Here is a 115,343-nt window from a genome sequence, read left to right as displayed (position 1 = left end):
GTTGGAATGAGCTGTATCCTCTCTTCAATCCACTGCCTGGAGCAAGACAAATCATTGTTGTAGATGTTCATATGGTGCAACATTCATGTGGTTTTGCAGTTCCCTTCATGACTTACACGAGCGAACGGGAAAAGCTGAAGGACGTAGCGATTCAGATGGGCGAAGAAGCACTTAAAAAGTATGCATACGAAAAAAATTTAGAAAGTATTGACGGTTTGCCGACAGCGTTTGCCTTGAACAAAAACAATATGACTTAGGCATTTTACACATCAACCGATATGAAGCAACAAGTCAGCAAAAAACCGGATCTCTTCTGTTACCACATCAGAAGGTTCCGGTTTTTAGACTTACCCTACTCTACTTTTTCAAGTTCTGGTCCAAAAATGACAAGATGGCATTCGCTAATAACTGTGGTGCTTCGAACAAGCTCATATGTCCAGACTGCGGTAGGGTAACCTGAGTTACTCCGGCCCGATCTGTTGTAAACGTCCGGGCTGGAGGAACCGCCTGATCCTGCTCCCCTGCTACTAAAAGAGCTGGCAATGCAGAAGCCGACAGCACATCCCGACGGTCCGGGCGCTCGCGCATAGCCAGTGATGCTCCTACGGCTCCTTGTGGAGGTGTTTTGTAACCAATTTCTTTGACTTTGAGTAGTTGGTTTGGCATCGACTCCACATGTTCAGGAGCAAACAACCCCGGTACGAGTCCATCTACAAAGGTTGTAATTCCTTCCGTTTGAATGGTGGATACAGCCTTGTTCCGCTTTTCTTTACCTTCGTCCGTATCTGCATAAGCCGTCGAATGAATCAATCCAAAGGCCGTAAGACGCTCTGCATGTCTCTGGGCCGCGGAAAGGGCCAAGTAGCCTCCTAGGGAGTGACCAAACCATGCAGTCTGAGGAATGTCCAATTGTTCCTGAAGTTTAAGCACATCGTCTGCCATTTGATCAATCGTATAGGCTCCGAGTGGAGCATCGCTGCGTCCGTGTCCACGCAAGTCTGGAACAATACAACGATAGCTTGGGGATAGCAAGGGAACAACCTCATCCCAATAGGAGGAGCTTCCGCAAAATCCGTGCAACAGAATGATCGGATCTCCTTTTCCTTGTTCGGCATAGCAGATCGTCGTTCCTTCGCATAATACCTTTTCCATGTGGAACCCTTCCTTCTCTGTATATAATCTATTGGTTCTGAATATATTAGTGAGTAGAACATGCTGATGTATATTATTAAGCAGACCATCAATATCTGAAACGGTAGCCCGCTGGAAAATCTTGCGAAGCTGTTTTTAATCCAAATTCACAAGCCGCTGCATCTGCAATATATGCAGCCATCGTCATGACCAGGTGAAGCGATGTCATCTGGAGTGTCCAGTACGGTTTGGGACTGCGCTCATTCACAATCGCTGCCACGCTATAATGCCCGACGGACGGCAGAGACAGCCCGACCGATCGCGCAGGGGTTAGCGGTTCACGGGCAACAAGGAACATTCCCGTTGAGCCATGCTGTCCAAGACAAGCATCGATGGCGATCACATGATGATCTTGGGGAATACGCTCCAAGTATGAAACCAGATGATCCGCATCACAAGGCTCCGTCATGGTGCCAATCACATGCGGAAAGCCTTGCTCCTTGAGCATGGTGCCTACCAGTGGCCCGAGTGAGTCACCCGACGAGCGATCTGTACCGATACATACAAAAGTCAACTTATCTATAGCGTGCTGATGTTGAATTTCTCGGAAAAACGGTGCGAGTCCGTCGCGATCTGTTTTCTCTACATTAGATTCTACGGGCGAGCGACCAGATGTGGAAGCTCGATTATACAAAGACAACTTTGTCCATCCTCCTTCATTCAGTTGTATATCGGTAATCTGGCTATCAGTACATTCTACAACAAAAACATGATACAATACAGGCAACTTCCCCTGTTATGAAAGGATGGAACATTAACGATGGATTTGTCTGTACCGTCTCATGCCAACATTGAGTATATGATTGAGGGCATTAAAACCAAGCTTCGTATGGCGAGTGGTGCTGCTATGCAGGCTTCCGCTTTCTCGCTAGAGCAATACGAGGACATCCATGATGTCTACGATATGGTAATCAGCAAGCCTAACCTCAGCATTTCAGAGGTTGAAGCCATTGTCTCCGAACTGGGTAGATTGCGTAAGTCCTCGTAAATCAGCTTGTAGGACAGACAGCTTGGCTATTTTAAGTTTGTCACCACAAATAAAGCTCGTATCTCCGGTCGTCTTAACAGACGCGCAAGGGATACGAGCTTTATTTTTTTGATGCATATACGTATTTTCATCCACTTCTTTCTTTACGCATGGATGCTTCAAGGCAAATCTACTAATACCAGTTCAGATACTTCCTCATTCCCTGTAGCTAGTATCTTTAATGTACAGTTATTCTGAATTCGCGCGGCATCGCCAGGTTTTAACTGAAATTCCCCATCCTGACACGTAACTTCGACATGACCGCTAATGATATAAATGTGAGTGCGGCGCTCTTCTTGCTGAGGATATTCAAGCTGCTGTCCCTTTTCCAATCTGCTCAGATACAGATTTATATCCTGTGCAATCGACAGCGCTCCCTCCACCTCTGAACCAGACACTACGGGCTGAAGTCGATTTAGGCGTTCACTGTGCTTGAATCTTTGTACCTGATAAGAAGGCTGAAGACCAGGACTCTCGGGTAGAAACCACATTTGCAAAAAACGAACCGGTTTTTCATCCCCAGGATTTCGCTCCTCATGTTCAATCCCAGTGCCTGCACTCATAACCTGAATCGAGCCGCTTTTCAGATCCTGTTCGTGGCCCAAGCTGTCGCTATGATGCAAAAGGCCTTCAATTACATAGGTGACGATTTCCAAATCATGATGCGGATGTCTTTTGAACCCTTGCTGCGGTTTAAGCTCATTATCATTATGGGCTAGCATACATCCAAAATGGGCATTGCTCGGATCTTCATAATCTGCAAACGAAAAGCTAAATTCACTATGAATCCATCCCTTATTTGAGGTATGTCTCTCTGCTGATGTCACTATTTTAATCATCCTTAACACCTCCATGGATTCCAGTTCCGTAAAGCAGCCCTTACTTCGTGATTCCTAATCCACTTCCGGCCCTGGCATTGACAAACGCTGTAATACGATCCCTTTACCCCGCACTTATATGCGTCAATCAGCCTATTGTCTCTGTCAGGTTTTGCTCTCCCGTTCATTATTCGTTAAGTTATATAGTACACAAAATGAATCTATCACAGCCATAAGGAGGCGATTTACTACATATGCTATCCCAAGAACCTCAACGATTCCGATTCTTACCAAGCTATTTGCGTCGCAGTCTATCCGCATCTATGATCATGATCGCTGTCTTACTTCTCATTGCCTATTCAGTAAGATGGATTGGCACAGCTCCTTTTCTATATTGGGATGAGCGCATTCAAGATATTGTTTTTCCGAACACGGCTGCTGCTCATTACCGACTGCTTCCCGTCGCTATATTCATTACATCGTTAGGCTCATTCCGCATATCATTACTGATAGCAATCGGTACCGCAATCTTGTGCTGGGTCTATCTCCGCTCAAAAGCGTATTCCTTTGCCATCCTAAGCAGCTTTACGGCGATGTGGGTGCTAAATACGATCATAAAAGAATTTTTACAACGGGAACGCCCGTCTCTTCAACATTTGGTTGAAGCAGGAGGTTACAGTTTTCCCAGCGGTCATGCGATGATTTCCATGGGATTTTACGGAATGATATTTGCCATTTGGGCTATAGAACGAAAGGTTCATAAGCGTACATTCTTCCTTCCGTGTGTTCTTGGTGCATTGCTCATTCTCTTGATTGGCCTCAGCCGTGTATATTTAGGAGTTCATTTTCCTACCGACATTGTAGGTGGCTATATTGCAGGTATGATCTGGCTGATATTTACCGTTCCCGTGGTCTATTGGCGAGCGCGTCTGTGGGGTTCCTAACCTTCCTCTCTCCCCCGCCCATAAAGCGCTCTAAGATGGTTTTTTGTTTCACTCAGGGTTACAACGTTTATATACGAAGTAAGCAAGGCGAAGAAATAACGAAAGCTCAGCATTCATCAAAAACATTATCGTTGTGTGAACTCAGGATAAAGGAGGCGATCCTTGTGTGGGGAATTGTCCTAAGTATTGTAATGGCTATTATTATCGGATTGATTGGCGATGCACTGGCTGGTCATGAAATGCCTGGCGGCATTGCGGGCTCTATGATTGCTGGCTTTGTAGGAGCTTGGCTCGGTGCCATGATTCTAGGAGACTGGGGTCCAGTCATCGGAGATTTTGCAGTCATTCCAGCCATACTTGGAACCGCATTGTTCGTGTTCTTGCTCGGACTTGTGTCCAAGCTATTAAGAAGGGCTACCTAACATTTATATATATTTTTTATTCTATAAAAGGAGTGATATATCATGAGTAACATTGACAATCAAAATATGGCAAGCACTTCAGGTTTTGCAAAGGGTTTATTCATTGGAGGTTTGATTGGTGCTGCGGCAGCCCTGCTATTCGCTCCAAAGCCAGGCCGCGATTTGCGTAGCGATCTGTCCGAAAAGATGACTGTTGTCTCCGATAAAACCAAGGATGTTGCATCCGTAGTCAGCAGTAAAGCGACGGATTTGGCCAAAACCGTTTCTACCAAAACAGCAGATGTAGCCAAAACGGTAGCCGAGAGCAAAGACAACATCGTATCCAGCGTAACTAAAGCCTCTGCGGATGTTGCTAATGAAGCGGCTAAAGCAGATAAAGAAGTTATGGATGCAACTGCTCAGGCAGCCAAGGACACTCAGAAGCAATTAAATGCAAATTCCTAATACGAATACATTCCGATTACAACCAAAATGAGCTCCAAACACTGAACAGCCAGCATGCAAGAAGCTGGCTGTTTTTAAATGATAGAAAGGCTGGGATGACAATGAACAAACCAAGCTCCTATGGAGATGATCTTGCTCGGAACAACAAGAGAACCTTTCACCCCCTACAGACACAAGATCAACCAGACAAGGTTTCATCCAAGCAGACCTCACCTACTCATGTTAAAAAGCATGATCATGAAAGAGATTTTGATGTGGATGAACATCCTTTTGAGCTACGCCATGAGGTCAAGCGGCTTAACAAACGTCTAGATCAAATCGCAGATACATTAGAAAAAGCAGAATTCAAAGATATTATAGAGAACTACTCCAGTACGAAAAGAAGAATTATTAGTAATCTGACGGCTGGGATTTCAAGGGGTCTTGGCCTTACACTGGGTACAGTGGTCGTACTCGCCTTACTCGCTTGGTTGCTTAGCTTCCTGGTGCAGTTAAATCTTCCAGTCATCGGAGATTTTATCGCCGAGTTGTTAGGATATATCAAAATGAGCCAAGGTACTAAGTGATTGTCTTCTATCTCATATAAAAACGATCCATCGAACCGGTAATGAGCTCCTAAAATGCCCCCGGTTGTGATGGATCGTTTTTTGAATGCACATTGTAACTGCCGTAAGTAGCCGCTACAATTTGTTACGCTTGTTTGTTTTTAATAAATCTCCTGTCCATCCCTTCATCATCAGCCAGCCGTACATCCCCGCCATACTTAACAGAGTAGCCATAATCACGAAGGTAAAACCCCAGCCTGTTTTGATCCAAGGCAGATTTTCAAAGTTCATGCCCCAGATAGCGCCCACTACAGTGGCCGGCGTAAATACAGCGGTCACGATCGTGAGTGTCTTCGTAATCTCATTGCCCCTAAATGCGGAAATGGCGTCATCAATGGAGATTAGTGTGTCGATTTCCTTCTCATAATGGCGGAATAGTCCCTCCATCCGAGTCACACGGTACAGTAACTGCTTAAAAAAGCGATTTTCCTCCAGCTTATCCAGATAGGCTTCGCGGGAAGCCGTGACCAGCTCTGAAAAAGGGATGAACATATTGCTCCAATACAACAGCTCGAAACGCGCATTCAATATAGAATCCATCAGCGTACGTGCGTTCCTTTTCTCCATGTCCTCTTCCAGTCTTCTCAGGTTGATCTCAAACTTATCCATTCCCGTATGAAAATAATGAAGCACAGCTCTCGCCAATACGAACATGCCATCAGCCGCATCCTCACACTGTTGCAGCATGGTTTGGCGTTCTGGGGTATGCATAATTTCGCGGGTATTTTGGTCCAAATTTAAGGTCACTAGCTTCTGGTTTAGAACTAGAAAATAAAACTTGTTGCAATTGCGCTGACTGTCGATCTCTTCTTGAACGGAGTAGATCAACGATCCGCACATCAACGGCTGATTGCCATCTGGAAAGCGTACAGAAATAAAGCTGGATGGAATGTCCTCTACCTTATCCAGCCACTCTGCGGCCTCTGGGAGCTTCTCCTTCAAGTGCTGTATGACCGAATCCTGCCAGTCCGCAGCACAGATGTCCCACCATTCCCATCCTCCACGAAAGGTAGAAATCTGTTCAAATGCTGTCATGGATTCCATCCTTTCTTTGTTTTTTCCGCTTTATAAAAAGGACACGCTTCCCTAATTGGAATAACGTGTCCTTACGATGGGACGTCAAATATTATAAGCCATGAATTCAGCGATCTTGTCATGAAATAGAGGAATTAGACATAATCTGCTTCAACTTTTCTGTTGCCCGCTTCTGAATACGGGAAACGCTCATCTGCGATACGCCCAACGTCTGCGCAATCGCACGTTGAGATTGACCATCCTGAAATGCCAGAAGAAGCACTTTCTGTTCCTGCTCTTTCAGTTGGCTTAAGGCCTGCTGAAGATCCATCCGTTTTTCCACCGTGTCAAAATCGTTAGCATCTGAGCTAATAAGCTCACCTAACGTAGCTGCACTCTCTTCCTGGGATAATGGCGAGTCCAGTGAAACATAGTGGTAGCATTCGCGACCTGCAAGCACCTCGATCGTTTCCTCAACGGTAAGGTCCAAATACTCCGCAATCTCGTTCACATTGGGTGAGCGTTCTAATTTGACGGTCAGCTCATCAATCGCATGTTGAACAAGCGCTCCCTTTTCCTTGATACGGCGAGGGACCTGTATGTACCAGGATTTATCGCGTAAATAATTCTTCATATGTCCCAGCATACTTTTCATAGCGTACGGCTCAAATGGGATACCCAAGCTGATATCGTATTGCTGGAGCAGACGTATCAAAGCCATCTGACCGGTCTGATATAAATCCTCGTATAAGTCCGGGCGGTTACGGGATATCTTCCCGGCAGCCATCTTGACCATAGGCTCATACTTGCGGATCAGCACGGTAGCAATTTCGTTATCTTTGGTTTGCTGGTACTCCCAGATTAGACCAACGGCTTCATCCATCGACTCCGGGGGAGTTACCTTTTCATTCATACTCTTTCCTCACTTCTGGTCAGACGCTTTACCAACACCACTTCCGTACCTTTTCCTGTCTCATTCAAGATTTGAACATCGTCCATAAGCGCCTGCATGAGATAAAAGCCTAATCCGCCGATTTGCGCATCATTTAACTCCTTGTCATGCAAGGATGCGATACGAGACGGGTCCTCCACACGTTCAAAGCTCTCCCCTTCATCTTTGACACGAATGGACAACGAAGCTTCGTCAAATTCGAATGTTACTTCCACGACTCCTCCCTCATGACCATATGCATAAAGGACAGAGTTATTACAGGCTTCCGATACAGCCACTTTCATGTCTTCGATATCCTCATAAGAGAATCCCATTTTAGCGGCAATACCATATAAATTTAATCTTACAATATCAACAAAGTCAGCTGTGGCCGGCAAATTAAGAACTACTTTTTGAATTTGAGCATTCATTTCTTTTTCTTTCCTTTCCTATTGGGAATTCTCCTGGGGGGCAAAGAATTTGGCAATACCGGTCATATCAAACAGTTTTTGAATCTGAGGCGGTACCTCTTGAACCGTAAACCGGGACTCCATCCCATGCCTTGCTTTTAAAATGGATAGCAAAATACCAATGCCTGTGCTGTCAATGTATTTAAGGTCTCTCAAGTTAACAATCAAATCCTGGCTGGATTCCCCCACTAAAGGCTCCATGACCAGACGGAAATCAGGTGCTACCGAAAGGTCTAATTCTCCACTCAGATACACGGTATTTACACCATCAGCTGTTTCTGTGATCGCATTGAACTTCTCATTTTTATTTGTATTCATAGGCCTACTCTCCCAAAAAAAGATTTCCCTACATACTAACCCAATATACGAGCGTTTGAATCACGTTATAACTTTTTATACACCTGTCAAATAACACCAGCTAAGCTTCATTGATTCGATCTTTACCTGGCTGCATTTGAAAATGGTCTGGAGAATGCCGGAGCAACGCCTGTTTTACACTGCTGATTTTAACGGGCTTACTAATGTAATCGTTCATTCCAGCTTCAATACATCGGGGCTGAATTCCCTCCATGACGTTAGCCGTCATAGCGATGATCGCAGGTTGAGATCTCCCCGCCAACTGTTCACGTACTCTACCCGTACACTCCAGGCCGTCCATTACAGGCATCTGCAAGTCCATAAAGATATAATCGTAATCCTGATTCGCAGTGACCATATCAAGCGCCTGTTGCCCATCTGCTGCCACGTCTGAAGCCAAACCAAGCTTATCCAGTATATTGACCATCAGCTTCTGGTTGATGGGATGGTCATCCACAACCAGTACAGGTCTACGGGTTTGGGGCTCCTGTTGTGGAATTTCCCAATCGTGGCTGGACTCCCCCTCCAGTTCATTTTCCTTGGCAAAGCCAAGCTTCATTGTAAAATGAAACGTCACACCCTGTTCTCCACTCGTATCCACACGGATATCTCCGCCCATCATATTCACTAAGGTTTTGCAAATAGCGAGTCCTAGACCTGTTCCACCATATTTGCGTGTCATTGAAGAATCCAGTTGGGAAAAAGGGTGAAATAGCCTTCCAACCTTGGCAGGATCAATACCAATCCCTGTATCTTTTACAGAAAACTCAACCGTAAGCCCATTGTCGCTACGCTCTTTAACCGATGCGAAGACATATACCCCGCCTTGGTCTGTAAATTTGACGGCATTGGACACCAAGTTAATCAGTACTTGACGCAATCTGCCCATATCTCCATATAACACGGGAGGCAACTGTTCATCGAGAAAATAAACCAGCTCCAAATTCTTGCGGTTCACCTCTACCGTAAACAGGCTGAAAACTTCCTTGATACAGGAAACCAAATCAAATGGATATTCCTCAACCTCCATCTTGCCTGACTCCAGCTTGGTAAAGTCCAGAATATCATTAATGACCGCGACCAGCGCGTCTGCACTGCGGCGGATGATATCGGCATATTCCTGTTGATCGTTTTGCAGCTCTGTCTCCATCAGCAGATCAATCATACCAATGACACCGTTCATAGGTGTGCGAATCTCATGGCTCATCATTGCCAAAAATTCGGTTTTGGCATTGGCAGCAATCTCTGCCGCCTCCTTGGCGGCAATCAGTTCGCTGTTCATCTTTTCCAGCTCCTGCGTCTTCTGATGAAGCAGCATGGACTGTGTTTTCAAGCGCTTGTTTGTCAGATACATTTGTACGAAGCCTTCAATTTTGGACTTGAGAATTTGAGGGATGAACGGCTTCACCATATAATCAATACCGCCCGCTGAGTATCCCGCAAACAAATGCTCCGCTTCCTTGCTGTTAGCTGAAATGAAGATAATCGGAATATCCTTCGTCTTCTCTCTGGCCTTGATTAGCTTTGCGGTCTCAATTCCATCCATACCCGGCATTTGCACATCGAGGACAACAAGTGCAAATTCGTCTTTTAATAGACATCGCAACGCTTCTTCCCCTGATGTGGCCTTTACCAGATTATATTGTTCACTCTCCAGCACTGCCTCAAGAGCGAGCAGGTTCTCAGGTCTGTCATCTACCAGCAATATATGAATCGGTTCATGAAGCCCCATGGAATCCTCCTAAGCATCTCTATTTAATCTTCCGGTATATTTTCTCTACCCGGTCCAGCGGCTCGTAGGAATCACTATAATCGGTGAAATGTATGGATTCCTTGGCCCCAAGCACCAACACACCAAAATGACTCAAGCTATCATAAAACAACCCATGTACATGGTTGCGAAGTTCATCGTTGAAGTAGATCATAACATTCCGGCAAAAAATCACATTGAACTCGTTAAAAGACCGGTCTGTCGCTAAATTGTGCTCAGCAAAAATAATATTTTTTCGTAAAAAGGGATGAAACATCACCGAATCATACTTGGCTGTATAATATTCAGAGAACGATTGTGTGCCCCCAGATTCCAAATAATTTTTGGTATACAGCTTCATTCGGTCGATCCCATATACGCCTTCTTTCGCTTGCTGTAAAGACAGGTTATTCATATCCGTCGCATAAATACGGGCCTTATCATATAAGCCTTCCTCATGCAGCAAGATTGCCATTGAATATACTTCCTCACCTGTGGAGCAACCTGCATGCCATATTCGGATATACGGATACGTTCGTAAAATAGGAATAATTTTTTGCCTGAAAATTAGAAACAGCTCCGGATCGCGAAACATCTCGGTCACCGGAATAGAAAGACTCTGTACCAGTCTATCGAAGGCACTGCGATCATGCAGCACCTTCTCCTGAAGTCCTGATATCGTACTTACATTCTCGGACTGCGCATGATAATAAATACGCCGCTTGATCGAAGGCAGAGCGTAATTACGAAAATCGTAGCCGTACAGCCGATGTATACCTTCCAGCAACAGCTCAATCTCAATCATTTCCCGCTCATTGTCATTCGATTTCACTTCATTAGCAGCATTATCCGCCATATCCTTCGATGTCATAATCTCTCTCCAATTCCTAAATAGGTTTTGCCTGCACCGCTCTCAATCATGTGTCGTTTTATATTACCCATTTTTTTGGGTTACGAATACAACCACACTCGCATTAATGATAAAAGCTGTTCGGTTTGAATCGGTTTTTTTACATAATCGGAAGCGCCTGCCTCAATACACTTGGAACGATCATCTTTCATCGCCTTGGCTGTCAGGGCAATAATAGGCAGCTTCTCGAATTGTGGCATTAACCGGATACGTCGCATCGCTTCATATCCATCCATTTCCGGCATCATCATATCCATCAGCACCAGATCAAAATCAGGTGTCTGTTCGAGCATTTCCAGTGCTTCCCTTCCATTTTCAGCAAAGGTAACCTCCATGCGATAGCTTTCCAGCACACTGGACAGAGCAAATACATTACGAATATCATCGTCTACCAACAATATTTTTTTGCCTTCAAACAGCTCTTCCTTGTTATAAAGCTTCTGCAAAATTTTACGTTTGTCCTCAGGAAGATTTGCCTCCACCCGATGCAAGAACAATGTAGTCTCATCCAAAAGTCGTTCCGGTGATTTGACATCCTTAATAATAATGGACTCTGCATATTTTCGAAGTTGTGTTTCTTCCTTACTATCCAGATCTTTGCCTGTATAAATAATGATCGGCAGATCGGTGAGCTGCTCATTTTCCCGAATGCGGTCCAGCAATTCAAAGCCTGTCATGTCACTCAACATCAGATCCAGTACCATGCAGTCATACCGCTGGGTGGCCAGCTCGTTTAGTGCTTCTTTACCTGTCGATACCGCCGTAATGGCCACATCATCATGGTCGATGAGCTCAATAATGGACTTGCGCTGATTATCGTCATCCTCAACCACAAGGAGGCGTTTTACCATTTGGTCCGTATACGACTTTATATGTGAAAATGCCTTATCCAGACTCTCCTTCGAGGAAGGCTTTTTGAGATAAGCAATTGCGCCCATCATCAAGCCCTGCTTCACATCATCTATGACTGAGATAACATGTACTGGAATATGGCGTGTCGACGAATTGCCTTTCAGCTCGCCCAAAATGGACCAGCCATCCATCACAGGTAACTGAATATCTAATATAATAGCGTCGGGCAAATAGGAATGAGCCATGTTCAGCCCATCGTCTCCTTTGAGAGCAATCAACGCCTTAAAGCCCCGACTACGGGCCATGTCGTACAAAATATTAGCAAAATTAATATCATCCTCAATAATCAGCAGCACTTTATCCTGCGGGGTAATCTCGTTTCGGTCGTCACCCGGATGTATGTCCTCCGCTCCGCTCTTCGCAGGTATCTGATACACAGGTAAGCGTTCAGCTGGCATAATCATTGGAAGATCTGCTTCCGCTGAAGCAGCGGCGCCTTCAAAAGCCGGAGGCACATCTGCACTGTTAAGCGCCTCTCTCGAATGAGAATCCATATTCTTTTCGGTAGGCGTTTGTTCCGGCAAATACAGTGTAAAGCAACTGCCCTGTCCCTGCTCGGATTCGACTGTAATGGCACCGCCCAACAATTTGGAAAGCTCACGGCTGATCGACAGCCCCAGCCCTGTTCCCCCGTATTTTCGGCTAGTCGTACCGTCTACCTGCTGGAAGGCTTCGAAGATCAGATCTGTCTTATCTGAAGCAATCCCGATGCCGGTATCACGCACAGATAGAGCCAGATAGGATTTTCGTGGATTTAGCATACCCGGAAGCTGCTCTCCATTTGCCCGAGATACCTTGAAACTTATAGAACCTTCCGTGGTGAACTTGAACGCATTGGACAGTAAGTTACGTAAAATTTGTTTGAGACGATAACCGTCACTTATAATAGCATCTGGCAAATTCTCTTCGATTTCGGTATGCAGTTGAAGCTCTCGTTTGGCTGCGACTGGAGCAAAATTCTGTTCTACAAACAGCTCCAGTTCCTTCAAATGGACCGTTTCATGGTTAATATCCATTTTTCCAGCATCCACTTTGGATAAATCCAGAATTTCATCAATCATTTTCAACAAATCCGCGCCCGACATATAAATGGTTTGTGCATATTCAACTTGTTTGGGCTTGAGATTGCCTTCCTTGTTCTCAGACAGCAGCTGAGAAAGAATAAGCAAGCTATTTAGCGGAGTACGCAATTCATGCGACATATTGGCCAAAAACTCGGATTTGTATTTGCTTGTGATCCCAAGCTGCATCGCCTGTTGCTCCAACTGGGCTCGTGCACGTTCGATCTCATCGTTCTTTTCTTCCACTTCTCGAACCTGTTCTTCCAGTGCTCTCGTTTTAGCAATCAGTTCAGTATTAAAATGCTCCAATTCTTCCTGTTGACGCTGTAATAATTCCTCGGAACGCTTAAGCTCCTCTGTTTGCTGCTCCAAATTCTCGTTAGAACGCTTGAGCTCTTCTTGCTGAGTTTGCAACTCTTCGGACTGGCATTGCAATTCCTCGGTAAGTGCTTGTGATTCGCGCAACAGTTGCTCAACCCGCATCCGTCCCTTGATATTGTTCAAAATGATTCCCAAACTCTCCACTAACTGAGCAAACAGCTTCGTTTCCAGATCACTGAAGCGGTCCAGTGACGCTATTTCCACGGCACCAATGCATTCATCATCGAACATAATAGGGAAAATCATAATTCCAACTGGCTTACTTTCTCCTAAGGCGGAGCCAATGGACAAGTATCCTTCAGGTGCCTCTGTGATCAAGATTGGCTTACGATCCAGAACACACTGTCCAAGCAAACCTTCGCCCACCTGGATAGCGTCTCTGATCGAGCCTTCGCCAGTCACCTTTGCATAGGAGCCGTATAACTTGAATCGATTGTCTTCTACCTCTTTTCCTTGCAGGTAGATGGCTCCATAGCTGCCCCCCAAAATGGGTGTAAACTCACTAATGAACATCTGAGCAACCTGCTCCAGTGAATTCACACCGCGAAACAGCTCAGTCAATCGAGCAGTATTGGCATTAAGCCAAGTTTGGTCCTTCTGCGTTTGAAGGACGGAATGCTCGAATTTCCTTTTTTCATCCAGGTCTCCAGCCAATTGTTGAAACACACGAGCAACCTCTCCGATTTCATCTTTGGAGGCCACACTCATCCGGCTGATAGCCCTGTACTTTCCCTTGCCAAAACCGTTCATCATGAGGTTAACGGTATTTAGACCTTTGGCAATGCTAGGAAGCACCCACAAAATAACCAGTAAGCCCATCATCAGACCGGCCGCCATCAGGATTGTGGTAATCTGCACAGATTCCTCATAAGCCTGATTGGCCTGCTTCATATCGTTATCAATTTCCCGGTCTTGGAAAACAGCTAGGGTATTAATGCTGTCCATTGCCTCCTCTTGAGCAGGCAGACCCGTGCTATTACGGAAAGCATTAGCTTCCTCAATACGATCTTGCTCCAATAAGGAAACGAGTCTCTCTTCATAGTTTAGATAATCTTTCCAGGCGACAGCCACCCGGTCAATCTGCTGTTGCTCTTCACTCGTACCGGAATCCGTTTGCAGACTAGCCAGCACTTTTGTTCCAGTAGCAGAAATATCATCCATCTCGCGCTTGGCCTCGCTGACAGAGGAGCCTGGATTCAAGATCAGATTGGCCATGACTTTAGCCATATCGTTCACCTGTCCGCGTATAGCCGTTGTTTTCCGGACCTTCACATATCGTTCTTGGTAAACCTGGTTCAGCTGTTCATTCAAGCTCCCCATCCGGTCATAGCTGATTAGCGTCAGCACAAGGAGGATCGCCATAAGCGATCCAAAGCCAATCAGCAGTTTATTTCTGATTTTCATGCAAGCTCTCTCCCTCTTTCAATGAAATCCAGATCAGGCACTTATCATCATCGCGATCCTGCGGCCCCTCGTTACGAAAAAACGCATCCAGCATCGCTTCTTCATTCCATTCCTCATACTTGCGCAGACAGGCAGTCAGATACTCCAATTGTTCCTCATATTCACCTTCTACCGTCTCCAGCAAGCCATCTGTATACAAAGCGATATGCCCAGTTCCTTCGTAATAAATCGTGTGCATCTCTGCATCAATTTTATCAAACAATCCGACCGGACTACACGCACGGTCTAATTTGGTTATGCTACCGTCCTGATTGAACAGCAAGCCGGGAGGATGCCCTGCATTTACATAGTCAATTCGCCGTGAACGAGTATCAATCACCATATAGATCGCCGTAAAATAATACTGTACCAGCTGCTTGCCCAGGTCCAGTTGATTAAAACGACGATTCAGCTCTTGTATGACCTTCTCCGGCTCCACATACGTGGTCACCGTATCCTTGAGTACAGACGCAATGAACATGCAAAACAAAGAAGAAGAAATGCCATGGCCCATCATATCGAGCAAAATGATGGCATATCTCCCTTCTCCTAGCGGATACCATGAATATAAATCTCCCGCCAGTTCAAAGGAAGGCTGGTACAGTGCATTTGCTTGCAACATAGGGTCCTGAATGGCAGGACTCAGCACCGCCTGCTGCACCATCGCAGCCAGTTTCAATTCATCCTGAATTCGCTGATCCCGGTCCTTATGCCAGTCCTTTTCCTGCTTGAGACGCAAGGCAGATCGAATACGAGCCATTAGCTCTACCTTGTTAATCGGCTTCGTGACATAATCGACGGCTCCCACATCCAAGGCTTCGGCCAATTTTTTAGAATCGCCTACAGCGGTAACCATAATTATCGGAATATCTTTTAAATGTTCATATTCCTGCACAATACTGCAAGCCTCAATGCCGTCCATTTCAGGCATCATCATATCCAGCAGCACCAAATCAATATCCGAAGGACGGGGGCGAAGACTAATGGTACGGTCGCCGATTCCCAAATGTTCCAGCATTTCTGCGGCCGAGCTGGCAGAGATCACATCGCGATAATTTTCTTTTTTTAGTATTTCACGAATAATAATGACATTCGTTGGATTATCATCAACAATTAGAATTCTCATTGCTCTCTCCTTATCTGTAACCCATGTATTATACTATACCTGCTTATGGGGCAACACCCTTGTTAATTAGAAATAGCGTTTCCGTAAGCAGGCATTCCAAAAACATAGATAAGGAATGAGGCTAAAACCCCATTCCTTATCTATGTTTTTGGAGGACCCGCGAAACACTTGGGCTGCGGCCAACATCCTCTTTTTCAAATCTAGTTTGCTTAATCCTATGATGAGCTGGAAAATCACGCTTTTTTCGCAATAACCAGCACTTTACCCTGATCCAATTCTTTTTCATAAAAATCTGCTTCCGTATCTGTAAAACCTAAGGAAGTGATTTTAGCACGAAGCTCATCGCCACGCGAACGGAACAAATTCGCTAAGGAGTCGAAAACGCCTTCTTCTTTAATCCCGATTTCCTTGGCAGCTACCGTATCGGCGATACGATCCGTCCGATCCTGATCATGAGCGAGCACGAACACATCCTCATAACGATAGCCCGTGTTACGCAACTCATTCACAGCTTCAACGGCTTGTACACCGTTCTCTACCACCTTGGCATAAGATTTATGATTGGTCTGATTCATGTTTCTCACGCTCCTTTAAGGATTGACTTCTCTGACTATTACACTTCATTCATCCATTTGAAACTTCCATATGATGTCACGCCTCGAAAAAATCGATTACCACTCCGTTTCATCAAAAAACTCAACATACTTTGGCTTGTCAGACGTCTTATCCGTAAATACTTTGATCGCCCGCTGCCCGCGCACATACACCTCTCCGTCTTCTGCCGTAAATTGCGAGCCGCCTAGCTCTTGATCCAGCGTTTTCCGTTGCAGTGGCAGCCACTTATCATTCACTTTGATTCGACCGGCAGCAGGATCTACATGCACATAGGAGACGACGTCCTCACGCATACCTACGGTGACATCCGGGTATTGATATTCTGTAGAAAGCAGCAGCTTATCCTTCTTAATTCGAAGTGGCTTGCCCAGTTTTTTCAATACATCCGCACGAGTATCATCCAGAGATATGCCATTTAAGGTATGAAAATCAGTTGGCACAGCATGTGGATCAGTTATCGTCTGAACAGCCCTTACCATATGCCCCGCTGTCTGCGGGGAGACGGTTTGCTGAACCGTATCCTGTCCGGAAAAGGGAGTGAGCAAACCAGCGGCTAGTAATAATGTCTTCATCATAATTCTCACCCTTTCAATGAATTTCCTATAGTTTACGGTTCAGCACTATACTACTGACGCATTTTCTGCCACACCCCAGCAGCGATGTCTACATAACCCAGCCAGTTCTTAGCCGGCTTGCCCGCAGGTTCCCCATAAGTGGCATTGTAGCTCTGAACCGTCCGCTCTGTTGCAGTCAAAGGTCTGTTCGATCCCGTTGACTTGATCGCCTTCTCCGTTCCGGAAGTGCTGCTCGCAGTGCTACGTGACTTCTGAAGGCGTGTCATTAACGCTGTTGAAGCCTGCTTGGCGGCCAGCGTCACTTCGCTGAGTACCTCCCCCAGGTTTTTAACCGACTCCATCACAGGTTCCACTTGCTTCAATTTATGATCAACGTCTGCGGTGATGTCATTTGCATGTCGAACCGTTTGTTTTACTTCATAACTTAGTTCATCGACTGTCTTTTGTACTTCCTGCAAGGTTTGAGTTACCTTATCTAGAGAACCTTGAGCTGCTTTCAATGTCTTAATAAGGTAAATAACGAGAACGGCAAATGCGATAGCAATAATAAAAATGCTGACCTGTGTTAACATAGCGTAACCTCTCTTTCGTCTTTCACGATGATGTTTATGATTACTGCATAGTTACCCTCTACATTCGGACACGAAACAACGTCCAGACTGGTAGCTCCTTGTGCTCCAAAGGTTATGATTCACGGGCCCTCGCACCGTTTAAAACAACGTATAATGATGGCACAGCCACACTTAATCTGTAGAAGTCACCGTCATCTGCTACCACGCTCTATCGGGGCGCGAGTATGCCACATTATATACAATCAAAGGAGGATACAGAACATGCTGAAATGGTCGGCTTTATTCTTAGTTTTTGCTGTGATCGCCGGGATTTTAGGTTTTTTTGGTATCGTCGTCTCCGTAGCAGCTATAATAGCCAAAATGTTATTTGTGCTATTTTTGGTGTTATTCGTTATTTCACTTTTTACCGGAAGAAAACGAGCTTCATAGACGTTGGATGATAGTTACACCCAAACGTGATATGTATCATATGCTTATCAAAAAAGGATGTTCCCACCCTGGTCAACAGAGATGTGGAACATCCTTTTTTGATGCAGCTTTTAACAGTGAACGGCGTTTTTATTGGATCACGCTGCCCCCAAACAGGAAACGATCCTGCCAAGGCTTGCTGAAATCCGTAACTTTTACACCACCGGCCGCTACAGAAAACGTATGGAGAAGCTTGTTGTCTCCCAAGTATACAGCTACATGCGTAATCGTTTGGGAGGAATTATCCAAGGACGTGTACGCCCCGGAAGATGCATTATAATTTGTAAAAAAGAGCAGATCGCCACGCTTCAGTGTAGTCATATCTGTATTCGGCTGACTGTTCTGCTTGATCCACTCACCCTGTGAACGAGAATCTGCCGGGAGCTGGATCCCTACAGCCTGACGGAAAATTTGGCGAGTAAATGCCGAGCAATCAAAAGTAGCCGTACTGTTGCGATCAGAACCATATTCATAAGGTGTTCCAAGGTAAGTCATACCTGTGTCAATAACCTGTTCGATTGAGGCCGCTGCATCACCAGAAAGCAAGCTAACCGTCGAAGCAGGAGACGCTACCGCAGGTAGAGCAGTAGTATCTGAAGCGGGTGCAGCCGAAGATGCCACAGGCTGCTGCACAACAACCCCCTCACCAATACGAATATATTGTGGAGATGAGCTGACATAGCCTACTGTACCATCAGCAGTGGTGATCTTAAACCAATACGCGTTACTGGAATCGGTAATCGTAACGACATCCCCTGTATTCATATAGCCCAGAACCTCGGAAGAAGTGGATGCCTCCGCCCGCAAACGAACGGATGTTTGAATCGTAGCTTTCGTTTGACCGGCAGAACTATTCACTGAAGCCGGAGCCTCTTTAGTTGAAACATTTTTAACTGAAGCTGAAACAGTTTTAGCTGACTCTGAGGCTTCCGTTTTACGGCTGACAGGCGACGTGGCAGCAGCAGCGACGCTGGTAGCGCCAACTTTTATGTACTTGTCAGAGCTGCTTGTGTAGCCGGTTACTCCATCAGAAGTCTTGACCTTATACCAATAGTTGTTTGTTTTCTCCAATACCGTTACGGCCTCTCCCTGCTTCATAAAGCTGACTACATCGCCCGTAGTGGAAGGGCCAGATCTAAGCTTTACAGCCGCCTGAATAACCGCCTTCTGTCCTGTGGATGCTGTCGATGCCGCTGCGTCAACCTGACCCGGCGCCACATGAATTGCTGCCAACAGCGCGGCTGACGTCATGAGCATTCCCATCACGCGTCTTCTCAATGTTGCACCTCCTGGCTGTTTTTACGAATTTGAAGAGCATAATTCCGACGAATATAGCCGGACATGCCTTCATTATAGTAAAAGCAGCAGGAAGAGAGATATAATCCAAACGTCACAAAAGATAGCGTGTGCACCTTTTTTGATATAGGTCTAAAGTCACTTTTAACACTAATTATTTAATAATTAATCTATAATTTAGGTTCTACATGGACATGAACGTGCATCGTATTATGAACCTCTTGTAGACGTTCCTCAATCCGATCGCTGATCCGATGTCCTTCAATCAGACTGAGTTGCGGATTCACCTCAATGACCACATCCACCAGCGCATGGTTACCGTGTACCCGTGCTTTAACGTCTCGAATTCCCTCTACTCCAGGTATAAGAGCAATCGTACTCCGTAAGTCGTTCAGTTCTTGCTCATCAAATCCATCAGTCAAGCTATGTGTGGAATCCCTAAAAATCTCCCACGCCGTTTTGCAAATAATGAATCCTACCACGATCGCCGCCACAGTATCCAACCACGGCAGCCCGAACTGTGCGCCAATAATGCCCACTGCTGCTCCAACACTGACGAGTGCATCTGATAGATTATCCTTGGCCGCTGCCAGCAACGCCTTGTTGTTGATTTGCCGAGCGAGCCTGTTATTGTACAGGTACACCCCGAACATAATCACTGCGCAAATCACAGCCACACCCGCTGAGGTAATATCCGGTATTTGCTTTCCTCCCTTGAAAATGCTTCCGATTCCATCAATCAGCACCTGCAAACCAACGACAGCCATAATAAAGGACGCCAGCAGCGCCGCAATCGTTTCGGCCCGAAAATGTCCATAGGCATGGTCGGAATCTGGTGGTTTTTGCGAAATTCTCAGACCAATTAATACAGCAACCGACACCACAATATCGGTGACATTGTTGAATCCATCGGCCAGCAACGCGCTAGAGGCAAATATATATCCGCTAATCAGCTTAAAAGCGGACAGCAAAAGATAAGCAGCAATGCTTACCCACGCCCCTCGCTCACCTTTTCGTATTTCATCATAGACATTTACCACAACGGAGGACACTCCTTCAAATAGATAGTTCGCAGCGTAAAGATCTGCCCAGAAATAAAAATAGCAGCATAGCTGCCCTTACACTCCCTCTCAAACAAGCAGCACAGCTGCCCTTACACTACCCCTCAAACAAGCAGCACAGCTGCCTTAAAAATAACAATTTGCCTGTGGTTAACTGTTATTTTTAGGATAACAGACGAACTTTGTGTGGGTCTAGAGAAACAGTCTTTCCACTCTACATCGCTGTAGGAACAATGAAAAAGTATTGCCAGGCCCCATCCCTGTAGGTTACACAAAACAATTTTTCCTTCATGCAAAAAACAGACATTTCTCCTCTTGCCTCACTCCAGCGATGTGTTATCATTGTTGCCCTTGTCCCTTCTTTTAAAAACGTATAAAATGAGGACACAGCCGCGTTTTTCTTCAATCCAGCATGATTGACATGAATCTGGCGGCAACAGGAGGAATTTATTCATGAGCGATGCTAAGGAACCACGTAAAATTAATCTCGCAGATGCCATTCGCGAAAAGCTGGCACAAAAAAAACAGCAGTCCGGCGCTTCACAGCAGGGCGGCTTTCAAGGCGGTTCCACCAAAACACTGAAAAGCCAAAATACGAAGAAGCCGAACAACCAACGCCGTCGTACAGGCGGATCATAAGCCACTCCATAGACTTTATAGGGTACCGAGATCAGGCGAGATCTAACTTATCTCACTCTCGGAACCAAGTAAGCTAAGGGTCATGGCACAAACGAAAAAAAGAGGAGTCTCCCGGCCAAGGCAATGGCCTGATGGAGCTCCTCTTTCGTTTATCTATTTGCTGAAATTAGCGGTTCGGATGTTAGCCGATTTCTACCGGATACATGCGTTCACGCAATTGAGCAATTTCTTCATTTTCCAAGTATTCATCATAGCTCATCGTACGGTCGATTACGCCGTTTGGTGTAATTTCCACGATGCGATTCGCGATGGTTTGAATGAACTGATGGTCATGAGAAGTGAACAAAATAGTCCCGTCAAAATCGATCAGACCATTGTTCAGCGCTGTGATAGATTCCAAGTCCAAGTGGTTGGTCGGTTCTTCCAGAAGCAGTACGTTAGCACCGTTCAGCATCATTTTTGCCAGCATACAGCGAACCTTTTCTCCCCCGGACAGCACACTTGCTTTCTTAAGCGCTTCTTCGCCTGAGAAAAGCATACGTCCCAAGAAGCCGCGTAGGAACGTTTCATCCTGATCCTTGGAATATTGACGCAACCAGTCCACCAGATTCAGATCCACACCTTCAAAATAAGTGGAGTTATCTTTCGGGAAATACGCTTGGCTCGTTGTAATCCCCCAGGAAAATTCACCATTATCCGCTTCCAGTTCGTTCATCAAGATCTGGAAGAGCGTTGTTTTAGGGAGACCGTTCGGACCTACAAACGCAATTTTATCGCCTTTGTTCACGACCAGACTGAACTCGTTCAGTACTTGCTCGCCTTCCACGGTTTTACTGAGACTATCTACAGTCAGCAATTGTTTGCCCGCTTCACGCTCAGGCTTGAAGTTAATGAACGGATATTTACGGTTCGATGGACGGATGTCGTCCAGCGTAATTTTATCCAGTTGCTTTTTACGCGAAGTTGCCTGTTTGGACTTGGAAGCATTCGCAGAAAAGCGCTGAATAAAGGCTTGCAGTTCTTTGATTTTTTCTTCCTTCTTCTTGTTCGCATCGCGAGCCAGTGTAAGCGCAAGCTGGCTGGACTCGTACCAGAAGTCATAGTTTCCGACATACATCTGGATTTTACCAAAATCAATATCCGCAATATGCGTACATACCTTGTTCAGGAAGTGACGATCATGGGATACAACAATGACAGTGCCTTCATAGTCCATCAGGAAGTTCTCCAGCCACTGAATGGATTCGAGATCCAAATGGTTGGTAGGCTCATCAAGCAGCAAATTGTTCGGACGACCAAACAACGCTTGTGCCAACAGAACGCGCACTTTGTCATTGCCGCTCATTTCAGCCATTTTTTTGTCATGAAGATCACGCGGAATCCCCAGACCGATCAACAATGCAGCCGCATCCGGCTCGGCATCCCAACCGTTCAGCTCTGCAAATTCGCCTTCCAATTCACCAGCACGTAAACCGTCTGCTTCGGAAAACTCCGCTTTGGCGTACAGTGCATCCTTTTCCTTCATGATTTCATACAGACGCGTATGACCCATAATAACGGTTTCCAGAACCGGAAATTCATCGTATTCATAATGGTTCTGCTTGAGGACAGCCATCCGTTCGCCCGGTGTCATGTGAACCTCACCTGAATTGGCTTCAATTTCACCGGAAAGAATTTTCAAAAAGGTGGATTTACCCGCGCCATTCGCCCCAATCAGGCCGTAGCAGTTCCCAGGAGTAAATTTGATATTTACGTCTTCAAAAAGTGGGCGTTTACCATAACGAAGCGTTACGCCGCTTGTACTGATCATATAAGCATACCATCCTTATCATTAGTAAAGTGCTAAACACAAAATTACCGACGGCAATAGTATAACACACAAAAGATCGGATTCGAACCGTAGTCTAAGCAGAACTGTCCCTGAATCTCATCCAATATCTTATAAATAAATTAAAAAAATGCTTCTGTCCTCACGATTGTCACCTGACAAACACCTGGATCAGAACCATTTTTATGTTCTAAATTCAATGAGATAACTCAAGGACAGATACCTTACACTCTCTCTGTGCGTGTAAATGTTCGGAATCTCCGACGCCTATCGGAATAAGATACATGCCCGCCTCCTCGTCCTGTCTTATGACTACCTTCACACCATAGACTGCCTGAATCAGTTCGGATGTAACGACCTCTATAGGCGAACCATTCGCTATTATGCGTCCTTCTTTCATAGCGATCATCACATCACTATACCGAATAGCCTGATTAATATCATGCAGCACCATTACGATGGTCAGTCCATGCTCCTGATTAAGCTGCCGGATCAGCTCTAAAATCTCAAGCTGGTAATACATATCCAGATAGGTGGTCGGCTCATCCAAAAATAAAATCGGCGTTCGCTGTGCCAAGGCCATTGCAATCCACACGCGCTGCCGTTCTCCTCCTGAGAGCTGATCCAGTGTATGTGTCCTGCGTTCTTCCAGATTGGTGCAGGCTATAGCCCATTCGACTGCCTCCTCGTCCTCGTCCCGGCTGGTTGTGAACATGCTCTTATGAGGCAGTCTTCCGAAGCTGACGAGTTTTTCTACTGTCAGGTCAGAGGGCGCTTCGTTCTGCTGATGAACTACCGCCAATTGACGGGCCAGTTCCTTGGGCTTGTAGTGGGCTATCTCCTTGCCATCCAGAACCACCTGGCCCTTGCGAGGAACGGCATTGTTGGACATCACACTGAGCAGTGTCGATTTGCCGCATCCATTGGGCCCAATAATCGTAGTAATTCGTCCCCGTTCAATAACAGCATTGATCGCATGTAGACGATCTGTTTTCCGATCATAGGAGAAGGTTATATTTTTAATGTCCATAGGTGCGATCCGCCTTTCTGATCAGGAATATCAGGAATGGTCCGCCAATGACTGCCATAATAATAGAGGCCGGAATTTCATTGGGAGCAAGCACCGTTCGCCCCAGCGTATCCGCAAGCAACAGCAGCAAACCGCCGCATAAGGCAGAAAACGGAATCAGCCACTTATGATCCGAGCCAACCAGATAGCGGGCACAATGCGGAACGAGCAGGCCGATAAAAGCAATTACTCCTGCTATAGCTGTAGCCGTTGCTGCAAGCAGCACTGCTATCACAGAAATTAAAAGTCGTGCACGTGTCACGTTAAGGCCCAAATTTTTAGCCGTTTTATCTTGAAGGGACAAGAAATTACACCAAGAGAAGACGAGCATGGCCAAAATTAAACCAATTCCGCCATAAGTCACAATCACCTCGACATCTACCCATTTTTTCATAGACAAGGTTGAGGTGGTGACCTGATTAATGCTGGTGACCGCATAACTGCCCCGATAGTTAAACGACTGACCTAGGCCGGAAAAGATGGCGTTTACTGCCACCCCAATCAGAATAAGTCGAATAGGATGCAAGCCAGATTTCCATGAAAATCCGTAGACCATTAGGCAGGCCAACGCACCGCCGATAAATGAAAAGAACGGCATCCAGAAATAAAGCGCCGGAAAGAGGGTCACCGCGATCAGCGAGACCAAGGCCGCTCCCGAAGAAATGCCGATCACCCCAGAATCTGCCAGTGGGTTTTTCATGACGGCTTGCAGCAAAACACCCGCCACTGCAAGGGCTGCACCCGCCATCACAGCTACGATAATTCTCGGTAGTCTAAGATCCTTGACCACATTTACCTGATCATCTGTGCCTGTCCACAATCCGGTCACCAACTGACTCAAATTCACCTTGAGGCTGCCTGTCATCGCTGAGTACAGCATGACACCGACGAGTAAGACAATTACAACAATAAGGCTCCATAATTTTTTGGACATGTCATCAGCTTCCTTTAATTCGAAGGATACAGCATTTTCATCAGCTCATCCAGCGCAGAGCTTGCCGCTAAATTCCCAGTGGTGCCAAACAACGGTTCAGGCAAATCATAAACATGCCCCTTTTTCACAGCGTTGAAATGCTTCCAGATATCGTTAGTTTTGAACTCTTCATCGAACATTTTTACAACCTCATCCGGCATCCCGTGTGCAGCACGCAAAATGATATCAGGATTGGATTGCTGCAAGGCTTCGGTATTGTGGGCTATGAACTCCACCTTCTCACCTTGAACCACATTTGTCCCGCCTGCAATTTTAACCAGATCCCCAATATAGGAATGTTCGGTAGCCACCAGATAGCTTCCCGGAACACCCAGTAGAATTAGTACTTTAGGAGACTTCTTGCCTTTAATTTTTTGCTGAATCTCAGTAACTTTGGCATCCAAGGCCCCATTAATCTCTTTTGCCTTTTCAGCTTTATCAAATCGGTCTCCCAGCTTTTGAATTTCCTTTTGCATATTCGCAAGGCTTTCAAAATTCAAAAACTCAGCATTAATGTTTAGGTCCTTAAACTTAGGCTCCAAATCATATTTGAGTGTGGTCACCGAAAGCACATCTGTAGGTTTCAAGGACATTACTTTTTCCATATCAGGACTCATCGGATTTCCCACATCAGGAACATCCTTGTAACGATCAGGCAATACTTTGGTACTTGTCGGCTTGCCAGCCAAATCCAAGCCCAGCGCATCCGTAATTTCAGAAATGGCTACTGTAGTCGCCACAATACGTGGAGTTGCTGTTTTATCATCAGACGACTTTCCGGTTGCATCTGATGCTGCCGTTGAAGTCGAACCATCGCTATGGTCCTGTCCAGCCTGTGCTCCCCCGGAGCATCCGGCCAGCAATAAGATCATGATGCCTATTAACATATAGAAACCAAACGTTTTCCTTTGAGCCAAAGCTGCATACTGTTTCATGAAAATCCAATCACCTCAATTCAAAATATAGAGCAACAGCGTGAGTCCCACTTTTTCGGGTATGTAAATGCTGACAAGTCTTGATGCCGGGGCACCAAGACTTGCTCGCATACAAACTTTGCTGTTATTCAGGCTTTATTGATGCCATAACCTGAGATTATTTCACCTTTAGGCTTGCTTCATCAAATTGGAACTGAACCGTATACCAGTGATCATACGGTACTCCGCCAAGGACCAAACCAGGCACAATAACGTGTGTGTAAGCACTGATTTTCTGAGACAAGTCCCCTACCTCAAATTGAACGATACGTGTATCACCGGATGTCGAGATCACTTCCACATCTTTTAGGGTACCGTTTTGCTCCACTTGTAGAGTCGGCATCCAAGAGCTGTTTTTCAAAGTGACTTGGATATAGCGCTTGTCTCCCTTTTCAATCAATGTGGCTGGTTTATCGAGATAACCATCCATAACAGACGCTTCATTCGTTTTGTCTTTAAATACGTTGTAATTGATCGTGTATTGCTTCTCGGAAGCAGGTTGAACTGGTTGCTCAACTGCTGGTTTTGCTTCAGCTACCGGTGTGGTCGTTTCTGTTGCTCTGTCCGTAGAAGCTGCTGCCGATTCAGTAGCGGTTGCAGTTGTAGCTGCATTAACTCCTTCACCTTTGAGCGTTGCACGGTCAAATTGAATCTGTCCGCCGAATTTCTCATTAAAAATGTATTTCTCAGGCAGATATACCTGTGTGTACACACTCAGCTTTTTATCCAGATCGGGTACTTCGAAGGCAATTGTGTGTGTATCACCTTTTGTGTCGGTACCCACAATCGTCGGATTCGCATAGCGGCCCTCAAAGTCCGTTTGGAATAATTTCAAAGCCTGATTGTCTGTTACGGTTACATGGGCCTGGACCTTACCATTTTTCACAATCAACTTCGCCAGACTCTGTACAAATGGAGCCACCAAAGAATCCTTGTCCGTTCCGTTTGCAAGCACACGGAAGTTCGCCGTGTACTCTCCATCGGCTAAGTTATTTTTCCCCTGTTCTACTTCGTCTGCTTTTGTTTCGTTGTGATAAGATACATTACTGGTATCGAATTTAAATTCAAAATCATATACCTTTTCTACTCGATCCTCCGCCTTGAAAACCATCGGAGCGCTACTTGCCACTTTTGGAGCTTCGTAGACAACCAGTTGACCTTTTACGTTGTTCTTAAAGTCACTTACACTGAAACGAACGTCCTTCGTATTACTTGCTGCATCTTCCCGGGTCACTTCTGCATCCTGATAACCTCCACTTGCGTTATCCCAAATGCGCAGCGCCTTAACTTCATTGCTGTTTTGCAGCTTCAGACCTACAAACCGTTTGTCGCCTTCCACGACCAATTGCGCTGGTTCATTAGTGATGAAGCGTTGAGCCGGAGATTCAGATCCTGTGATGCCATCTGGCAGCACAATGGTGAATTTCAATGCATAGTTCCCATTGGCAAGCTTGTCAAAATCCAGTTTAACGATAGGATCAGCCGCCCCTGAAGAGGTAGGCTCAACAAAGCTGCGAATGGTGGCAGGCTCGAATTGGAACTGCACATCATATACGTGGTCATAAGGGATGCCACCCAAATCCAATCCAGGTACGATGACATGCGTGTTCACTGTAACTTTATCTGACAGATTAGGTACTTCAAATTGTACTGTTCTTGTGTCTGCAGAGGTGGACTGTTCAACCACCTGAGCTTCAGAACCATTTACTTTAAACGTTTTAATCCAGCTGCTCTTGTCCATTTTAATCTGAATGATATTTTTACCAGACTGTTTTAACAGTGTGGCTGGCTTTTGCATATATCCATCCATCACAGATATTTCATTGCTTCCATTTTTGAGTACGGAGAAATCAATGCTGTATCTGCCATTTTCAACTGGAGTCGTTGTTCCGTTATCCGGACCTTTAGCTGTAACGCTACTGCGATCGAATTGAAGACGAAGCTTATGATCCATCTCATAAACCCCACCTGGATAGGTCGTGCTCACATGCACCTGTGCATTCAGAATAGCGTCCAAATCGGCCACCTTGAATTTCACAACACGTGTATTCGCATTCTTATCCTCACTAACGATATCTGCATCTGTCAACGTCCCGTTTTGTTCTGTTTTGAACTCTGTCACGGTGGTGCTGTCTTTAATCGTAAAGGAGGCTTCATACTTGCCCTTCGATACCGTCAGCGTGGCCGGAGACAATAAATATTGCGCCATGGCCGATTTTTGATCTTTGGTTGCATGCAACGCATCGAAATTGATCGAATACGTTCCATCAGCTAAATTCTTTCCAGGCGTGCCTGGTGTACCTGGCGTCCCAGGATCAACCGGGGTTGGAGCATTCGTAATGCTGTTTTTGTCAAATTGAAGTCGAAGCTTATGATCCATCTCATAAACCCCACCTGGGTAGGTCGTGCTTACATGGACCTGTGCATTCAAAATCGCGTCCAAATCGGCTACTTTGAATTTAACAACACGTGTATTGGCTGTCTTGTCCTCGCTTACAATATTTGCATCCGTTAATGTCCCGTTTTGTTCTGTCTTGAACTCTGTTACGGTAGTGCTGTCTTTAATGGTAAAGGAAACCTCTTTTTGTCCTTTTGCTACCGTTAAAGTCGCTGGAGATAACAGATATTGCGCCATTGCGGATGGCTGATCTTTGGTTGCATGCAGGGTATTAAAGTTAATAGCATACGTTCCATCTGCCAAGCTAGGTGATGTAGGTGCAGAAGCCAATTGAAGATCTACATTATAGGTATGCACGTAGCCCAGTTCAGGCCAGTTGATACTTACCCATGCGCTTAACTTAGCAGGTATTTCTTTAACCTCGAATTCAATAACTCGTGTATTCGCAGTTTTGTCTTCACTTACTGTAGCAACATTAGTTAATACTCCGTTTTGTTCTACCTTAAAACCATCAATCTGCTCACTCTTTTTCAAGGTAAAACGAACATACTTCTTGCCATTACGTTCAATCAAGGTGCCTGGTTTCTCTGTATACCCATCCATCATAGAAACTTCATTCGTTCCATCCTTCAAAAGAGTGAAGTCCAGATTGAATGTCGTTTCCGGAGAGGTTCCATTTTCTGTGATACTATTTTTATCGAACTGAAGACGAAGTTTATGATCCATCTCATAAACCCCACCTGGATAGGTCGTGCTTACATGGACCTGTGCATTCAAAATCGCGTCCAAATCGGCTACTTTGAATTTCACAACACGCGTATTGGCTGTCTTGTCCTCGCTTACAATGTCTGCATCCGTTAATGTCCCGTTTTGTTCTGTCTTGAACTCTGTTACGGTAGTGCTGTCTTTAATGGTGAAGGAAACTTCCTTTTGTCCTTTTGCTACCGTTAAAGTCGCTGGAGACAACAGATATTGCGCCATGGTTGATGGCTGATCTTTGGTTGCATGCAAGGTATTAAAGTTGATAGCATACGTTCCATCTGCCAAGGTCGGTGGTGTACTAGGGTCAGGTGTAATACTTGTGTCAAACTTGATTTGAACATGATACCAATGATCGTAAGGTACTCCTCCCAGTTCCAAACCAGGCACAATCACGTGAGTGTAAGCATTTAAGCTATTGGACAAGTTATTTACTTCAAACTCAACTGTACGCTGATTAGCGTCACTTACCTCCGAAATAGTTGCCGCTTCTACAAATTTACCGTTTTGCTCTGTTTGAAATGAAGGAATCCAGCTACTGTAATTAAACGTTAGTTGGATATACCATTTATCTCCTTTTTGAACGAGCTTTGCAGGTTTTAAAGCGTAACCATCCATCACAGAAACTTCTTCCGATTTGTCCTTCAGTATTGTGAAATTAAGGACACCCGGCTTTAAGGGAACTTCCGGCTCAGGTGAAGGGGTAGGAGGAGTTACAGATCCCTCTTTTACAGCTATAGTTGATGGGTCGAATTCAATCCAATTTTGTCTAAGTCTGTTATTATAAATGTAGTTCACATCAATTTTCTGATCCAAATTATACACATCAAATGTTACTGTTCGTGGTTCATACGTCTTGTCCCCTTTGACTAAATCTGAAATATGGGCAGGGACGTTTTCTCCGTTTTGTTTAAATTCGATATCGGTAAAGGGTGTATTAGGATTGTCGAGAATTAAAGAAACATGATAAGTATCCTGTTCAACTGTAAACGTAGCCGGTTTAAGGAACATATCATTATACGGGGAAATACCTACTCCCGATGCTTTACTTTCGTTTTTCACCACGTAGTTAATAGAATATACATTAGAATCTTGCATAATGCTGGAACTCGGTGTCTCAACAGCTGCTACTGTGTAAGTACTTGCTACATCTTCTGTTGGAATCACTTCTACTGGGCTCGGCTCTACCGAATATACATCTTGAGTCACTGAGGACTCGGAAACACTGGATTCAATTGATGGGTTTGTCTCATCAGACGCAGATGCAGTCGGAGCAAATGGGAAAACAACTGAAAGTAGCATAATAATAGCCACAAACGTCATCAAGTATTTTTTAAATTGCCTTTTCAAGTGTATTAATCCCCCTACTTAAAATATACTCATTTGGAACTCTAGGGAATCCCAAATGAGTATAAGATCAATGTATAATTACTCCATTATTAAATGGAATCTTCGTCAAACAAAAATTGAACAGTGTAGTCGTGGTCATATGGAATGCCGCCAGTGTATTCTTTTGGTACACTTACATGCAACTTAACGTTCAATTTTTGAGCAAAATTACTTACAGGAAACTCTACTATTCTTGTATCACCCGATGTACTTACCACAGTCGCGTTCACATACTGGCCGTTTTGTTGAGTTTTGAATTCAGTGACCCAAGCACTTTTAGTAATAGCTACTCTAACTTTGTATTGACCATTAGTAGCGATTAACGTAGCTGGTTTGGCGACATAACCGTTCGAGTCCATATAGGAGGTTTCATTGGTACCATCCTTGTACACTGTATAGTCAATGTTGTACGTTCCATTAGGCAAAGCCGCGTTCGCTTGATTAGCTGAGAATGGGGCTAGTACCACAAAAACAAGCGCAGCCATCAATACAGTGAGCATTACTTTTTTTAGAGACAATTTCTCCATACGATTCATAATCATGTTCATGTTTTAATCTCCTTTTACGTTTTATTTTGGATTAGATTTCGTCGAATTGCAGTTGTACATCGTACTTGCCTGTGTAGCCAATCACTGGGATGGTAATTTCAGCGTAAGCATTTACTTTGGCATTCAGGTCAGCCACTTCGAATTCCACGACACGAGTGTTGTTTGCCGTATTTGTGCTTACTACAGTCGCATCTTGCAATACGCCATTTTGCTCTACTTTGAACGCCGTAATCAGATTGCTGCTTTTCACAGTCAGACGAACAACATTTTTGCCATTAGCTACCGTAACCTGAGCAGGCTTCGTCAGATAGCTGTCCAATCGAGAAGTTTCATTGGTTTGATCCTTCAGAACGGTATAATCTACGTTATACGTGCCGTCGGCTGCTGATGCTTTAGCAGAAAGTGGAGCCATCAGTGCAAAAACAAGTGCTGTCATGATCAGTGCTACGAATGCCTTCTTGAAAGAAAATTGCTCAAAGCGATTCATTACCATATTCATATCTACACACACTCCTCAATTTTTTATGCTTGAATTTATGTTGATTTTATGAACGATAAAGATGGCTTCAATTTACTTTTTGGAAGATTTGGCTGATTTCGCTGACTGGACGGCTGCAACTTTTTTGATGCTTTTGGAATCAAAAGCGAAGCGGATCGTATAGTCATGATCGTAATTGTAAGCAGGGACAGTAACATGGATTTTAGAGATCAACGGGCTGTTGACACTCACAATGGGAAATTGCACGGTGCGAGTATCGGCTTTGGCATCCTTTTGGATGACCTTGGTATCGATGATTTTACCTTTGTAATCCACTTTAAACCCGGTTGTCCATTCGCTATGATTCAGCTTAATTTGCATGGTCATTTGACCCTTCTTTACATACAACTTAGCTGGTTTTTCAAAATAATCATTAGCCATGGATACCGAATCATTTTCTGCCTTGAGAATATTGTATTTGAGCGTGTATGTACCATCCGCCAATTTCGGAGAAGCCGCAGCGGCTCCTACAGATGACGAAGTTGGCCAAAAGCTCAGCACACTCACCAGCAGAAACACAGCAATAATTGCAGAATACCCCTTCTTCATTTTGACAGCAGTCCCTCCCCACGAGAATATAACTAATTGATTATCATTCTCAATTGATAATTTAAAAAAATAGCTCTTTTCGAGCTTGTCTCCCCACCTCTCTATTCCATAATTTCGCAAAATCAAGTAAACCCATCACCAATATATCTTACACTTTTCGAAAATGTCAATATGTATTTGTGTGTACGTAATCCCTTGATATATGCTATTTTTTAATAAAAATTTGTAGTTCCTTCTTCTATAATTCGAATGACTCTCTTTTGTTTTTAGTTCAAAATTTATTTAAAAAATTGCTTTTTTCAATTGACAATACTCAGTGATATTCATTATCATTCTCTTATACATAAATGAAAATGATTATCATTATTGTTTAACTTGAAAATTGCAGGAGGAATAACATGAAATCTTATGTGTTGTGGTCGTCCGCAGCGCTTTTATTGGCAGTTACCGGATGTAGTAATGGTACCTCCGCAGATCAGAAACCAGCCAGCGCTTCCGTATCTACCGCTTCAAGCACAACAAGCGGCGCGACGATTCAAGTTACTGACTTTTCAAAACGGACGTTGGCGTTTCAAAAGATCCCTCAACATATCGTTGCGCTCAGCAATGGCGATCTGGATATTATTTACGCATTAGGCGGGACAGCCGTGGGCAGACCCAACTCCAATGGACCTTCCGTCGTACCTGCTGCTGAAAACGTTCAGCAAATAGGCTCCACCCATGAAGTGGATCTAGAGAAAATCACGATGCTCAAACCGGATGTCGTGCTAGGCAATTATCCTATGAATGAAAAAGACATTCCAGCTATTGAAGGAGTCGGTTCACAACTACTGCTGACTGGGGCCAATTCAGTTCAGGATATCCAGTCACAAATTACGCTGTTCGGACAATTACTGCAAAAGCAGGCCGGGGCCGTAAAGCTGAACCAACAAATTGACCAACAGGTAGTCAAACTGCAAAAAGAAACAGCCTCTACCTCCAAACCGAAGGTGTTGCTGGTTTACGGAGCCCCGGCCACGTACATGGCGGCGCTGCCGAATTCTCTAGGCGGAAATATTTTGGAAGTTGCAGGTGGCTCCAATATCGCCGCTGATTTTCCGGGCCTGCAAAATTTCCCGCAATATGCGCAGTTGAACACAGAACGCATCGTACAAGCTGACCCTGATTACATTTTCATCATGACCCATGGTAATACGGAAGAGGTTAAAGCCGCATTTATAAAGGAAATGCAGGAAAATGCAGCTTGGAACGGAATCAGGGCAGTCCAAAACAATCAGGTCGAAGTTTTACCTTCAGATTTGTTCGGGACGAATCCGGGAACACGGGTCACTAAAGCGCTGGATTTGATGCACCAAAAGCTGTATCCGGCGAAATAGGCGATGACGATGAACAAACTACAGCGCACCAGAAGACGCACCATCGCCTGGATTACCCTTCCGATCTTACTGCTAGCTGTCTCTGTGTACGGTCTGGCCTACGGTTCGGTGTCGATTCCACTTCAAGAAATCAATCAGGTTTTGCTACATAATGATGAATCCACATATCGCACGATCCTAATGGATCTCCGACTACCCAGAGTGTTGGTGGGTTTACTGGTAGGTGCTTGTCTCGCAGCTTCAGGAGCACTTCTTCAAGGCGTCATGAAAAATCCATTGGCTGACCCAGGCATTATTGGGGTATCGGCTGGAGGTGGACTTGCAGCCGTCTTTACGATGGTGATGCTTCCACAGCTTAGTTACCTTCTTCCGGTAACCGCCTTTTTGGGAGCCTTTCTGAGTGCGATCGTCATTTACCTGCTGGCTTGGGACCGAGGGGCCTCCCCTGTCAAAATTGTACTGGCTGGTGTTGCAATCAACGCGTTGCTGGGCGCGCTCACTAACGGCGTAATGGTCATGTACAGCGACCGCGTACAGGCTGTACTTCCTTGGCTATCCGGCGGGTTAAATGGACGAAGCTGGCATCATCTGGAGTTCATGGCTCCTTACGCTATCATTGGCTTAATCGCCTCTTTGTTTGCCATTAAGCCTGCGAATTTGTTGCTATTGGGTGATGATTCAGCACAGTTACTGGGCCAGCGGGTAGAGCTTCAACGGATGCTCATTATCCTGCTCTCTGCCCTGCTCGCCGGCACGGCGGTCAGTGTAGCCGGGCTGATCGGGTTCGTAGGACTGGTCGTTCCCCATGTTATAAGGCTGCTCATCGGGGAAGATTATCGTTTCCTCCTCCCCCTTTCCATCGTGGGCGGTGGGACACTGGTTGTCCTAGCCGATACAGTGGCACGCTCTTGGTTTGACCCAATTGAGCTGCCTGTCGGTATTTTGCTGGCCGTCATTGGGGCACCGTTCTTCTTAATCCTACTCAAGAAACGGGGGAATTTCGGATGACAGCCATTCAGGGTGAGCATCTTTCCTTACAACGCGGGTATTTCCAGCTGGACGATGTGAACATTACCTTGCCCGCCGGACAACTCACTGCCATTGTCGGTCCCAACGGCTCAGGCAAGTCTACGCTTTTGCGGATTTTGACCCGGCTGCTCAAGCAGGATCAAGGCAAGGTTTCCTTACTGGGCAAGCCCGTAGAGGAATATAAACGGCGTGATTTTGCCCAGACGATTACCATGCTGCCGCAAATGAAGGACATGCTGCCGTTATTAACAGTCCGTGAGCTGGTCGCTTACGGAAGATCCCCTCATACCAAGGGTTTGAGGACAAGTCCTACCAGACAAGACCAGCATATTATCGACCATGTCATGGGAATCACAGGCATCAAGCCCTATGCAGATCGGATGTTCCATACTCTATCGGGAGGTGAACAACAAAAAGCGCGAATTGCAATGGCCTTGGCCCAACAAACGGGTATTCTTTTACTCGATGAACCAACCACTTTTCTGGATATCGCCCATCAATTTGAAGTTATGGATATGCTGCGGCGTATCAATCACGAGTCCGGCTTGACGATTGTTATGGTACTGCATGATTTGCAGCAAGCTGCGGCCTATTGTCATCATATGATTGCGCTTAAAAAGGGACGAATCGCCGTCGCTGGCGAACCCCGTCAGATTTTGACGTCTGCTTTTCTTCGCGACATTTATGAAATGAACGCTACCATCAAATTTGAGGATGGCTATCCGGTTATTATACCGACCATACCACATCATTCAGGAGGAATTTAATATGGTTATCGTTACAAATACATCTAAAATTACACCGGGCAATGCCCACCTGCTCATCGAAAGATTTAACAAAGAAGGACAGGTTGAAAAAATGGAAGGCTTCCTCGGTCTGGAAGTGCTGCTGACGGAAAACACGAAGGATTATGAGGAAGTAACGATTAGCACACGCTGGCAGGAAAAAGAGAACTTCCAAGGCTGGACGAAAAGTGAAGCGTTCCGCGAATCCCACAACCACCGTCAAATTCCAGACTATATTATTGAAAACAAAATCACGTTCTATGAGGTTAAAATCGTTCGTCATCCCATCTCGAATCATGATTCCTCTTTGGCGAGTGATATTGAAGCCGTTTAATTCTGGACGGTAGCCTAAAACTAAAAAAAGCGGCTCGGCAGGCAAATTCATTGTCCACCGAGTCGCTTATTTTATATACGTTACTGAACCCTTCAGATTCTGGTTGAGCAACGGCGCCCAATTTTCAGCGTCTCTCCGTGCCCCAGTACATGGATGCGTTCCTTTGCAATCCCCAAGCGCTCTCGCTCCACTTCAAGACGATCCAGCGCCTCTCTCGGCGTATCGTCCGCCAGCTTAAAGGCTCCATAGTGCATCGGGATCATCTGATCTGCGCCGCAATCCACAAAGCCCTGCAACGCCTCCTCCGGTGTCACATGCTGTGAGGTCATGAACCATTCCGGTTCATACGCACCAATCGGCATAAAGGTCAGATCAATAGCAAAGCGCTCGCCAATCTCCTTAAACCCACGGAAATATCCGGTGTCTCCCACAAAATACAACGTAGGTGCCTCCGCTGAGTCTGATTTTGCGTGAGCATCTGAGCCTGCAACAGACGTGGCAGAACCGATCACCTGCTGCTCACTTTGCAGAACGTATCCACCCCAATGTGAAGTATTGGTATCAAACGGCGTACGCCGTGTCCAGTGCTGTGCCGGAACAAATGTAATCCGCACTCCACCTACCGTAAAATGCTCCCACCATTGCAGCTCATGGCAGTTGCGAAAGCCTTTGCGGATCATTTTCGACTTTAACCCCGAGGGGACGAGTATCAATGTATCTGCACGATATAACTTCCGCAACGATGCCAAATGTAAATGATCATAATGCGAATGCGACAGCAGAATGATATCCAGCGGTGGCACATCCTGAATGCGAATGCCGGGCGGAGCCAATCTTTTATCAAAAGCCATACGCTCTGCCCACACCGGATCGGTGACCATATTCAGCCCAAGGTACTGAATGAAAAAGGTGGAATGGCCCACCCAGGTCGCCGTCGCCATTTCCCGATTACTATGCAGAAACTCCAGCTCCGGGAGATGGTTGGGCACAACGAACGTGTAATCCTTTATTTTGCTGCGTCGCTCCTGCCGCCATTGTCTGAATTGCTTGATGGTTTTATCGGTATTTACATGATCCATATTGTTAAAACGCACTTTAGGCATGATGCAGCCCCCTCTCTGACAGACCCGTTCTCCAAAAAACACAACGGTTCAATTTAACTATATATTGTCACTCAAATGTGATCATGAAATGATGCAACATCCTGAACTATGTAAAGTATAATTCAATCACATCTGTAAAGGAAATTCTGCGATAATACAGCAAAAACAGACCTCCCGGATCTATCAGAAGGCCTGCTCCACATGTTATTGTCAGTCCTGTGGATTTTTAAAGCGTGCCGAATAAATAAACAAAAACACAATCGCCACCACGATAATGATCGGCGACTCATACATGATCGTAAAATGCTCGAAAGCAACCACTCTAACTCACCCCTTCTTTCCCGCTTGTCCTCGTACATACTTTGCATCGAACAGAAACAATCTCAATATCAGGATCAGCGAAGGAATCAGCACCAGCAGACCCGCAACAAACGCCGTAATCAATGCATACGCCATCGTAGAGTTCGTAAAGCTGTTATATACATTAATGTAGGGATACAGAACATACGGAAGATGTGAGCGGCCATAGCCATACCAGGCAAATGCAAATTGCAGCATCACCAGGATGAAGGAGATACCCAAATGCCGCCGCTGCCAGACCAGATACACTGCTCCCACAAAGCATATGAAGGATGCAACAAACATCCAGGCCATACTAAGCATATTGGCAAAATGGTCCGGATTTTGTTTGTTAATCTGGAAAAATGCGAACAAACTCGCCAAAATCGTAGGAGCACTCCAGAGTAACGCGTACCCTCGTACGATTTCAAAAGCGACCTTGTCCCCTGCCCTTTTGGCATAAAAGGACAAAAACATCGCCGATATATACAATACACTCACCAGCGCCAGAATAATAACTGCCCACGTGTAAGGGTTGCTTAATAGCTGGCCCCATTGCAGATGAACACCTGTGCTGTTCTCTACAATAATGCCACCTTCTGAAATAGCGAGGACCGTCGACAGTGCTGCGGGAATCAGCAGCCCAGTCGCACCGTACAATGCCATGTAGACGATATTATTTTTACCCGAATGCCCATACGTATTGTAAGCATAATATACTCCCCGGATCGCGAGCAGCACAATCGCAATACTGCCGGGAACGAGTAACGCCGTACCATAGTAATAAGCCGCATCCGGGAAGAACCCGTTTAATCCCACCACAAAAAAGATGAGAAATACGTTCGTTACCTCCCATACCGGAGACAGATATCGTTGAATGATATTGTGGATTTTATTCTGGTGGCCTGTCAGCACGCTGTAAAAGCTGAAAAAGCCTGCACCAAAATCAATGGACGCCACAAGCAAATATCCAAACAGGAAGGTCCACAATATAGCGATACCTACAATTTCATAGCTCACTTGCCTTCAGCCCCTTCCAGGCCCAGCTGTCTTATCTCTTCCACGGCATCCTTATTACGGAATAGCTTGCTGAGTACCTTGATGGCCGAGAAGCACAGCACCAGATACAAAATAACAAACAACACCAGCATCCACCCAACACTTGTAGAAGTGGTTGCTGCTTCGGACACCTTCATATATCCGCGTAAAATCCACGGCTGTCTGCCGACCTCTGCAAACATCCAGCCCAGCTCAATAGCTACCATCGCCATCGGTCCGACCAGAATGAGCGCTAGCAGCAGCCATTTGGGGTAGGGTTTGCGACCTGGCAAACGCTTACGGACCAGATACAGCAGTGGGATGACGAGAATCAGCACTCCTGTAGTGATCTTGAGGTCAAACATATAATGAATAGACAGCGGCGGACGCTCCTCCACCGGATAGTCATTTAACCCCTTAACCTCTGTACTAGGCAAATTACCAGCCAGGATACTAAGTGCATAAGGCACTTTCAGGGCATATTTGATTTCACCGTTTTCGTCCATAAAGCCGCCATATACAAAGGGGGCGTGTGTCATCGTATCAAAATGCCATTCGGCGGCAGCCAACTTCTCCGGCTGATATTTGGCCAGAAATTTACCGGATGCGTCTCCTATCAGCACTGTACTGATGGCAAATACAATGGTACAGGTGGCCGTCAGCTTCAGCGCCTTTTTAAAATAAGGGTGATTACGCCCCCGCAGCATGCTGTAAGCAGCCAGCCCCATCAGCACCCCTGCGCTCAATGTATACGAGGAAGCCAGTACATGGGACACTTTGGTCGGCGTGGCCGGGTTTAGCATAGCCTCGATGGGATGAATATTGGTCATGACTCCATTTTTGAGTGTAAAGCCTTGAGGTTGGTTCATGAACGAGTTCACAGTCGTAATAAAAACCGCTGAGGCAGATGAGGCAATCGCTACCGGGATGAGCAGCATCAAGTGAAAATATTTACTTTTAAACCGATCCCAGGTATACAAATAGATGCCTAGGAATATTGCTTCGATAAAGAAAGCAAACGTCTCTAAAAACAGGGGCAGCGCAATCGCTTGTCCGGCCACCCGCATAAAGGTAGGCCACAGCAAACTGAGCTGTAGACCAATGGAGGTGCCTGTCACGACGCCCACGGCGACAGTAATGACAAACCCCCGAGCCCACCGCCGTGCCAGCAGTGTATAATGCGGATCACCAGTTCGCAACCCGCGCCATTCTGCAAGTGCAATCATTAAGGGTACGCCAACGCCGATGGATGCAAATACGATATGAACAAACAGGGTAATTCCGGTCAGCATCCGGCTTAGCAATACAGGGTCCAGTGAAGACAAATGGGTTTCACTCCTTCATTTCACATTTTTAATAGGGAAAACTTCGAATTCACTCTTGATTACCAACTAGGGAGTCAAGCGAGCTATGCTTTTAATTACGGCATATAGCATAATGGCCGCAATTACTATACATACAATAATGAGCGTTCTTTCCTGCTTGCGGAACATAGGAACGCCTCCTTCACTTATCTTTTGGCGCATTTTGGTAACCTATTTACAGTTTGGTTCATTCAGCTGATTTTTAACCCTGCTTCTGTATTGAATGTAGCAGTATTTCTTTCTAGATATTGTTTTATTCACGACAATACGTTATATTGATATATAGTTAGATAACCTAATTATATGAAAAGAGTGAACTTATGCCGCCAAAACAAAGGAACTTCATCCAGCAATCTCTTCCTCGTCTGGGACCAGAACCTTATCTAGAGTTAATGGATCAAACTGCCCTTGCAGAAACGGACCGGCGACTTGCTCGTATTGGTCTCTTCTTGCTATGGACAGGTGATAATGTGCTCGACGCGGTAGATTTGGATCTAGCTGCTTACGGCCTGACAGAGAGCAAGCTAGATTTACTGTTGCTGTTGACACTGCACCAATCCCAGGTCCAGATGAGTCCCTCTATGATTGCCGACCGTCTGGGAATTCGTCGTGCATCTGTTACATCTCTCCTCGATTGGACAGAGCAACGAGGCTGGATTATCAGAGAACATAGTTCTACAGACCGGCGCAAAATTCATGTACGCATTACAGAAGCGGGTTCTCACCTTGTACAGCAAGTGCTCCCTGTATTTTGGTCTTCCTGTGCTTCCCTAGCGAGTATTTTGGAGCCCGAGGAGCAGATCGTTTTTTCACGGATTATAGAAAAAATCCATCATCATATGGAAGACAAACTGGGGGTGGGTAGGTAATTTTTTTTGAACATATAATTAGTTTATCTAATATATTTAATTGTTTGTATTTCAAATTACTTATTTGATGATGAAGGAGTGTTCTATTGATGAGTAAACTACGAACAAAAGATACCGTTATCCAGAAGGAAAATGTTGCTCTCCCTTATGCATGGATGACTGTAATCCTATGCTGGTCAGCGGTTGTCGTCATGTCCAGCCTGTATGTGACGATCCCTTTGGTCCCTCTCTTTGCTAAAGTATTTGGAAAAACGCTAGCTGAAGCAGCTCTGCCGGGAAGTATCTTTTCCTTAGGCTTTGCAGCGGGATGTCTTATTTATGGAGGATTGTCTGATCGCTTTGGACGCAAGCAGATTATCGTCGCTGGATTGCTCGCATTGACGATCCTTTCGTTATCCCTCAGCTTAACCAGTCAGTATTCTGTATTAGTTGCACTACGCTTGCTTCAGGGCTTGGCGGCAGCCACCTTTTCCCCCGTTGCTCTCGCATACGCCGTAGACATGTTTCCAACCGAAAAACGGGTAACGGCCATCGGCTTTATCAGCACCGGTTTTCTAGTGGCAGGTATTGCCGGACAGGTATTTAGTATTATCATCAGCGAACAAATCGGATGGAATATGGTATTTCGGATGCTAGGTGTTTTGTACGCAATCACCTTCCTGATCGTTCTTTTTTTCCTGCCTAAAGCTCCCTCCCCGCAACGAGGGGTTCGTATTTGGACAGCCTTCGGTCAGTTGGGGACCGTTCTGCGTTCGTATCCTTTATGGTTAAGCTACACGATTGCTTTTGTTCTTCTGATGTCATTTGTGAGCATGTATACGGTTTTGGGAAGCTACCTTGGCAGTCCCGAATTTGGCCTGAATAGTAGACAGATGCTATATGTCAGGTCGGCTGGCATCATCGGCATGCTTCTCTCACCCTTCGCCGGAAAATTGGCCCTGAAATTCGATGTACACCTTGTATTACGTACAGCTCTTCTTCTTTCCATCCTTAGCTTGGCGCTGATGGGAATGACACATTCTCTAATAGCTATCGTGGTATTAAGTGTATGTTTTGTCAGCGGCATTGCCCTGAGTGTCCCTTCACTCATTACAATAGTTGGTCAGCTCGGCGGGGCAGCAAGGGCCATAGCGGTCTCACTATATACCTTCATCCTGTTTGCCGGTACGAGTATAGCCCCTATGCTTTCCATTCGTTTGATGGGGAATGGCGGCAATCAGATGACTACATTTATGCTGCTGGCGGCTGTTCTGTCTGTGGGACTTATCGCCTCCCTGCTCATTCGCCGCCGTCAAAACGATCCACTGAAGCGGGATGCATAATACAACATCCGACTAAAACCGAACTTAAAAGTTACCTATAGTGCCACTGCGCAATCGGATGTTACTTCCCACCGCACCGTCCCCGGATTTCTAGAATAAAACCTATGAAATACTCCTATTTAACAGGTATACTCATCTAAATCATGTGATATATGTCATTGTGTTTTCTCTATAAACGAAAACTCTCTCTTTGGAGACCTACGCAGAATGAGGTACAATACAGATAAGCTATATATGATATATGGAGAACTTTTGAACAGGAGGCTGTACCGAGCTATGAAGATAACATCTATCGAGCCAACTCCCAGTCCGAACACCATGATGCTGCATCTGGATGAGCGGCTGGAAGCGGGTATCCGCAGAACATATACACGGGACAATGAGCGTTCGGCTCCCCCATTTATCCGGCGTATGCTGGCCATTGAAGGGGTCAAAAGCGTGTTTCACACGACTGATTTTGTAGCCCTTGACCGTAAAGGAAATGCCGATTGGTCTACTATTCTGGGTCAGGTCCGGGATCAGCTAGGCGAGGAAGGTGCTGACGCTAATTGGGATTTACCAGAGGAAACCTCTGGGGAAGCGTTTGGCGAAGCACAGGTTTTTGTACAATTTTTTCGCGGCCTTCCCATGCAAATTCGAGTTAAAGCGGGTCAGCAGGAGGAACGAATTTCCTTGTCCGACCGTTTCGTGCAAGCCGTTACCCGTGTAGCAAGTGCAACGCTGATCAAGGAACGTAAGCTGAGTGATTACGGCGTCCGCTACGGTGAACTGCCGGATATTGCCCGCGAGGTTGAGCAGGAATTGGAGGCAGCCTTTCCGCAGGATCGGCTGGAACAAATTATCCAGCAGGCGATTGCCCACGGCGCGGACAACAGCGAATTCGTGGAGGAACGCCGCGAGTGGAGCGATGCCGAGCTAAAGCAAGCCCTGCAACACGAGGACTGGCGCACACGCTACGCTGCGCTGGATCGGCTGGAGCCGACGCCCGAGCATTTGCCGCTGATCCGGCAAGCGCTGCATGACGACAAAATGCAGCTGCGGCGGCTGGGAGTCGTCTATCTGGGCGATATTCGTACACCGGAGGCGATGGAACTGCTGTTCGAGGCGCTGCGCGATCCTTCAGCGGCAGTACGCCGCACTGCTGGCGACACGTTGTCGGACATTGGCGATCCCGTCGCTACCAGTGCTATGATCGGAGCCCTATCGGACAGCAGCAAGCTGGTTCGCTGGCGTGCAGCCCGTTTTCTATACGAGGTTGGGACCGAGGATGCGCGTGATGCGCTGGAGAAGGCCGTCGAAGACCCCGAATTCGAGGTCAGTCTACAAGCTAAAATGGCGCTGGAGCGCATCGAATCAGGCGAGCAAGCCGCAGGTACGGTTTGGCAGCAGATGGCCAAGCGGAACTCCTGATTTAAGAATCGATAAGTGGATTTTCAAAAAATTGTCGATTGTCAGAAGGTGTACAGGTACGATATACTGTAGTTCGCTATACAATATAATATCATGTCATACACCTCATCAACCTGTTTTATGATGAGGTAGAGGTCGCGGATGTAATCAGTACACTGGAGGAGACGCCAAGAGCCGTCTGAGATTCCAGTAGAAAGGTACACCCGCCGAAGTATGCGGAGCTGACTCTTTGTAAATACTCCGTATGCTGGGGCTGCTAACCGAAAGGAGCAGAACTGTCACGCGATGTCCTAACACAGACACGTGTGTTGAGCTATCTTGTTATAGAAGAAGGTATGGTGCGGAATGCATAGACAAGACCGCAGGCGTATTCCCTGCGGTCTTTTGATTTATATACTCCCCCTCCTTCTGGCTCTTGCCCTGACATGAAATACAATTTCATGAAGGAGTGTTTGAACGTGCAACACAAAGCAACACCTGACGCAACCTTGCGTAAAAGTCTCAAAGCCCGCCATATGACGATGATCGCCCTCGGCGGCTCGATCGGAACAGGGCTATTCCTCGCCAGTGGAGGCGCGGTCGCCGAAGCTGGACCCGGCGGTGCCCTGCTGGCTTATGCAGCAGTTGGCCTTATGGTCTACTTCTTAATGACCAGCCTCGGTGAGTTGGCTACGTTTATGCCTGAATCCGGCTCTTTTAATACCTATGCAGGTCGCTTCGTCGATCCGGCTTTTGGTTTCGCCATGGGCTGGAACTTCTGGTACAACTGGGCAGTAACGATTGCTGCCGAATTGGCAGCAGCGACCGTGCTCATCAAATACTGGTTCCCAGAAAGTCACTCTGCTTGGTGGAGTCTGTTATTCTTGGCCATAATCTTCTTGCTGAACGCGTTGACGGTCAAAGGCTACGGTGAGTCCGAATACTGGTTCGCGATGATTAAAATTGTGACTGTAATCATCTTTTTGGCCGTAGGGGTGCTGATGATTTTCGGCATCATGGGTGGTCCTGCGGTGGGATTTGCCAACTTCACGGTAGGAGATGCCCCGTTCCATGGTGGATTCTTCGCTGTATTGGGCGTATTTATGGCTGCGGGCTTTTCCTTTCAGGGAACCGAGCTAATTGGGGTAGCCGCTGGCGAAAGCGAAAATCCGCGTGACAATGTGCCACGTGCCATCCGTCAAATCTTCTGGCGTATCTTGTTCTTTTATATTCTCGCGATTCTCGTTATTGGTTTGATCATTCCGTATACGAATCCGAATCTGTTGCGAGGAGATATCAGTGATATCGGAGTCAGTCCGTTCACGCTCGTATTTGAAAAAGCGGGGCTTGCCATTGCTGCCTCAGTCATGAACGCCGTTATTTTGACTTCCGTATTGTCGGCAGGCAACTCGGGTATGTATGCAGCGACTCGGGTACTGTACGCTTTGGCGCGGGAAGGTAAAGCCCCCCGTTTCCTTGGGCGTATCAATCGACGCGGCATTCCTATGAATGCACTTCTGATTACGACTGCTGTTGGTATGCTGGCTTTTCTCGCCTCCCTGTATGGAGACGGTGTAGTCTATAACTGGCTGCTCAATGCCTCTGGAATGTGCGGATTCATTACGTGGGTTGGGATTGCAGTCAGCCACTATCGTTTCCGCCGTGCCTTTACTGCACAGGGTCACAGTCTGAGTGAACTTCCCTACAAAGCCCGCTGGTTCCCGTTTGGACCGTTGTTCGCCTTTGCTCTATGTATCATTGTCATTATTGGGCAAGGGACGGATGCTTTCACCGGACAGGAGATTGACTGGAAAACGATGATCGCTACGTATATGAGTGTGCCGCTGTTCCTTCTGCTGTGGCTTGGCTACAAATGGATTAAACGTACTAAAATCGTTCCATTAAAAGAATGTGATTTGAGTTCAAATCCGCCTTCGGATAAATAATAGAATACCGTGTGTGATAAAAAGCCCGTCTCCACATATCAGGGAAACACGCTGATACACCTGGTCCCAAGACCGTTATCCGCATGTTCCCCTGTATATGCCCGGAGACGGGCTTTTTCTGTTTATTTGGAAGAAGCAGCTACTTCAGCTGATAAAGACATAGATAAGGCACGACGACTAAAAATACCGTATATGACAGCAATCAGCGTCAAGACTGCTGAAAACAAGTACAAATTAACGATACCCAGATGATCTGCAATCCAGCCCATTAAAAGCAGCGAAATACAAAACGTCAGGCTTGTCAGCGTAGCCTGGGCGGACAGCACCTTAGGCAAATCATGTATCGACACACTCATTTGCATCATCGTGCGGCGGGAGACGACCGACATTTCCGCAGGTAGCCCCATCAACAGCACGATAAGCAGCGTTAGTGGCGGTAATGTGTTCAGTGCATACCAAGCTGTCAGCAGTCCATAGCCTGCCATTCCTGCCAGCATGGCGGGCAGCAGTCTGCGCTGCAACAGCTTGACGCAGGCAAGAACTACGATGCCGCCACCAATCGCCCCTGCAAAATACGCGGCATTGATGTATCCCCACCATGCCTCGCTCTTGTGCAAGACCTGCTGAGCGAAGGCAAGCGTGAACGCGCCTACCCAAACCGATCCCCCCAGCAGGTCAATCATATCCATAAAAATAAGAGCCTTCAGTCTGCGACTGGCTCCGATGAGACTCCAACCTTCTCGCAGTATTTCCTTTTTACGTTTAGGAGGCACCGACGGACTCTCTGATTCCGGACCATACAGCTTATCTTCCAACTGTGCGGGAGGCAAGTCATGGTGCCCTTGTCCCGGCTCGGTTACAGCCTCATAAGCTGAGACATCTCCATTTTGCACCCTTGTTCCAGGCTGAAGCAAATAATGGGCTTTGCCTTCTAGGGGATCTCGAATCAAGCTGGTGAAGATCAGCGCTATCATATACAGACCGCCAGCCACCAGCAATGTTTTTTCCGAGCCCAGCATAGCTACGAGCACCCCACTAAGCCCCCACCCCGCTAATTGCACCGTCTGATCGCTGACCGATACCAGACTGTTTGCCCGCATGAGCCCTTCCCCGGAAGCAAGGCGGGGAATCAGCGCGTTGCGCGCAGGTGTAGTCCAGCCGTCCAGAAAGGACATGGCTGTCACCAACGCAAACACAATCACCCATACGGGCTCCGTGCCCGCTGACCACAAGTGGCCCAGCAGTACAGCGAAGAAGGCCAGTTGTCCGAACTGGGAAACGAATAAAATAAATGGAAGCTGGAACCGGGCCAAAATGAGCGGTGCCAAAAAGCCGCTGATCATCTGTGCACCCATTCGCAGCAACGGAACGAGCACCGAAGAGAAGATCGAATCCGTTTCATGAAAAACCAGAGACACAAGTGCCATAATATAAAGAATGTCGGCCGCATTGGACATCGTCTGCGTGCCAAGCAAATAGGTAAAGGAACGCTTGTGCATATAAATTAGAATACTCCTTTGTTAATGTAGCTTTTTACAGCAAAATCATCAGGTCCATTTTAGGGTTACACGAAGATTGCCGGTACTTCCAAGATCCGTAATCTGATAGGAAATGGACTTCAAGCCAAGTTGATATAAGGATTGCAAATCCTCCTTGAGACTTCGTTCCGTCCCCTGATAGCCGAAGGTAAGTGACGTTCCTCCCTTATTTATCACCTTATGAACCTGCTCCTTGATATCGGCGGATGATTTGACCAGCCCCTTGCCGTCTTGCAATGGATACTCCAGGTTATTGTACAGTTTTTGATACACGGTAGCCTTTGATCCTCCAGTAGCTATCAATGCCGATAAGGTTTCCCGATACGATGTATTCGCCTGAGGGTATTGTTTCACCCATGAGTGATCCCGCCGCATTTCTGAATCCGTCAGCAGATAATATGAAGTGCTTACCTCGTTCGCGCGATCGGGGGTCGGGTCATCCCATGTCGTATCCATGTGATACCATCGGCCATCTAATAAAACAAGATTCCATGCATGCAACTGTCCCCCTGCTCTACCCTCCACAATCCGATTCGTAATCCCTGCTCGTTCGAGCATTTTATAGGCCAACAGCGAATAACCCTGACACACTGTGCTGCCCGTTTTCAGGCCATCGTAGGCTGTGTACTTTTGCTGTGCTTCATCATACTTTAGGCGAACGACGATCCAATCATGAATGGCCTTCACCTTTTCGTGATCCGTCATTCCTTTCGTAATGATATCCCCCAACACAGCTTGAACTGTGCTATCCACATATGCCGTCTGTTCCTTCGTCTCCCGGTAGCTTAAACGAATCGTAACCTGGGCGGAGGTGGTTGTGCCTGTATAGCTGAATGCGTAGCTTTTGATCGTATAATTCACATACGGATCGCTCTCCATCGCCTGTTGGATGGCTGTCTGTAGCTGCTGCTTGAGACCGTTCACTCGCCCTTGATATGTAAAGGTCAGCGTTTCACTCCGCGTAGCCATTGCCTGTAAAAGCTTGTTCTGAAGCTGCTGCGAGGATACGGAGGAAGTCGGCTTGACCGACGACGCATACACATTGCTGCCCCACTCTACAGCCTGCGGCAGCAACACAGCCAGCGCCGCACCTGCAACCAGACATTTTACAAGCCTAACCCCGATTTTTCTGTTCATACAGAGCGTTCCTGCCCTTCTTAGCATAGTTGTAAACAGCTCTATCTTACCATAAAAACAGTTGCCCCAAACGCTCTAGTTTTGTCGGTTGCAGGCGAGTAAGAGTGCATTTAAAGGCAGGTTGTGACACCATGCTCTGCTATATAACAGTTGGGAGCTTAGGCAAACATGTCGTTCGCAGAGAATTTTATCACAGCAATCTAGTACTCCTCATGATATGGTACTGGCATCGGAAGTAAATGATATTGATTCTCATTCTAGATCAGAAAGGCTGAGCACCATGCCAGAATGTATCTCGCTCCTTCGTACGCCATTAGGCCAAACTGTGCGTTTGCAATCTCTTGCCCCTCTTCATCCCTCATTGCGCCGACGCTTAACAGACATGGGCATCAACGAAGGCTCCATCATACGCTTAAAAAAAATCAGTCTATTGGGCGGTCCTATTGTTATTGAATGCAACGGACAGCTGGTCGGTCTCCGTCAAAATCAAGTGAAACAACTGGAGGTTGTTCCGACATGGACATGATCGCTCTTTTTGGCAATCCCAATACAGGTAAAACCTCATTATTCAACAAGCTGACTCGTACGTATGCAGAAGTAGGCAACTGGTCCGGCGTCACCGTGGAAAAGAAAACAGGAATTCTGCGTGACAAGTCTGCCGTATTGGTGGATTTGCCGGGTGCCTATTCTTTACTCCCTCTGTCGCTGGATGAAGGCGTCGCTACTCGTTATTTGCTGGAGGAGCCGCCTGCGGCGCTGATTAACATCGTGGATGCCTCCCAGCTCCAGCGCAATCTTTATCTGACTGTACAGCTATTGGAATACGGTCGTCCGCTTGTACTCGGCTTAAACATGACTGATGTAGCCGATGCCACCGGTCTTCGGGTAAACAAGGAACTGTTGGCTGATCAATTGAACGTTCCCATTATTCCTATGGTGGCACGTACAGGTAGCGGAAGTAAGCAAATGCTTGCTTCCCTTCGAGAGGTCAGACATACATCCAATGCTTTTCAACTGGATTACGGCCCCGCCGTCGAAGCTGCTATTAAAGATATTTGCAACTTGCTGCCGAATACATCTGTGCCTCAGCTCCGTTGGGCCGCATTACAATGTCTGGAAAACAATCCGGTCGTCATGGAATGGATGACGAATGAGAAACAGCGTGAACAAGTAACGGCACGCATCCAGCGTTGCGAAGAAGAGCTTCTCAGGGAAGGGTATACCATCCCCCCCGCTCAGCATATTCGTTCTGTACGAACAGCATGGATTGCTGCGCTGTGCAGCAAGGCAATTGACACATCCAAACTCAAACCTCACAGCCTGACGGATAAGCTGGATGCATTGCTAACTCATCGGTACTTGGGGATACCGATCTTTTTACTGCTGATGTACGCTACTTTCAAGTTTACCTTCGATTGGGCGGGTACAATTCTTTCAGATATGCTGGATGAATTTTTTTCAGGGACACTCAGCAGCTGGATTTCTGAATTACTCGTTCACCTGAACGCCTCCGCTTTTACCCAAAGTCTAGTCGTGGACGGCATCGTGGCTGGGGTCGGGGGTGTGCTAGTTTTTCTGCCTCAAATTGCTATTTTATTTCTGATTATCTCGGTGATTGAAGACTCTGGGTATATGGCACGGGTCACGATACTCATGGATCGCTTGATGCAGGCTGTTGGCTTGAACGGGAAAAGCTTCATTCCCTTCATTATTGGATTTGGTTGTAATGTTCCGGCCATTATGGCGGCACGCACCATCGAACAACCAAGAGAACGCCTCATTACAACGTTGCTGGTACCCTTTATGTCATGCTCGGCCCGCTTGCCAGTCTATGCGTTGTTTGCAGGTGTGTTTTTCCCGTCACATGCGGCAAGCATTATCATGCTGATGTATGTGTTAGGGATCACCGTATCGCTTGTACTTGCCAAAATTTTTTCCAAAGTATCTATTTTATCAGGTGAGCCTTCCCTCTTCATCGTGGAGCTCCCTCCCTATCGGGTACCGCAGGCTCTTACCTTATTTCGCAGCACATGGGAAAAGGTCAAAGGCTTCGTCCGTAAAGCCGGAACGATTATTCTTGCAGGCTCCGTTGGCATCTGGCTCTTGTCCAATTTCGGTCCGCAGGGCTTCGGGGTAGAAATGGATGACAGCCTGCTCGCTACAATTGGAGGATGGTTTGCACCTCTATTGGCCCCTCTTGGTTTTGGTACCTGGCAAGCAGGCGCGTCCCTGCTCACAGGTTTTATGGCCAAGGAGGTAGTCGTATCGACTATGAATATCATTTACCACGTTCCCGATATGCAGGGATTGGAACTGCAAGTCAGTCATGCTTTTACACCGCTTGCCTCATTTAGCTTTATGGTGTTCATTCTGTTGTATGTGCCGTGTCTGGCCACGGTAGCGGTTATTCGCAAAGAGACACTCTCTTGGCGATGGACTGCATTTTCTGTGATCTATCCTTTGGCCGTTGCATATATCATCGCCGTCTTGATCTATCAGTGTGGCAGATTATTAGGTTGGGGTTAATTCAGGCCCTACAGTATATAGAAGGAAGTGGATTCCATGATCAATGTAATTATTTTATTGGCGATCCTCGGTTATAGTGCGTGGGTGTTAGTACGATTTTTGCGAAAAAGCCGCCAAGGCGCCTGTGCCGGCTGTTCATCAAGCAAGTCATGTCCGGGCTGTGCCGTGAGCTCAGTGAATGAAGATCATCCGAAAATGAAGAAAAGTATTTAATTCATAACATCATCACATATAAAAAGCGGCTTCGGGGATTTCTACACCCGAAGCCGCTTCTCATTTAAGCTCAAAGCTCACCATATTACCGATAGACCGCCAAATGCTCACTTAGCTCCCGTGTGTGTAGATACACTTCACGGTATAGCTCGTATAAGCCTTCATATTGTGCCACACGTTCTGGGTTCGGCGAATATCTTGCTGCTTCACGCAGAAAAGCTTCAGCGCACGCTTGCAGCGATTCAAACCACCCGCTACCATAGGCAGCCAGCATAGCTGCTCCCAAGGCAGGTCCCTGCTCACTTTCCAGCTTGACGATATCCGCGTTAAAAATATCGGCCTGCATTTGCAGCCACGCCTCATTACGCGCACCGCCGCCGATGGAAATCACTTCATTCACCGTTTTTCCCGTGCCTCTAAGAATATCAATGGATTCCTTGAGCGAAAACGTAATTCCCTCCAGCACCGCTCGTGTAAAATGCGCAAGCTTATGCCCTGCATCCATCCCGATAAAGCTGCCTCGAATAGTTGCATCCGGATGAGGCGTACGTTCGCCTACGATATAAGGCGTGAACAGCAGCCCGCGGCTGCCCGGCTCGACCGAGTTCACATCTTCCAACAATGCGTCAAAGGAATGTTCTGGCGCAAAGGTATCCTTAAACCAGGTCAAGCTGTATCCAGCCGCGAGTGTAACTCCCATGATATAATAAGCATCCTGCTCACTATGATTAAAAAAATGGGCTCGCCCCTGAACGTCGATATCCTTGCGTTCCTCATAGGAAAGTACAACTCCTGAGGTGCCGATGCTGCACAAGGTGCGGCCTTCGCTCAAAATGCCAGCGCCAATCGCGCCACATGCGTTGTCTGCTCCACCTGCATAGACCTTGGTCTCAGGCGAAAGCCCGCTCTGCTCCGCAATCTCCGGCAATAGTGTACCCGTCTGGTCAAAGGATTCCACCAGTGGCGGGAACAGCGACAACGGCAAATCAAACGCAGCAGCGATCTCTTCGCTCCACTGCTTGTTCGCGATATCCAGCAGTAATGTGCCCGCCGCATCCGAATACTCCATCGCCAGTTCTCCTGTGAGATAGTAGCGCACATAATCTTTAGGCAGCATAAAATGGGCCGCACGAGCCAGCACGTCTGGCTCATGCTCCTGCACCCACAGCAGCTTGGGCAGCGTGAAGCCTTCCAGCGCGCGGTTGCGCGCGATACTTAGCAGCGCTGGCCCGAGCTGTTCTTCAATACGGCGGCATTGTGCCGTTGTGCGCGTGTCATTCCAAAGAATAGCCGGACGAAGCACTTGGCCTTCCTTGTCAGTCAGCACAAGCCCGTGCATCTGCCCCGAAAAGCTAATGCCGTCCACAGCATCTGTTCCGCCGATTCCGGCCTTCTCCACAAGCTGTTTCAGTGATGCTAACGTGCCACTGACCCAGTCCTCAGGATGCTGTTCGCTATACCCTGCTTTCGGCTGATGGAGAGGATAGGACTGTGAGTTTTCATAAGCCACTTGCCCCTTGCGGTTGACCAGCACCGTTTTAACTGCGCTGGTACCCAAATCCACGCCGATGACATAACGCTCCTGCTCCTGATTTAGCTTCTCCTGCATTGGAGTTCCTCCTTCCCTTTATCGTGAAATCCTTATTTCATATATAAGCTCTGGCATTAATCAGCCAAAATGTATTGATTTAATGTTGCTTTCAGATATTCCTGACGACCGGATACGTTTTTGCGTGGTGTTTCGTTCGCCAGAGCATATTCAGCCAGAGAAGCAAGCGTTGCTTTTCCGGATACAATATCTGCTCCAATGCCTTCCTTAAAGCTGCTGTACCGCTTCTCAATAAAGTCCTCGAACACACGATCCTCGATCAGTTTGGCGGCAACCTTCAACCCCTTCGCATACGTATCCATACCTGCAATGTGCGCAAGGAACAAGTCTTCTGGTTCAAACGATGCTCTGCGCACCTTGGCATCAAAGTTGATACCGCCACGGCCCAGACCTTCATTTTGCAACACTTCATACATGGTTAGTGTGGCATCATACAGATCAACCGGGAATTCATCCGTATCCCAGCCCAGCAGCAAATCGCCTTGGTTGGCATCTAGGGAACCCAGCATGCCGTTAACCCGTGCTACACGTACTTCATGATCAAAAGTATGACCCGCCAAGGTTGCATGGTTAGCTTCCAGATTCAGCTTGAAATGCTGATCCAGATCATATTTTTGCAGGAAGGCAATCGTCGTCGCCGCATCAAAGTCATACTGATGCTTGGTTGGCTCCTTCGGTTTTGGCTCAATCAGGAACTGAGCGTCAAAACCGATTTCACGCGCGTAGTCCACAGCCATATGGAACATCCGTCCCAGATTGTCCTGTTCCAACTTCAAATCTGTATTCAGCAGTGTTTCGTAGCCTTCACGGCCTCCCCAGAATACATAGTTATCTGCGCCCAGACGTTTGCCCACTTCCAGTCCTTTTTTAATTTGAGCAGCTGCGTGTGCGTATACATCTGCATTGCAAGTTGTCGCAGCTCCATGCAAATAACGTGGATGGCTAAACATGTTCGCCGTGTTCCACAGCAGCTTTTTCCCCGTAGCCTTCATGTGCTCCTCAATCAGATCCACGATGGTATCCAGATTGCTGTAAAATTCCTTCAGTGACGCGCCTTCAGGTGCAATATCCACATCGTGGAAGGCGAAATAAGGTAAATTCAGCTTATCCAGCAGTTCAAAGGCAGCTTCCACACGTGCCTTCGCCAAATCTAGTCCAGTAAACTTGGACCATGGACGTTCCGCAGTCTCTACTCCAAAAGGATCAGAGCCACCTGCAACCAGCGTATGCCAATACGCCATACTAAACCGCAGATGCTCCTCCATCGTTTTTCCCGCTACCATTTCCTGAGGATTATAAAATTTAAATGCAAAAGGATTATCGGATTGCTTGCCCTCGAATTTAATTTTAGATACTTGTTCGAAATAAGCCATTATAAGTTCCTCCTTTGTAGTAAACGTTTACAAAAACGATTCTAGCACAGCCAAGAAACTTTGTCTATTGCTTAAACTAAGTTTATTTTTATGATATAATAACGGGAATTACATCAACAGGAAGTGAAAATAACCATGAATGTTACTGGCGATCAGGCGCTTGTCAAAAAGCTGAATAAATCCATTGTATTGGAGCGAATCCGCCTTCATGCCCCTCTATCGCGGGCACAGTTATCCAGTCAAACCGGATTAAACAAGGCCACCGTGTCCAACCTGGTTGCAGAGCTTATCACCGATGGATTGGTGTATGAGACAGGATTAGGAGAATCCAGCGGTGGGCGTAAACCTTTAATGCTGCTGTTCAACAGCCGTGCAGGCTTTGTGCTCGGTATCGAGGTTAGCGTACAGTACATCAAGGGTGCTCTGACCGATCTGGCAGGTACCATTGAAACAGAGCTTACCCTTTCTCTAACCCAGCATGATCCTGACTTTGTCATCGAACAAATCCGTAAGCTCGTTCAGAAACTCATGCAGGTCACTCCTCCCTCCCCTCACGGTATTGTTGGCATTGGGTTGGGGGTACCCGGTATGGTGGATGAAACCGGAAATGTTTTATTCGCACCCAATCTGGGCTGGGAAGAGGTTCCGCTGCGTCAACAGCTTGAGACAGAGCTGGGTCTTCCCGTAGTGGTGGATAATGAGGCCAACGTCGGTGCACAAGGTGAATTGTACTATGGTATGGACGCCGATCATCGGCAGCTTGTGCGGGATCTGGTCTACATCAGTGCAGGCTCCGGGATCGGGGCCGGAATTATCATTGATGGCAAGCCGTATCAAGGGGCTTGGGGATACGCGGGTGAGAGTGGGCATATGTCCATAGACTGGAACGGGCGCCTCTGCTCCTGCGGCAGCCGAGGCTGCTGGGAGCTGTATGCTTCGGAGAAAGCGTATGTAGCATCCGCATTGAAATTGCCTGCACATAATACAGCGGAATTACTCCCGTTTGCCCGGCAAGGTGATGCGAGTACATTAAGCGTCCTTGGTGAAATCGGGCGCTATTTAGGTGTAGGTATTACCAATATTGTGAACAGCCTCAACCCCGGCATGCTTATCATTGGCGGTCCGCTTGCGGAAGCCAGACCTTGGTTGGAGCAAAGTATGCGTACAGTGATCGAAGAGCGGGCCCTGCCCTATCACCGTCGGCAATTACAGATTCGTTTCTCCACGCTTGGCAGCCGTTCGACGATGCTAGGTGCTGCCTATGCGGCAACGGCTCCTTTTCTCGGGCGTGTACGTGTATCTTTGTAAAAGACCAAAAAACAGGCCCCCGTCGCAGTATGCAACTGCGGCGAGGGCCTTGTTTAAACCATATGAAAATCACATGCTGTTAGGCTGGATTAAGCGTTCAACACTTTTTCAAACTTGGTTTTGTTCATACCGGAAATACGTTCTTCCCCAATCAGAGTCAATGGAACGGCACGAATGCCCATATCCCACACCTCTTGAGCAAAAGCTTCATTCGTTTCAATGTTGCGCTCTTCGTATTCGACGCCTTTTTCAGCCAGGTAGCTTTTTACTTGACGACAATGCGGGCAGTTTGTAGATGTGTAAACTATTGCTTTTTCCATGAATATCACCTCATCATTTATTTTGTTACATCATATTTATACACACTTGCAAGTATTACAGGGCCAGTGCACTGTGCTCCAGACTTTCAATGTATTTCTCGCTGTCCATAGCAGCCATACAACCACTACCTGCTGCGGTAATCGCTTGTCTGTAGCGTGTATCCTGTACGTCGCCACAAGCGAATACGCCAGGCACGTTTGTTTCGGAAGTACCCGGATTAACGACGATATAACCGTTCGCATCCGTTGTAATTTGTCCCGCAAGGAAGCCTGTATTCGGATGATGTCCAATCGCCACGAATACGCCGCTCACTGTAATGATTTCCTCTTCACCTGTTGCATTGTTCAGCACTTTCAAGCCAGTTACTCCGTTTTCGTCTGCAACTACTTCTACAGGAGTACGATTGAGCGCCCATTCAATTTTGCTGTTCGCACGAGCACGATCCTGCATAATTTTAGAAGCTCTCAATTCTTCACGACGATGTACCAACGTTACTTTGGAGGCAAAACGAGTCAGGAAATTAGCTTCTTCCAGTGCAGAGTCCCCACCACCGATAACAACGATTTCTTTGCCACGGAAGAAGAACCCGTCACAGGTAGCGCAAGTGCTCACGCCGCGTCCGATGTTATCCTGTTCACCGGGAATCCCCAGGTATTTGGCAGTCGCCCCTGTGGAAATAATCAGCGTATCGGTAACCAGTTCACCCAAACCTTCTACATCCAGTGTAAATGGACGAGCAGTTGTGTCTACCTTGTTCACCCAGCCTGTGCGGAATTCAGCGCCAAAACGCTCCGCTTGCTTACGCATATTATCCATCAAATCGGGTCCCATGATTCCTTCAGGAAAGCCTGGAAAATTCTCAACTTCTGTAGTCGTGGTTAATTGTCCGCCTGGCTGCGGTCCTTCGATCACCAGCGGGTTCATATTAGCACGTGCCAGGTAAATAGCGGCGGTCAAACCGGCAGGGCCGGTACCTATAATAATGGACTTGTACATATCTTGGTTCCTCCTAAAATATCATAAGTATTATATAGCGAGTTTTCGGTACCGGGCGCTGGGCTGCTGCATATACTCTAAAAGTACTGCTGGCAGAAGCTCATCCCAAAAAGTGGACACCCGGATGTTGTAAAAACGAATCACTTGTTTTATAGCCTTTTATGACTTAGACTGATTCTAAATCCTAATTTCATTATGCGGAAAGAGCTGTAAACAGTCAAATGAAGTTTTCATGAAGCGAAGCTTAAAGATAAATGAGGTATGGAGGGATTATCCCGATTATGAATGACGTTTTCGTAGGTAGCTTAATTTCTGCCTTGTCCACTGGACTTGGCGCCGTGCCTATTCTGTTTATGCGTAATATCACGCACCGGCTTCGTGATGTTCTACTGGCTTATGCCGCAGGAATTATGACCTCTGCATCGGTGTATAACCTGATTCCAGAAGCGATACAGCATTCCAATTGGTTCGTGCTGACTGCGGGGATTTTGCTCGGTTGCCTCGTATTACTGGTGATGGAAATGTATATCCCCCATGCCGATTTGGAGGACCCGGATTCCAAAACTTTTCAATTGGAGTCCAAATCTTTTCTCATCATCGCAGCTATTACGTTGCACAACTTGCCGGAAGGGCTCTCTGTTGGGGTCAGCTACGCGAGTGAGACTCAGAATCTAGGCAATCTCATTGCCTTCTCTATCGGTCTGCAAAATGCCCCGGAAGGCTTTATTGTAGCGTTATTCCTGGTGAATCAAAACATTGGGCGTTTCAAGGCATTGGGCATTGCTACCCTAACCGGGGCTGTGGAAATCATCACCAGTCTGATCGGCTTTTACTTGAGCAGCTGGGTGAACGGACTGGTGCCGTATGGTCTTGCTTTTGCTGCCGGGGCTATGATGTTTATCGTTTACAAGGAACTGATTCCCGAAAGTCACGGGGATGGTAACCAGCGAATCGCCACATTTTCCTTTATTCTTGGCTTGATTACGATGATCGGGCTAACCGAATGGCTATAGCCGTGCAACACAAAAAGGCTGTCTTCTGCCTGTATTCCAGACAGTAAAGCAGCCTTTTTGTCATGTTCAAATGAAGGGATCTCATTTTTTTCGGTTCATGGAACGCAGTGCTTCACGATACTGCTCGTCCTCACTTTTGGAATTCTCCTTCTCTCCATTAGAGAGTCGGGAATGTCCATCCTTTTCTTCGTCCTTTCCAGCAAAACCACGCAAAGCCGCACGATAATCCTGGTCCCCGTAGGCACCTTCTGTATTCTCGCGATCTTTCTCCACCTTTATATCCGTTTGGATATCAGGCAATTTGTGCTGCTCCTCTGCACGATGTTCTTCAACGCTCGAATTCTTAGGCTGGATCTCTCCCGTATGCTCCGTCAATTCATGCGCCTTGGGTTCCACCTGCACAGGATATGGACGTTTGCTTCTTTGCCGGGATTCCTCTTGGTTGGGGCGATTCTTGGCCGAGGACTTGCGCGTCATCTTCGTATTAAATACCAGCAAAAAGATAAAGGCAACCACAGCTACTACAATAAAAGCAATGGTCATCGGCGGCCTCCTATTCTTTTTCGGCGTTACGGTACCGTCCCGCCATCTCAGCGACCCGTTTGCCCAAAGAGCGACCTAACGCAAGATCATCCCCCGTTGGAAGGTTGGGCGGCCCATCGGGGTCTGTCTCCACCGGACATGTTACCCCTACGCCGTAATAGGAGCCGTAGAGCGCATTCTCTGTGATGCTAGCGGGCAGGCCTACAATAATCATACCTTGATGAAGCATAGGAGTAATCAAATTCAACAGCGTTGATTCTAATCCACCATGAACGGTAGCGGTTGTGCAAAACACAGCCCCGATTTTGTCCACTAGCTTGCCCTGCGCCCACAGATACCCCAGCCTATCAATCCAACTCTTCAGACCGCTACTGATGGTACCAAAATGACCCGGGCACCCCCATATGATCGCATCTACGCTTACAAGCTCATTCACATCGGCCTCATTCACATGTTTTAGCATCACTTCTGTGTGATCCAGGCGTGCCCCTTCTGCGATCGAGCGAGCAAGACGTTCGGTATGTCCATTTTCACTGTCATATACAATCATAATTCTGGTCGTCATTATGCACATCATCCTTTGTCAGCAAGATCATCCTTTTGGCATACGCTCTTAACCTTTCCCAAAACCCATCTGAATATTATGAATCGTTTGACGAATACTTTGAACATCCAAAAATACTAGGGAGGCATGCACAATATGAATTCGCGCGCCATATTAGTTAACCTGCTGGTAATCATCATTATTCTGGCAGGAGGTGGAGCCGCCGCCTATTACTACAATCAGTCCGCCAACTACATAAAAACCGATAATGCCCAAGTGAGCGGACAAGCGGTTACCGTTGCCTCTCCAAGCGCGGGCAAGCTCACAGGTTGGAATGCTGAAGTTGGTAAGACGTACACCGCTGGCAGCACGCTGGGCAGTGTTGAAGGAGGCGGAAGCCGAATTAGCGTTACGATTCCAACTGATGGTACCGTTGTGCAGCAAACGGCTGTCAACAACTCGATAGTCGGGGCGGGTACACCTTTAGCGAAAGCCTTTGATCTGAACAATCTTTGGATTACTGCCAATATAGACGAAACGGCCGTGCAGGATCTCCAGGTAGGTCAGACCGTAGACGTGTATATTGATGCTTACCCGGATACATCCCTGAGCGGTAAGCTCGAAAAGATCGGTCTGGCGACCGCCTCCACCTTTTCACTGCTGCCTACTTCCAATACCACTGCCAACTATACCAAGGTGACGCAGGTCGTGCCTGTTACCATTTCCATTCAAGGTTACAAGGGGCTGGGAATTATCCCGGGAATGAGTGCGACGATCAGAGTTCACAAGTAGGAGGCTGTCATGGATCAAAAAATGTCCGTCGGACGCATTCTGTCCGTGCTGCTGCTAGGCGCCTTCATTTCGATTTTGAATCAAACGTTGCTGAACGTGGCGATTCCGCACTTGATGAATGATTTCAATGTGTCTGCCACAACCGTTCAATGGCTATCCACCGGATATATGCTGACCAACGGGATTTTGATTCCAATCACCGCTTTTCTCATTGAGTCATTCGGGACACGTGCCCTGTTCATATCCGCGATGGGGTTATTTACTGCCGGGTCTGTCGTCTGCGCTGCCAGCACCGGCTTCGCGCCTATGCTGGTTGGACGCGTGATTCAAGCCAGCGGTGCGGGCATCATCATGCCTGTGGTGATGAACGTGTTCCTGACTGTATTTCCTCCCGAAAAACGGGGGGCTGCTATGGGAACCATGGGGATCGCCATGATGTTTGCTCCGGCGGTAGGACCCACTTTATCTGGCTGGATTGTGGAGCACTACAGTTGGCGGCTGCTATTTTTATTAGTAATTCCGCTGGCGATCATTGATATTCTGTTTGCTGTGCGCTGGCTCAAAAATGTGTCCAAGCTGACAAAACCGCATTTTGACCTGCTGGGAACCATTTTTTCCACCCTTGGTTTTGGCCTTTTGTTGTATGGCTTTAGTTCAGCTGGAGACAAGGGCTGGAGCAGCAATACAGTTATACTCTCGCTCGCTTTTGGGATCGTGTTTATTGTGTTTTTTGTCGTGCGTGAGCTGAACATGTTGGAGCCTATGCTGGAATTCCGTGTATTTAAATATGATATTTTTACGGTATCTACGCTGGTTGGGGCTACGGTCAATATGACCATGTTCGGCGGGATGCTGCTACTGCCGATCTATTTGCAAAATATACGCGCCTTTACACCGCTGCAATCCGGTCTGCTGCTGTTGCCGGGTGCACTGCTGATGGGTGTGATGTCACCGATATCAGGGGCAGTATTCGATCGTATTGGCGCGAGACCGTTGGCGATCATCGGGCTAATCATTACGGCAGTCACGACATGGGAATTCAGTCTGCTGACCGATGCCACCACCTATGGACATATTATGATCATCTATACGATTCGCAGCTTCGGGATGTCACTGCTGATGATGTCCGTCCAGACGGAAGGGCTCAACCAGTTGCCTCCACATCTCGGCAGCCATGGTACTGCCATGTCCAATACAGTACGGCAAATCGCCGGATCTATCGGTACCGCTTGGCTCATTACTGTAATGAGCAGCCGGACTACGGTTCATATGGCAGATTATGCGAATGTAGCTACCACAGCCAATGTCTCTGTAACTGAAGGCGTATCACAACTGGGACAGACCCTCGCACAAACAGCGGGTATTTCTGCGGAAAGCGGCTCTGCACTCGCGATACAACAGGTATACGGAAGGGCTGTTACAGAATCGACGATCCATGGTATTAATGATGCCTTCATCATTGCAACCGGAATTGCACTGGCGGGATTACTGTTTTCCCTGTTCTTGCGGCGGTCTACACCGCGTCGTAGATAGTCGTACAGCAGTCGCGATTAGAAGTATGAGATAAACTTTGCCTTGCATACAAAATAGACTAACACTACTAAAGAAAGAAGGAGCATTCATCCCCCTTGGATGTATGAGGGTTGAATGCTCCTGACTGTTTGTAATCTTGTGATTTGTGAATTAGTTTATAGTCTTATGACCGCAATAAGCGCAGGCCGTTCAAAATGACAAGCAGTGTACTACCTTCATGCCCAATGACCCCAAATGGCAGGGCTATATTTTGCACAAAATTACTGATCACCAGCAGCACAATGACACTTACCGCGAAGATCATATTTTGTTTGACCACTCGCTGCGCCTTGCGCGCCAGTGCTATCGTCGGAGCAATCTCCTCAATTCCGTCGTTCATTAGTACCACGTCTGCGACCTCCAGGGCTGCTCCGCTGCCATGCATCCCCATGCCTAGCCCTACGGTTGCTGCGGTCAAAGCCGGAGCATCGTTCACACCGTCGCCGACCATGACGACATGCCCGTATTGCTCCCGCAACATGCGAATATGACTGACTTTATCCTCCGGCATTAAGCCAGCATATACTTCGTCTACTCCAGACTCTGCCGCGATCACGGCAGCCGTTTCCGGACGGTCTCCGGTCAGCATGACAACCCGAATCCCCTGTGCTTGCAGGCGTTTCACAGATTCTCGTGCCTGTGGACGCAGCTCATCACGTAGCGCCAGCATTCCGACAATCCGATCATCCGCGAGAATGATGGATACGGTTTTGCCCTCGGCTTCCAGTCGGGCTCGACTCTCCACCCACTCTGGCTCAGCCAGAAGACCAGGTTCATCCAGCACGTTCGTGCGACCGATTTTCCATTTCACCCCGCCTATGATGCCTTCCATTCCCCATCCGGTAAGGGCCTGCACTTGCTCGGCTGTGAGCAGCTCTCTCTGTCCCAATTCAGCTTCGGCTTTGGCTACAATCGCTCGCGCCAGCGGATGTAAGGAATAGCTTTCGATTGTCGCGACAATGTGCAATAGCTCATCAGCATCGTAATCTGGGGCGACAATCCAATCCGTGACCACAGGTGAGCCCTTCGTTAACGTGCCCGTTTTGTCAAAAGCAACAACCGAAGTTAATGCCATATTCTCCACATGCGCGCCACCTTTGAACAGGATGCCCCGCCGGGCACGATTGGAAATGGCCGATAGCATCACCGGCATAATGGATGACACGAGCGCACAAGGTGAGGCTACGACAAGGAACACCATCGCCTTGTAAAAAGCCGCTGCCCACGTCCAGCCTAATGCTAGGGGTGCACCCACAATGACGATCAGCGTGACGGCAACAACAATTCGGGCGTATACCGATTCGAATGTTTTAATAAACCGCTGGGAATCGGGAACCTCGGTCCGTGCCTCTTCTACCATACGAATGATTTTTGAAAATAAAGTATCTTCCGAGGACTGGCTGACCTCTACATATAGCACGCCTTCTCCATTAATGGTGCCTGCATATACTTCGTCACCTGCTACCTTGTTTACCGGAACAGATTCCCCGGTAATGGATGCCTGATTCACGGCTGACACGCCCTTGGAGATTCGGCCGTCCGCCGGAATTAATTCGCCCGGCTTTACAAGCAACAGATCGCCTGGCAACAGCTGCTCAATGCCAACCGTTTCTGTTCCGTCGTGAGACAAGCGCAAAGCCGTTTCCGGTTTTAACGCCATGAGCTCGGAAATGTCCTTACTACTACGCTCCGTGGTATAGCTCTCCAGCGCACCGCTGAGTGCAAAAATAAAGATCAGCATAGCTCCTTCATTCCAGTAGCCAATAGCCGCAGCTCCTAAAGACGCAGCGATCATGAGCAAATTAACATCCAGATCATGTTCTCGGATCAGGGTTTCAATCCCTTCTCTGGCTTTGGACCAGCCTCCAAGGGCATAAGACACTACATAGAGAATGATGGATAGCCATTGCCACCAATGTGAGACCCCCCATGCCATCAGCATTAGCATTCCACTGCCTAGAGCAGCCTGCATCTCCTTATTTTTCAGCATGCTTTTGAGCTGAAATTGCGGTTTGCGATTGGGACCGGGTCGTCCGCTGCCACTGTTTTTTGAAAGTGCTCGGTTAGAGGGAGACAATGTATCTTGTAATCGTTGAACTGCTTGCATCTTGTCACGTTCCTTTCCATTTTTGGTTCCTTGTACTTGCATCTCATTGAGAATGATATCCATTGTTAAGTGCCCTAAAATAGCACATGCTGCTTCGGGAAGCCCGAAGCAGCATGTTTGGCAATGAGAATGATAATCATTTTTGCATCTATACAATTATTTTGCTTTAGAGAAACTTTTGTTTTATTATATACCCTTTCTTTTCCACTTGTAAACTGCTAATAGCCTAAATAAAAAAAGATACCCGCGCAAACAACGCAGGTATCCTCTATCCTCTATATTTCAAAGCGTTCTATTCAGGATTTGCAAAATTCGATTCCAGTCGCTCCAAAGTGCAATATATAGACGAACTAGACCATTTCGATCTATATATTGTTCATTGAAAGTCGCTTACTGGATTCTTGCAAAATCCTCTATCACATGAATTCAGGTTATCTTCAGACTATAGTGGAAACTTCCACGCATGGGTGTGTGCAATTTCTGAAGTGTGTTGACGATTGGGTTGCTGTTGCAGTCTCCAACGCGCAGCCGCAAGGCGCACAGCAGGAACTGTTGAATCCGAGCAAATGACCCCCGTCAGTTCGTTCTCCCAAATCCAATTCCCATCCAGGGACTGGTGAATTTCATCTATCGCCACCCATATAGGAAGCTCGGGCTTTACACGCCGAACAGCTTCCATTATGCGTTTTATCGTATCATTAGCATTCTCATGACCGTCAACAACGGATGGAATCAGCGAACCCCCAGCTCTGTTGTCATCAGATGGAACTGGTATGACTTCTAAAATGACCGTATCGGCAAAGCGTGCCAAATCTGCGGCTTGAGCCGCCTGCTTGGTCTGTCGTGCGCTCACTTCGAACATGCTATCAGCATTGGCCGACTTTTCCGACTGTACGGATTGCTCACTCCATGTATGGCCTGCATTAGGCACCAAACTTGCATCAACCGTCAAAAGTACACCTACCCGATATGGAACGCATCGCAGACGCCCACACAACGTTTGCTCGGCAACGCCGTCGATCCAGTCCCGGATGGTCTGGAACTGGTTTACGTCAGCCGGATTGCGCACCATAATCTCCAGCCGTGGTTCTCCCCCCTGGCGCATGCTCCGCAACGCTGCACGCAGTAATGCCTCCAGCTGCATATCTTGCAGGCTTCCGATGCCCACTGCATTATTCTGCTCAGTCAAAGCTATAGTCAGCGGCAATCCGCCCAGCAACTCAAACAAGCCCTCGTACTCTGTTTCCAGCAGGCCAATGATTCGTCGGGACAGATGCTCACACAATCCAGGCAAACCAGATGCTTTATTAAATGATGTGTACGTATCGGATGCACGGGAACCAGGGACAAGGATGGGATCGGGCTCCCCGTCAGGGGCATGAATCTTTAGTCCAGACTCTGCCGCTTCCAAATAGGCATAGCATAATTCCCTCACGCGGCCGGATGCCAGTGACAATGGACCATGCAGCAGACTATAACCGTCAAGACTACCTATTCCTGATGCTTCCTCTGTACTTTTACGACTCATACTTGCAGGAGCATCCGCATAAAGCCGTATGGAGGTGTCGCTGTATTCATCGCTCCATTTTAGTAGTGTGTCCATGGCTTGCACTGTATCATTGCCGTTACTCAGCATCGGCTCTCCAAGTAATTCCGGGTTTGCAGCCAGCAATGCCTCCGCTCGACTGATTGCACCCTGCTCGGCTAAACTAACCAGCCAGCCCAATGGATCTTCCTCCTGTGCAGCAGATACTTGATGGCTTCCTGCTCTTAGCGTCTCCATAGCCAATCTCCGTGTAGTAGACTCCATACCTGGCTCTGGAACGTTGCAATCCCGGCTGTTTATGCCACCCAACAGCTCTGCGAATACATGCATCAGTTTAGCCTCCATGCTAGTAATCCATCCTTTCTTTCGTCAGCAAGTTGGCACACACGAATTCGAGTACCCCTCCAAATAAAGAAAACGCTTACTAATTACTGACCAACCGAATGTTACATGGGTCTTACTTATAAAGTCCCTACCTTAAACGTATTAGACCCTCCCCACATTTATACATCTCTGCACAACTACGATATATGAGAAAAATAGGTCTCTATACTGCTGAAGGCACATGTCTACACAAAAAAGGCTGCTATAAAAACACCCCCTGTCTTCATAGGATGTCTACATCCAATGTTAACGGGGGTGTTCCCTTTTTATTCGTCAGAACCAACCTTCAGCACACGCATCACATTTAATACGGCTAGCAGTGTTACACCTACGTCGGAGAATACAGCCTCCCACATAGTAGCAATACCAAACGCGCCCAATGTGAGAAATACTGCTTTGACACCTAGCGCAAATATAATGTTTTGCCATACGATACGGCGTGTGCGTTGAGCAATATGAATCGCCGTCACCAGCCTTGAAGGCTCGTCGTTCATGATTACGATATCTGCTGCTTCAATCGCAGCGTCCGAACCCAAACCGCCCATTGCTACACCAACATCTGCCAAGGCAAGTACAGGTGTATCATTAATTCCATCGCCTACAAACAAGATTTTACCGCTCGGTTTTTTACTTGCAGACAACTGCTCAATGGCTTCGGCTTTATGCTGAGGCAACAGTTCTGCCCGTACTTCATCCAGACCTAACTGACGTCCTACAGCCTCGGCAACTGTCCGATTGTCACCTGTTAGCATGATGGTTTTGACCACCCCCAGCTTTTTCAGCGAAGCAATCGTTTTGGCCGCATCCTCCTTAACCTCATCCGATATCAGAATGCAGCCAGCATACGTTCCGTCTACAGCCACATGTACGACCGTTCCTTCATCCATTGGCCCTGCTTGCTGCGCCACATTAAAAGCAATACGCTCCCGCTCCATCAGCTTAGCGTTTCCGGCCAATACCTTGTGCCCATCGATCTGGGCCTGAATCCCGTGGCCGGATATTTCGCTATATTGCTGCACTCGCTCCGTTTGAAGTTCATTGCCATAAGCTTCACGCAGAGAAGCTGCGATAGGATGCGTGGAGTGCATCTCAGCCAATGCAGCAGTCTCCAGCAGACTTTCCTTCGTAAAAGCTTCGGCAGGATAAATCCCTGTCACGTGGAAAACACCTTTGGTGAGCGTACCTGTTTTATCAAAAACAGCATATTTCACATGATTCAGGGCTTCAAGATAATTACCGCCCTTGATCAGCACACCTGAACGGGAGGCTGCCCCGATTCCGCCAAAGAAGCCCAGTGGAATGGACACCACCAGCGCACACGGACAAGAAATAACGAGGAAAACAAGCGCACGATATATCCAATCTGCAAACTGTGCACCTGGCACAACAAGCGGAGGAACAACCGCAAGCAATAACGCTACAATAACCACTACAGGAGTATAATATCTGGAAAATTTCGTGATAAACTTTTCAGTCGGCGCTTTTTTGGCACTCGCATTTTGCACCAGTTCCAAAATTTTAGAGACCGCAGATTCACCAAATTCTTTGCTGACCTCTACCGTCAGAAGTCCGTTCGTGTTCACAAATCCACTCATCACACTGCTTCCCGGCTCAACGGTACGAGGCACAGATTCACCGGTCAACGCCGAGGTATCGACATGCGACTTGCCTTCTACAACCTTACCGTCCAGCGGGATCTTCTCACCCGGCTTGATCACTATCAAATCTCCAATACGGACCTCTTCTGGAGACACCCTTCGTACGGATTCAGCCGTCTTCAGGTTGGCATAGTCTGGTCTGATATCCATCAAATCGCTGATGGACTTACGTGAACGGTTAACTGCAATGCCTTGGAACAGCTCTCCGATTTGATAAAAGAACATGACAGCTACGCCTTCGGGGTATTCCCCAATAGCAAATGCGCCCACCGTAGCCAGCGTCATCAAGAAATACTCATCAAAGGCCATTCCACGCACCAAGCTGCGTGCAGCCTGCAAGACAACATCACCGCCAACGATGATATATGCCACTAAAAATAGAGCCAGCTTGCCCACACCTTCGACAGGTAACCACCAGGCAACAGCCGCAATAACCGCTCCTATGGACAGACGTGCAATCATGCGGCGCATACCGTCCGTACCATGATCATGCGTATGCCCGGCATGACTATCATCATGCGAATGTGAATGTGAATGAGCATGGGTAGCTTCACCATGATCGTGCACTGCATGGTGATTGTGGTGCATGTGTGCATGATTACCGTGGTCGTGCCCATCGTGTGCGCCATGTGCTTCATGGCTATGACCACCATGACTGTGAGCAGCATGCTTTCCATCATTGTGATTATGTCCTTCACCATCATGCTCATGACCGCATGCGCAATCCTCTGTGCAGCTTGCCTCTACTGCACCAACGCCACTTCGACTGTCTTCGCGCAAGCGTCCACCCGCACTTTTGGCAACCAACCGAATATGAGGCTCAAGTCTGTGGACCTTCCGTTCCGTTTGGCGAAAAACCTCTTCTTTTTGATCCGAAGTTGTGGTCATCGTCAACGTTTTTGTTACAAAATTGACCGAGCAATCAAGGACCCCTTCTATTTTACTGACTCCATTTTCAATCTTTAAAGCACAGTTAGCGCAATCTAGACCTTCCAAAATCCACTCATGCCGTTCATTTCTTTTTAGAGCATCCATAATAATTGGCCTCCAATTAGCTATATATGAGCAACTGTTCATATATTATTTGTTAAGGTCATTATATTCAGGTTTAGGGGCAAAAGTCAATGATCATAGCCCTTTTTAACGAAAAAAAATGACTTCAATGGACAAACACCAAAAGAGCGCCAATTGCTTGGCGCCCTGCTGTTGGTTTGTCAAAAATCATTGATGTGATATGTGCTGATGGGTTTGCAAAAAAATCTGCTCCACATGATTATCATCCAGTGAATAAAACACTGTCTTGCCTTCCTTGCGTCGTTTGACAATACGCAGGTTGCGCAAATAACGAAGCTGGTGGGATACCGCAGATTGGCCCATGTTCAACACCTGTGTTAAATCATGAACACACAGTTCCTTTTGAGCCAGGGCATAAATCAGCTTGATCCGTGTCGGGTCACCTAGCGCTTTAAACAGCTCCGACATTTTGTATGCGATGGAATCCTCAACTAGGGAAGATTTTATACGCTCAATTTCCTGATCTGAACCGTGACAAGCCGGCTCACAATCCAAAGCTTCCGTTTCAGAATTCATACTTTTCACCCCGTGTATTTCGACTTGATGCTCCTATTATAGCAAATTCGTAGAATTTACGAATAGCTTATATTACAGCTTGCCCTGTAACCGAAATTTTCCTAATTCAACGTTTTTAATACTTCATCATTGTAAGGAATTATTTCTTTTATCTGTTGATCACGTAATTTTACTGCAAATGCCGGATCAACCAGCAATGCACGTCCAACTGCAACCAGATCAACTTCCTCTCGTTCTACTAGCTCCACGAGTTGTTCTAATCTGGCCTCTACACTACTCGATTGATCAGTCTGACGATCATTGTTTTTTTCCAAATCACTCAAAAAGGCCTTCTCCAAACCAATTGACCCCACCGTAATCACTGGCTTGCCTGTTATCTTTTTGGTCCATGCTGCCAGGTTTAGATCTGACCCTTCGAATTCTGGCTCCCAGAAACGGCGGCTTGAGCAATGGAATACATCCACCCCAGCTTGTACCAATGGGGCAAGAAACTGTTCAAGTTCCTGCGGTGTCTGTGCCAGCTTTTCTCCATAATGGTACATCTTCCACTGGGAGAATCGCAGTACAATTGGAAAATCCGGGCCTACTGCACGGCGACAAGCCTCAATGACCTCGACCGCAAACCGGGTGCGCTGAACCAAATCGCCTCCATATTGATCGGTACGCTTATTGGTTTTGTCCCAGAAAAATTGATCTATTAAATAGCCATGTGCTCCATGAAGCTCAATGCCGTCAAACCCCACCCGCTTGGCATCGGCAGCGGCCTGAGCAAAGGCTGCAATGATATCCGTAATTTCCGCCTCCGTCAATGGCTCAACTACCTTTTCACCTGCGGGAGAAATACCTGAAGGACCGACAGGCAATGCCTCGGGATTCGGTTGGTTATCCGCACCTATTTTCCGGGCTGTACCCACATGCCAGAGCTGCGGTATAATTTTGCCGCCGGCCGCATGAACCTCCTCTACTACCTTAGCCCATCCTTTCAATCCCTCACCATAAAAGTTAGGGATGCCTGTGTGCTCCACAGCGGCGGGATGATTGATAGCTGTTCCCTCTGTAATAATCAATCCAACAGCATTTTCTGTACGGCGACGATAATACGCGGCAACCTCAGGTCCTGGAATACCTTGAGGAGAAAAATTTCGTGTCATGGGAGCCATAACCATCCGATTGGGAAGCGATAAGTTACCTATCTTAAAAGGTTTAAACAATATTTCGGTGTTCATGACGTTTTCCTCACTCTCCATTAGTATTATCTTTTTCACTCTTCTGTTATACAATTCCATTTTACACACATACAAACTTGAGTTCAAGAAGCCACAGTTAAATTCCAGCAGGCTCTTTACAAAAAAAGAGGAAGCGGCATAGAGCCGCTTCCTCTTATCTAAATTAGTGTGACTTATTAGTGTGCTACCATGTTGTATTCCATAATCCATACAGAACCGCCAACGACAGTCAACAGGATCACAACACCAAAGATCAAAGTCATAACATTCCAACGTGGTCCATTGCTTTCACGGATGTGCATGAAGAAGAAAAGCTGAACCAGAAATTGCAGCACTGCCGCGGCTAAAATAACAACCATGGTCGAAGTGCGGCTCAACATATGATTCATAACCACGAAAAGAGGAATGATGGTCAGTACGATGGACAGAATAAACCCGATAACATAGGATTTCACTGAACCGTGAGAATCATCATGACCATGCGAACCCGCTCCTGATTGATGCTGTGCCATCTACATCACCCCCATCAAATAGACAACTGTCAGCAAGAAGATCCATACAGCGTCCAAAAAGTGCCAGTACAAGCTCAATGCCGAAACTTTGCCCTTCGTCTCTGGAGTAAGTCCGCGTTTTTTCAACTGGAACATAAGTCCAATCATCCAAACCAGACCTAACGAAACGTGAAGTCCGTGTGTTCCGACCAAGGTGAAGAATGCCGACAAGAACGCACTGGTTCCAAAGTTGGCACCTTCATGTACCATTTCAACAAACTCGTAAACTTCAAAACCGATAAAACCAAGACCCAGAATCGCTGTCACGATTAACCAGCTGATTAATCCCTTCATGCTTCCTTTGTTCATAGCCAACACAGCCAGACCACTTGTGAAGCTGCTTGTGAGCAAGAGGAACGTTTCAATAATAACGCCCGTCATGTTAAACAGCTCTGCGCCACCTAGTCCTCCGGCTGTGTTGTTCCGAAGGACAACGAAGGTTGCGAACAAGGTACTGAACAGGATTACGTCCGTTACGAGGAAGATCCAAAAACCAAGCATCTTCAATTCTTGCGGATCGTGATGCCCGTGGTCATGATCATGGCTGTGATGTGCTGCAGCTTGTGCCATTATACAGACCCCCTTATTGCCGCTTCCGTGCGTTTTACTTCATCCGCAGGGATATAGTAGTCGCTATCATAGGAGAAGAACGAACGGCAAATCATACAAATTGCCACGCCGATCAGCCCTGGAATATAGAAGAACGACCATCCAAATACGAACCCGAAACCTGCAATGAAAAAGAATACCGACATAATGAATGGAATCGCCGAGTTTTTCGGCATATGAATCGCTTCAATTGGCGGTTGCTTTCTGAAAATACCTTTTGCACGTTTATCTTTTTCTGCCCACCAGTCATCGCGTTCTTCTACTTGCGGAATGGTAGCAAAATTGTATTCCGGTGCAGGTGAAGGAATGGACCATTCCAACGTGTGACCGCCCCAAGGGTCGCCAGTTGTATCCTTCAGCTTGCGGTAATTTTTGATACCCAGAAGAATTTGAAGAACCTGGAACAAGAAACCAATCCCCATCAGGAATGCCCCAACGGTTGACACCATGTTAAGCGGCTGCCAGCCAGTATCCCAGCCGTAAGTGCTCAGACGACGTGTCATCCCCATCAGACCGAGGGAATATTGCGGAATGAAACATACATAGAAACCGATATTCCAGAACCAGAAAGCCCATTTACCAGGCGTTTCAGGCAATGTGAAACCGAACATCTTAGGCCACCAGTAGTACAGACCTGCCAAGTAACCGAACACTACCCCACCAATCAGAGCGGAGTGAAAGTGAGCGATCAGGAAGTAACTGTTATGGAACTGGAAGTCCGCAGGCGCTACAGACAACATGACGCCCGTCAAACCTGCAATCAGGAAGTTCGGAATAAATGCAATAGACCACATCATCGGAGTTTTAAATTCGAGTTTACCCCGGTACATCGTGAACAGCCAGTTAAATACTTTAACCCCTGTCGGTATTGCGATAACCATCGTCGAAATCGCAAAGAATGCATTAACATCTGCGCCTGATCCCATCGTGAAGAAGTGATGCGCCCACGTGAAGAAGGACAGGATCGCAATAATGAACATTGCGTAAACCATGGATTTGTAACCAAACAATTTCTTTTTGGAGAATACGCTGATAACCTCGGAATAAATACCGAAGGCTGGCAATACTACGATGTATACCTCAGGGTGACCCCACATCCAGATCAAGTTGATATACATCATCGGGTTACCGCCGAAATCAAGGGTAAAGAAGTGTCCTCCTCCGAAGCGGTCAAGGAATAGCAACGCTAAAGTAACCGTCAGAATCGGGAACGCGAAAATGATAATAACACATGATGAAAATACGGACCACGTAAAGACAGGCATTTTCATCCAAGTCATACCAGGTGCGCGCATTTTAATAATGGTAACAATAAAGTTGATCCCTGTAGCCAATGAACCTATACCAGAAATCTGAATACCCCAGATATAGAAGTTCTGACCGACGCCAGGACTAAATTGCAGTTCTGAGAGCGGTGGATAACTCAACCAGCCTGCATCTGGCGAACCGCCGATAACGAAGGACAAGTTGAACAACATCGCACCCATAAAGAAAAGCCAGAAGCTCAATGCGTTCAGGAAAGGAAACGCAACGTCGCGCGCACCAATTTGAAGAGGTACGGCGATGTTAAACAAACCAAACATCAACGGCATTGCCATAAACAAGATCATGATTGTGCCGTGAGTTGTGAAAATCTGGTTGTAATGCTCAGGATGTAGGAGTGTCACATCCGGTGTAGCAAGTTGAATACGCATCAATAATGCATCCACGCCTCCGCGGAATAACATCAAGATGGCCGCAAGAATATACATAATACCGACTTTTTTATGGTCAACCGTAGTCAACCAGTTTTTCCAAAGCCAGCCCCATTTTTTGAAATAAGTGAGCACAAACACGATCCCGATCGTTGCTAATGCGATGGAAACGTCCGCTCCATAGATCATCGGGTCTCCAGTAACGAAGAAAGTGGATGCAAACTCTTTTATTTTGTCAAGCATTGGGGGCCTCCTTCCCTATAATCATTTAATTGTGTCCGCTCATGTCCATTCCAGCATGATCTTCTGTGCCGGAATTGGATGAATCTTCTGTGGATGTAGCTCCGCCATGTCCAGCATGGGGGTTAGGAGCACCTTCCACTACATACTTGTTAACAATCTCTTTGAACAAGCCGTCTGGAATCGAAGAATATTCATCAGGCTGGGACAAACCTGGTTTTGCAAGCGCCAAATAGCCGTCTTTCGTCAGCGGCTTAGACTGCTTCTTGATGTCAGCGACCCAGTTTTTATACTCTTCATCCGACTGGACTTCTACATCAAAACGCATTTGTCCAAAATGCTCACCGCTAAAGTTTGCACCCGAGCCAAAGTAAGTTCCTTCGTGATCGGCCTGCAAATGCAGTTTCATGGCCATGCCTGACATAGTGTAGATTTGACCGCCCAATTGCGGAATCCAGAACGAGTTCATCGGGGCGTCAGCAGTCAGTTCAAAACGGACTGGAACACCTTTAGGAATGTGAACTTGGTTAACTGTAGCTATACCTTCCTCTGGGTACATGAAGAGCCATTTCCAGTCCAGTGAAGTTACTTGAATCGTTACTGGCTTTTGCTCACTTGCCAACGGCTTGGAAGGCTCCAGCAAGTAGGTATATCTCGCAGTGATGACCGCAATAATAAGGATAACGATAATCGGAATAGCCCACCATGTGGTTTCCAGCTTTTTGCTGTCATCCCAGTGAGGTTGATACTTCACCTTGTTTGTTGGGGTATCGCGATACCGCCAAACGATGAAGAAGGTCAAAATCATAACCGGTACAATTATAAGCGCAGACAATGCAGTTGTAAGAATGATCAGCTCTTTTTGTGCTTGCCCAATTGGTCCTTTCGGATCGAAAACAACGTATTTTCCGCCAGCATAAAAACACGTCCAGATGAGCAATGCTACCGTGAGCACGGTCAAAACCAACGCAATAATCGCTTTTGGTTTTTTGTTCATGTTGTTCCCCTCTCCTTAAAATAGTAAATTACTCAAAACTTAACGAACTCCTGTAATCTTGCCCTTATATAAGATAGCAGAAAAGCGGCCACTTTTTTTATTGTTAACAGAATTGTCGATTATTTGTCCGATTTTTGTGAAAAACCTCTCTAAAAATAAAATTTCTCTTGCAAATTCAAAATTTCTTTTTAATTCAAAAATGACATATAAAAACGTTAATTATGCATCTTGAAGTATCTTAAAAAAGCTATACTAAAGCAAAAATCGGGACTCCTTACAGTTATCATGCTACACTGCTCGAAGCCCCGCGCTGTTGTTTTCATTATTAGTTTTACATCATTTTTTCAATTGTATTAACGATGCCCGTTCTCTTGGTCTTCCTTCTTACGGGCAATGACAAATGATTTCCCGATTAGAAAAATGAAAATTCCGGCAGCAAAGGCGCCAATGCCTGTCATTAAATAGATATTACGATCGGTTAAATTCCCTATATCAAGCAAAATAAGAATAATACCTACAATGCAAGCGATCAAAGAAATAACAGATACCGTGCGGCTCATTTGGTTATCACTTGATCCTGATTTTCTAAAATTCGAAGCCATACCCTCCACTCCCTCTAGTTTAAAATAGTTTAAAAAGTGCCCCTCGCCAGGTATTTTTTTCAGTATGCACATTTTTTATTTTATTATTCCTGCCGGTCTCTACATACTAGAACCATCTGTAATTCATCTTGGCTATTATTACCCCAGAGGACCTCCTATTTAAACAAAAGGGAGCAGAAACAAGGCCTATATCTGCTTGATTTTCATAACATTTCTCTTGATTTAACGTCTAGTCTCCAGCCAGTTATTACTTACTACATTTCGATACCAATAGTAACTTTCCTTGGGGGTACGGACTTGTGTGCGAAAATCGACATGAATCATGCCAAATCTCATATTATATCCCTCTGCCCACTCAAAATTGTCCATAAGTGACCAGGCCATATACCCTTTAACATGAAGGCCGTCATGAATCGCCCGGTGTACCTGTACCAAATGCTGCTGCATGTACGAAATTCGACGGTCATCCTGCACCTTTCCGTTTACGACTTCATCATTGATACAAGCCCCGTTCTCTGTGATGTATATATCGATGTTACCGTATTTTTGCAAATAATGTAGTACCTCATACAGCCCACGTGACTCCACCGGCCAGCCGATATCTGTTACAGGTAGTCCCATATTGATTTCTTCGGATTGAAGAAATCCTGCTTCCGGATTAAAGCGATTAACCGACATACTATAATAATTGATACCGATCATATCAATAGGTTCACCGATAATGTCCATATCTCCATCTTGTATAGGTACGGTGGCTCCCTGCTCCGCAAACCAGTCTACCAAAAACTGAGGATACGAGCCTTGATAAATAGGCTGGAGAAACCAGTCACTATGCAGAGAAATCGTGCGCGCACAAGCCGCTTTATCTTCCTCAGAGGTGCTGTAAGGAACAGCCCAGGAGACATTGGGAGCGATACCGATCTGGCCACTGGTGCCTAGCTCGCGGAATCGGCGTACAGATAGGCCATGCGCGACCAGCAGATGATGTCCTACATCAATCGCTGTCTGGAGATTCGTCATACCCGGAGCATGAACTCCTAACATATTGGATAAAAAGGCGATGCACCAAGGTTCATTGAATGTGAGCCAATGGTGTATCTTACCGTGAAACTCGCGGAACATCGTTTCTGCAAACTGGACAAATGCCTGAATTGTACGACGATTTCCCCATCCTCCCGCATCCTGTAGCGCCTGTGGCAGATCCCAGTGATACAGTGTACAAAACGGTTCAATCCCGTTGTCGTTCAACAAATCAACAACGCGATGATAATAGTTCAATCCTTCTTGATTGACTTCACCGTCACCACTCGGGAATATACGCGGCCAGGACACCGAGAACCGATATGTACGAATGCCCAGTTCCTTCATGAGACGGATATCTTCTTCGTAACGATGATAGCTATCACAAGCTACATTGCCGTTATCCCCGTTAAACACTTTACCAGGCGTATGGGCAAAAGTATCCCAGATCGACAACCCTCTCCCATCCTCCTGATAAGCCCCCTCGATTTGGTAGGCGGCTGTTGCGGTACCCCACATAAAGTCCTGCGGAAATTGAAAAATAGTCATTGTGTCTCTCCCTCTCCCTCAATTATAATTGTATATTCATTCGTTTTTTCCTGCTTTTTGGTAAAAATCCATGACAAAATAAATCCTCCGTACTTGGAATCAGGCTGAGCCTGACGAGCATCTGCGCTAAACGGGTGTGCACTGCGAATCGTGCAGCTTCCCGTCTGGACAGATGCGGTAAGCTCCGCACGGACGAGCCGCGAACCGGACCACTCCATGCTGACCGTAATCCCGCCACGCCCTTTCAAGCCGCTGACCCTTCCCTCCCGCCATGCCGATGGCAGGGCAGGCAATAGCGTCAGCTCACCCGGGCGGCTTTGCAGCAGCATTTCTGCGATGCCTGCCGTCGCACCAAAGTTACCGTCGATCTGAAAAGGCGGGTGAGCGTCAAATAAATTAGGGTAGGTCGATCGCGACAGCAACGTGCGAACATACCGATGCGCAGTGTCGCCATCTTCCAGCCGGGCGTACAGGTTAATCAACCAGGCACAGCTCCACCCGGTATGCCCGCCACCATGATCGAGCCGGCGGCGTAACGATATGCGGGCCGCCTCAGCCAGCTCCGGAGTATCGCGGATATGGATCTGTCGGCCGGGATAAACCCCATAAAGATGCGAAACATGTCGATGCCCAGGCTCCGCTTCCTCAAAATCGACCAACCATTCTTGTAACTGACCGTGACGGCCGATTTGATAGGGGACCAATCGTTCCCGTGTCTCTTCGCAGCGCTTGCGGAATTCATCGTCTAATTCCAGCAGGTCTGCGGCTTGAATACAGTTGCTTAATAGCTCCCGAATCAGCGTCATGTCCATCGTGGAGCCCATGGATATACTGCCATCCTCGCCTTCGGGCGTGATGAATTTATTTTCAGGTGATGTGGATGGAGACGTTACGAGCCGACCAGCCGGGCCCTCCACGAGCCAGTCCAGGCAAAAGGCTGCCGCCCCCTTCATAAGCGGATAAGCCTGTTCTGCCAAATAGGTTGTATCCAAGGTGAACAGATAACGTTCCCATAGGTGAGCAGTCAGCCATACACCCCCAAGCGGCCAAAATGCCCAACTGGCATGGCCATCTGACGGTCCGGCGTTTCTCCACACATCTATATTGTGGTGAGCTGTCCATCCTTGAGCCCCATAATGGATGGAAGCGACCCTACGTCCCGTACGACCGACTTCTCCAATCATGTGCAGCAATGGCTCATGGCACTCGGCAAGATTACATACCTCTGCGGGCCAATAATTCATCTGTGTATTAATATTGGTTGTATAGTTACTATTCCACGGCGGCTGTACCCGGTCATTCCAGATGCCCTGAAGGTTGGCGGGCTGACTGCCCGGACGTGAACTGCCCATAAGCAAATAGCGTCCATACTGAAATAACAGCACTTCCAGCCCCAGGTCTGCCTGACCTTTCTGATAGTGTTCTAATCGCAGGTCGGTCGGGAGAACGGACTCGTCGGTTAGCGTGTCACTTCCCAGTTCTAATGCAACACGGTCAAACAGCTTCCGGTGATCCTGCTCATGGCGTTGCCGCACCTGCTCACTTCCCAGCGAAATCGCTCCGTCTAGAGTGACTTTGCAGGCTTCTACTGACTCCGTTGCATCACTATTCGGCATAGCCTGGAATCCCCGAAATCCGGTAGCTGCTGCCAAATATACCGTGATTTTATCCGCGTCCGAGATGACCAATGCTCCGTCATCTCCCGTCGTCAAGGTTCCTCCCTCGGGAATAACCCTCGCCTGAACTGCAAAAGCCATCCCCAAATCATTTTCGTAAACGACAGACTGTGGATGATCGCCGTGATAATTAGATTCCACATGACTGGGCGCTCGTCCAGTCAACGTAATAAAGTCCCTGGTCGGTTCCTCGGATGGATCGTCATCGCTAGCCCATTTGGAGGAATTCTCAAGTGCATTCTCTCCAACTTCATCCTCACAAGGATGGGGTGTGGTCATGCGCACAGATGCATGGATTTTTCCGACCTTACTCGCAGTCAGTGACACCATAATGACTCCATCGGGTGCACTGGCGATAACTTCACGAGTATAGCGGACTCCATCACTCTGAAAAGTGACCGCTGCCGTTCCGGTCTGCATATCCAGTTCCCGTTCATAATGCGCAATCTCCCCTAGGTTCTCCTGCGTAATCCACAAATCTCCCAAAGGCTGGTAGGCTTCTGTATCGCGGCCCAGCATGTTTGAAGTAATCAGTTGTTCGGCTTCTTTGTATTTTCTATCTGCAATCAGCTTTCTGGCAGGTTTTAAATATCGCAATGCATCATACTGAACGCCATCCCTGGGGAATCCGGACCAGAGCGTATCCTCGTTTAATTGCAAATGCTCCTCCCTGATTCCGCCAAATACCATAGCTCCCAGACGTCCATTGCCGACTGGCAATGCTTCTTCCCATACCTCAGCAGGCTGGCGATACCATAACCGCAGGGACTGTGGTCTTTCGCTTTTCGTCACGACAAACCCTCCCTCATCAGGGGCAGACAAAGCGCTGCTACAAATTGGCCCTAGCGTATGCGCTCTGTCACTCCGAGATTTCAAAGTTTGGATAAATGGACTTACTATTTGGACGCTTTCCCACTCCATAACTCCACTCTGTCCTTCACCAGTTGCGTATATTGCTGTTCCATTTGGACAGCTCCGGCGGCATCCAGTTCTTTAATCATGTTGTCGTATATCGTATCAAAATTGGAAGCTGGTGCTAATATCGCTTCCGGTATCCGTTTGCGGATAATATCTGTCGTTTTTTTGAATGTAACGTTATAGTTGGATTCATTGTCTGTCGTTATGTTATAGGCCGCGCCCCAAGGCTTCACATCAAATTCTTCTTTTCCTGGAAACAGTTCCTTCCACGTTTTTACGCCATACGCTTTAAGTGATTCTTTCTCCGGCTTCGAGTAAGCCGCGATAATTTGTTCCGGGAATTTGGCAGTGTAGTAGTTACCCGTAGGGTCTTTCACCCCGTCACCATAGTGTCCGCTCATTAATGTGTACAAGTCTATTCCAGTGGATTTATTGAAGCTGGTTGTATTGTTCGTTTTTTGGTCCAATACATCGGCAGGAATGACGCGTTTGCCATCTTTGATTTCATAGTGCTTACCTTCGATTCCCCAGTTCACAAGCACCTGTCCTTCATCAGAAGCTAAATAATCCAGGAATTTAATAGCCCGCACCGGGTCCTTGCAACTTTCCGTAATCCCTACACCATAACCGGACGCAAATCCTGTATCCTGAAAGGAACGATCCTTATATTCCTCCGAAAGTGTAACTGGAAAATGTGCATAGCTGGCATCAGACTTACCTGACGCTTTTAATGCATTTTCGGCATCCTGATAACCCCACTCCTGGTCGATCAGACCCAGGACACGGCCGCTGGCAATTTTGGATTTGTATTGGTCACTTTTTTGTACAAACGAATCTTTATCGAGCAGCCCTTCATTGTACATGTGGTTCAACCAACGGAAATATTCCTTTTCTTCCGGACGTTTGTAATGAAGCTTGGCTTCAAATGTTTTGGGATCAATAAAATATTCACCATCATCTGGTGCTCCAGTCGTCTGGAAGGCAGGGTTCGTTACGGTAATCATAATTCTCCAGTCGTCCGCATCCAGCGTGAGAGGGATCGTTTTTTTGCCATTAATCGTCGGATGCTTGGCGGCGTAGGTTTTGAGTACGTTTTCAAAATCCTGTAAGGTTCTTACCTTGGGATATCCCAGCTCCTTAAGCACCTTATGCTGAATTTCAAATCCTCCCGTCGCATCAAAACTCTCCTGTCCAACACCTGCATACGTAGGAATAACATAGATAGCTTGATCTTTATTGCTGTATTTCAGCCGATCCATATAGGGACCGTAAAGCTTTTTGAGGTTAGGCGCGTGATCGTTAATCAGATCGGTCAGATCAATCATGGCCCCCGCATCCACAAGCTTGTTAATATTTGCTTTAGGAGAGACCAGGTCTGGGTATTCTCCACTTGCTGCCATCAAAGCAATTCGGTCATCTCCACCTCCGCCGCTGACATCAAATTCCGCATTCAAGGTTACACCTGTTTTCTTGGTGATTTCCTTGCCTATTTCATCTTTCATTCCATTCCATTGCGGGCTTGTATCTGCTCCGAAGAAGCTAAACGTAATCGGATCTGTGCCGCTGGATGAGCCTTCCTTTGCTGCTTTATCGCTTCCACCGCAACCTGCGAGTGCTGCAAGAGATACGGCGAGCAAGGGAATCAATGCAAATCTGGACCAGTGTTTTTTCATGTTCAAGACCTCCTGCATTTGTAGGATTTTACCGTTGTGAATGGACTGTAACGATTTGATTGTTATGATTTAACAGCTCCCAGTGTCATACCGCCTACAAAATACTTTTGTAGGAATGGATATACGAGCAAAATAGGAAGCGTGACGGTAATCGTGATTGCCATTTTAATCGACTCTGGCGAAATTTGAGCCATTTGCTTAGCCATATCGTTGTTATTCGCCATATTGGCGCCGCCTTGCTGCGTACTTTGCAGTATCTTCATCAGCTCAAATTGCAGCGTTGTCCATTGTGCGGCGGTTCCGTTGTACAAGTACGTATCAAACCATGCGTTCCATTGATTTACCGCTAAAAAAAGAGCAATTGTCGCCAGTACAGGCTTGCACAGCGGTAGAATAACCTTCCAATATATTGTAAAGTCATTTGCTCCATCCAGCTTTGCAGACTCCTGTAACGCATATGGCAAACCATCCATAAAGGAACGAATGACAAAAACGTTAAATGCGCTGATCAGCCCCGGAAAAATATACACCCAGAACGAGCCCAGCAAATGCAAATCACGCATCAAAATAAACACAGGCACCATCCCGCCGGAAAAATACATCGTCAGCGCCAGAAACGTGGATATGAACTTGCGCGCGCGGAAATCGACCCGACTCAGCGTAAATGCAAGCATAGAAGCACAGATGAGTCCCAGCAGCGTTCCAACCACTGTACGTAAAATGGATACCTGCAGACCCCGAAGCAGGCCATCGTATTGGAAAATCGTTTTGTAATTTTCGAGTGTAAACTGGCGCGGCCATATATAAATACCGCCACGCACCGTATCCGTCGAATTGTTCAGGGAAATTGCCAGTACGTTCAGAAACGGGTACAGCGTCAACACCACGATCAGAGCCATGAGAACATAGTTGAACAAGTCAAACAGCTTTTCTGACCGTGTAGCGTTAAATGCCTTATTCGTCATTTCGCTTCTCCCTCCCTACATGATGCTTTCTTTGGTCAGTTTTTTGAATATACCGTTCGCTGTAAACAACAATAGAATGCTAACCATTGAGTTGAAAATGCCTATTGCCGTCCCGTAAGAGAAGCGGCCCAAATTAATCCCGTAATTCAGTGCATACAAATCCAGCACTTCCGAATAATCCGTTACGAGACTGTTGCCAAGTAAGAACTGCTTTTCAAAACCATTGCTGACCAGATGCCCAATCGCCATAATAAACAGAATGGCGATAGTCGAGCGGATACCCGGCAGTGTAATATGCCACATCTGTCTCCAGCGACTGGCCCCATCCACACGCGAAGCTTCATACTGTTCCTGGTCAATTCCTGTGATGGCGGCTAAATAAATAATCGTATTCCAACCCGTCTCTTTCCATATGTCGGAAGCGGTTACAATGTACCAAAACCAACTCCCCTTGGCCATGAACTGAATCGGTTCATCCACAATATGAAGCGCTACCAATATATCGTTAACAATCCCTCCGTCAATGGACAGCATTTTCGTCACCAATCCGGCCACAACTACCCATGATACAAAATGCGGAAGGTAGGATACTGTCTGCACAACTCGCTTGAACAGCATACCACGCAACTCATTTAACAGAATTGCAAAAAAGATCGGTACAACAAAACCAAAAACAATACCCATCAGGCTCATCGCCAGCGTATTGCGTAATACCAGATAAAAACGTTCATCCTGAAAAAGCTCAATAAAGTTGTCCAACCCTACCCACTTTTGATCCCAAAACGATTTGGCTGGTTTATAATTTTGAAACGCCATTGTCCAGCCCCATAGTGGAAAATAACTGAAAACAAACACCCATATGACGAAAGGAATGGACATAAAGTAAAGATACTTTTGCTGTTTCACGCTGTTCCACAAGCCTTTTTCACCACGTTCGGGCTTCGATCCGCGAGCCTTACGCGGTCTTCCCCGATTGGATTCAGGAATCGCAGTATCAGCGATGGAAGCGGTTTCAGTTGAAGATCCCATAACAAGCTCCTCCTCATCTCTAGATACTATTATCATACTTTGCTGGCTCAGAAGCGGGTACCCGACGAATTAGGAGAAAAATCAGTTCAAAATTAGATATATGGGATGAAAAAAATTACATTCGTGCCACTACGCATGCGGATGTTGCTTCCCATCGCTGTTGCTTGTCCAGCACCATTCCGCCTGCTCCGTTCTCATGTAAATTCCCTGAGAGAAGAAAAAACAAAAGATCAGCTAATGTAAGCTGATCAGAGGTAAAGGATAGTGCATATTGCACCACAGCTGGATGATGATATATATACACATACTGTCCCAATTCACCTAGTTAAAAGAAAAAAAGCTTTCTGGCATCAATGTGCCAGAAAGCTTTTTTTGATTTATTTTACTGTGATCGTCCCGTAGTACATGTACATGCCACAATTATACTCATATACGCCCGGTTTCAAGTCCTGGACGGTAAAATAATTATTTTCGTGATCCAGGTAAACGTCCATTCCGATCTTCAACGACTGTACTTCATCAATGCAAGTAAAAGACGTCATTTTCTTGAAATTGATCTTTGTTGGTACGCCGGCTTTCACTTCAATATTTTTAGGATAGAAACCGTCCCCTTTTACACCCACTGTCACAATCTCGTATTTGGCTTCATCTGGTTCTTCCTGAGCTTGTTTAGGTTGAACGGCCGGAAACGACGACACGCTCCCCTGAAAATAAAACAAGACAAACCCGCCCATGATCAGGGCTACAAAACCAATCAGCATCAAATGCCAATGTTTAGAGATGAGTGTTTTCATTTCTTTCAGCCCCCTCCAGTTGAATGTCTACATGACATGTGACGCATCAACTCTAACCAGTATATAAAAGTTAATCGAAATTTTAAATACCTTGTTTCAAAGCTTCTAGCAGATGAATCATATTATCCGACACGGTGATCATCACTATTTTTCCAGATCCGGATGATCCAGCTTATACAGATTACGGTACCGGACATGATCGCGCCAAAGCTCATCATGACTGCCTCGCATGGAGATGGCGCCTTGTTCCATAAAGATCACCTCGTCCATATGCTTCATCCCCGTGAGATGATGAGTGATCCAGATCAATGTTTTGCCTTCCAGTACGCGAAACATCGTCTGCATAAGTTCATGCTCCGTCAGTGGATCAAGCCCCACTGTCGGCTCATCCAGCAAAACAATCGGATGGTTTTGCAGCAAAATCCGCGCCAGTGCAATGCGCTGTCTTTCTCCACCAGAAAAGCGAAGACCCGTCTCCTGCATTCTAGTATCGTAACCCTCCGGTAAAGAATCGATCAGGGTTCCAAGCCCTACCTGCTCCGTTACTGCACGAACCTCATCGAGCGTGGCGTCAGGTCGCCCTAAACGAATATTGTTCGCTACCGTCGTATCGAACAAATACGGTTGCTGGTTTAGCACCGCAAACAGACTGGAGTATGCTCCACCTGTAAATACGGGGACGCCTGCGACAGTGACGCTCCCTTCATCAGGTTGCAATGCTCCTTGAATCAGATTCAGCAGCGTAGACTTGCCCGCACCACTGCGGCCAAGCAATGCAACCTTCCCCCCCTGGGGTACGTGTAGGGAGATATTACGCACACTCCATTTCTGCGTTGCCGCATAGCGGAAGCTTACGTTGTTCAGCAGTAGGTCTCCCCCGTGGCTTAATCGCTGAGCGGTAGCCTGTTCTTCTTTAGTATCTGCTGCATCGTCTGCTGCTGGTTGTCCTGCATCTGATCGTGCTGCAAGTGCAGATGTATCTTTCTCGGAATCCTTTAGCCGTCGAAGTGAATCCTGATACTCCGGCGCATGAACCACCGCTTCTCCAGCGCGAACGAAGGCATCCAGCAACGGAAAAGTTACTAAGGCAAAGGATGCCAGCCATGTGGCTTCAATGCGATTCTGTGCTACCAGTCCTCCGGCCCACACAGTCATAATTACAATTCCGCCGCCTACAAGGCATTGTGCGATCCAATGAGAACGCCACTCGTTCCGACGAAGTGAATTTTCCACCATGGCAGCCCTCTTGTGCCGTTGTGTAAAGGTGTTAAGGAAATCCCAAGTCCGTCCACTCAGCACCAGATCACTCATGCCGAACAAAGCATCCGTCAGTTCCTGATAGGCTTTACTCCGTTCCTGCTTGAACGTACGCCGTTTGGCGAGTGAGGTCCAAAGTGAGATAGCCGGGGCGATGAAAAGCAAAAATCCACCATATAGCGCCATCAGCAAGGCAAATGTGCCGTCCATCCAGCCAAGCGCCAAGATGCCTGCTGCATAAATCAGCAAAGCCGATAACGCAGGCAGAACCAGCTTCAGATAGATATTTTGAAGCTGCTCAATATCCTCCGCCAGCAATCCCAATAGGTCCCCTGTACGAAATTTGCTGCGAATCATCAGCGCCTGCGGTTCCACTGCCCGATACAAGCGTACCCGCATACGAGACACAAGGCGCAGCGCAGCATCATGGCCTACCAAGCGTTCCAGATACTGAATGACGGCTTTACTAAAACCAAACGTTCGCACAAGCACAATTGGCACATACACCATTAATATATTCTCAGGCTTTAAGGCCGAACGAGTAATCAGATGGCCGGACGTAAAGAGCAGCGCGCCTGCACACCCAATGGACAGCGCTCCCAAAAGAGCTGCTGCCAGAAAGGCCCAAAAATAGTGTTTCAGATAAGGCAAAAACCAGCCTTGACTACTATTGTCCGTTGCTCTCATATCGTCCGTCCCCTCCTTCCGACATTCCCGTCAGCAATCGGTAATATTCTCCCTTTTGGGCAACTAGTTGCTGATGGGAACCTACCTCTTCCAGACGACCTTGATTCATCATCCAGACACAATCCATATCCGGCATCCAATGCAGCCGATGGGTGGCGAGAAACATTCTTTTGTGTTTCAATACGGACAAAATGGTCTGTTTTAACTCCCATTCTGTCTCAATATCCAAATGTGCCGTAGGCTCATCCAATAAAATGATCGGACGGTTACTAAGCAAAGCCCGCGCCAAGGCAACCCGTTGCGCCTGCCCTCCACTCAATGTCCGACCTGCTTCCCCAACAGGCTCATTCAATCCACCCGGAAGGCCATTCACCAGTTCACGCAGTCCAACCGCGTCAATCGCCCACTCTACCTGCTGGTTGGATGCTCCCGGTTCATAAAAGCGAATATTATCTGCCAAAGTAGCGCTGAACAGGTAAGGATGCTGTGGAATATAGGCAATATGCCGTTGCCATTCAGCTTTGGTATCCACAGATAATCGGCATCCATTAAGGGTCAGCTCACCTGAAGTGGGGTCAGAAAAACCGCCAAGCAGACTAAGCAATGTCGTTTTGCCTGCACCACTCGCTCCGACGATGCCGATCATGTTCATGTGCGGTTCAACACTTGCAGACACATGTTCAAGCCGGGCAGAGCCGTCTTCATTCAGTAAACACACATCAGACAGCATAAGGATGTCCTGCCCCGTGATGTCTAATCCTTTATCATGAACTGTCTGTGCATTCGTCTCCGTCGCTTCTTCTTCTGCACCGAGAATCGAACGTATCGCTCCCCAAGCCTCTTTACCATCCAATGAGGCGTGATAGTCTGATCCCAACTGTCGTATAGGCATAAAATATTCCGGTGCCAGAATAAGCACCGCAAGCGCTGCCTCCAGTCCCACTGAACCACTAATCAGACGCAGCCCCAAGCCTACCGCTACAAAAGCGACCGACAGCATACTGAAAAAATCGAGGGCAAATGAAGAAAGAAACGCTACCCGCAGCGTACGCATCGTGGCTGTACGATACTGGTCGCTGACCTTCCCTACGGTTTCCCCATGCGCCCGACTGCGTCCCAAAAACCTTAGTGTCTGTAGTCCACGCAACGAATCCGTAAAATGATGTGATAACAGACGATAGGAACGCCACTGCTTGTCTGCCTGCTTTCGCGCCGCCAAGCCGAGCAAAATAAAGAAGCCCACCAGAATCGGCATCGTAGTCGTCAAAATCACACCTGAAATCAGATCTAATGTGAAAACGTACACAAGCACAAGTAAGGTTACAGCCATCATGTCTATCATACGAGGAATGGATATTTCCAAATAATTGCGAACCCGATCCACGCCATCCAGCGCTAGCGTCACCAACTTGCCGCTTCCTTCCCGCGCAGCAAAACCCGGGCCTCGCTCAAACAAACGCGCAAGCAGACGCTCCCGTAAGGAAGCGCCTGCTGCTTCGGCGAAACGACCGGCTGTCCGGCGTTGCAGCCAGATCATCGTATGCCTCACTGCAAAAGCCGCGAAAAACAACGCCAGCGATGGCCAAGCCATTACTAGCGGATTTTGTTTAAATAAAATCGTAACAGCCTTTGCCAAAAAGATGGCTTGTGCAATTACCGCTGCTCCCTGGAGCAGGGAAAGGGCGGCCAGCAGCAGCATTACTGGCCGAATGCCCTTTAATTCAAACCAGGCTTTATCCATTAGTATTCCAGATGATCCTTTTCACTGAGACGCTTATGGAAAACAAAATAGCTCCACGCCTGATAAGCCAACACAAAGGGTAAAAGCGTTGCTGCAACAATCGTCATGGCTTTCAGTGTGTAATGACTGGAGCTTGCATTATATATCGTCAAATCAAAAGCACTGTTGATCGAGCTCACCATAAATCTCGGGAACAAGCCAACGAATAACGAAACGAAGCTTAGCAAAATGATGACACCGGTCATCCCGAAAGCCCATCCTTCGCGGCGCTGCTTCAGGAAATACCATGTTAGCACATAGGCAACCATCCCCACTGCAACCGCAACATACATAAAGGGACCGCGACGTGCAAATAAATCCGTTGCAAAATAAGTCCATACCACCATACCAGCAAGCAAAATCCCCAACACCGGAAGAAATTTGGACGCGATCACACGAGCACGATCCCTTACTTCACCAATCGTCCGCAGAGAAATGAACGTCAGCCCGTGCATAAGGCACATTCCGACCACGGTCAGTCCAATCCATACGGTGTATCCATTGAACACATCCAAGAATCCGGCTTTCAGATCCATGTTTTGCTGAATAGGTACACCCTTCACTAAAGCGGCAAAGGCCATACCAAACAGCATCGGTGGCAGGAAGCTGCCAATCAGAATGCAAGCATCCCACGTTCCTGTCCACCCTTTCCCTTCAGCCTTGCCACGGAACTCAAAGGAGACTCCTCGCAAAATCAAGCCTAGCAAAATAAACACAAATACCAGATAATATCCGCTGAACATCGTTGCATAAAAATGCGGGAAAGCGGCAAACATCGCACCTGCTGCTGTAATCAGCCACACTTCATTGGCATCCCAGAATGGACCAATCGTATTGATCATTAAACGTTTTTGTTGGTCATTGCGCGGCACTAATCCAGTAGCCATACCCACGCCAAAATCAAAGCCCTCTAGAAAAAAGAAGCCTGTAAACAGCACTGCGATCAATAAGAACCATAAATCATTTAACGTCAATGCTGCCACCCCCTTGAGCAAATGGATCATGAATTACCGTATGCTGATGCGGCTCCATATCTGGGCCTTTACGAGCGGTGCGAGCAAACAGGAATGCCAGTACACCCGTTAAAATGAGATACAGCGACGTAAATGCAATCAGTGAGAACAACACTTCTCCTGCTACAACGGTAGGTGAAACGGAATCTTTTGTTTGCAGCAAACCAAATACAGTCCACGGCTGACGTCCCATTTCTGTCATGATCCAGCCCGCGGTATTGCCAATGAACGGGAGTGATATCCCCCACAGCATAAGACGGAAGAACCAACGATGGGAGCCCTCCAATTTTTGTCGAAAACTCAGATAAGCTCCGTACAGAGCAAGTGCGATCATGGCACATCCTGCCGCAATCATAATGCGGAAGCTCCAGAAGGTCGTACGGACAGGCGGAATATAATCACCCGGACCGTAGGTCTTTTCATACTGTGCTTGAAGCTCCTTCATACCAGGCACAGAGCCGGAAAACTTGCTATACGACAGAAAGCTCAGTGCAAACGGAACCTTAATCTCAAAGGTATTTTCCTGCTTATCAGGATCAATATTGGCAATAATCGTCCAAGGCGCTGGATCGCCACTGTCTCCCCACAGAGCTTCACTGGCTGCCATCTTCATGGGCTGTGTTTTGATCAAATATTGAGCCTGTCCATGACCAAACAAAGGAATAGCAATGGCACAGATTAATGCAACTATAATGCTCAATTTAAAAGAAGGTTTAAAGAAGTCCATATTCTTTTTATGCATCAGCTTCCAAGCACTAATCCCTGCTACCAGGAAAGCTCCAGTTGCAATAGCAGCAAAGATGGTGTGAGGATACTCCCACAAAAGCTGCTCGTTCGTTAACAAAGCAGCAAAATCTTGCATTTCTGCCCGGCCATTTACAACCCCATATCCTACGGGACGTTGCATGAATGAATTAGCAGCCAAAATCCACAAAGCCGAGAGCATCGTACCAATCGCTACTAGCCACATGCAAACTAAATGGACAGTTTTGGATAGTCTTTCCCAGCCGAATACCCATAGGCCGATAAAGGTTGATTCCAGAAAAAATGCAAGCAATGCTTCAATGGCTAGCGGTGTACCAAATACATCACCGACAAAACGGGAAAAGTCCGACCAATTCATTCCGAACTGGAACTCCTGCAAAATTCCGGTAACTACGCCCAGCGCAAAGTTAATCAGCAGAAACGTTCCCCAGAATTGAGCCATTTTTTTGTACAAGTCTTTTTTCTTGATAACATACATAGTCTCCATAATTGCCACCAACAATGACAATCCAATGGAGATTGGCACATAAACAAAATGAAGAATCGTAGTGGTTGCAAACTGCAACCGTGCCAAATCCAATACGTCCATGATGCTGCTCCTCCTCTGTACTTCCCTTAACAATGATTTAATGTTTGTGATCTGAAGTCTTTTATATTTGTGATTGTATTCACATTGTTACATATGAAACCGTCACTTTTTTAGGAAATGACTCACTTAGCTAACTTCCCCATGGTTGCCATAACCGGGCTTCAGATTATCCCCATTATATAGAATAAATTTAAATGAAATTGAATCAAAAATGTGAACATCGTGTCAAAGTTGTGTCATAACGATGGCTTTTCTACGAAAATGCCCTAAATTCCATAATCAATGTGACATTTTCTATTGATCTGTCTTTTTTCAATATATATAAAAAGAGCCTCTCTTCATTCGGAGAGGATACCTCCGACATCTGCAAGAGAGACTTCATAACGTTAAACCTAGGGAATCGATCAACAGCCATCTGTTCCTCCGTTCTTTTGGACCTGATTACGGTAGGAGGAAGGCGACACTCCAACATACTTTTTAAATTTACTATGAAAATAATCTGCATTTGCATATCCCACGCGGCCCGCCACTTGGTGCACCTTAATCCCTTGTGCAAGCAATTCCCTTGCTCGCTCAATCCTTACCTTATCCAGGTAGGCATTAAAGGCCTCGCCTGTATGACTTTTGAACAGTTTGCCCAAATACCCACTATTGTAATTGAACATATCTGCCAGCAACTCCAGTCGCAAATTTTCATCATAATGACCATGTATAAAGTCAATCATTTGCTTCATGATGATCTCCTTGCCACCCGTATCAGTCTGTCCAATCCACTGCAACACATGTTCGAGCGAGTGATCCACCAGCTCGCCCAATGTTGAATAGGCATATACATTGGTAATCAAGTTGGAATGCTCCTCCAGCACGGTCCGGCTGTGTTCCTGTCCAGCTGCATAATTGTTCAGTGCGAGTGTGAATGTCTGAGCGAAGGCCGCCTTGATTGCAGATTCTGTACGATAAATCTGGGGAAATTGGACTTCCATGTCCTTAATGACACGGGTCGCCGCTCTACCATTAGCCATATCCAGCGCGTAGTACAGCTTTTCTGCATAACGCATGGGATCATCTGGGGCTCTGTCAGACGCTTCATCCATTTCAGCAGGGACTGTCTCCCATTCATGTAGGTCGCCGGGAAGCATGACTCTTTCTGCCCGGAACAAAAACATACGCTCCAATAATCGTAACGCCTGCTCAAAAGATCTGGGGATATCCTTAAGAATGTCTACCGGAGCGCCGGCAGCCCCATAGATTTCATTTACCCACGGTTTTAGCTCCTGTCGCCATGCAGCCAGCAACTGAACAGCATCTTTTTCCGTTTTTAACATGGCGGGAAGCAATAGGCCCGTATATATTCCAGCCTCAAACACAATGCCTCTACCCTGCTCACGACACAATTCGGCCAGCCGCTGCTTTGCTGCCAACTGCCGGGCTTGCCGATCCCAGTCAGGTATACGCAAATCCAGCAAAACCACCTGATAGCTACTCCAGTCCAAGGCTGGTAACGCTGGCTGTTGTCCGTGTTTTCCACCGCCGTTTTGGTGTTCAGCCTGCTTGGATGCACGATGGCTGGGTTCTACAGCATTACGAGCATGTTCTCCATGAACCGGAAACAGCAATGCTTCGATCCAATCGCGCTCATGCGAAGACGGACTCCCCCACTTTCCATCTCCCTTTTCGTTTTCAATGCTTTGCCGTACTCGCTTTAGCTCCAGCGTCATTTCTTCCTCATCAACGGGCTTCAATAAATAACCATCCACCCCGAATCCCATGGCTTGCCTAGCATAATTAAAGTCTGCATATCCGCTTAAAATGAGAAAGTGATACGGCTCCCCATTCATTTGGCGTATGCTTTGTATAACCTCCAACCCACTCATCCCAGGCATACGAATATCTACAATGACCAGTTCTGGTCGATGCTCTCCGAACTTTTCCAAAGCCTCGCGTCCGTTCTCAGCCGTATCGACGATGCGAAAGCCACAATCTCCCCAGTCAATAATGGAAGACAGTCCTTCACGAATCGCAGGCTCATCATCTACAATCATCGCTTTATACATTCGACGCTTCCTCCCTTGGTATGGAAAAGTATACGGTTGTTCCTACCTGTAATGCGCTTTCAATATGCAGACCATAACGTTCACCATACATCAATGTCAGACGTTGATGAACATTGCGTAGACCAATACTGCTCCCTTCCGGCTCCTCCGTACCCGTGATCCGAGCCAACAGACGGGTCAGTTGCTCTTCCTCCATGCCAATTCCATCATCAGCCACTTTAATGTGCAGCTCTCTTTGTTCTATTGTGATATCTACCTTTACGGTAACTGGTTCTTCCTTATTTTCTAGGCCATGAATGACTGCATTTTCCACTAACGGTTGTATGATTAAGGGAGGAATCGACATGTCCTTCGCGCTTTCTTCCAAATTCACTTCATAGACCAAACGATTTCCAAACCTGAACTGCTGAATTTGCAAATAGGATCGCACCATATCCAGCTCCTGTAATACGGTTGTTTTACCACTGCCAATCTCCAGATTCCTGCGCATCAGCCTGCCAAGCAAACGAACCGTCGTTGCTATCTCCGCCTCCCCATTCAGGTGTGCTTTCATTCGAATGGATTCTAAGGCGTTAAACAGAAAATGCGGATTAATTTGGCTTGCCATCATTTTTAGCTTGATATCCTTTTGTGCCAATTCAAGCTTATTATTATGTTCACTCGTTTCATAGACCTGTGCCATAAGCTGGCGGATACTACTCACCATGTAGTTGAAACGGCGGGATAAATCACCGATCTCGTCCCTTCCCTCCACACTTGATACCACATGAAAATCACCCGCAGCTACCTGACCCAGCTCATAGCTCAGCCGCTGGAGCCGTTTGGTAATAAGCCAGGAAATGATGGTAATCAGAATCAGCGCCATGATGAGTACCGCTAGTACACATAATGCACCAATCAGGCTGACCCGGTTTGCCCCCTGCACGATATGTTCCGTTGAAAACACCGAAATAATCGTCAATCCGCTCACACTTGAGGTTGGCAGCAGCTCATCCACAATAATGTTCGAGGGCGTTCCGTTAATTTTTGCTTCATATATCCCCTTACCTGCACGCTGGACATCAAAGCCTAAATGTAAATCCGTCAACGTCCGACCTACTGACTGCGGATGGGTAGCTGCGACCACAATTCCGTTACGATCCGTAATCAAGGTTTCAAAGGGCTCCTTGCTCAGCATATGATTCAACTCGGTCTGACTCAGTGCAATCATCAGAACTCCCTTGGAATTGTATTCGGGAAAAGGAATTTGCCGTACCAGGCTGAGGCGATTAACTGGGTTATCCTCCTTATCCTGAATGTAAAACCAGTTAATCGCCGTCCCCTTCAAAGCCTCCTGGAACCACGGCTGCCGCTCAATGTTAGCGTCCACAGGAATAAACTCCAGATTGTTGACCAATGTCGGATTGTAAGAATAGAACCGGATAGTAGCAACCTCTCTATATTGCTGGGTGTACTCATTAAAATCCTTGTACTGATGGTACGCATTCATGAGCTCCACCATGCCGGGATAACGGCGGTTCGCCATCTCCTTTAGCCTTTTATCGAACATTAGCCCATTTGAAATATCTGTTGGCACACGTAATAAATTTGCTGTCTGGCTCTTAATCTTTTCCACATTATTTACCGTTTGGGCAATCGCACTGTCCAGTGCCTGCTCTCGCAAATAAAAAATAACGCAGCCGCCCACCAACAGCACTGGGATCATGACAATCAGTACGTAGGAGAAGAGCAGCTTATTCCGCATACGCATATTATTCATCAGATGCCTTACTCCACGATACATGCCATCCCTCCTGTGAGATAAGCGCTTACATATTTTCAGTTTAAAGCTTCACAACATTTATATCCATATTTTCTTGCCAAATAAAAAGGTGGTGAACGGAGTCACCACACTTTACGGATCACGAACTATTTACGTACAAAAGGTTCGATATGCACTCCCTGTGGCAGCTTATACGGATCTTCCGGGTTGATACGGTCATAGAACATAATGCCATCCAGATGGTCCATTTCATGCTGTACGACAATCGCTGCATAACCCTTAAACGTTAACAGTTCCTGAGTTCCGTCCGGTAAATTGGCCTTGATGCGAATCTTCTCGTAACGTGGTACATATCCGGGTATGTACCGATCTACAGACAAGCATCCCTCACCCTGTTCCAAGTAAATCATGGATGTAGAATGGCTGACCAGCTTCGGATTAAACAGGCCATATTCTACCGTTTTGTCTCCATCTTCATAATAAATAGCACACATTCTTTTATTCAACCCAACCTGGTTGGCGGATAGCCCTACACCCGGGCGCAGCTCATAGCGGGTGGCCAGCTCTTCATTTTGGCTATTTTTCAGGTAATCCAGCATCCATTGCATCTGTTGAAGATCCTCTTCAGACAGCGGCAGACATACCGGATCAACCTTTGTGCGCAAAATCGGTTCCCCTTCACGCACGATATCCTTCGTGAGAAGCATGTCCATCGATTGATTGCTCATTCGTCAGCCTCGATTCATTTAAATAAATATTACGATCATGTGATGTACAGCAAAAGCTGGAGAATTCCCCGCTTTTCTGCAAGTTTTATCCCATAAATTATATCTATTCATGAAATGAATTGTCAAAATAGAGCGGTATGGGAGAGAGAAGCCATGATGCGCCCTCTCTATATAAAGCCATTAAATATTCACTGCCTTAATTGTTTATCTAATTAAATTATACTTATGTTCTTATAGCACTGAACCAAAAACCTCCTAAACCAATGAAGTGTTCAGGAGGTCTTTAAATAGTTTTTCTTACGATTAAGACGGCTGTTCTAATGCTTCGGGTGTATCGCTGAACAGCTTCGCCTTTGGATTCGGCTGTGTCCAGGTATTATAATATTGCGAATTCTTGCCGTAGGAATTGTCGATGACCACATGCGGCATATCAAGCAGGCAGGCCAGAATGTGACCGTGTAGCCGTGAAGTGCGAACCTCGCGGTAAGAACTGAACAGCGTAACCGCCTTGTTCATGAGATGGTCGGTGTACTTGTACCAGAATGTACGGGTAGGCAACGGTCCGCCCATTTTCTTATTCAGTCGGTAAAACTTTTGGAAATAGACAATCCCCTTCACTTCCAGCGGAGTGAATAAAGTATCCCAGTCCAGACGGTGTGAGGCATCAGCCTCGTCATCGAATTTCTTTTGTCCTCCTACCGTTTCAATATCTGTACGCAGGAAGTACAATACGTCCTTCACCGTTTCCGTAGTCGGCTTCAATGGCCACAGCTGGTGCGCCATATCAGGACATAATGTGATACTGCACTGGTTTAGTTTATCCTTAGCCCACTGATAAGAGCGTGTATCCCGCACAAACATATGTAGATCCGGGTGAGCATTAAACAGGGCAGCCACCTCATTAGCCTTCTGTTCAGACTGGAAGTGGATCGTCTGCGGCATGATTACAATTCGGTGGTTAGGGAAATCACGAACGATGCGTTCCCGCAAATTTTGGTGATTTGAATATAGATCGCCAAAGTTGCCACCGCCGTGGCATACGATAATCCAGTCGCCCGGAATATGAAGCTGATCGGGAATATCCATGGCGCTATAACGGGCACGGACACGAATGCCATTATCCTTAAAGAACGCTTCGGTGCCTTTCATGATCAGTACGTCCCCACCGTTATTATAGACGGGATAATCGACATAAATAATGTTCGAACCTTGAGGGACTACGTCGAGAATGACGCTCAGCTTATTTTTCAGTTTAGCCATGGGATGCGAATTCGGCATCTTTCAGTTCTCCCTTCCTGCGCTTCTTTTGTATAGTCTGCAAGACAAATGTAATATCACTTTTATCAAAAATGATCCGGGATAGCGGAACATTGAAAAACATTGGGAACGAGAACAGCGAGAACGCCAACCGTACACAAGCACCTACAAGCAAAGCAATAGCAATGCCGTCCAGACCGAAGATCGGTGTACAAATAAAAAACAGACCGACGGTGATCGCATAGGCCACAATTTGCCGGAACAATACCAGTCCCGGACGACCGAGTGCGTTAAAAGCCGAAGCCAGAATCCATGAGCCACCACCGATAATACATTCCAGTGATAGCAGGTAGAACGTTAGCGATGCTTCCAGAAAAGCGGGCCCGTACAGCAAACCCAGCATGTATCGACCAATAAAGAGAGCTGGTACAATGACGATGAGCATCGCAGCCATGGAGATGCGAAAAGCACGACCCACCGTTTCGACAATTTTGCTGTGTTCCATCCCTGTCACTTTCGGGAAGGTTACATTAGTGACGGCATTTTGCACCACATTGAACACACGGGACAAGGCGTAGACAACAGAGTACAGACCGAACGCTTTGGGTGACAGCAGCGCCACAATGACGATTTTGTCCGTTTGTGTGGACAGCGTTCCCATCAACTCCATCCCATACACCCGCGCTCCATAGCTATAATAAGGGCGCAGCACTTGGCGGCTGGTCAACGGACGAAATGCGCGTAGGTTCATATGCTTGCGCAATCGGAGGAACGCCCACATGAGCGCAAGGAAACTCGCGGCAAAATTCACTGCCCCCGCCAGTTGCACATTGAGTAAGCCCATCAGCCACAGGGTCACTAGACCGATGAAATTCAGTAACGGATAGTAAAACAGCAGGCCGTTATATACGCTAAACCGATCCAGTCCTTGCGATAATGCCGTCGTAAGTGCTGTAAGCACCGCTAACGGTACTGCTGCCGCACAATAAATCTGCGACAGTTGGATAATGTCTGCACCATAGCCATTCAGCCACAGCGGCATACATATCCAGGCCACCGCTCCTGCCAACAGACTGGCAGGCAACTGAATCCAGAGCGACAACGCCAGCAGTTCTTCCGTCGTGCCTGTTTTCTTCTTGAGGTTATAAATTAACGAGGTTGGCAAGCCGAAGCTCAATACACTGCCGATCAGCGTAGGCCAGAACAGAACAGCCGCCAGTTCACCTTTCCCCTCTACTCCGAGCATACGTGCGGTCAGGATGGAAGTCAGGGTCGTGACGATTAGCACAAAAAAATTGTTAAAGCTCGTGCGCATGATCGTTTTGGCGAGACTGTCACCCGTGAATACTTTCCTTGCTGCTGTCCATGTGCTCATGTTACGTCCAACTCCTGTTCCTTATTAAGCCTCTCGTCTCTATGCTCACATCGCGTCTTTTGACGCACCTCCATCAGCCTACCGTTTTTTTTGAATTGCGTTCAGACAACTGTCCTCCGCTAACAGGCTCCTTCGTACTTGAGAAAATCTCTTTCAGTGCTCTTCTATAGCCTTGAATGGCTTTATGATTTTTTTTGGGTCTCTCCCTTAAAATCTGATACAACGTCGTCCAATATAGTGCTGCATAACCGATCGGCCCAGATCCCTCGTCACGTAGTAGATGAATATGATTCATCACCCGCATATAAGTAACCTGTTCCATATTGTCGCGCGAGGACGGCGATTCATGGTGAAGCAGCGTAAGGGCCGGATTAATATACAATGGACCGCTTTTCATGGCGATACGGGAAAGTAATAAATCCTCGCCGACGCTATAGCTTTGCAACCAAGGTACCGGCTCCAGACTTAGAATCGCATCACGGCGAAATGACATATTACAACCATGAAAAAACTGGGTCTTAAACGTCTTCTTGGCCTTATGCCAGTTGTACATCGAGCCGGACTGACCGCTGAGGGACAATCTCCCTTTGGACAAAGATTGCTGGAACGAAAGCAAGCAGCGAATTGTACCCATGAAGCTGTTACTCATTCCCTGTGCTATGCCGCCAACACCAGCTGCCTGCGGATACGCCTCATAGGTGCGCATCAACTCATTCAAGTAGTTGCTCGGCAGCTCAACATCATCGTCAAGGAACAAAATGATGTCACCTTGCGCAAGCTCCACCGTCTTTACACGTGATAACCATAGTCCGGGCTGCTCCTTACGATGATATCGGTAGGCAATTCCCGCTCTGCTCAACTGATGCTCATAACGTTCCAGCACATGCTTTGGCAGTTTTCCGTCATCAATAATCCACAGCTCGGTTTCACATGCCTCTGGTGCTCCCCCCATGGCAATTGAATTGATGCATCGGGTCAGATCGTCAACCCGATTGCGGGTGCACAGAGCAATGGACAAGCTTAACATCATACTCCCCCTTTATCCTGTCAATGTGTATTAAGCAGATTACTGAACCGCCGGGCCTAAATATTCGTTATATTTTTGCTTACGCGGGTTCAGAATGAACAACACCCCCTGCTTGTATCCATCTGCTGCGTTAAAATTACGGCGCAGCGTTTCTTTGAGCATCAAGTAGGTTAAGGTCCATAAAAGAGCTCCATACTGGATAAATCCTGCCTTTTTCAGGGCAAGAAAATAATAGTGGTTAATCGCTGTGGCCTTGGCTACTTTGCCCGCCTTATCGCGCGAGCTTGGAGATTCATGATGGATGATCATTAAGTCGGGATTAATCACCAGTTTGCCGTAACGACTCGCTAACTGGCACATGTACAAATCGTCAGCCACCGCATAGCTGGTCATCCACGGATACGGCTTCATGTCCCGAAGCGCATCCCTCCGAAATGACATATTGCAGCCATGGAAAAATTCAGTGTCAAAAGTCTCGGTTGCTTCGCTCCAACGCAGCAAAGAACCTGCCAGACTACTGGGCGAGAGCTTGCCAAGGGAAGAAGACATCTGAAAAGTCAAAACGCCAAGCAGCTTTCCTGCCCGGCTTGAATGTAGTCCCTTTGCAATCCCTCCAACACCTACAATCGTGTCATCCTGTTCGTAGGTATCGAGCAAGCGCCGGATATAGAGTTTATCGTCCAGTTCGGCATCATCGTCAAAATACAGCACAATATCATACCGTACGAGAGACAAGGCCTCATAGCGGGATAACCAAACGCCGGGACGACTTTTTTTATAATATTTGAGAACACCTTGAGGCAATCCGGACACCATGTGACGGTACTGTTCAATCTGTTGGTCGGAAATATCGCCGTCATCAACAATCAGCAGTTCTACAGCTGTATGCTCCAATTGTTGCTGTGCAGCAATAGATTGTATACAGCGTGTCAGGTCTTCGATCCGGTTGCGGGTACAAATGATGATGGAGACATCGGACATGCCATTACCTCCTGTGTGTGTATCCAGATGCTTTGAAAGAGATATTCAAAGTTTTTCCAATTGCTGGATTATATATGTTTATTGTATCTTTGACAGCGTTTGAGTGTATATACCTCTTTTGTATACTTTTTCAGTCTCCAAAAGGGTAGACAATCCTCAAAATGAGCAAAAAAATAGGATCGGCTTCTTATGCCAATCCTGATCTACCCTTGAAAATCCAAAAATAATGTGGCATTCACATACCGACGTGCCATCGACAAAAAATAACTATTTTGCACCGATACCGCTGCCACCAGCAAAGTATTACGCACTGCTTCACACTGGTTAGGGGTCAAATGCTGTAAACGACAAGTATATTGATCTGCGGCTTGTACCAGCAGTTCTTCTGTCGCAGCTTCCTGACGTTTCTGTCCTGTAGCAGAATTTCCGTTGTCTTTTGCATACCCTGCTCCTGCCACATCAAGCAGTTGGTCTCCGTTCGCATCCAGCTCTTCAAATAAAGTTGAATATGCAGCGTACAAATCGACCGGCTGAATCAGATCATCCGTATCATCTTCTGGCTGTTGGAACAGGATATAAAATAACTGACGGATAGATTCAAAATCAAGACATGATTTTAAATCTTCCACGATGAGCAATATGGCAGCCTGGTTGACTGAGTATTTTTTGCCGATCTTCGGAGCGCCGAGGAACTCCTTGAAATCACGTTTGACCCAATTTTGCATAGAGGCCAGTGAGACATGGCTATATTCCACCAGTTGGCCTAAAGAAACGATCTCCTGCAGCGAAAAGGCTGCGCTGTGCTTGCCCTTGATGATTTTATCCAGCACAGGCGTCACTTCGGTATATAGAAATGTCGGCATGGTACTACCGGAACGGGCAAGATGGCTATGAGTGCGCCTCCAGGCGTCCTGAAGAACAGCCAAAGGCTGCAATTCGCTGCGGCCTTCCATGGCCAGCAACAAATGGGCCATATCACGGCGAGTGAGGGTAAAAGACTCCATCTGCTTTCCTCCCTTTATTGCATTTCAAGTTCATTCGAACTCATCATACGCCCTTAAACTAGGCTTGTAAAGTGAAGCAATGAGCCGTGCGGGTACTATTATGCCTTATTTTTCGTGTAAATTAGAGGTAGGTGACCTGCTACGATTCCATATGAACCTTGTATATTTTCTTTTAAGTTCTTAAAATAAGTTCAAGTGAACTCAAAATAGAGTTCCTTAAAAAATTGAACGAAAAAGGGATGAGTGAAAATTATATGGGTATAGGTGTCAGTCTATTTTTGTTTGCGGTGTTGATTTTATTTAGTGCTTTCTTCGTGGCTACCGAGTTTGCGATTATTAAAATCCGTTCCAGCCGGGTAGATCAGCTGGTGGTGGAGAACCGTAAAAACGCACTGGCGCTACAAAAAGTCGTCAATAATCTGGACGGCTACCTGTCTGCCTGTCAGCTTGGTATTACGATTACAGCGTTAGGACTCGGTTGGCTCGGTGAACCAACTGTAGTCAAACTGCTGGAGCCTCTCTTTCAACAGCTCAACATCAATGGGGAGTTTTCACATATCCTGGCCTTTATTATTTCATTTGTCATTGTAACTTACCTGCACGTGGTGATCGGCGAACTGGCTCCCAAAACATTGGCGATCCGCAAAGCGGAAGCTGTCAGCCTGTTAACCTCTCCATTCATCGTGTGGTTTAACCGGATTATGTATCCGTTTATTTGGCTCCTTAACGGCTCGGCCAATCGCCTGGTTCGTCTGTTCGGTCTTCAACCGGCTACTGAGCATGAAGAAGCGCACTCTCAGGAAGAAATTCAGATCATTTTGTCCGAAAGCGTGGAAAGTGGTAAGATCAATAACACCGAATATGGCTACGTAAATCGTATCTTCGCTTTTGACGAGACCGTTGCCAAAGAAATTATGGTGCCACGTACAGATATGGTATGCTTGTTTACGAATCGCTCGCTCAAAGAAAACATGCAGACTATTCACGAAGAACAGTATACCCGTTTTCCGGTAGCGACAGACAGCAAGGATCAGATCATTGGTATGATTAATACCAAGCAGCTATTCCTTGAGTATGATCGCAATCCCGAGCTTGTTTTCGATAGCCTGATTCAACCGATCTTGACCGTTCCGGAAGTTATTCCCGTCAACACGCTGTTGAAACGTATGCAGAAGGAGCAGGTTCATATCGCTCTCCTGGTCGATGAATATGGTGGAACCTCTGGTCTGATTACCATTGAGGACATTCTGGAGGAGATTGTTGGCGAAATTCGGGATGAATTTGATAAGGATGAACGGAAGGAAATCGAGAAACTGACGGAGAACAGTTATTTGATGGATGGTAAAGTGATGCTTTCCGATCTGAGTGATCTGACGGGCTTGACATTGGACGATGAAGACGTGGATACTGTCGGAGGGTGGGTGTATAGCCGGGTTCCGGAACCGAGACAGGGCAAGGAATTCATAGAAGATGATGTGAAATTTATCATTCGTGAAATGGGTAAAAATCGTATTCGTCGGGTGGAAATTATTTTACACCACAAATCCCCGATCTCGGAAATGGAGTCGGACACTTCTTCCCAGGAGTGAACTTTGTGATCTGAGCGACCAGCATACTGCACTTGGCACTTGCGTTCACTCCTACTGAAATGACATATTTTTAGGGCAAACGACTCAGGTTGTTTGCCCTACATGCGTGTAAGGAGGAGCTAGTAAATTGGATATTTTATCATCTATTATTATGGGTATTATTGAAGGGCTGACAGAGTTTTTGCCGGTCTCTTCGACGGGTCACATGATCCTTACGGCTGATCTTCTAGGGTTGAACACTGAGAATGATACGGTCAAAACATTTGAGGTTATCGTACAATTAGGTGCTGTGATGGCGGTCGTTGTATTATACTGGCGCAGATTCCTCAGCCTGTTTGATTTCAGACGCAAAATCTCATCCCAGCCACGTCTAAACCTGTTACATATTATTTTAGCCATGATCCCTGCAGGAGTAATTGGTGTACTGTTCCGTGATGTGATCAAGCAATACTTGTTTGGTCCTGAAACGGTTTTGTACAGTTTGGTCATCGGGGGCTTGCTCATGATCGCGGCTGAAAAATTCCATCCGCCTATTAGATCACATACGTTGGATGAGATCACGTACAAACAAGCATTTACCATCGGTGTGTTCCAAGTCCTAGCTCTGTGGCCAGGCTTCTCTCGTTCAGGCTCAACTATGTCTGGGGGCCTATTCGCACGTGTAAGCCATACGGCAGCCGCAGAATTTACATTCCTCGTATCTGTTCCGGTCATGCTGGGTGCATCGGGGATTGATATGATTAAAAGTATGGATCATCTGTCTATGAGTGATTTCCCGGTGTTCGCAGCCGGCTTTATTACTGCCTTTATCGTCGGGATGCTGGCAATCAAAACGTTCCTCGGTCTGCTCAAACGCTTGAGCTTGACTACGTTTGCCATCTATCGTTTCGTGCTGGCGGCTGTGTTCTTTTTCATTATTTTGTAATCATTGTTTGGTATCCTATAACCAAAAAGGGATATCCAAGTGGCCTTAAGGTCAGCCTTGGATATCCCTTTTGCTATTTTGCGGGCTTGGGTAGATCGTCCTGATCTATCTACCATGCGTACTGATTACTGTTTGGATTCCAGCGTAGTCAGATATTCCGAAACTTGAGCTGGCGTTTTGGCATATTTGCTGTGCAAATGAGCAATTTTCTCGCCATTACGGAACACGAGCAGGCTCGGAATGCCGCGTACTTGATTTTCTTCAGCAATCGGCTGAAACTTCTCGGCATCAAGCGCAAAGAAACGCTTATCCGCGTTCTCCTTCATAATGCCGTCCATAAATTTATCCAGCGTCTTGCAATCTGGACACCAGCTGGTATCAAATTTTACGACGGTTAGACCGTCACCGTTAATTAAATCCTGATATTGCTGCTCAGATTCGATACGTTCCATCGTTGGTCCCTCCTAGAGTGAATTGATAATATCTTCACATTCACATATGAATGATAAATCAGGCTTATTCCTATATTGTAATGATTCTTTTATATATTGCAACTGGGATGAGTACATGTTTGAGCATGTAATTATTCTATTTTTGCTCGGATCAGCGGTATTGCGCATCATAACGATTGGCCCGGCTGATATGCTGTAGCGTCTCTCGCTCGTGCTCAGTTAGCGGCGCAATGTCGGCAGCGGAAATATTATGCTCCAATTGCCCCAAAGAGCTTGCACCCGGGATCACAGCAGCAACAGCCGGATGAGACAGGCTATAACGGATCGCTGTCTGCTCCATACTACGGTCCGCCCCTGCAAATGCCTTTAATTGCTTACGCACGTCCAGTAGCTCTGCTTCTTCGTAGTCTAGGTATCCCTTCGCTGCCTTTTCTTCACCCTTGTCAGCCAATACGCCGCTCGCCACGGGTCCACGTGCAATCACACTAATTCCCCGCTCCTGAAGCAAAGACAGTACTTCTTCCTCTGCACGCCGATCCAGCAAGCTATACTGATTCATAACACTAACGATATTCGAGCGTTCCACATATTCACGGATGACATGCGGGCGAATGGAAGAAATACCATAGTAGCGGATGACACCCTCCTGCTGCAGTTGCTCGAAAGCCTCAATGGTTTCATCGATCGGATCATCAATCGTCCCTCCGTGCAACTGATACAGGTCGATATAGTCCGTTCCCAGACGGCGCAGACTCTCTTTCACGGCTGACAGGATATATTTCTTGGACGGATCCCATCCCCAGCCCTCCTGCCCCGGTATACGCCGATTGCCGACCTTGGTCGCCAGGATGACATCCTGGCGTCGTCCACGGATGGCTGCCCCCACAATTTCTTCATTGCGTCCATGCTGGTACAAATCGGCCGTATCCAACAGATTTACGCCCCTGTCTAACGCTTCATGGATCAAGTAAACAGCTTGCTGCTCCTCCGTACCGACCGACATACATCCCAAGCCAATCTCACCTACCAGCAAATCCGAAGCTCCCAGACGGTTTTTCTTCATCGTTGTCTCCCCTCACTTCAATGACGTATAAATTTAAATTTTTAATATTTCTCTATTATACGAAAAATACATACAAAAAAAACAACCCCAAAGACATAGAGACTCCACGCTCTCCAATCCTTTGAAGTTGTTGTATGAAATTCGTATTCCCTTAGAAGCTATCCGAACAGCCATTGTACAGCTTTAGGAAACTGACGCTGAAAACAATCCACACGATGCACCGCATCTTGATCCAGCTCAAGCAGCACATCTTTTGTGTCAAGTCCCTGTGCCAGGAGCACCTCGTGTGCCTGAAGGGTCAGCGGAACCATGTCTTTTTGTACATTCGTCTTCCCTTCCCCTTCACGGGTCCCGACAGATATATATATCCGGCGTGTCCCGGCCATTACAGTAGCAAATGATGCAGATTGCATATAATCGATCATACCGGGAAACCAATATGAGCCCGAGATCGAACCAATGCGTCCAAATATATGCGTATACTGGAAGGCCGCATACATGGAAATCAGTCCACCCAACGAAGCACCGATCAGCCCTGTATGCTCCAGCCCAGTTTGCACTGGATATTTTGCCTCGACATAGGGCATTACTTTTGTAACCACAAACGCCAGATAGGCATCTCCGCCACCGCCAAAAGCAGGTCTTCCCTCTACTAAAGCAGCTGCCTTCCAAGGCGTATAATCGTCCAGCCGATTCACGGGCTGAATGCCCACCAGTATCACACGGGGCAGCTCTCCCGTAGAAAAACCTCTTTCCAGTTCATCCAACCCGCTTAGAAATAAAGAGCTGCCATCCTGCACATACAGCACAGGATACAGCTCATTAGGATTCACAGATACGGGAGGTGTATAGATGTGTAGAAGATACCCATCTAATGAAATTTCATTTACATGACCTTTCATCTTACGCAGTCCCCCATGATGTGAATGTAGCATTACAGTGCAGCATCTATTTCCTTGATCATTTCAGATACGGATTCCAGACCATTACCTGAAAGGTACCAGTAGTTAGGATCAAGGTATACAATATGTCCATTTTTATATGCATTGGTTTTCTTCACCAGTTCATTCTCAATGGTTTGTTTACCTGTAACCTGTTCCTTGCCTTCCTCGACCACCACAGCCCCACGGTCAACGACAAAAATATAATCTGGATTTTTTTGCTGTACATATTCAAAAGAAACCTTTTGTCCATGCGTGGATACTTTAATGTCAGGATCTACAGGAGTTACGCCAAAAGCATCATGAATGATACCGAAGCGGGATTGTGAGCCATATGCGCTCAGGCTTCCTTCGTTCGTCAGTACGATCAAACCTTTAGCCTTGCTCGCTACCGCCTTGTCATGTACAGCCTTAATGGAGCTATCAATCGCAGCCAGTTCCTGTTTGGCAGCATCCTCTTTATCGAAGATTTGACCCAAGGTTTCAACGTTTTTCTTAAAGGAATTGATATAATCCTTGGTGTCTACAGCCATCGAAATAGTCGGTGCAATTTTGCTCAACTCTTTATATGCATCAGCTTGTCTGCCGCCGATAATGATCAGTTCAGGAGAGAGATCACTGATTTTCTCATAATCCGGCTCAAACAGCGTACCCGCACTTGCATATTTGGAATCTTTATATTTGCTCAAATACGTAGGAAGATCCTGCTGCGCTACCGCCGCAACGTCTACTCCTAGCTTATCCAACGTATCCAATGAACCAAAATCAAAAACAACAACATTTTTCGGATTGACTTTGACTTGGACTGGATTCTCATCGAGTGCGTGTTTGACCGAGACGGTTTTGGATTCCGTTGTTGCAGTCGAGGAGCCGTTCCCAGTCGCTTCTTGTGTTGCCGGAGCCGCTTTGCCACAGGCCGATACGATCAGTACCAATGCAAGCATCAGTGTTAAAAACATCAAATTTTTCTTCATTTTACATTCCCCCTAAGTGAAGTACACACAAATTTTATGATCACCGATCTGTTGAATCGGAATATCCATATCGTACAAATCTTTTAATACCTGACTATCTATCATCTCGTCAGCCGTTCCTTGTTTTAGCAATCTACCATTCTTCATCCCGACAATATGGTCCGAATAGCAGGAAGCAAAGTTAATATCGTGAAGCACCACCAGAATCGTTTTGCCCAGATCATCCACTAAATTGCGTAGCGTCTTCATAATCTGAACCGAATGCTTCATATCCAAATTGTTCAGCGGCTCATCCAGCAGGATGTATTCCGTGTCCTGTGCCAGAATCATAGCAATAAAAGCCCGCTGCCGCTGTCCCCCACTGAGCAAATCAATATGCTTGTCCTTCATATCCTCCAATCCCATGTAAGCCATAGCCTGCTCCACCATTTTGCGATCCTCGCTGTTCAATCTGCCCTTGGAATACGGAAAACGGCCGAAGCTGACCAGCTCCTTCACGGTTAAGCGGATGTTGACATCATTGGTCTGTTTTAAAATGGATATCTTCCGGGCTAGCTCCTCACTTTTCGTCAGGCTCACGGCCTGCCCGTCAATCAGGATTTCTCCCTCATCACTGTCAGTTAGGCGACTAATCATCGACAACAAGGTGCTTTTTCCAGCGCCGTTAGGTCCAATAAAGGAGGTAATGGTGCCTTTAGGTACAGTGACGGATACCTGCTCCACCACATTTTTATTCCCGTAGCGTTTGGTTACGTTTTTGACTTCTACCATGATTTATTCTCCCGCAGCAAAAGGTACAGGAAGTACACCCCCCCGATAAAGTTAATAATGACGCTGACTGTTGTCGACAAGTCGAATACTCTCTCTGCCAGCAGTTGGCATCCTGCCAATGCGATGACACTAACAAAGATGGAGGCCGGAATTATATAACGGTGCTGATACGTCTTCATCACCTGATAAGCCACATTGGCCACAATTAATCCAAGAAATGTGATCGGTCCGACAAGTGCCGTGGATATGGAGATGAGAATCGCTACAATAATCAGCAATCTTTTGATGATATAACTGTAAGGAAGACCTAAATTAATCGCATGCTCCCGTCCGAGTGACAGCACGTCCAGGTACTTAATGAATCTCCACGCATAAGCAAATACGAGCACGAGCACGAATACAGAAAGCCATAACAGTTCGGTGTTTACATTGCTAAAGCTGGCAAAGCTCTTGTCCTGAATTTTCGCAAATTCGTTCGGATCTATCAGCACCTCCATAAAGGTAGACAGGCTGTTGAACAGTGTCCCAAACACCAGACCGATCAGTAAAAGCACATAAATTCCCCGTCCATCTTTGCGGAAAATTAACTTGTATAGCAATCCCGCGAACAGCACCATCATCCCCACCGACAGCAAAAAGTTTAATTCTTTGCTGGTCGAAATCAGCGGGACGGAACCAAATGCAAAAATTAATGTCGTCTGAATCAGCATATACAGTGAATCCAGCCCGATAATACCCGGGGTCAAAATCTTGTTATTCGTGACCGTCTGGAAAATAACAGTTGCAAAAGCAATGGAGCCACCGGTCAGAATGAAGGCTGCGACCTTTTTCAATCGTCGTGGCAGCGCGTAATGCCAGGTGTGCGGAAGATCTATAAACACAAAAGCAGCAATCAACACAAGCGCGGCAGCGGCTAATATTCCGATTTTTAATTTAGGATTCATAAGCCCTTCTCCTCAGCAGCAAATACAAGAACAACGCGCTCCCGATTACACCAACCGTAAGCCCTACAGAAATTTCATATGGGTAAATGATCACCCGTCCCAAAATATCGCAAAACAGCACAAACACGGCACCCAAGATTGCTGTATGTGCTAGGCTTTTTTTCAGATTATCCCCCATGTACATACTGACCAGATTGGGTACAACCAGTCCCAAAAAGGGAATCGTCCCGACAGTTAAGATGACAACAGAGGACACCAAAGCCACGATCACCAAACCAACATTGACAGTGCGCTTGTAATGTACGCCCAAATTGGCTGCAAAATCCTCACCCATGCCTGCAATTGTAAAACGGTTCGCATATATGTACGCCAACGCAACCAAAGGAACACTAAGATACAGCATCTCGTAGCGGCCACTCATGATTAGAGAAAAATCCCCCTGCATCCACGAAGAAATGCCCTGGATCAGATTATATTTGTAGGCAAAAAAAGTCGTCACCGAATTTAAAATGCCCCCAAACATCAGACCAACAAGCGGGATAAATACCGGGTCCTTGAAACGGATTTTATCCAATATCTTCATGAAAATCAGCGTTCCCCCTAGAGCAAATCCAAAAGCCGTCAGCATCTTCGTCCAAAATCCCGCCGCTCCAAACACCATAATGGCCATCAGCACACCTAATCGTGCCGCATCCATCGTCCCTGCGGTGGTGGGCGATACAAATCGGTTTCGGGTAAGCTGCTGCATAATCAGCCCGCAGATACTCATACTCGCCCCTGCGATAATGATGCTGATCAAACGTGGGAATCTGCTAATCAGGAGCACCTGCGCTTGATCGTTGGTTAAGTGGAACAAATCAAGTGGAGTCACATCATGAACACCGATGAACACCGAGGCGAAGGCCAGTACCAGAAAAGCTAATATTAAATAGCGCAATTTCATCTCTAACTAAGGGAGCCTGTCCAATAACTCGTGCCAAGCTTCGGCCCTCTCCTCCCCTCCAATAATGATAATCATTATCAAAACAACTAGGATAAATTATAGCAGTGATATTGTATCTGTCAAATTCTTTGCAATGAATAAACCATGTCAAAAAAGGTGTTAGCAAAACCTGAATAGTCTGAAGAGCGAATGAGCAAATAAGAGCAATATCCTGTAAAATAGAGGTGCAAGATTTTAGGGCCCTCTTTTCCATTTTTGCTGTAGGCAATTCTTGGAATTCGGGATTCATTAACTTGATGAATCAAAAAAACAGGAGGAAAATGATGAATCACATACTAATCGTCGAGGACGATATCGCCTTGAGTAACGGTATTGTTCTTGCTCTTAAAGAACCTAACAACGTATTTGTGCAAACGTATGACATTGCTACTGCAAAAGAACAATTGAACATCACTGCTTTTGATTTAGTCATTCTTGATATTAATTTACCAGATGGAAACGGGCTTGATCTTTTAACAGATATACGAAAAAAAACAACTATACCCGTCATCGTTCTGACAGCGAATGATATGGAAACAGATATCGTCACTGGTCTTGAGCTGGGTGCTGACGACTATATCACCAAACCTTTCAGTCTTATGGTACTGAGAGCGAGAGTCGGCGTTCAGCTTAAAAGAGCTGGGTACTCGCTTGCAGACTCCATTCAGCTAGGCGATTTTTCCTTCTCATTTGAGAGGATGGAATTTATTAAAAATGGTACACCTATTGAACTAAGTAAAACGGAGCAAAAATTGTTGCGCATTCTAATCAACAATCGAGGAAATACCGTTTCGCGTGATCATTTGGTAGACAGCATCTGGACTGACGGGGCTGAGTATGTAGGTGAAAATGCTTTGTCAGTTACGATAAAAAGGTTGCGGGATAAATTGGAGGATCATCCCTCCTCCCCACAATATATTAAAACGGTGTATGGGCTGGGCTACACATGGGCGTTGAAATGAGATGACAACACTCCTCTATATATGTATTGGAATTGCCGTCGCTGCTGTATGCACTGCTGTGGTTGCTATCATGCTGTATCGCAGGAGCATCCAAAGAACAATGAAAACTATTGAGAACATGCTGGATGCCGCGATAAATGGCAGCTTCTCGGAGGATGTCTTTGATGAATCCGTTCTCTCTGCAATAGAAGCGAAATTTGCGAAATTTCTTTCTATTTGCTCCGTGTCTTCCAAAAATCTGCTTGCCGAAAAGAATAAAATAAATGAGCTGATTTCCGATATTTCACACCAAACGAAAACACCAGTGGCCAACATCCTGCTTTATTCTCAGCTACTTAGCGAATACGAACTATCACAGGATACCTCCACTTGTGTGAAAGCTCTATCTGCACAGGCCGAAAAGCTTAACTTCCTTACCCAGGCATTGTTGAAAACATCGCGGCTTGAAACGGGGATTATCACGGTAGCGCCAAGGCGAGAATCTGTTCAAAAGCTCCTTGATGCTGCACTGGAGCAAATGATGCCAAAAGCAGACGCCAAAGGGATTTCAGTTGTTATGGAGGACACAGTTACCCATGCTTATTTTGACCTAAAGTGGACGAGTGAAGCTGTCTATAACATTATGGATAACGCCATAAAATATACAGAGACAGGCGGAAGCATGAATATAAAAGTAACGGCATACGATTTGTTTTGTCGAATTGATATTATCGATAGCGGCATAGGCATTGCAGAAGAAGAACAAGGTAAAATCTTTACCCGCTTTTATCGCTCCCCCACTGTTAACTCGCAGGAGGGTGTAGGTATTGGACTGTTTTTAGCTAGAGAAATCATCGCTGCGGAGGGGGGGTACATCAAGGTACGATCACGCTACGGCCGTGGTTCTACCTTCTCTATTTTTCTTTCTATGGATACTTAATTCTTTCAATACCGTTAGATTTCAGAAAGATTGTAGAAAGATCAGTGTGTTAATGTCTGTACTGTAGATGACTACGATCCAGACATTTTTTTGTGGAGGAGAACGTATATGGCTCTATTGAAAACTCAGGCATTAAAGAAGCATTACGGTAATGGAGATACTGCTGTTCATGCCTTAGACAGCGTAAATCTGGAGGTGGAAAGCGGAGAATTTGTCGCTATTGTCGGTACATCCGGGAGCGGCAAATCTACCCTTCTGCATATGCTGGGTGGACTTGATCGTCCAACAAGTGGAGACGTTACGATTGACGGCAAAGATATTTTTACATTGAAGGACGAAGAATTGACAATTTTTCGCAGACGAAAGATTGGCTTCGTGTTTCAAAATTACAACCTGGTGCCTGTCTTAAATGTCTACGAAAATATTGTGCTTCCTATTGAACTGGACGGTAAAGAACCGGACAAAGCCCACGTAGATAAAATTGTACATACCTTGGGCCTTGACCACAAAATGAATAATCTGCCAAACAATCTTTCCGGTGGACAACAGCAACGTGTAGCTATTGCCAGAGCACTGGCAGCCAAGCCCGCCATTATCTTGGCAGATGAACCCACCGGAAATCTGGACAGTAAAACGAGTCTGGATGTGATGGGATTGATCAAAGTATCCAGCCAACAGTTCGCCCAAACGATGGTGATGATTACTCATAATGAGGAAATCGCGCAGATGGCAGACCGCATCATCCGCATTGAGGACGGTAAAATAGTAGGTGGTGCGACCCGATGATCAAAGTAAAAAACAGTAAGGCGGTTCGTAATTTATCAGATAAAAGTTTTAAAGCCAATAAAATCCGCAATATTATTGCGATTATCGCTATTGCCTTAACCACTTTGTTATTTACATCTGTGTTTACTATGGGGATTGGCGCGATGGAAAGTTTCCAGCAGGCAACGATGCGACAGGCTGGTGGGGGAGGGCAGGGTATTCTCAAATATATCAACGAAGAGGAATTTAATCACATCAAAGACCACCCTCTTATTAAAGAGATAGCGTATAGTCGCTTGTTAAGTGAAAAAGTGACAAACGAGCAATTTTTAAAGCGTCGTGCGGAGTTCTGGTATCATGACGATTTAGGGCTAAAGCTAGGATTGATTGAGCTAGAAAAAGGCCACAAACCGGTGGCAGAAAATGAGGTTATCTCGGACTCTAGTACCTTACAGTTACTGGGTATCCCCCTGAAAGAGGGCGCCCCATTGACCTTGAAGCTTGAGGTTCACGGCAAAATGGTACAGCGTGAATTTATCCTCTCCGGCTGGTGGAAGAGTGACCCCGCCGCCATGATAGCCAGAGGTCAAATTTATGCTTCTAAAGCTTATGTGGATGCACATGCCGAAGAATTACGCTACACATATAAGCAGGATCATGATATGACCGGAGCCATCAATGCAGATATCATGTTCGATAACAGCTCGAACATGCGGGAAAATCTTAATAAAGTGATTACAGAAAGCGGTTATTCCCTAGACCAAAATGCACCGAACTACATTGCAAGTTCTGTGAACTGGGCGTATCTTTCCAACACCTTCAGTTCGAACCCTGAAGCCGTCTTTCCCCTAGCCACTGGTCTGTTACTGATCATGCTTACTGGCTATCTAATCATCTATAATATTTTCCAAATCTCGGTGATGCGTGATATTCGTTTCTACGGTCTTCTAAAAACCATCGGCACAACCAGCAAACAAATCAGCAGAATCATCCGCAGACAGGCATTATTTCTTTCCTTAATCGGGGTTCCCATCGGCTTGCTCGGGGGTTTTGGTGTCGGCAAATCGCTTATCCCTCTGCTGCTTATGAACAATTATAGGCACGCTGAGGTAACCCTATCCCCCAACCCATGGATTTTTATCGACTCCGCTCTGTTTGCAGTCGTGACAGTTATGATCAGTGCATATAAGCCTAGCAGAATTGCGGCGACTGTGTCTCCGATCGAGGCAGTAAGATACGTAGACGGAGCTACCAAAAAGGGGAAGAAAAAACTAAAAAAATCAACTAACGGTGCTAAAATGCCACTGATGGCTCGAGTCAACTTAGGGCGCAATAAGAAGCGGACTACTTTGGTTCTGCTTAGCCTTTCTCTAGGTCTAGTACTACTGAATACTACTTTTACATTATTCCAAAGTCTGGATATGAATAAGTATGTGTCTAAAAGCCATGACACTGACTTTCTAATTGCACATGCTGATTATTTTCAAGAACATTTCACAGGCCCTGACAATGCGACGACGGAAAGCTATATTCAGGCCGTACAGGCACAACCCGGTTTTGAAGAAGGTGGACGATTGTACAGTGGCAGTAATTTATTCACTGTCGAGCATAAAGAGAACAAAGAGGGGATGAAGTTGTACGGGGAAATCGTCACTCCTGACGCTCGCGGCAACTTATCTGCAATAGTGTACGGGCTTGAAGATCTCCCCCTTCACCGACTACAATTAATTGATGGTGAACTTGATTATGGCAAGCTAGCTTCAGGAAAGTACATCCTGGAAGGGGTCAGGTTAGACAATTACGATAATCCTGAAATGGAACTATCCGTATACAAAGTAGGTGAAAAGGTTACTCTTCATAAGTATATGGGCACAGCAAATGCCCAGGAGTACACTAGCCATGAATTCACAGTGCTTGGTCATGTTGGCGTAAAATCATCCAATTCTGGTGTAGCCGTTGCTAGTTATACTGACTTCTATCTCCCGGCGGATATCTACAAGACGCTTGTGAAGAAGCCTGTGATAATGAGTTATGCCTTTAATGTATCCGACAGTAAAGAAAAAACGATGGAGAACTTTATAAAGAATTATACCGAAATAAAGGAGCCAGTGATGGACTATCGGTCCAAATCCACCGTAATTGCCGAGCTTTCAGGTATGCAAAAAACGATTTTGATGATCGGCGGTACGCTCAGTATTATTATTGGTGTGATTGGCATTGTTAATTTTGCAAACGCGCTTCTAACTAGTATTCTGACCCGCCATCAAGAATTTGCTATACTACAAAGCATCGGCATGACTAATAAACAATTAAAAACAATGCTTGTATATGAGGGGATGTACTATGTACTCGGCACCAGCATATGCTCCATCTTATTAGGAAGCCTACTTTCCGTCTTGATTGCGAAACCCCTGAGTGCCCAAATATGGTTTATGAGTTATAAATTTATTATCTGGCCGCTGATCCTCATGTTGCCTGTTCTGCTCGTGCTTGGGATCTGTCTTCCTCTCGCTATTTATTCTCTGAGCGACAGGAAAACTATCGTAGAACGACTGCGAACAGCAGAATAAATCCCCCTGTAAAGAAAATGACCTGGTCAAAACTTTTGGCTGGGTCATTTCATGGTTATTCAACAGTGGTTTAATACCTACTCCTTGAACCATGAGCAAATAAGAGCATATCCTGTAAAATAGAAATAGAGAATGGGCGGCTCTCATTTACATTTTTATTGTGAGCGGTTGTTAGAGCTCGGAATTGTTTAACCAAAATACAAGAGGAGAATAATGAACTATATAATAATTATCGAGGATGATATCGCCTTGAGTAACGGGATTGTTCCTGATCTTAAAGAACCTAACAACCTATTTACGCAAGCGTATGACATAGCTACTGCAAAAGAACAATTGAACGTCACTGCCTTTGACCTAATGATTCTTGATGTGAATTTGCCGGATGGAAGCGGACTCGACCTTTTAACCCATATACGTAAAAAAAAACAACTGTACCAGTCGTCGTTCTGACTGCGAATGATATGGAAACAGATATTGTCACTGAGTTCGAACTGGGTGCTGGGGGCCAAAGTAGATATTCAGCTAAAAAGAGCTAGGTATCCGCTTACAGATTCCTTTCAGCTTGACAATTCTTCCTTTTCATTTGAGAGGATGGCATTTATTAAGAATGGCACACCCATTGAACTAAGTAAAACTGAGCAAAAATTGTTGCGCATCCTAATCGATCAAGCAATACTGTATCTCGCGATCGCTTGATTGACAGCATATGGACAACTGATGGAGCTGAGTTTGTAGGTAAAAATGCCTTGGCGGTTACAACAAATTGGCGGATTCCCCCTCCTCTCCCGAATACATTAAAACAGTTTATGGGCTGGGATATAGATGGGCGGTGAAGTGATATGATAATACTTAACCATGTGTATATAGGAATTGCTCTACCTTTGCTGCCGCGGCTGTCGTTCTTCTATATCGTAAAAACATACATAAAATCATGCATCCACCGAAATAATTATTGATGATGCAATTAATGAGGAATTTGCAGAGCATGCTTTTGACGAATCCGTGTTATCCTCTGTAGAAACCAGGCTTGCGCAATTTCTTTCTATTTGCTCTGTCTTCTCAACAAATCTGCTGGTAGAGAAGAATAAGATAAACAAGCTCATTTCCGACATCTCCCACCAAACGAAGACACCTGTTGCCAACATCCTTCTCTACGCACAACTGCTTAGTGAGCATGATTTACCTGAGGATAGCTCTTCTTGTATAAAAGCTTTGGCTTCACGAGCAGAAAAACTTAATTTCCTGACCAATACATTGGTGAAAACATCGCGACTAAAAGTGGGTATTATCACGGTATCGCCGAGGCAGGAATCTGTTCAAGAGCTGCTGCACGTTGCACGGGAGCAAATGATTCCAAAGGCAGATACCAAAGACATCTCTATTGTTATGGAGAATACACCGATTCATACTTGCTTTGTTCTGAAATGGATGGCTGTATTATGGACAATGCTGTAAAATATACAGAAACGGGCGGGAACTTAGTAGTATGTAAAATCAAGAGAAAACATTCACTTCCAGAGCCTATGTAGACGCACTGCATAGTATTACGGAGAGAACGCTTATCCCCTTGAGGAAGACTCGTCGAATTATCATGGATCATAATGTAATCTGTTCCTATATTGGACATACCTGGTATGGATACGAGAACGATCATAGCGCTAATTTTTTCTTTGTTCATAATCATCCTTATCGACTACTTTACCATCTACAATTGAGTGAAGCTTCACGGATACCAATTAGCTCCATGAATTTCGCTATTGACAATTGTGCAGACTCCAAATGATAAGGAACAAGCCTCATGACGGCGCAGCACAGAACATGAAAGAGGGTGTTCTACCGGAATCGCCTAGGAAAATAGAGCACTACTCTACTCACCCAGATATGATGCAAAAGAAAGTACCCTCGTCTTAAAAGACGAGGGTATTAGACAAAATCATTCTTTAAGTGGTTTGCAAGGTATTAGAGCTACAATGTCCATTGGGTTCGAGACAATCAAAATTGCAATGATTAGGATTACATTGTACTTCCATATCAAAATCTACATTTTCTAAAATCTCGATTTTTTCCATGTTAATTCCACCTCCTTTCACTATTAAAATATCATTAAAAATACCTCTAAATTTTCTATTGTAAAAATCAGCATGCTATTTGGCATAATTAGCAGATTAGACCGGGATGCCCCTCCTTCTCTTTGATCCTCTCATCTCTTTTTGCTTTTATAATATCAATACCGTTAACATCCCTTCATATCCTGCAAGTATAAATATCTTTTGATGTAACAAATATTTCAGACAGAGTCTGTCCCTCCTACATTTCCCAACACCCATTACAATCCGATCTTTCTACTCTCACTCAAATAATCTTTCAATTCTGTTAGATTTCAGAAAGATTGTAGAAAGAAAGAGGTATTATAATAAAATTTGTATTGTAAGCAATTACGATGCAGATATTTTTATTGGGAGGAAAGCAAAAAAATGAAGATATTAGAAACCAGAGGGCTAAGAAAAACTTACGGTAACGGGGATACCGCTGTTCATGCCTTAGATGGTGTGAATCTGGAGGTGGAAAGCGGTGAATTTGTCGCTATCGTTGGTACATCCGGTAGCGGGAAGTCCACCCTTCTACATATGCTTGGTGGGCTGGATCGGCCTACAAGCGGAAACGTAACCGTTGACGGCAAGGATATCTATTCTCTAAAAAATGAAGAATTGACCATTTTCCGCCGAAGAAAGATTGGCTTCGTGTTTCAAAATTATAATCTAGTTCCAGTCTTAAATGTCTATGAGAATATCGTGCTCCCCATTGAACTGGATGGGAAACAACCAGACAAAGCCTATCTGACCCAAATTACAAATACACTGGGGCTTAAGAACAAATTAAACAATCTACCAAGCAATCTTTCGGGAGGTCAGCAGCAGCGAGTCGCTATTGCGAGAGCACTGG

The 115,343-nt window shown here is 46.4% G+C and carries 104 protein-coding genes, 1 pseudogene and 1 riboswitch (2 of these 106 running past the window's edge); of the genes and pseudogenes, 32 read left to right on the top strand and 73 right to left on the bottom strand.

Going from position 1 to position 115,343, the window contains the following annotated elements:
- Window positions 1-257, top strand: partial view of a pyridoxamine 5'-phosphate oxidase family protein gene (locus tag G9G57_RS11430; RefSeq protein ID WP_016820269.1) — the 3' end only. Its footprint begins 310 nt before the window's first position; the window shows 257 of its 567 coding nt (coding positions 311-567); its start codon lies off the left edge, out of view; its stop codon occupies window positions 255-257.
- Between the two features lie 100 nt (window positions 258-357).
- Here G9G57_RS11430 and G9G57_RS11425 read toward each other — a convergent pair whose 3' ends face one another.
- Window positions 358-1,152, bottom strand: coding sequence for an alpha/beta fold hydrolase (locus tag G9G57_RS11425; protein ID WP_113050991.1), 795 nt, complete (start codon window positions 1,150-1,152; stop codon window positions 358-360).
- 88 nt (window positions 1,153-1,240) lie between these two features.
- The gene (gene yyaC, locus G9G57_RS11420) at window positions 1,241-1,831 is read right to left on the bottom strand and encodes a spore protease YyaC (RefSeq protein WP_016820271.1); all 591 of its coding nucleotides are present in this window, start codon (window positions 1,829-1,831) and stop codon (window positions 1,241-1,243) included.
- 120 nt (window positions 1,832-1,951) lie between these two features.
- On the opposite strand from yyaC, the gene G9G57_RS11415 reads away from it, so the two are divergent.
- Window positions 1,952-2,179 (top strand): DUF1128 domain-containing protein, encoded by a 228-nt coding sequence (locus G9G57_RS11415; RefSeq protein ID WP_013373034.1) that lies wholly within the window; start codon window positions 1,952-1,954, stop codon window positions 2,177-2,179.
- Window positions 2,180-2,337: 158 nt separating this feature from the next.
- On the opposite strand, the gene G9G57_RS11410 is transcribed toward G9G57_RS11415, so the two are convergent.
- Window positions 2,338-3,057 carry a pirin family protein gene (locus tag G9G57_RS11410; protein ID WP_016820272.1) on the bottom strand — a complete coding sequence of 240 codons (720 nt, stop codon included), beginning with the start codon at window positions 3,055-3,057 and terminating at the stop codon, window positions 2,338-2,340.
- A 233-nt stretch (window positions 3,058-3,290) separates the two neighbouring features.
- Between G9G57_RS11410 and G9G57_RS11405 the strand changes: the two genes are divergently transcribed.
- The 4 genes from G9G57_RS11405 (at window position 3,291) to G9G57_RS11390 (ending at window position 5,412) form a co-directional block, all read left to right on the top strand.
- On the top strand, window positions 3,291-3,980 hold the full coding sequence (locus G9G57_RS11405) for a phosphatase PAP2 family protein (protein WP_164964952.1): 690 nt from the start codon (window positions 3,291-3,293) through the stop codon (window positions 3,978-3,980).
- Window positions 3,981-4,144: 164 nt separating this feature from the next.
- Window positions 4,145-4,402 carry a GlsB/YeaQ/YmgE family stress response membrane protein gene (locus tag G9G57_RS11400; RefSeq protein ID WP_039276219.1) on the top strand — a complete coding sequence of 86 codons (258 nt, stop codon included), beginning with the start codon at window positions 4,145-4,147 and terminating at the stop codon, window positions 4,400-4,402.
- A gap of 42 nt (window positions 4,403-4,444) precedes the next feature.
- On the top strand, window positions 4,445-4,846 hold the full coding sequence (locus G9G57_RS11395) for a YtxH domain-containing protein (RefSeq protein ID WP_016820275.1): 402 nt from the start codon (window positions 4,445-4,447) through the stop codon (window positions 4,844-4,846).
- A gap of 95 nt (window positions 4,847-4,941) precedes the next feature.
- Window positions 4,942-5,412 (top strand): DUF5665 domain-containing protein, encoded by a 471-nt coding sequence (locus G9G57_RS11390; RefSeq protein ID WP_017425948.1) that lies wholly within the window; start codon window positions 4,942-4,944, stop codon window positions 5,410-5,412.
- A gap of 114 nt (window positions 5,413-5,526) precedes the next feature.
- Here G9G57_RS11390 and G9G57_RS11385 read toward each other — a convergent pair whose 3' ends face one another.
- From G9G57_RS11385 to G9G57_RS11335, 11 genes are all read right to left on the bottom strand, one after another.
- The gene (locus G9G57_RS11385; protein WP_016820277.1) at window positions 5,527-6,486 is read right to left on the bottom strand and encodes a magnesium transporter CorA family protein; all 960 of its coding nucleotides are present in this window, start codon (window positions 6,484-6,486) and stop codon (window positions 5,527-5,529) included.
- A gap of 118 nt (window positions 6,487-6,604) precedes the next feature.
- The gene (locus G9G57_RS11380; protein ID WP_013373041.1) at window positions 6,605-7,378 is read right to left on the bottom strand and encodes a sigma-70 family RNA polymerase sigma factor; all 774 of its coding nucleotides are present in this window, start codon (window positions 7,376-7,378) and stop codon (window positions 6,605-6,607) included.
- Window positions 7,375-7,827: an anti-sigma B factor RsbW gene (gene rsbW, locus G9G57_RS11375; protein ID WP_016820278.1), complete on the bottom strand. Its 453-nt coding sequence runs from the start codon at window positions 7,825-7,827 to the stop codon at window positions 7,375-7,377. The genes G9G57_RS11380 and rsbW overlap by 4 nt, the downstream gene beginning before the upstream one ends.
- Before the next feature lie 18 nt (window positions 7,828-7,845).
- Window positions 7,846-8,184, bottom strand: a complete 339-nt coding sequence (locus G9G57_RS11370; RefSeq protein ID WP_013373043.1) for an STAS domain-containing protein — start codon at window positions 8,182-8,184, stop codon at window positions 7,846-7,848.
- Between the two features lie 100 nt (window positions 8,185-8,284).
- Complete coding sequence (locus tag G9G57_RS11365; protein WP_164964951.1) at window positions 8,285-9,955, bottom strand: response regulator; 1,671 nt, start codon at window positions 9,953-9,955, stop codon at window positions 8,285-8,287.
- A 19-nt stretch (window positions 9,956-9,974) separates the two neighbouring features.
- Window positions 9,975-10,844 (bottom strand): CheR family methyltransferase, encoded by an 870-nt coding sequence (locus G9G57_RS11360; RefSeq protein ID WP_016820280.1) that lies wholly within the window; start codon window positions 10,842-10,844, stop codon window positions 9,975-9,977.
- 80 nt (window positions 10,845-10,924) lie between these two features.
- Window positions 10,925-14,641, bottom strand: coding sequence for a response regulator (locus G9G57_RS11355; RefSeq protein ID WP_164964950.1), 3,717 nt, complete (start codon window positions 14,639-14,641; stop codon window positions 10,925-10,927).
- Entirely contained in the window at window positions 14,625-15,806 is a 1,182-nt protein-coding gene (locus G9G57_RS11350) for a PP2C family protein-serine/threonine phosphatase (protein WP_016820282.1), read from the bottom strand. The genes G9G57_RS11355 and G9G57_RS11350 overlap by 17 nt, the downstream gene beginning before the upstream one ends.
- A 233-nt stretch (window positions 15,807-16,039) precedes the next feature.
- Window positions 16,040-16,381, bottom strand: coding sequence for a general stress protein (locus tag G9G57_RS11345; protein WP_013373048.1), 342 nt, complete (start codon window positions 16,379-16,381; stop codon window positions 16,040-16,042).
- A 96-nt stretch (window positions 16,382-16,477) separates the two neighbouring features.
- Window positions 16,478-16,996, bottom strand: a complete 519-nt coding sequence (locus G9G57_RS11340; RefSeq protein ID WP_016820284.1) for a hypothetical protein — start codon at window positions 16,994-16,996, stop codon at window positions 16,478-16,480.
- 50 nt (window positions 16,997-17,046) lie between these two features.
- The gene (locus G9G57_RS11335) at window positions 17,047-17,568 is read right to left on the bottom strand and encodes a DUF948 domain-containing protein (protein ID WP_016820285.1); all 522 of its coding nucleotides are present in this window, start codon (window positions 17,566-17,568) and stop codon (window positions 17,047-17,049) included.
- A gap of 261 nt (window positions 17,569-17,829) precedes the next feature.
- Here G9G57_RS11335 and G9G57_RS11330 point away from each other — a divergent pair, with 261 nt between their 5' ends.
- The gene (locus G9G57_RS11330) at window positions 17,830-17,997 is read left to right on the top strand and encodes a DUF1328 domain-containing protein (protein WP_126666650.1); all 168 of its coding nucleotides are present in this window, start codon (window positions 17,830-17,832) and stop codon (window positions 17,995-17,997) included.
- 129 nt (window positions 17,998-18,126) lie between these two features.
- Here the strand turns inward: G9G57_RS11330 and G9G57_RS11325 are convergent, their stop codons facing one another.
- Both G9G57_RS11325 and G9G57_RS11320 read right to left on the bottom strand, forming a co-directional pair.
- Window positions 18,127-19,314: a C40 family peptidase gene (locus tag G9G57_RS11325; RefSeq protein WP_164964949.1), complete on the bottom strand. Its 1,188-nt coding sequence runs from the start codon at window positions 19,312-19,314 to the stop codon at window positions 18,127-18,129.
- A gap of 188 nt (window positions 19,315-19,502) precedes the next feature.
- Window positions 19,503-20,372 (bottom strand): cation diffusion facilitator family transporter, encoded by an 870-nt coding sequence (locus tag G9G57_RS11320; protein ID WP_016820287.1) that lies wholly within the window; start codon window positions 20,370-20,372, stop codon window positions 19,503-19,505.
- A 474-nt stretch (window positions 20,373-20,846) separates the two neighbouring features.
- On the opposite strand from G9G57_RS11320, the gene G9G57_RS11315 reads away from it, so the two are divergent.
- A complete protein-coding gene (locus G9G57_RS11315; protein WP_016820288.1) occupies window positions 20,847-21,032 on the top strand; it encodes a hypothetical protein in 186 nt (61 codons plus the stop codon).
- A 181-nt stretch (window positions 21,033-21,213) separates the two neighbouring features.
- On the opposite strand, the gene G9G57_RS11310 is transcribed toward G9G57_RS11315, so the two are convergent.
- The 8 genes from G9G57_RS11310 to isdC all read right to left on the bottom strand — a co-directional run bounded on the left by G9G57_RS11310 (window position 21,214) and on the right by isdC (window position 32,057).
- Window positions 21,214-22,842, bottom strand: coding sequence for an ABC-F family ATP-binding cassette domain-containing protein (locus G9G57_RS11310; RefSeq protein ID WP_016820289.1), 1,629 nt, complete (start codon window positions 22,840-22,842; stop codon window positions 21,214-21,216).
- 214 nt (window positions 22,843-23,056) lie between these two features.
- Complete coding sequence (locus tag G9G57_RS11305; RefSeq protein ID WP_044786248.1) at window positions 23,057-23,890, bottom strand: ABC transporter ATP-binding protein; 834 nt, start codon at window positions 23,888-23,890, stop codon at window positions 23,057-23,059.
- Entirely contained in the window at window positions 23,880-24,863 is a 984-nt protein-coding gene (locus G9G57_RS11300) for a FecCD family ABC transporter permease (RefSeq protein ID WP_025365832.1), read from the bottom strand. The genes G9G57_RS11305 and G9G57_RS11300 overlap by 11 nt, the downstream gene beginning before the upstream one ends.
- 14 nt (window positions 24,864-24,877) lie before the next feature.
- The gene (gene isdE, locus G9G57_RS11295) at window positions 24,878-25,837 is read right to left on the bottom strand and encodes a heme ABC transporter substrate-binding protein IsdE (protein ID WP_164964948.1); all 960 of its coding nucleotides are present in this window, start codon (window positions 25,835-25,837) and stop codon (window positions 24,878-24,880) included.
- A 157-nt stretch (window positions 25,838-25,994) separates the two neighbouring features.
- On the bottom strand, window positions 25,995-30,383 hold the full coding sequence (locus G9G57_RS11290) for an NEAT domain-containing protein (RefSeq protein WP_164964947.1): 4,389 nt from the start codon (window positions 30,381-30,383) through the stop codon (window positions 25,995-25,997).
- A gap of 89 nt (window positions 30,384-30,472) precedes the next feature.
- Window positions 30,473-30,970, bottom strand: coding sequence for an NEAT domain-containing protein (locus G9G57_RS11285; protein WP_107734556.1), 498 nt, complete (start codon window positions 30,968-30,970; stop codon window positions 30,473-30,475).
- A gap of 31 nt (window positions 30,971-31,001) precedes the next feature.
- Entirely contained in the window at window positions 31,002-31,469 is a 468-nt protein-coding gene (locus G9G57_RS11280; protein WP_031462237.1) for an NEAT domain-containing protein, read from the bottom strand.
- 72 nt (window positions 31,470-31,541) lie between these two features.
- A complete protein-coding gene (gene isdC / locus G9G57_RS11275) occupies window positions 31,542-32,057 on the bottom strand; it encodes a heme uptake protein IsdC (protein WP_016820295.1) in 516 nt (171 codons plus the stop codon).
- A 398-nt stretch (window positions 32,058-32,455) separates the two neighbouring features.
- On the opposite strand from isdC, the gene G9G57_RS11270 reads away from it, so the two are divergent.
- Genes G9G57_RS11270 through isdG form a run of 4 tightly spaced genes read left to right on the top strand, consistent with a single transcriptional unit; the run spans window position 32,456 to window position 35,581 of the window.
- Window positions 32,456-33,433, top strand: a complete 978-nt coding sequence (locus tag G9G57_RS11270; protein WP_113050999.1) for an ABC transporter substrate-binding protein — start codon at window positions 32,456-32,458, stop codon at window positions 33,431-33,433.
- A gap of 9 nt (window positions 33,434-33,442) precedes the next feature.
- A complete protein-coding gene (locus tag G9G57_RS11265) occupies window positions 33,443-34,441 on the top strand; it encodes a FecCD family ABC transporter permease (protein WP_181575657.1) in 999 nt (332 codons plus the stop codon).
- Complete coding sequence (locus tag G9G57_RS11260; RefSeq protein WP_113051001.1) at window positions 34,438-35,229, top strand: ABC transporter ATP-binding protein; 792 nt, start codon at window positions 34,438-34,440, stop codon at window positions 35,227-35,229. Before G9G57_RS11265 ends, G9G57_RS11260 begins: the two co-directional genes overlap by 4 nt.
- A gap of 1 nt (window position 35,230) precedes the next feature.
- Window positions 35,231-35,581: a heme oxygenase gene (gene isdG, locus G9G57_RS11255; protein ID WP_102997639.1), complete on the top strand. Its 351-nt coding sequence runs from the start codon at window positions 35,231-35,233 to the stop codon at window positions 35,579-35,581.
- A 92-nt stretch (window positions 35,582-35,673) separates the two neighbouring features.
- On the opposite strand, the gene G9G57_RS11250 is transcribed toward isdG, so the two are convergent.
- The 4 genes from G9G57_RS11250 to G9G57_RS11240 form a co-directional block, all read right to left on the bottom strand.
- On the bottom strand, window positions 35,674-36,684 hold the full coding sequence (locus G9G57_RS11250; RefSeq protein ID WP_113051002.1) for an MBL fold metallo-hydrolase: 1,011 nt from the start codon (window positions 36,682-36,684) through the stop codon (window positions 35,674-35,676).
- A gap of 210 nt (window positions 36,685-36,894) precedes the next feature.
- A complete protein-coding gene (gene cydS, locus G9G57_RS26400; protein WP_014278118.1) occupies window positions 36,895-37,005 on the bottom strand; it encodes a cytochrome bd oxidase small subunit CydS in 111 nt (36 codons plus the stop codon).
- A 6-nt stretch (window positions 37,006-37,011) separates the two neighbouring features.
- The gene (locus G9G57_RS11245; protein WP_025365839.1) at window positions 37,012-38,043 is read right to left on the bottom strand and encodes a cytochrome d ubiquinol oxidase subunit II; all 1,032 of its coding nucleotides are present in this window, start codon (window positions 38,041-38,043) and stop codon (window positions 37,012-37,014) included.
- Window positions 38,040-39,386: a cytochrome ubiquinol oxidase subunit I gene (locus G9G57_RS11240; RefSeq protein WP_090890889.1), complete on the bottom strand. Its 1,347-nt coding sequence runs from the start codon at window positions 39,384-39,386 to the stop codon at window positions 38,040-38,042. The genes G9G57_RS11245 and G9G57_RS11240 overlap by 4 nt, the downstream gene beginning before the upstream one ends.
- A gap of 359 nt (window positions 39,387-39,745) precedes the next feature.
- Here G9G57_RS11240 and G9G57_RS11235 point away from each other — a divergent pair, with 359 nt between their 5' ends.
- The 4 genes from G9G57_RS11235 to G9G57_RS11220 all read left to right on the top strand — a co-directional run bounded on the left by G9G57_RS11235 (window position 39,746) and on the right by G9G57_RS11220 (window position 44,951).
- On the top strand, window positions 39,746-40,294 hold the full coding sequence (locus tag G9G57_RS11235; protein ID WP_113051003.1) for a MarR family winged helix-turn-helix transcriptional regulator: 549 nt from the start codon (window positions 39,746-39,748) through the stop codon (window positions 40,292-40,294).
- 89 nt (window positions 40,295-40,383) lie between these two features.
- Window positions 40,384-41,616, top strand: coding sequence for an MFS transporter (locus G9G57_RS11230; protein WP_113051004.1), 1,233 nt, complete (start codon window positions 40,384-40,386; stop codon window positions 41,614-41,616).
- Window positions 41,617-41,892: 276 nt separating this feature from the next.
- Window positions 41,893-43,026 (top strand): virulence factor, encoded by a 1,134-nt coding sequence (locus G9G57_RS11225; protein ID WP_045245018.1) that lies wholly within the window; start codon window positions 41,893-41,895, stop codon window positions 43,024-43,026.
- A 121-nt stretch (window positions 43,027-43,147) separates the two neighbouring features.
- Window positions 43,148-43,350, top strand: a riboswitch (Lysine riboswitch).
- A 134-nt stretch (window positions 43,351-43,484) separates the two neighbouring features.
- Window positions 43,485-44,951 (top strand): amino acid permease, encoded by a 1,467-nt coding sequence (locus G9G57_RS11220; RefSeq protein ID WP_016820306.1) that lies wholly within the window; start codon window positions 43,485-43,487, stop codon window positions 44,949-44,951.
- 122 nt (window positions 44,952-45,073) lie between these two features.
- On the opposite strand, the gene G9G57_RS11215 is transcribed toward G9G57_RS11220, so the two are convergent.
- Window positions 45,074-46,450 carry an MFS transporter gene (locus tag G9G57_RS11215; protein WP_025365843.1) on the bottom strand — a complete coding sequence of 459 codons (1,377 nt, stop codon included), beginning with the start codon at window positions 46,448-46,450 and terminating at the stop codon, window positions 45,074-45,076.
- Window positions 46,451-46,498: 48 nt separating this feature from the next.
- The gene (locus G9G57_RS11210; RefSeq protein WP_017425971.1) at window positions 46,499-47,626 is read right to left on the bottom strand and encodes a transglutaminase domain-containing protein; all 1,128 of its coding nucleotides are present in this window, start codon (window positions 47,624-47,626) and stop codon (window positions 46,499-46,501) included.
- A gap of 280 nt (window positions 47,627-47,906) precedes the next feature.
- Here G9G57_RS11210 and G9G57_RS11205 point away from each other — a divergent pair, with 280 nt between their 5' ends.
- The 3 genes from G9G57_RS11205 to G9G57_RS11195 are packed head-to-tail and all read left to right on the top strand — an operon-like array spanning window position 47,907 to window position 50,365.
- Window positions 47,907-48,152: a FeoA family protein gene (locus G9G57_RS11205; RefSeq protein WP_016820309.1), complete on the top strand. Its 246-nt coding sequence runs from the start codon at window positions 47,907-47,909 to the stop codon at window positions 48,150-48,152.
- Window positions 48,143-50,152, top strand: coding sequence for a ferrous iron transport protein B (gene feoB, locus G9G57_RS11200; protein ID WP_164964946.1), 2,010 nt, complete (start codon window positions 48,143-48,145; stop codon window positions 50,150-50,152). The genes G9G57_RS11205 and feoB overlap by 10 nt, the downstream gene beginning before the upstream one ends.
- Before the next feature lie 36 nt (window positions 50,153-50,188).
- Window positions 50,189-50,365, top strand: a complete 177-nt coding sequence (locus tag G9G57_RS11195; protein ID WP_080902279.1) for a FeoB-associated Cys-rich membrane protein — start codon at window positions 50,189-50,191, stop codon at window positions 50,363-50,365.
- Window positions 50,366-50,450: 85 nt separating this feature from the next.
- Here the strand turns inward: G9G57_RS11195 and xylB are convergent, their stop codons facing one another.
- Together xylB and xylA are read right to left on the bottom strand one after the other, a co-directional pair.
- Complete coding sequence (xylB, locus tag G9G57_RS11190) at window positions 50,451-51,974, bottom strand: xylulokinase (protein WP_102997631.1); 1,524 nt, start codon at window positions 51,972-51,974, stop codon at window positions 50,451-50,453.
- Between the two features lie 56 nt (window positions 51,975-52,030).
- A complete protein-coding gene (xylA, locus tag G9G57_RS11185; protein WP_016820313.1) occupies window positions 52,031-53,347 on the bottom strand; it encodes a xylose isomerase in 1,317 nt (438 codons plus the stop codon).
- 135 nt (window positions 53,348-53,482) lie between these two features.
- On the opposite strand from xylA, the gene G9G57_RS11180 reads away from it, so the two are divergent.
- The gene (locus tag G9G57_RS11180) at window positions 53,483-54,655 is read left to right on the top strand and encodes an ROK family transcriptional regulator (RefSeq protein WP_025365847.1); all 1,173 of its coding nucleotides are present in this window, start codon (window positions 53,483-53,485) and stop codon (window positions 54,653-54,655) included.
- Between the two features lie 89 nt (window positions 54,656-54,744).
- On the opposite strand, the gene G9G57_RS11175 is transcribed toward G9G57_RS11180, so the two are convergent.
- Both G9G57_RS11175 and trxB read right to left on the bottom strand, forming a co-directional pair.
- Window positions 54,745-54,975: a glutaredoxin family protein gene (locus tag G9G57_RS11175; protein WP_013373091.1), complete on the bottom strand. Its 231-nt coding sequence runs from the start codon at window positions 54,973-54,975 to the stop codon at window positions 54,745-54,747.
- A gap of 55 nt (window positions 54,976-55,030) precedes the next feature.
- Entirely contained in the window at window positions 55,031-55,972 is a 942-nt protein-coding gene (gene trxB, locus G9G57_RS11170; protein ID WP_117290032.1) for a thioredoxin-disulfide reductase, read from the bottom strand.
- A gap of 281 nt (window positions 55,973-56,253) precedes the next feature.
- Here trxB and G9G57_RS11165 point away from each other — a divergent pair, with 281 nt between their 5' ends.
- Window positions 56,254-56,985 carry a ZIP family metal transporter gene (locus G9G57_RS11165; RefSeq protein WP_013373094.1) on the top strand — a complete coding sequence of 244 codons (732 nt, stop codon included), beginning with the start codon at window positions 56,254-56,256 and terminating at the stop codon, window positions 56,983-56,985.
- 81 nt (window positions 56,986-57,066) lie between these two features.
- Here G9G57_RS11165 and G9G57_RS11160 read toward each other — a convergent pair whose 3' ends face one another.
- On the bottom strand, window positions 57,067-57,528 hold the full coding sequence (locus G9G57_RS11160) for a hypothetical protein (RefSeq protein WP_017425975.1): 462 nt from the start codon (window positions 57,526-57,528) through the stop codon (window positions 57,067-57,069).
- A 10-nt stretch (window positions 57,529-57,538) separates the two neighbouring features.
- A complete protein-coding gene (locus G9G57_RS11155) occupies window positions 57,539-58,093 on the bottom strand; it encodes an NAD(P)H-dependent oxidoreductase (RefSeq protein ID WP_017425976.1) in 555 nt (184 codons plus the stop codon).
- A gap of 135 nt (window positions 58,094-58,228) precedes the next feature.
- Between G9G57_RS11155 and G9G57_RS11150 the strand changes: the two genes are divergently transcribed.
- Both G9G57_RS11150 and G9G57_RS11145 read left to right on the top strand, forming a co-directional pair.
- Window positions 58,229-58,864 (top strand): HlyD family secretion protein, encoded by a 636-nt coding sequence (locus G9G57_RS11150; RefSeq protein WP_016820318.1) that lies wholly within the window; start codon window positions 58,229-58,231, stop codon window positions 58,862-58,864.
- Window positions 58,865-58,873: 9 nt separating this feature from the next.
- Complete coding sequence (locus G9G57_RS11145; RefSeq protein WP_017425977.1) at window positions 58,874-60,397, top strand: DHA2 family efflux MFS transporter permease subunit; 1,524 nt, start codon at window positions 58,874-58,876, stop codon at window positions 60,395-60,397.
- A 163-nt stretch (window positions 60,398-60,560) separates the two neighbouring features.
- On the opposite strand, the gene G9G57_RS11140 is transcribed toward G9G57_RS11145, so the two are convergent.
- The 29 genes from G9G57_RS11140 to G9G57_RS11000 all read right to left on the bottom strand — a co-directional run bounded on the left by G9G57_RS11140 (window position 60,561) and on the right by G9G57_RS11000 (window position 98,543).
- A complete protein-coding gene (locus G9G57_RS11140; RefSeq protein ID WP_044786328.1) occupies window positions 60,561-62,543 on the bottom strand; it encodes a heavy metal translocating P-type ATPase in 1,983 nt (660 codons plus the stop codon).
- A 442-nt stretch (window positions 62,544-62,985) separates the two neighbouring features.
- Window positions 62,986-64,434, bottom strand: coding sequence for a PEP-utilizing protein (locus G9G57_RS11135; protein ID WP_164964945.1), 1,449 nt, complete (start codon window positions 64,432-64,434; stop codon window positions 62,986-62,988).
- Window positions 64,435-64,739: 305 nt separating this feature from the next.
- Window positions 64,740-67,166: a heavy metal translocating P-type ATPase gene (locus tag G9G57_RS11130; RefSeq protein WP_164964944.1), complete on the bottom strand. Its 2,427-nt coding sequence runs from the start codon at window positions 67,164-67,166 to the stop codon at window positions 64,740-64,742.
- A 186-nt stretch (window positions 67,167-67,352) separates the two neighbouring features.
- Window positions 67,353-67,721, bottom strand: a complete 369-nt coding sequence (locus G9G57_RS11125) for an ArsR/SmtB family transcription factor (RefSeq protein WP_007432172.1) — start codon at window positions 67,719-67,721, stop codon at window positions 67,353-67,355.
- Between the two features lie 101 nt (window positions 67,722-67,822).
- Entirely contained in the window at window positions 67,823-68,947 is a 1,125-nt protein-coding gene (locus tag G9G57_RS11120) for an NADH:flavin oxidoreductase (RefSeq protein WP_185156684.1), read from the bottom strand.
- Window positions 68,948-69,123: 176 nt separating this feature from the next.
- Window positions 69,124-69,459 carry a cytochrome o ubiquinol oxidase subunit IV gene (gene cyoD / locus G9G57_RS11115; protein ID WP_013373103.1) on the bottom strand — a complete coding sequence of 112 codons (336 nt, stop codon included), beginning with the start codon at window positions 69,457-69,459 and terminating at the stop codon, window positions 69,124-69,126.
- Window positions 69,460-70,068: a cytochrome o ubiquinol oxidase subunit III gene (gene cyoC, locus G9G57_RS11110; protein WP_164964943.1), complete on the bottom strand. Its 609-nt coding sequence runs from the start codon at window positions 70,066-70,068 to the stop codon at window positions 69,460-69,462.
- On the bottom strand, window positions 70,068-72,044 hold the full coding sequence (locus G9G57_RS11105) for a cbb3-type cytochrome c oxidase subunit I (RefSeq protein ID WP_064797238.1): 1,977 nt from the start codon (window positions 72,042-72,044) through the stop codon (window positions 70,068-70,070). The genes cyoC and G9G57_RS11105 overlap by 1 nt, the downstream gene beginning before the upstream one ends.
- A 25-nt stretch (window positions 72,045-72,069) precedes the next feature.
- Entirely contained in the window at window positions 72,070-73,038 is a 969-nt protein-coding gene (gene cyoA, locus G9G57_RS11100; protein ID WP_064963572.1) for a ubiquinol oxidase subunit II, read from the bottom strand.
- Between the two features lie 353 nt (window positions 73,039-73,391).
- Window positions 73,392-73,640: a hypothetical protein gene (locus G9G57_RS11095; protein WP_013373107.1), complete on the bottom strand. Its 249-nt coding sequence runs from the start codon at window positions 73,638-73,640 to the stop codon at window positions 73,392-73,394.
- A 222-nt stretch (window positions 73,641-73,862) separates the two neighbouring features.
- The gene (locus G9G57_RS11090; RefSeq protein ID WP_164964942.1) at window positions 73,863-75,209 is read right to left on the bottom strand and encodes a GH1 family beta-glucosidase; all 1,347 of its coding nucleotides are present in this window, start codon (window positions 75,207-75,209) and stop codon (window positions 73,863-73,865) included.
- The gene (locus G9G57_RS11085) at window positions 75,206-77,677 is read right to left on the bottom strand and encodes a glycoside hydrolase family 95 protein (protein ID WP_164964941.1); all 2,472 of its coding nucleotides are present in this window, start codon (window positions 77,675-77,677) and stop codon (window positions 75,206-75,208) included. Before G9G57_RS11085 ends, G9G57_RS11090 begins: the two co-directional genes overlap by 4 nt.
- A 104-nt stretch (window positions 77,678-77,781) precedes the next feature.
- Entirely contained in the window at window positions 77,782-79,476 is a 1,695-nt protein-coding gene (locus G9G57_RS11080; RefSeq protein ID WP_164964940.1) for an ABC transporter substrate-binding protein, read from the bottom strand.
- Window positions 79,477-79,538: 62 nt separating this feature from the next.
- Window positions 79,539-80,441 carry a carbohydrate ABC transporter permease gene (locus G9G57_RS11075; RefSeq protein ID WP_040102855.1) on the bottom strand — a complete coding sequence of 301 codons (903 nt, stop codon included), beginning with the start codon at window positions 80,439-80,441 and terminating at the stop codon, window positions 79,539-79,541.
- 15 nt (window positions 80,442-80,456) lie between these two features.
- Window positions 80,457-81,470: an ABC transporter permease gene (locus G9G57_RS11070; RefSeq protein WP_164964939.1), complete on the bottom strand. Its 1,014-nt coding sequence runs from the start codon at window positions 81,468-81,470 to the stop codon at window positions 80,457-80,459.
- 115 nt (window positions 81,471-81,585) lie between these two features.
- Window positions 81,586-81,774, bottom strand: coding sequence for a hypothetical protein (locus G9G57_RS11065; RefSeq protein ID WP_164964938.1), 189 nt, complete (start codon window positions 81,772-81,774; stop codon window positions 81,586-81,588).
- A gap of 73 nt (window positions 81,775-81,847) precedes the next feature.
- A complete protein-coding gene (locus tag G9G57_RS11060) occupies window positions 81,848-82,264 on the bottom strand; it encodes a cupredoxin domain-containing protein (protein ID WP_025674777.1) in 417 nt (138 codons plus the stop codon).
- Window positions 82,265-82,408: 144 nt separating this feature from the next.
- Entirely contained in the window at window positions 82,409-84,208 is a 1,800-nt protein-coding gene (gene cydC, locus G9G57_RS11055; protein ID WP_164964937.1) for a thiol reductant ABC exporter subunit CydC, read from the bottom strand.
- A complete protein-coding gene (gene cydD, locus G9G57_RS11050) occupies window positions 84,189-85,949 on the bottom strand; it encodes a thiol reductant ABC exporter subunit CydD (RefSeq protein ID WP_164964936.1) in 1,761 nt (586 codons plus the stop codon). The genes cydC and cydD overlap by 20 nt, the downstream gene beginning before the upstream one ends.
- Window positions 85,949-86,962, bottom strand: a complete 1,014-nt coding sequence (gene cydB, locus G9G57_RS11045; protein WP_164964935.1) for a cytochrome d ubiquinol oxidase subunit II — start codon at window positions 86,960-86,962, stop codon at window positions 85,949-85,951. Before cydB ends, cydD begins: the two co-directional genes overlap by 1 nt.
- Window positions 86,949-88,355, bottom strand: coding sequence for a cytochrome ubiquinol oxidase subunit I (locus G9G57_RS11040; RefSeq protein ID WP_045245014.1), 1,407 nt, complete (start codon window positions 88,353-88,355; stop codon window positions 86,949-86,951). Before G9G57_RS11040 ends, cydB begins: the two co-directional genes overlap by 14 nt.
- A gap of 404 nt (window positions 88,356-88,759) precedes the next feature.
- Window positions 88,760-90,409 carry a response regulator transcription factor gene (locus G9G57_RS11035; protein ID WP_039276237.1) on the bottom strand — a complete coding sequence of 550 codons (1,650 nt, stop codon included), beginning with the start codon at window positions 90,407-90,409 and terminating at the stop codon, window positions 88,760-88,762.
- On the bottom strand, window positions 90,402-92,192 hold the full coding sequence (locus tag G9G57_RS11030; protein WP_039276238.1) for a cache domain-containing sensor histidine kinase: 1,791 nt from the start codon (window positions 92,190-92,192) through the stop codon (window positions 90,402-90,404). The genes G9G57_RS11035 and G9G57_RS11030 overlap by 8 nt, the downstream gene beginning before the upstream one ends.
- A 125-nt stretch (window positions 92,193-92,317) precedes the next feature.
- Window positions 92,318-92,899 (bottom strand): peptide deformylase, encoded by a 582-nt coding sequence (def, locus tag G9G57_RS11025; protein ID WP_016820341.1) that lies wholly within the window; start codon window positions 92,897-92,899, stop codon window positions 92,318-92,320.
- A 303-nt stretch (window positions 92,900-93,202) separates the two neighbouring features.
- A complete protein-coding gene (locus G9G57_RS11020; protein ID WP_016820342.1) occupies window positions 93,203-94,177 on the bottom strand; it encodes a polysaccharide pyruvyl transferase family protein in 975 nt (324 codons plus the stop codon).
- Window positions 94,152-95,531, bottom strand: a complete 1,380-nt coding sequence (locus G9G57_RS11015) for a lipopolysaccharide biosynthesis protein (RefSeq protein WP_013373123.1) — start codon at window positions 95,529-95,531, stop codon at window positions 94,152-94,154. Before G9G57_RS11015 ends, G9G57_RS11020 begins: the two co-directional genes overlap by 26 nt.
- Before the next feature lie 73 nt (window positions 95,532-95,604).
- The gene (locus G9G57_RS11010; protein ID WP_016820343.1) at window positions 95,605-96,558 is read right to left on the bottom strand and encodes a glycosyltransferase family 2 protein; all 954 of its coding nucleotides are present in this window, start codon (window positions 96,556-96,558) and stop codon (window positions 95,605-95,607) included.
- A gap of 39 nt (window positions 96,559-96,597) precedes the next feature.
- Complete coding sequence (locus tag G9G57_RS11005) at window positions 96,598-97,539, bottom strand: glycosyltransferase family 2 protein (RefSeq protein ID WP_017425545.1); 942 nt, start codon at window positions 97,537-97,539, stop codon at window positions 96,598-96,600.
- 203 nt (window positions 97,540-97,742) lie between these two features.
- Complete coding sequence (locus G9G57_RS11000) at window positions 97,743-98,543, bottom strand: DUF1836 domain-containing protein (protein WP_025365859.1); 801 nt, start codon at window positions 98,541-98,543, stop codon at window positions 97,743-97,745.
- 224 nt (window positions 98,544-98,767) lie between these two features.
- Between G9G57_RS11000 and G9G57_RS10995 the strand changes: the two genes are divergently transcribed.
- Both G9G57_RS10995 and bacA read left to right on the top strand, forming a co-directional pair.
- Complete coding sequence (locus G9G57_RS10995) at window positions 98,768-100,132, top strand: hemolysin family protein (protein ID WP_164964934.1); 1,365 nt, start codon at window positions 98,768-98,770, stop codon at window positions 100,130-100,132.
- A 127-nt stretch (window positions 100,133-100,259) separates the two neighbouring features.
- On the top strand, window positions 100,260-101,057 hold the full coding sequence (gene bacA / locus G9G57_RS10990; protein WP_017425548.1) for an undecaprenyl-diphosphate phosphatase: 798 nt from the start codon (window positions 100,260-100,262) through the stop codon (window positions 101,055-101,057).
- Window positions 101,058-101,182: 125 nt separating this feature from the next.
- Here the strand turns inward: bacA and G9G57_RS10985 are convergent, their stop codons facing one another.
- From G9G57_RS10985 to G9G57_RS10955, 7 genes are all read right to left on the bottom strand, one after another.
- Window positions 101,183-101,509: a thioredoxin family protein gene (locus tag G9G57_RS10985; protein WP_019688638.1), complete on the bottom strand. Its 327-nt coding sequence runs from the start codon at window positions 101,507-101,509 to the stop codon at window positions 101,183-101,185.
- Between the two features lie 151 nt (window positions 101,510-101,660).
- Window positions 101,661-102,572 (bottom strand): aldo/keto reductase, encoded by a 912-nt coding sequence (locus G9G57_RS10980; RefSeq protein WP_025365861.1) that lies wholly within the window; start codon window positions 102,570-102,572, stop codon window positions 101,661-101,663.
- Between the two features lie 158 nt (window positions 102,573-102,730).
- On the bottom strand, window positions 102,731-103,474 hold the full coding sequence (locus G9G57_RS10975) for an alpha/beta hydrolase (protein WP_164964933.1): 744 nt from the start codon (window positions 103,472-103,474) through the stop codon (window positions 102,731-102,733).
- Between the two features lie 32 nt (window positions 103,475-103,506).
- Window positions 103,507-104,487: a siderophore ABC transporter substrate-binding protein gene (locus G9G57_RS10970; protein WP_031462258.1), complete on the bottom strand. Its 981-nt coding sequence runs from the start codon at window positions 104,485-104,487 to the stop codon at window positions 103,507-103,509.
- A 12-nt stretch (window positions 104,488-104,499) separates the two neighbouring features.
- Window positions 104,500-105,258, bottom strand: a complete 759-nt coding sequence (locus G9G57_RS10965) for an iron ABC transporter ATP-binding protein (RefSeq protein ID WP_031462259.1) — start codon at window positions 105,256-105,258, stop codon at window positions 104,500-104,502.
- A complete protein-coding gene (locus G9G57_RS10960; RefSeq protein ID WP_164964932.1) occupies window positions 105,252-106,202 on the bottom strand; it encodes an iron chelate uptake ABC transporter family permease subunit in 951 nt (316 codons plus the stop codon). The genes G9G57_RS10965 and G9G57_RS10960 overlap by 7 nt, the downstream gene beginning before the upstream one ends.
- Window positions 106,192-107,145 carry an ABC transporter permease gene (locus G9G57_RS10955; RefSeq protein ID WP_129550005.1) on the bottom strand — a complete coding sequence of 318 codons (954 nt, stop codon included), beginning with the start codon at window positions 107,143-107,145 and terminating at the stop codon, window positions 106,192-106,194. The genes G9G57_RS10960 and G9G57_RS10955 overlap by 11 nt, the downstream gene beginning before the upstream one ends.
- Before the next feature lie 323 nt (window positions 107,146-107,468).
- Here G9G57_RS10955 and G9G57_RS10950 point away from each other — a divergent pair, with 323 nt between their 5' ends.
- The 6 genes and pseudogenes from G9G57_RS10950 to G9G57_RS10925 all read left to right on the top strand — a co-directional run bounded on the left by G9G57_RS10950 (window position 107,469) and on the right by G9G57_RS10925 (window position 113,855).
- Window positions 107,469-108,146 carry a response regulator transcription factor gene (locus G9G57_RS10950; RefSeq protein WP_013373136.1) on the top strand — a complete coding sequence of 226 codons (678 nt, stop codon included), beginning with the start codon at window positions 107,469-107,471 and terminating at the stop codon, window positions 108,144-108,146.
- Between the two features lies 1 nt (window position 108,147).
- Window positions 108,148-109,065, top strand: a complete 918-nt coding sequence (locus G9G57_RS10945; protein WP_040102838.1) for a sensor histidine kinase — start codon at window positions 108,148-108,150, stop codon at window positions 109,063-109,065.
- Between the two features lie 108 nt (window positions 109,066-109,173).
- Window positions 109,174-109,851, top strand: coding sequence for an ABC transporter ATP-binding protein (locus G9G57_RS10940; RefSeq protein ID WP_013373138.1), 678 nt, complete (start codon window positions 109,174-109,176; stop codon window positions 109,849-109,851).
- Complete coding sequence (locus tag G9G57_RS10935) at window positions 109,848-112,400, top strand: ABC transporter permease (protein ID WP_040102837.1); 2,553 nt, start codon at window positions 109,848-109,850, stop codon at window positions 112,398-112,400. Before G9G57_RS10940 ends, G9G57_RS10935 begins: the two co-directional genes overlap by 4 nt.
- 213 nt (window positions 112,401-112,613) lie before the next feature.
- Window positions 112,614-113,238, top strand: a pseudogene (locus G9G57_RS10930) (response regulator transcription factor).
- 164 nt (window positions 113,239-113,402) lie between these two features.
- Window positions 113,403-113,855: a histidine kinase dimerization/phospho-acceptor domain-containing protein gene (locus G9G57_RS10925; protein ID WP_013373142.1), complete on the top strand. Its 453-nt coding sequence runs from the start codon at window positions 113,403-113,405 to the stop codon at window positions 113,853-113,855.
- 485 nt (window positions 113,856-114,340) lie between these two features.
- Here the strand turns inward: G9G57_RS10925 and G9G57_RS26215 are convergent, their stop codons facing one another.
- Entirely contained in the window at window positions 114,341-114,469 is a 129-nt protein-coding gene (locus G9G57_RS26215; RefSeq protein WP_013373144.1) for a hypothetical protein, read from the bottom strand.
- Between the two features lie 405 nt (window positions 114,470-114,874).
- On the opposite strand from G9G57_RS26215, the gene G9G57_RS10920 reads away from it, so the two are divergent.
- A protein-coding gene (locus tag G9G57_RS10920; protein ID WP_013373145.1) for an ABC transporter ATP-binding protein crosses the window boundary here: on the top strand, window positions 114,875-115,343 show its 5' portion. Its footprint extends 209 nt past the window's final position; the window shows 469 of its 678 coding nt (coding positions 1-469); the start codon lies at window positions 114,875-114,877; its stop codon lies off the right edge, out of view.

This window comes from Paenibacillus sp. EKM211P (assembly GCF_011066175.1).
Taxonomy (GTDB): domain Bacteria; phylum Bacillota; class Bacilli; order Paenibacillales; family Paenibacillaceae; genus Paenibacillus; species Paenibacillus polymyxa.
The sequence above is the reverse complement of the archived record's forward strand: the minus strand, read 5'-3'. Positions and strand labels throughout refer to the sequence as shown.

Coding starts and splice junctions, on each gene's coding strand:
- G9G57_RS11030 (WP_039276238.1), bottom strand. CDS start 92,192: ATGTATCGTGGAGTAAGGCATCTGATGAATAATATGCGTATGCGGAAT.
- G9G57_RS11140 (WP_044786328.1), bottom strand. CDS start 62,543: ATGCAAGCAGTTCAACGATTACAAGATACATTGTCTCCCTCTAACCGA.
- cydD (WP_164964936.1), bottom strand. CDS start 85,949: ATGGATAAAGCCTGGTTTGAATTAAAGGGCATTCGGCCAGTAATGCTG.
- G9G57_RS11345 (WP_013373048.1), bottom strand. CDS start 16,381: ATGAATCAGACCAATCATAAATCTTATGCCAAGGTGGTAGAGAACGGT.
- isdG (WP_102997639.1), top strand. CDS start 35,231: ATGGTTATCGTTACAAATACATCTAAAATTACACCGGGCAATGCCCAC.
- G9G57_RS11425 (WP_113050991.1), bottom strand. CDS start 1,152: ATGGAAAAGGTATTATGCGAAGGAACGACGATCTGCTATGCCGAACAA.
- G9G57_RS11265 (WP_181575657.1), top strand. CDS start 33,443: ATGAACAAACTACAGCGCACCAGAAGACGCACCATCGCCTGGATTACC.
- G9G57_RS11280 (WP_031462237.1), bottom strand. CDS start 31,469: ATGAATATGGTAATGAATCGCTTTGAGCAATTTTCTTTCAAGAAGGCA.
- G9G57_RS10965 (WP_031462259.1), bottom strand. CDS start 105,258: ATGGTAGAAGTCAAAAACGTAACCAAACGCTACGGGAATAAAAATGTG.
- G9G57_RS11370 (WP_013373043.1), bottom strand. CDS start 8,184: ATGAATACAAATAAAAATGAGAAGTTCAATGCGATCACAGAAACAGCT.
- G9G57_RS11335 (WP_016820285.1), bottom strand. CDS start 17,568: ATGTTAACACAGGTCAGCATTTTTATTATTGCTATCGCATTTGCCGTT.
- xylB (WP_102997631.1), bottom strand. CDS start 51,974: ATGCAGGAGAAGCTAAATCAGGAGCAGGAGCGTTATGTCATCGGCGTG.
- G9G57_RS11015 (WP_013373123.1), bottom strand. CDS start 95,531: ATGAGCACATGGACAGCAGCAAGGAAAGTATTCACGGGTGACAGTCTC.
- G9G57_RS11040 (WP_045245014.1), bottom strand. CDS start 88,355: ATGGACGTATTGGATTTGGCACGGTTGCAGTTTGCAACCACTACGATT.
- G9G57_RS11235 (WP_113051003.1), top strand. CDS start 39,746: ATGCCGCCAAAACAAAGGAACTTCATCCAGCAATCTCTTCCTCGTCTG.
- G9G57_RS11390 (WP_017425948.1), top strand. CDS start 4,942: ATGACAATGAACAAACCAAGCTCCTATGGAGATGATCTTGCTCGGAAC.
- G9G57_RS11145 (WP_017425977.1), top strand. CDS start 58,874: ATGGATCAAAAAATGTCCGTCGGACGCATTCTGTCCGTGCTGCTGCTA.
- isdC (WP_016820295.1), bottom strand. CDS start 32,057: ATGAAGAAGGGGTATTCTGCAATTATTGCTGTGTTTCTGCTGGTGAGT.
- G9G57_RS11095 (WP_013373107.1), bottom strand. CDS start 73,640: ATGGCTTCGAATTTTAGAAAATCAGGATCAAGTGATAACCAAATGAGC.
- G9G57_RS11355 (WP_164964950.1), bottom strand. CDS start 14,641: ATGAAAATCAGAAATAAACTGCTGATTGGCTTTGGATCGCTTATGGCG.
- G9G57_RS10985 (WP_019688638.1), bottom strand. CDS start 101,509: ATGGAACGTATCGAATCTGAGCAGCAATATCAGGATTTAATTAACGGT.
- G9G57_RS11060 (WP_025674777.1), bottom strand. CDS start 82,264: ATGAAAACACTCATCTCTAAACATTGGCATTTGATGCTGATTGGTTTT.
- cydC (WP_164964937.1), bottom strand. CDS start 84,208: ATGAGAGCAACGGACAATAGTAGTCAAGGCTGGTTTTTGCCTTATCTG.
- G9G57_RS11010 (WP_016820343.1), bottom strand. CDS start 96,558: ATGTTAAGCTTGTCCATTGCTCTGTGCACCCGCAATCGGGTTGACGAT.
- G9G57_RS11120 (WP_185156684.1), bottom strand. CDS start 68,947: ATGAACACCGAAATATTGTTTAAACCTTTTAAGATAGGTAACTTATCG.
- G9G57_RS26215 (WP_013373144.1), bottom strand. CDS start 114,469: ATGGAAAAAATCGAGATTTTAGAAAATGTAGATTTTGATATGGAAGTA.
- G9G57_RS11395 (WP_016820275.1), top strand. CDS start 4,445: ATGAGTAACATTGACAATCAAAATATGGCAAGCACTTCAGGTTTTGCA.
- G9G57_RS11135 (WP_164964945.1), bottom strand. CDS start 64,434: ATGGAGGCTAAACTGATGCATGTATTCGCAGAGCTGTTGGGTGGCATA.
- def (WP_016820341.1), bottom strand. CDS start 92,899: ATGAGCAATCAATCGATGGACATGCTTCTCACGAAGGATATCGTGCGT.
- isdE (WP_164964948.1), bottom strand. CDS start 25,837: ATGAAACAGTATGCAGCTTTGGCTCAAAGGAAAACGTTTGGTTTCTAT.
- G9G57_RS11160 (WP_017425975.1), bottom strand. CDS start 57,528: ATGACCATTGCTTTTATTGTAGTAGCTGTGGTTGCCTTTATCTTTTTG.
- trxB (WP_117290032.1), bottom strand. CDS start 55,972: ATGTACAAGTCCATTATTATAGGTACCGGCCCTGCCGGTTTGACCGCC.
- G9G57_RS10970 (WP_031462258.1), bottom strand. CDS start 104,487: ATGAAGAAAAATTTGATGTTTTTAACACTGATGCTTGCATTGGTACTG.
- feoB (WP_164964946.1), top strand. CDS start 48,143: ATGGACATGATCGCTCTTTTTGGCAATCCCAATACAGGTAAAACCTCA.
- G9G57_RS11380 (WP_013373041.1), bottom strand. CDS start 7,378: ATGAATGAAAAGGTAACTCCCCCGGAGTCGATGGATGAAGCCGTTGGT.
- G9G57_RS11090 (WP_164964942.1), bottom strand. CDS start 75,209: ATGACTATTTTTCAATTTCCGCAGGACTTTATGTGGGGTACCGCAACA.
- G9G57_RS11260 (WP_113051001.1), top strand. CDS start 34,438: ATGACAGCCATTCAGGGTGAGCATCTTTCCTTACAACGCGGGTATTTC.
- cyoD (WP_013373103.1), bottom strand. CDS start 69,459: ATGGCACAGCATCAATCAGGAGCGGGTTCGCATGGTCATGATGATTCT.
- G9G57_RS11005 (WP_017425545.1), bottom strand. CDS start 97,539: ATGTCCGATGTCTCCATCATCATTTGTACCCGCAACCGGATCGAAGAC.
- G9G57_RS11405 (WP_164964952.1), top strand. CDS start 3,291: ATGCTATCCCAAGAACCTCAACGATTCCGATTCTTACCAAGCTATTTG.
- G9G57_RS11155 (WP_017425976.1), bottom strand. CDS start 58,093: ATGACGACCAGAATTATGATTGTATATGACAGTGAAAATGGACATACC.
- G9G57_RS10975 (WP_164964933.1), bottom strand. CDS start 103,474: ATGAAAGGTCATGTAAATGAAATTTCATTAGATGGGTATCTTCTACAC.
- G9G57_RS11175 (WP_013373091.1), bottom strand. CDS start 54,975: ATGGAAAAAGCAATAGTTTACACATCTACAAACTGCCCGCATTGTCGT.
- G9G57_RS11270 (WP_113050999.1), top strand. CDS start 32,456: ATGAAATCTTATGTGTTGTGGTCGTCCGCAGCGCTTTTATTGGCAGTT.
- xylA (WP_016820313.1), bottom strand. CDS start 53,347: ATGGCTTATTTCGAACAAGTATCTAAAATTAAATTCGAGGGCAAGCAA.
- G9G57_RS11105 (WP_064797238.1), bottom strand. CDS start 72,044: ATGCTTGACAAAATAAAAGAGTTTGCATCCACTTTCTTCGTTACTGGA.
- G9G57_RS10940 (WP_013373138.1), top strand. CDS start 109,174: ATGGCTCTATTGAAAACTCAGGCATTAAAGAAGCATTACGGTAATGGA.
- G9G57_RS11365 (WP_164964951.1), bottom strand. CDS start 9,955: ATGGGGCTTCATGAACCGATTCATATATTGCTGGTAGATGACAGACCT.
- G9G57_RS11340 (WP_016820284.1), bottom strand. CDS start 16,996: ATGATGAAGACATTATTACTAGCCGCTGGTTTGCTCACTCCCTTTTCC.
- G9G57_RS11150 (WP_016820318.1), top strand. CDS start 58,229: ATGAATTCGCGCGCCATATTAGTTAACCTGCTGGTAATCATCATTATT.
- G9G57_RS11080 (WP_164964940.1), bottom strand. CDS start 79,476: ATGAAAAAACACTGGTCCAGATTTGCATTGATTCCCTTGCTCGCCGTA.
- G9G57_RS11330 (WP_126666650.1), top strand. CDS start 17,830: ATGCTGAAATGGTCGGCTTTATTCTTAGTTTTTGCTGTGATCGCCGGG.
- G9G57_RS11350 (WP_016820282.1), bottom strand. CDS start 15,806: ATGAGAATTCTAATTGTTGATGATAATCCAACGAATGTCATTATTATT.
- G9G57_RS11020 (WP_016820342.1), bottom strand. CDS start 94,177: ATGCCGAATTCGCATCCCATGGCTAAACTGAAAAATAAGCTGAGCGTC.
- G9G57_RS11415 (WP_013373034.1), top strand. CDS start 1,952: ATGGATTTGTCTGTACCGTCTCATGCCAACATTGAGTATATGATTGAG.
- G9G57_RS11285 (WP_107734556.1), bottom strand. CDS start 30,970: ATGAACATGATTATGAATCGTATGGAGAAATTGTCTCTAAAAAAAGTA.
- cyoC (WP_164964943.1), bottom strand. CDS start 70,068: ATGGCACAAGCTGCAGCACATCACAGCCATGATCATGACCACGGGCAT.
- G9G57_RS11130 (WP_164964944.1), bottom strand. CDS start 67,166: ATGGATGCTCTAAAAAGAAATGAACGGCATGAGTGGATTTTGGAAGGT.
- G9G57_RS10945 (WP_040102838.1), top strand. CDS start 108,148: ATGACAACACTCCTCTATATATGTATTGGAATTGCCGTCGCTGCTGTA.
- G9G57_RS11035 (WP_039276237.1), bottom strand. CDS start 90,409: ATGTATAAAGCGATGATTGTAGATGATGAGCCTGCGATTCGTGAAGGA.
- G9G57_RS11125 (WP_007432172.1), bottom strand. CDS start 67,721: ATGAATTCTGAAACGGAAGCTTTGGATTGTGAGCCGGCTTGTCACGGT.
- G9G57_RS11075 (WP_040102855.1), bottom strand. CDS start 80,441: ATGACGAATAAGGCATTTAACGCTACACGGTCAGAAAAGCTGTTTGAC.
- G9G57_RS11070 (WP_164964939.1), bottom strand. CDS start 81,470: ATGGGATCTTCAACTGAAACCGCTTCCATCGCTGATACTGCGATTCCT.
- G9G57_RS11300 (WP_025365832.1), bottom strand. CDS start 24,863: ATGTCCAAAAAATTATGGAGCCTTATTGTTGTAATTGTCTTACTCGTC.
- G9G57_RS11410 (WP_016820272.1), bottom strand. CDS start 3,057: ATGATTAAAATAGTGACATCAGCAGAGAGACATACCTCAAATAAGGGA.
- G9G57_RS11000 (WP_025365859.1), bottom strand. CDS start 98,543: ATGGAGTCTTTTACCCTCACTCGCCGTGATATGGCCCATTTGTTGCTG.
- rsbW (WP_016820278.1), bottom strand. CDS start 7,827: ATGAATGCTCAAATTCAAAAAGTAGTTCTTAATTTGCCGGCCACAGCT.
- G9G57_RS11385 (WP_016820277.1), bottom strand. CDS start 6,486: ATGACAGCATTTGAACAGATTTCTACCTTTCGTGGAGGATGGGAATGG.
- G9G57_RS11250 (WP_113051002.1), bottom strand. CDS start 36,684: ATGCCTAAAGTGCGTTTTAACAATATGGATCATGTAAATACCGATAAA.
- G9G57_RS11315 (WP_016820288.1), top strand. CDS start 20,847: ATGAGCGATGCTAAGGAACCACGTAAAATTAATCTCGCAGATGCCATT.
- G9G57_RS11360 (WP_016820280.1), bottom strand. CDS start 10,844: ATGACATCGAAGGATATGGCGGATAATGCTGCTAATGAAGTGAAATCG.
- cyoA (WP_064963572.1), bottom strand. CDS start 73,038: ATGAACAAAAAACCAAAAGCGATTATTGCGTTGGTTTTGACCGTGCTC.
- G9G57_RS11310 (WP_016820289.1), bottom strand. CDS start 22,842: ATGATCAGTACAAGCGGCGTAACGCTTCGTTATGGTAAACGCCCACTT.
- G9G57_RS11195 (WP_080902279.1), top strand. CDS start 50,189: ATGATCAATGTAATTATTTTATTGGCGATCCTCGGTTATAGTGCGTGG.
- G9G57_RS10955 (WP_129550005.1), bottom strand. CDS start 107,145: ATGAAATTGCGCTATTTAATATTAGCTTTTCTGGTACTGGCCTTCGCC.
- G9G57_RS11205 (WP_016820309.1), top strand. CDS start 47,907: ATGCCAGAATGTATCTCGCTCCTTCGTACGCCATTAGGCCAAACTGTG.
- G9G57_RS11165 (WP_013373094.1), top strand. CDS start 56,254: ATGAATGACGTTTTCGTAGGTAGCTTAATTTCTGCCTTGTCCACTGGA.
- G9G57_RS11230 (WP_113051004.1), top strand. CDS start 40,384: ATGAGTAAACTACGAACAAAAGATACCGTTATCCAGAAGGAAAATGTT.
- G9G57_RS10960 (WP_164964932.1), bottom strand. CDS start 106,202: ATGAATCCTAAATTAAAAATCGGAATATTAGCCGCTGCCGCGCTTGTG.
- G9G57_RS11210 (WP_017425971.1), bottom strand. CDS start 47,626: ATGAACAGAAAAATCGGGGTTAGGCTTGTAAAATGTCTGGTTGCAGGT.
- G9G57_RS10950 (WP_013373136.1), top strand. CDS start 107,469: ATGAATCACATACTAATCGTCGAGGACGATATCGCCTTGAGTAACGGT.
- G9G57_RS10935 (WP_040102837.1), top strand. CDS start 109,848: ATGATCAAAGTAAAAAACAGTAAGGCGGTTCGTAATTTATCAGATAAA.
- G9G57_RS11225 (WP_045245018.1), top strand. CDS start 41,893: ATGAAGATAACATCTATCGAGCCAACTCCCAGTCCGAACACCATGATG.
- G9G57_RS10980 (WP_025365861.1), bottom strand. CDS start 102,572: ATGAAGAAAAACCGTCTGGGAGCTTCGGATTTGCTGGTAGGTGAGATT.
- G9G57_RS11305 (WP_044786248.1), bottom strand. CDS start 23,890: ATGGACATTAAAAATATAACCTTCTCCTATGATCGGAAAACAGATCGT.
- G9G57_RS11180 (WP_025365847.1), top strand. CDS start 53,483: ATGAATGTTACTGGCGATCAGGCGCTTGTCAAAAAGCTGAATAAATCC.
- G9G57_RS11215 (WP_025365843.1), bottom strand. CDS start 46,450: ATGCACAAGCGTTCCTTTACCTATTTGCTTGGCACGCAGACGATGTCC.